This window comes from Deltaproteobacteria bacterium (genome assembly GCA_016709225.1).
Lineage (GTDB): Bacteria > Myxococcota_A > Polyangia > Nannocystales > Nannocystaceae > Xiheibacterium > Xiheibacterium phototrophicum.
Map to the genome: position 1 here is coordinate 342,305 of JADJEE010000012.1, position 115,343 is coordinate 457,647.

General features: G+C 70.8%; 97 protein-coding genes (2 of these 97 running past the window's edge). 45 read left to right on the plus strand and 52 right to left on the minus strand.

Annotated elements, in window-relative coordinates; translation table 11 throughout:
• From fdhF to ybaK, 4 genes are all read right to left on the minus strand, one after another.
• Positions 1 to 2,587: the 5' portion of a formate dehydrogenase subunit alpha gene (gene fdhF, locus IPH07_26390; protein MBK6920952.1), read on the minus strand. 260 nt of this gene lie to the left of the window's left edge; 2,587 of the gene's 2,847 nt are visible here — the first part of the coding sequence; the start codon lies at positions 2,585 to 2,587; its stop codon lies off the left edge, out of view.
• A 1-nt stretch (position 2,588) separates the two neighbouring features.
• On the minus strand, positions 2,589 to 4,139 hold the full coding sequence (locus IPH07_26395; GenBank protein ID MBK6920953.1) for a formate dehydrogenase: 1,551 nt from the start codon (positions 4,137 to 4,139) through the stop codon (positions 2,589 to 2,591).
• The gene (locus IPH07_26400; protein ID MBK6920954.1) at positions 4,136 to 4,609 is read right to left on the minus strand and encodes a formate dehydrogenase subunit gamma; all 474 of its coding nucleotides are present in this window, start codon (positions 4,607 to 4,609) and stop codon (positions 4,136 to 4,138) included. The genes IPH07_26395 and IPH07_26400 overlap by 4 nt, the downstream gene beginning before the upstream one ends.
• 136 nt (positions 4,610 to 4,745) lie before the next feature.
• Positions 4,746 to 5,228 (minus strand): Cys-tRNA(Pro) deacylase, encoded by a 483-nt coding sequence (gene ybaK, locus IPH07_26405; protein ID MBK6920955.1) that lies wholly within the window; start codon positions 5,226 to 5,228, stop codon positions 4,746 to 4,748.
• 168 nt (positions 5,229 to 5,396) lie between these two features.
• Between ybaK and IPH07_26410 the strand changes: the two genes are divergently transcribed.
• Genes IPH07_26410 through IPH07_26420 form a run of 3 tightly spaced genes read left to right on the plus strand, consistent with a single transcriptional unit; the run spans position 5,397 to position 8,660 of the window.
• Positions 5,397 to 7,616 (plus strand): PAS domain-containing protein, encoded by a 2,220-nt coding sequence (locus tag IPH07_26410; protein ID MBK6920956.1) that lies wholly within the window; start codon positions 5,397 to 5,399, stop codon positions 7,614 to 7,616.
• 50 nt (positions 7,617 to 7,666) lie between these two features.
• Positions 7,667 to 8,071: a hypothetical protein gene (locus IPH07_26415; protein ID MBK6920957.1), complete on the plus strand. Its 405-nt coding sequence runs from the start codon at positions 7,667 to 7,669 to the stop codon at positions 8,069 to 8,071.
• 16 nt (positions 8,072 to 8,087) lie between these two features.
• The gene (locus IPH07_26420) at positions 8,088 to 8,660 is read left to right on the plus strand and encodes a histidine phosphatase family protein (GenBank protein ID MBK6920958.1); all 573 of its coding nucleotides are present in this window, start codon (positions 8,088 to 8,090) and stop codon (positions 8,658 to 8,660) included.
• A 4-nt stretch (positions 8,661 to 8,664) separates the two neighbouring features.
• Here the strand turns inward: IPH07_26420 and IPH07_26425 are convergent, their stop codons facing one another.
• The 3 genes from IPH07_26425 to IPH07_26435 form a co-directional block, all read right to left on the minus strand.
• A complete protein-coding gene (locus IPH07_26425; GenBank protein MBK6920959.1) occupies positions 8,665 to 10,017 on the minus strand; it encodes a serine/threonine protein kinase in 1,353 nt (450 codons plus the stop codon).
• A 138-nt stretch (positions 10,018 to 10,155) separates the two neighbouring features.
• Positions 10,156 to 12,180, minus strand: coding sequence for an NAD-dependent DNA ligase LigA (gene ligA, locus IPH07_26430; protein MBK6920960.1), 2,025 nt, complete (start codon positions 12,178 to 12,180; stop codon positions 10,156 to 10,158).
• A gap of 105 nt (positions 12,181 to 12,285) precedes the next feature.
• The gene (locus tag IPH07_26435) at positions 12,286 to 12,651 is read right to left on the minus strand and encodes a hypothetical protein (protein MBK6920961.1); all 366 of its coding nucleotides are present in this window, start codon (positions 12,649 to 12,651) and stop codon (positions 12,286 to 12,288) included.
• Between the two features lie 526 nt (positions 12,652 to 13,177).
• Here IPH07_26435 and IPH07_26440 point away from each other — a divergent pair.
• From IPH07_26440 to IPH07_26470, 7 genes are all read left to right on the plus strand, one after another.
• Positions 13,178 to 15,214 (plus strand): protein kinase, encoded by a 2,037-nt coding sequence (locus tag IPH07_26440; protein MBK6920962.1) that lies wholly within the window; start codon positions 13,178 to 13,180, stop codon positions 15,212 to 15,214.
• Between the two features lie 2 nt (positions 15,215 to 15,216).
• Complete coding sequence (locus IPH07_26445) at positions 15,217 to 16,101, plus strand: tetratricopeptide repeat protein (protein MBK6920963.1); 885 nt, start codon at positions 15,217 to 15,219, stop codon at positions 16,099 to 16,101.
• Positions 16,102 to 16,219: 118 nt separating this feature from the next.
• Positions 16,220 to 18,028 (plus strand): ABC transporter substrate-binding protein, encoded by a 1,809-nt coding sequence (locus tag IPH07_26450; protein ID MBK6920964.1) that lies wholly within the window; start codon positions 16,220 to 16,222, stop codon positions 18,026 to 18,028.
• Positions 18,029 to 18,113: 85 nt separating this feature from the next.
• Positions 18,114 to 18,986, plus strand: coding sequence for a hypothetical protein (locus IPH07_26455; protein ID MBK6920965.1), 873 nt, complete (start codon positions 18,114 to 18,116; stop codon positions 18,984 to 18,986).
• A gap of 100 nt (positions 18,987 to 19,086) precedes the next feature.
• A complete protein-coding gene (locus IPH07_26460) occupies positions 19,087 to 20,499 on the plus strand; it encodes a penicillin-insensitive murein endopeptidase (protein MBK6920966.1) in 1,413 nt (470 codons plus the stop codon).
• Between the two features lie 58 nt (positions 20,500 to 20,557).
• A complete protein-coding gene (locus tag IPH07_26465; GenBank protein ID MBK6920967.1) occupies positions 20,558 to 21,778 on the plus strand; it encodes a hypothetical protein in 1,221 nt (406 codons plus the stop codon).
• A gap of 22 nt (positions 21,779 to 21,800) precedes the next feature.
• Positions 21,801 to 23,030 carry a DUF2252 family protein gene (locus IPH07_26470; GenBank protein MBK6920968.1) on the plus strand — a complete coding sequence of 410 codons (1,230 nt, stop codon included), beginning with the start codon at positions 21,801 to 21,803 and terminating at the stop codon, positions 23,028 to 23,030.
• On the opposite strand, the gene IPH07_26475 is transcribed toward IPH07_26470, so the two are convergent.
• Complete coding sequence (locus IPH07_26475; GenBank protein MBK6920969.1) at positions 22,973 to 23,977, minus strand: LysR family transcriptional regulator; 1,005 nt, start codon at positions 23,975 to 23,977, stop codon at positions 22,973 to 22,975. The two genes, IPH07_26470 and IPH07_26475, sit on opposite strands and share 58 nt — an antisense overlap.
• Positions 23,978 to 24,116: 139 nt before the next feature.
• Between IPH07_26475 and IPH07_26480 the strand changes: the two genes are divergently transcribed.
• The 5 genes from IPH07_26480 to IPH07_26500 all read left to right on the plus strand — a co-directional run bounded on the left by IPH07_26480 (position 24,117) and on the right by IPH07_26500 (position 29,479).
• On the plus strand, positions 24,117 to 24,524 hold the full coding sequence (locus IPH07_26480; protein ID MBK6920970.1) for a hypothetical protein: 408 nt from the start codon (positions 24,117 to 24,119) through the stop codon (positions 24,522 to 24,524).
• Positions 24,525 to 24,546: 22 nt separating this feature from the next.
• Positions 24,547 to 25,188, plus strand: coding sequence for an antibiotic biosynthesis monooxygenase (locus tag IPH07_26485; GenBank protein MBK6920971.1), 642 nt, complete (start codon positions 24,547 to 24,549; stop codon positions 25,186 to 25,188).
• Positions 25,189 to 25,335: 147 nt separating this feature from the next.
• Complete coding sequence (locus IPH07_26490; GenBank protein ID MBK6920972.1) at positions 25,336 to 26,508, plus strand: hypothetical protein; 1,173 nt, start codon at positions 25,336 to 25,338, stop codon at positions 26,506 to 26,508.
• Between the two features lie 249 nt (positions 26,509 to 26,757).
• Positions 26,758 to 27,849: a hypothetical protein gene (locus IPH07_26495; protein MBK6920973.1), complete on the plus strand. Its 1,092-nt coding sequence runs from the start codon at positions 26,758 to 26,760 to the stop codon at positions 27,847 to 27,849.
• Between the two features lie 10 nt (positions 27,850 to 27,859).
• Entirely contained in the window at positions 27,860 to 29,479 is a 1,620-nt protein-coding gene (locus IPH07_26500) for an ABC-F family ATP-binding cassette domain-containing protein (protein MBK6920974.1), read from the plus strand.
• Positions 29,480 to 29,515: 36 nt separating this feature from the next.
• Here IPH07_26500 and IPH07_26505 read toward each other — a convergent pair whose 3' ends face one another.
• The gene (locus IPH07_26505; protein ID MBK6920975.1) at positions 29,516 to 30,271 is read right to left on the minus strand and encodes a hypothetical protein; all 756 of its coding nucleotides are present in this window, start codon (positions 30,269 to 30,271) and stop codon (positions 29,516 to 29,518) included.
• A 247-nt stretch (positions 30,272 to 30,518) separates the two neighbouring features.
• Here IPH07_26505 and IPH07_26510 point away from each other — a divergent pair, with 247 nt between their 5' ends.
• The 3 genes from IPH07_26510 (at position 30,519) to IPH07_26520 (ending at position 38,425) form a co-directional block, all read left to right on the plus strand.
• Positions 30,519 to 34,613, plus strand: coding sequence for a thioredoxin domain-containing protein (locus IPH07_26510; protein ID MBK6920976.1), 4,095 nt, complete (start codon positions 30,519 to 30,521; stop codon positions 34,611 to 34,613).
• Between the two features lie 141 nt (positions 34,614 to 34,754).
• Entirely contained in the window at positions 34,755 to 36,668 is a 1,914-nt protein-coding gene (locus IPH07_26515; GenBank protein ID MBK6920977.1) for a hypothetical protein, read from the plus strand.
• Positions 36,669 to 36,688: 20 nt separating this feature from the next.
• Positions 36,689 to 38,425 carry a M20/M25/M40 family metallo-hydrolase gene (locus IPH07_26520; GenBank protein MBK6920978.1) on the plus strand — a complete coding sequence of 579 codons (1,737 nt, stop codon included), beginning with the start codon at positions 36,689 to 36,691 and terminating at the stop codon, positions 38,423 to 38,425.
• 9 nt (positions 38,426 to 38,434) lie between these two features.
• On the opposite strand, the gene IPH07_26525 is transcribed toward IPH07_26520, so the two are convergent.
• From IPH07_26525 to IPH07_26575, 11 genes are all read right to left on the minus strand, one after another.
• Positions 38,435 to 39,151: a YafY family transcriptional regulator gene (locus IPH07_26525; GenBank protein MBK6920979.1), complete on the minus strand. Its 717-nt coding sequence runs from the start codon at positions 39,149 to 39,151 to the stop codon at positions 38,435 to 38,437.
• Positions 39,152 to 39,209: 58 nt separating this feature from the next.
• Complete coding sequence (locus tag IPH07_26530; GenBank protein MBK6920980.1) at positions 39,210 to 39,872, minus strand: glutathione S-transferase; 663 nt, start codon at positions 39,870 to 39,872, stop codon at positions 39,210 to 39,212.
• 63 nt (positions 39,873 to 39,935) lie between these two features.
• Positions 39,936 to 40,739: a TatD family hydrolase gene (locus IPH07_26535; protein ID MBK6920981.1), complete on the minus strand. Its 804-nt coding sequence runs from the start codon at positions 40,737 to 40,739 to the stop codon at positions 39,936 to 39,938.
• 106 nt (positions 40,740 to 40,845) lie between these two features.
• Positions 40,846 to 41,790 carry a hypothetical protein gene (locus IPH07_26540; GenBank protein MBK6920982.1) on the minus strand — a complete coding sequence of 315 codons (945 nt, stop codon included), beginning with the start codon at positions 41,788 to 41,790 and terminating at the stop codon, positions 40,846 to 40,848.
• Between the two features lie 113 nt (positions 41,791 to 41,903).
• Positions 41,904 to 43,076 (minus strand): metallophosphoesterase, encoded by a 1,173-nt coding sequence (locus tag IPH07_26545; protein ID MBK6920983.1) that lies wholly within the window; start codon positions 43,074 to 43,076, stop codon positions 41,904 to 41,906.
• Between the two features lie 64 nt (positions 43,077 to 43,140).
• Complete coding sequence (locus tag IPH07_26550) at positions 43,141 to 44,172, minus strand: DUF4340 domain-containing protein (GenBank protein ID MBK6920984.1); 1,032 nt, start codon at positions 44,170 to 44,172, stop codon at positions 43,141 to 43,143.
• The gene (locus IPH07_26555; GenBank protein ID MBK6920985.1) at positions 44,169 to 46,079 is read right to left on the minus strand and encodes a Gldg family protein; all 1,911 of its coding nucleotides are present in this window, start codon (positions 46,077 to 46,079) and stop codon (positions 44,169 to 44,171) included. The genes IPH07_26550 and IPH07_26555 overlap by 4 nt, the downstream gene beginning before the upstream one ends.
• Entirely contained in the window at positions 46,076 to 46,792 is a 717-nt protein-coding gene (locus tag IPH07_26560) for an ABC transporter permease subunit (protein ID MBK6920986.1), read from the minus strand. The genes IPH07_26555 and IPH07_26560 overlap by 4 nt, the downstream gene beginning before the upstream one ends.
• 5 nt (positions 46,793 to 46,797) lie before the next feature.
• Positions 46,798 to 47,778 carry an ABC transporter ATP-binding protein gene (locus tag IPH07_26565; protein ID MBK6920987.1) on the minus strand — a complete coding sequence of 327 codons (981 nt, stop codon included), beginning with the start codon at positions 47,776 to 47,778 and terminating at the stop codon, positions 46,798 to 46,800.
• A 60-nt stretch (positions 47,779 to 47,838) separates the two neighbouring features.
• Complete coding sequence (locus IPH07_26570) at positions 47,839 to 48,660, minus strand: NAD(P)-dependent oxidoreductase (GenBank protein MBK6920988.1); 822 nt, start codon at positions 48,658 to 48,660, stop codon at positions 47,839 to 47,841.
• A gap of 105 nt (positions 48,661 to 48,765) precedes the next feature.
• Complete coding sequence (locus IPH07_26575; protein ID MBK6920989.1) at positions 48,766 to 49,080, minus strand: hypothetical protein; 315 nt, start codon at positions 49,078 to 49,080, stop codon at positions 48,766 to 48,768.
• Positions 49,081 to 49,143: 63 nt separating this feature from the next.
• Between IPH07_26575 and IPH07_26580 the strand changes: the two genes are divergently transcribed.
• Positions 49,144 to 50,703: an NCS2 family permease gene (locus IPH07_26580; GenBank protein ID MBK6920990.1), complete on the plus strand. Its 1,560-nt coding sequence runs from the start codon at positions 49,144 to 49,146 to the stop codon at positions 50,701 to 50,703.
• Positions 50,704 to 50,713: 10 nt separating this feature from the next.
• Here IPH07_26580 and IPH07_26585 read toward each other — a convergent pair whose 3' ends face one another.
• On the minus strand, positions 50,714 to 51,835 hold the full coding sequence (locus IPH07_26585; GenBank protein MBK6920991.1) for a choice-of-anchor L domain-containing protein: 1,122 nt from the start codon (positions 51,833 to 51,835) through the stop codon (positions 50,714 to 50,716).
• A 309-nt stretch (positions 51,836 to 52,144) separates the two neighbouring features.
• Between IPH07_26585 and IPH07_26590 the strand changes: the two genes are divergently transcribed.
• Positions 52,145 to 52,909 carry an OmpA family protein gene (locus tag IPH07_26590; protein MBK6920992.1) on the plus strand — a complete coding sequence of 255 codons (765 nt, stop codon included), beginning with the start codon at positions 52,145 to 52,147 and terminating at the stop codon, positions 52,907 to 52,909.
• A 94-nt stretch (positions 52,910 to 53,003) separates the two neighbouring features.
• Here IPH07_26590 and IPH07_26595 read toward each other — a convergent pair whose 3' ends face one another.
• From IPH07_26595 to IPH07_26605, 3 genes are all read right to left on the minus strand, one after another.
• Complete coding sequence (locus IPH07_26595; protein MBK6920993.1) at positions 53,004 to 53,918, minus strand: hypothetical protein; 915 nt, start codon at positions 53,916 to 53,918, stop codon at positions 53,004 to 53,006.
• A 95-nt stretch (positions 53,919 to 54,013) separates the two neighbouring features.
• On the minus strand, positions 54,014 to 54,865 hold the full coding sequence (locus IPH07_26600; GenBank protein ID MBK6920994.1) for an MBL fold metallo-hydrolase: 852 nt from the start codon (positions 54,863 to 54,865) through the stop codon (positions 54,014 to 54,016).
• Positions 54,862 to 56,262 carry a cytochrome P450 gene (locus IPH07_26605; GenBank protein MBK6920995.1) on the minus strand — a complete coding sequence of 467 codons (1,401 nt, stop codon included), beginning with the start codon at positions 56,260 to 56,262 and terminating at the stop codon, positions 54,862 to 54,864. Before IPH07_26605 ends, IPH07_26600 begins: the two co-directional genes overlap by 4 nt.
• Before the next feature lie 295 nt (positions 56,263 to 56,557).
• Here IPH07_26605 and IPH07_26610 point away from each other — a divergent pair, with 295 nt between their 5' ends.
• The 3 genes from IPH07_26610 (at position 56,558) to arcC (ending at position 59,710) form a co-directional block, all read left to right on the plus strand.
• Positions 56,558 to 57,316, plus strand: a complete 759-nt coding sequence (locus tag IPH07_26610) for an arginyltransferase (GenBank protein ID MBK6920996.1) — start codon at positions 56,558 to 56,560, stop codon at positions 57,314 to 57,316.
• 175 nt (positions 57,317 to 57,491) lie between these two features.
• Positions 57,492 to 58,727, plus strand: coding sequence for a hypothetical protein (locus IPH07_26615; protein MBK6920997.1), 1,236 nt, complete (start codon positions 57,492 to 57,494; stop codon positions 58,725 to 58,727).
• Positions 58,724 to 59,710 carry a carbamate kinase gene (arcC, locus tag IPH07_26620; protein MBK6920998.1) on the plus strand — a complete coding sequence of 329 codons (987 nt, stop codon included), beginning with the start codon at positions 58,724 to 58,726 and terminating at the stop codon, positions 59,708 to 59,710. Before IPH07_26615 ends, arcC begins: the two co-directional genes overlap by 4 nt.
• Before the next feature lie 16 nt (positions 59,711 to 59,726).
• Here the strand turns inward: arcC and IPH07_26625 are convergent, their stop codons facing one another.
• The 5 genes from IPH07_26625 to IPH07_26645 form a co-directional block, all read right to left on the minus strand.
• Entirely contained in the window at positions 59,727 to 61,103 is a 1,377-nt protein-coding gene (locus IPH07_26625) for a serine/threonine protein kinase (protein ID MBK6920999.1), read from the minus strand.
• A 150-nt stretch (positions 61,104 to 61,253) separates the two neighbouring features.
• Complete coding sequence (locus tag IPH07_26630; GenBank protein ID MBK6921000.1) at positions 61,254 to 63,008, minus strand: TRAP transporter large permease; 1,755 nt, start codon at positions 63,006 to 63,008, stop codon at positions 61,254 to 61,256.
• A gap of 218 nt (positions 63,009 to 63,226) precedes the next feature.
• A complete protein-coding gene (locus IPH07_26635) occupies positions 63,227 to 64,291 on the minus strand; it encodes a TRAP transporter small permease (protein ID MBK6921001.1) in 1,065 nt (354 codons plus the stop codon).
• Positions 64,292 to 64,364: 73 nt separating this feature from the next.
• Complete coding sequence (locus IPH07_26640) at positions 64,365 to 65,387, minus strand: TRAP transporter substrate-binding protein (protein ID MBK6921002.1); 1,023 nt, start codon at positions 65,385 to 65,387, stop codon at positions 64,365 to 64,367.
• Positions 65,388 to 65,738: 351 nt separating this feature from the next.
• Positions 65,739 to 66,611: a hypothetical protein gene (locus tag IPH07_26645; protein ID MBK6921003.1), complete on the minus strand. Its 873-nt coding sequence runs from the start codon at positions 66,609 to 66,611 to the stop codon at positions 65,739 to 65,741.
• 248 nt (positions 66,612 to 66,859) lie between these two features.
• Here IPH07_26645 and IPH07_26650 point away from each other — a divergent pair, with 248 nt between their 5' ends.
• From IPH07_26650 to IPH07_26665, 4 genes are all read left to right on the plus strand, one after another.
• On the plus strand, positions 66,860 to 68,179 hold the full coding sequence (locus IPH07_26650; GenBank protein ID MBK6921004.1) for a hypothetical protein: 1,320 nt from the start codon (positions 66,860 to 66,862) through the stop codon (positions 68,177 to 68,179).
• On the plus strand, positions 68,176 to 69,717 hold the full coding sequence (locus tag IPH07_26655; GenBank protein MBK6921005.1) for a hypothetical protein: 1,542 nt from the start codon (positions 68,176 to 68,178) through the stop codon (positions 69,715 to 69,717). The genes IPH07_26650 and IPH07_26655 overlap by 4 nt, the downstream gene beginning before the upstream one ends.
• Before the next feature lie 33 nt (positions 69,718 to 69,750).
• Complete coding sequence (locus tag IPH07_26660; protein ID MBK6921006.1) at positions 69,751 to 70,428, plus strand: succinylglutamate desuccinylase/aspartoacylase family protein; 678 nt, start codon at positions 69,751 to 69,753, stop codon at positions 70,426 to 70,428.
• 125 nt (positions 70,429 to 70,553) lie between these two features.
• The gene (locus tag IPH07_26665; GenBank protein MBK6921007.1) at positions 70,554 to 71,162 is read left to right on the plus strand and encodes a hypothetical protein; all 609 of its coding nucleotides are present in this window, start codon (positions 70,554 to 70,556) and stop codon (positions 71,160 to 71,162) included.
• A gap of 28 nt (positions 71,163 to 71,190) precedes the next feature.
• Here IPH07_26665 and IPH07_26670 read toward each other — a convergent pair whose 3' ends face one another.
• From IPH07_26670 to IPH07_26680, 3 genes are all read right to left on the minus strand, one after another.
• Positions 71,191 to 72,060 carry a hypothetical protein gene (locus tag IPH07_26670; GenBank protein MBK6921008.1) on the minus strand — a complete coding sequence of 290 codons (870 nt, stop codon included), beginning with the start codon at positions 72,058 to 72,060 and terminating at the stop codon, positions 71,191 to 71,193.
• Between the two features lie 55 nt (positions 72,061 to 72,115).
• Positions 72,116 to 73,621, minus strand: a complete 1,506-nt coding sequence (locus IPH07_26675; GenBank protein ID MBK6921009.1) for a protein kinase — start codon at positions 73,619 to 73,621, stop codon at positions 72,116 to 72,118.
• A 103-nt stretch (positions 73,622 to 73,724) separates the two neighbouring features.
• On the minus strand, positions 73,725 to 74,066 hold the full coding sequence (locus tag IPH07_26680; protein MBK6921010.1) for a hypothetical protein: 342 nt from the start codon (positions 74,064 to 74,066) through the stop codon (positions 73,725 to 73,727).
• Between the two features lie 261 nt (positions 74,067 to 74,327).
• Between IPH07_26680 and IPH07_26685 the strand changes: the two genes are divergently transcribed.
• Entirely contained in the window at positions 74,328 to 75,728 is a 1,401-nt protein-coding gene (locus tag IPH07_26685) for an HlyC/CorC family transporter (GenBank protein ID MBK6921011.1), read from the plus strand.
• Between the two features lie 30 nt (positions 75,729 to 75,758).
• Here the strand turns inward: IPH07_26685 and IPH07_26690 are convergent, their stop codons facing one another.
• Positions 75,759 to 76,283, minus strand: coding sequence for a YceI family protein (locus tag IPH07_26690; protein ID MBK6921012.1), 525 nt, complete (start codon positions 76,281 to 76,283; stop codon positions 75,759 to 75,761).
• A 116-nt stretch (positions 76,284 to 76,399) separates the two neighbouring features.
• Here IPH07_26690 and IPH07_26695 point away from each other — a divergent pair, with 116 nt between their 5' ends.
• The 4 genes from IPH07_26695 to argG all read left to right on the plus strand — a co-directional run bounded on the left by IPH07_26695 (position 76,400) and on the right by argG (position 79,281).
• Entirely contained in the window at positions 76,400 to 76,654 is a 255-nt protein-coding gene (locus tag IPH07_26695) for a DUF1244 domain-containing protein (protein MBK6921013.1), read from the plus strand.
• Between the two features lie 53 nt (positions 76,655 to 76,707).
• Complete coding sequence (locus tag IPH07_26700; GenBank protein MBK6921014.1) at positions 76,708 to 77,079, plus strand: YjbQ family protein; 372 nt, start codon at positions 76,708 to 76,710, stop codon at positions 77,077 to 77,079.
• Positions 77,080 to 77,081: 2 nt separating this feature from the next.
• Positions 77,082 to 77,903, plus strand: coding sequence for a tRNA 2-thiocytidine(32) synthetase TtcA (gene ttcA / locus IPH07_26705; protein MBK6921015.1), 822 nt, complete (start codon positions 77,082 to 77,084; stop codon positions 77,901 to 77,903).
• A 136-nt stretch (positions 77,904 to 78,039) separates the two neighbouring features.
• Positions 78,040 to 79,281: an argininosuccinate synthase gene (argG, locus tag IPH07_26710; protein MBK6921016.1), complete on the plus strand. Its 1,242-nt coding sequence runs from the start codon at positions 78,040 to 78,042 to the stop codon at positions 79,279 to 79,281.
• A 23-nt stretch (positions 79,282 to 79,304) separates the two neighbouring features.
• Here the strand turns inward: argG and IPH07_26715 are convergent, their stop codons facing one another.
• Both IPH07_26715 and IPH07_26720 read right to left on the minus strand, forming a co-directional pair.
• Complete coding sequence (locus IPH07_26715) at positions 79,305 to 79,949, minus strand: hypothetical protein (GenBank protein MBK6921017.1); 645 nt, start codon at positions 79,947 to 79,949, stop codon at positions 79,305 to 79,307.
• Between the two features lie 85 nt (positions 79,950 to 80,034).
• Positions 80,035 to 80,910: a metallophosphoesterase gene (locus IPH07_26720; protein ID MBK6921018.1), complete on the minus strand. Its 876-nt coding sequence runs from the start codon at positions 80,908 to 80,910 to the stop codon at positions 80,035 to 80,037.
• A gap of 283 nt (positions 80,911 to 81,193) precedes the next feature.
• Here IPH07_26720 and IPH07_26725 point away from each other — a divergent pair, with 283 nt between their 5' ends.
• Positions 81,194 to 82,315: a response regulator gene (locus IPH07_26725; GenBank protein ID MBK6921019.1), complete on the plus strand. Its 1,122-nt coding sequence runs from the start codon at positions 81,194 to 81,196 to the stop codon at positions 82,313 to 82,315.
• Positions 82,316 to 82,335: 20 nt separating this feature from the next.
• Here the strand turns inward: IPH07_26725 and IPH07_26730 are convergent, their stop codons facing one another.
• Positions 82,336 to 82,734, minus strand: coding sequence for a TraR/DksA family transcriptional regulator (locus tag IPH07_26730; protein ID MBK6921020.1), 399 nt, complete (start codon positions 82,732 to 82,734; stop codon positions 82,336 to 82,338).
• Positions 82,735 to 82,812: 78 nt separating this feature from the next.
• On the opposite strand from IPH07_26730, the gene IPH07_26735 reads away from it, so the two are divergent.
• Both IPH07_26735 and IPH07_26740 read left to right on the plus strand, forming a co-directional pair.
• Complete coding sequence (locus IPH07_26735; protein MBK6921021.1) at positions 82,813 to 83,649, plus strand: RNA polymerase subunit sigma; 837 nt, start codon at positions 82,813 to 82,815, stop codon at positions 83,647 to 83,649.
• A 49-nt stretch (positions 83,650 to 83,698) separates the two neighbouring features.
• On the plus strand, positions 83,699 to 85,285 hold the full coding sequence (locus IPH07_26740; protein ID MBK6921022.1) for a GMC family oxidoreductase: 1,587 nt from the start codon (positions 83,699 to 83,701) through the stop codon (positions 85,283 to 85,285).
• 71 nt (positions 85,286 to 85,356) lie between these two features.
• Here IPH07_26740 and IPH07_26745 read toward each other — a convergent pair whose 3' ends face one another.
• Positions 85,357 to 88,137 (minus strand): tetratricopeptide repeat protein, encoded by a 2,781-nt coding sequence (locus tag IPH07_26745; protein ID MBK6921023.1) that lies wholly within the window; start codon positions 88,135 to 88,137, stop codon positions 85,357 to 85,359.
• A 62-nt stretch (positions 88,138 to 88,199) separates the two neighbouring features.
• A complete protein-coding gene (locus IPH07_26750) occupies positions 88,200 to 89,423 on the minus strand; it encodes an MFS transporter (protein ID MBK6921024.1) in 1,224 nt (407 codons plus the stop codon).
• A 276-nt stretch (positions 89,424 to 89,699) separates the two neighbouring features.
• Between IPH07_26750 and IPH07_26755 the strand changes: the two genes are divergently transcribed.
• The 3 genes from IPH07_26755 (at position 89,700) to IPH07_26765 (ending at position 91,855) form a co-directional block, all read left to right on the plus strand.
• Entirely contained in the window at positions 89,700 to 89,978 is a 279-nt protein-coding gene (locus IPH07_26755) for a hypothetical protein (GenBank protein MBK6921025.1), read from the plus strand.
• Between the two features lie 190 nt (positions 89,979 to 90,168).
• Positions 90,169 to 91,044 carry a DUF692 domain-containing protein gene (locus IPH07_26760; protein MBK6921026.1) on the plus strand — a complete coding sequence of 292 codons (876 nt, stop codon included), beginning with the start codon at positions 90,169 to 90,171 and terminating at the stop codon, positions 91,042 to 91,044.
• The gene (locus tag IPH07_26765; GenBank protein ID MBK6921027.1) at positions 91,034 to 91,855 is read left to right on the plus strand and encodes a putative DNA-binding domain-containing protein; all 822 of its coding nucleotides are present in this window, start codon (positions 91,034 to 91,036) and stop codon (positions 91,853 to 91,855) included. Before IPH07_26760 ends, IPH07_26765 begins: the two co-directional genes overlap by 11 nt.
• 24 nt (positions 91,856 to 91,879) lie before the next feature.
• Here IPH07_26765 and pyc read toward each other — a convergent pair whose 3' ends face one another.
• Complete coding sequence (pyc, locus tag IPH07_26770) at positions 91,880 to 95,347, minus strand: pyruvate carboxylase (protein MBK6921028.1); 3,468 nt, start codon at positions 95,345 to 95,347, stop codon at positions 91,880 to 91,882.
• 259 nt (positions 95,348 to 95,606) lie between these two features.
• Here pyc and IPH07_26775 point away from each other — a divergent pair, with 259 nt between their 5' ends.
• On the plus strand, positions 95,607 to 96,599 hold the full coding sequence (locus IPH07_26775) for a hypothetical protein (protein ID MBK6921029.1): 993 nt from the start codon (positions 95,607 to 95,609) through the stop codon (positions 96,597 to 96,599).
• A 29-nt stretch (positions 96,600 to 96,628) separates the two neighbouring features.
• Here IPH07_26775 and IPH07_26780 read toward each other — a convergent pair whose 3' ends face one another.
• Positions 96,629 to 97,462: a hypothetical protein gene (locus IPH07_26780; protein ID MBK6921030.1), complete on the minus strand. Its 834-nt coding sequence runs from the start codon at positions 97,460 to 97,462 to the stop codon at positions 96,629 to 96,631.
• A gap of 38 nt (positions 97,463 to 97,500) precedes the next feature.
• On the opposite strand from IPH07_26780, the gene IPH07_26785 reads away from it, so the two are divergent.
• Complete coding sequence (locus IPH07_26785) at positions 97,501 to 98,139, plus strand: tRNA-(ms[2]io[6]A)-hydroxylase (protein ID MBK6921031.1); 639 nt, start codon at positions 97,501 to 97,503, stop codon at positions 98,137 to 98,139.
• Here the strand turns inward: IPH07_26785 and IPH07_26790 are convergent, their stop codons facing one another.
• The gene (locus IPH07_26790) at positions 98,140 to 98,913 is read right to left on the minus strand and encodes a glutathione S-transferase N-terminal domain-containing protein (protein MBK6921032.1); all 774 of its coding nucleotides are present in this window, start codon (positions 98,911 to 98,913) and stop codon (positions 98,140 to 98,142) included.
• A gap of 84 nt (positions 98,914 to 98,997) precedes the next feature.
• A complete protein-coding gene (locus IPH07_26795) occupies positions 98,998 to 99,600 on the minus strand; it encodes a hypothetical protein (protein ID MBK6921033.1) in 603 nt (200 codons plus the stop codon).
• A 109-nt stretch (positions 99,601 to 99,709) separates the two neighbouring features.
• Between IPH07_26795 and IPH07_26800 the strand changes: the two genes are divergently transcribed.
• Genes IPH07_26800 through pip (IPH07_26810) form a run of 3 tightly spaced genes read left to right on the plus strand, consistent with a single transcriptional unit; the run spans position 99,710 to position 102,252 of the window.
• Positions 99,710 to 100,255 carry a VOC family protein gene (locus tag IPH07_26800; protein MBK6921034.1) on the plus strand — a complete coding sequence of 182 codons (546 nt, stop codon included), beginning with the start codon at positions 99,710 to 99,712 and terminating at the stop codon, positions 100,253 to 100,255.
• A 37-nt stretch (positions 100,256 to 100,292) separates the two neighbouring features.
• Positions 100,293 to 101,258, plus strand: coding sequence for a prolyl aminopeptidase (gene pip / locus IPH07_26805; GenBank protein ID MBK6921035.1), 966 nt, complete (start codon positions 100,293 to 100,295; stop codon positions 101,256 to 101,258).
• A gap of 37 nt (positions 101,259 to 101,295) precedes the next feature.
• Positions 101,296 to 102,252 carry a prolyl aminopeptidase gene (gene pip / locus IPH07_26810; GenBank protein MBK6921036.1) on the plus strand — a complete coding sequence of 319 codons (957 nt, stop codon included), beginning with the start codon at positions 101,296 to 101,298 and terminating at the stop codon, positions 102,250 to 102,252.
• A gap of 13 nt (positions 102,253 to 102,265) precedes the next feature.
• Here the strand turns inward: pip (IPH07_26810) and IPH07_26815 are convergent, their stop codons facing one another.
• The 6 genes from IPH07_26815 to IPH07_26840 are packed head-to-tail and all read right to left on the minus strand — an operon-like array spanning position 102,266 to position 107,773.
• Positions 102,266 to 102,739, minus strand: a complete 474-nt coding sequence (locus IPH07_26815) for a hypothetical protein (protein MBK6921037.1) — start codon at positions 102,737 to 102,739, stop codon at positions 102,266 to 102,268.
• A 20-nt stretch (positions 102,740 to 102,759) separates the two neighbouring features.
• Complete coding sequence (locus IPH07_26820) at positions 102,760 to 103,242, minus strand: hypothetical protein (GenBank protein ID MBK6921038.1); 483 nt, start codon at positions 103,240 to 103,242, stop codon at positions 102,760 to 102,762.
• Positions 103,239 to 105,431, minus strand: a complete 2,193-nt coding sequence (locus IPH07_26825) for a S9 family peptidase (protein MBK6921039.1) — start codon at positions 105,429 to 105,431, stop codon at positions 103,239 to 103,241. The genes IPH07_26820 and IPH07_26825 overlap by 4 nt, the downstream gene beginning before the upstream one ends.
• On the minus strand, positions 105,428 to 106,417 hold the full coding sequence (gene hemB, locus IPH07_26830) for a porphobilinogen synthase (protein ID MBK6921040.1): 990 nt from the start codon (positions 106,415 to 106,417) through the stop codon (positions 105,428 to 105,430). The genes IPH07_26825 and hemB overlap by 4 nt, the downstream gene beginning before the upstream one ends.
• A gap of 10 nt (positions 106,418 to 106,427) precedes the next feature.
• Entirely contained in the window at positions 106,428 to 107,027 is a 600-nt protein-coding gene (locus IPH07_26835) for a DNA-3-methyladenine glycosylase (GenBank protein ID MBK6921041.1), read from the minus strand.
• Between the two features lie 20 nt (positions 107,028 to 107,047).
• Entirely contained in the window at positions 107,048 to 107,773 is a 726-nt protein-coding gene (locus IPH07_26840; protein MBK6921042.1) for an iron-containing redox enzyme family protein, read from the minus strand.
• Between the two features lie 92 nt (positions 107,774 to 107,865).
• Here IPH07_26840 and IPH07_26845 point away from each other — a divergent pair, with 92 nt between their 5' ends.
• A complete protein-coding gene (locus IPH07_26845) occupies positions 107,866 to 108,639 on the plus strand; it encodes a hypothetical protein (protein MBK6921043.1) in 774 nt (257 codons plus the stop codon).
• A gap of 9 nt (positions 108,640 to 108,648) precedes the next feature.
• On the opposite strand, the gene IPH07_26850 is transcribed toward IPH07_26845, so the two are convergent.
• From IPH07_26850 to icd, 3 genes are all read right to left on the minus strand, one after another.
• The gene (locus IPH07_26850) at positions 108,649 to 109,356 is read right to left on the minus strand and encodes a sterol desaturase family protein (GenBank protein MBK6921044.1); all 708 of its coding nucleotides are present in this window, start codon (positions 109,354 to 109,356) and stop codon (positions 108,649 to 108,651) included.
• A gap of 52 nt (positions 109,357 to 109,408) precedes the next feature.
• Entirely contained in the window at positions 109,409 to 112,330 is a 2,922-nt protein-coding gene (locus IPH07_26855; protein MBK6921045.1) for a serine/threonine protein kinase, read from the minus strand.
• A gap of 104 nt (positions 112,331 to 112,434) precedes the next feature.
• On the minus strand, positions 112,435 to 113,691 hold the full coding sequence (gene icd / locus IPH07_26860; protein MBK6921046.1) for an NADP-dependent isocitrate dehydrogenase: 1,257 nt from the start codon (positions 113,689 to 113,691) through the stop codon (positions 112,435 to 112,437).
• A 151-nt stretch (positions 113,692 to 113,842) separates the two neighbouring features.
• Between icd and IPH07_26865 the strand changes: the two genes are divergently transcribed.
• On the plus strand, positions 113,843 to 115,201 hold the full coding sequence (locus IPH07_26865; protein MBK6921047.1) for a hypothetical protein: 1,359 nt from the start codon (positions 113,843 to 113,845) through the stop codon (positions 115,199 to 115,201).
• 44 nt (positions 115,202 to 115,245) lie between these two features.
• On the opposite strand, the gene IPH07_26870 is transcribed toward IPH07_26865, so the two are convergent.
• Positions 115,246 to 115,343, minus strand: partial view of a DUF4215 domain-containing protein gene (locus IPH07_26870; GenBank protein MBK6921048.1) — the final stretch only. 1,252 nt of this gene lie beyond the right edge of the window; only the last 98 of its 1,350 coding nucleotides appear in the window; the start codon falls outside the window, past its right edge — the gene reads right to left on this strand; its stop codon occupies positions 115,246 to 115,248.

Consider the following 115,343-nt stretch of genomic DNA (forward strand, 5'->3'; position numbering starts at 1 on the left):
CCCGCGAGGTCACTGCAACCAGATCGCCGTCGACGATGCCACGCTGCTCGGCGTCGTGCGGATGCAGCTCGAGCACGTCTTCGTCGTGCCACACGACGTTGGCGGTGCGACGGGTCTGCGCGCCGACGTTGTACTGGCTGAGGATGCGCCCGGTGGTGAGGATGAGCGGGAACTCGCGGTTGGTGCGCTCGGTGGTCGGCACGTAGCGCGTGATCACGAAGCGACCCTTGCCGCGCACGAAGGCATCGACGTGCATGACCGGCGTGCCCTCGGGCGCCGCGTCGTTGCACGGCCACTGGATGCTGCCGAGGCGGTCGAGCTTGTCGTAGCTGACACCGTGGAAGGTCGGCGTGAGCGCGGCGATCTCGTCCATGATCTGGCTGGGGTGGGTGTAGTGCATCGGCACGCCCATCGCCTCGGCCAGGCGCACGGTGACCTCCCAGTCGGCCAGGCCCGCGCGCGGCGGCATCGCTCGACGCACGCGGTTGATGCGACGCTCGGCGTTGGTGAAGGTGCCGTCCTTCTCGAGGAAGGTCGCGCCCGGCAAGAAGACGTGGGCGTACTTGGCGGTCTCGTTGATGAAGAGGTCCTGCACGATCACGCACTCCATCGCTTCGAGCGCGGCGAGCACGTGGTGGGTGTCGGGGTCGGACTGCGCGATGTCCTCGCCCTGCACGTAGAGCCCCTTGAAGCTGCCGTCCTTTGCGGCATCGAACATGTTGGGGATGCGCAGGCCGGGCTCGCCGAGGATCTCGACACCCCATGCGGTGCCGAACAGCGCACGCACGGCCGGATCGGTGACATGGCGGTAGCCGGGCAGCTCGTGCGGGAACGAGCCCATGTCGCACGAGCCCTGCACGTTGTTCTGTCCGCGCAGCGGGTTCACGCCCACGCCGGGCCGACCGATCTGGCCCGCGACCATCGCGAGGTTGGCGATGCCGATGACGGTGGTCGAGCCCTGGCTGTGCTCGGTGACGCCGAGCCCGTAGTAGATGGCCGCGTTGCCGCCGGTGGCGTACAGCCGCGCGGCCGCCCGCACGGTCGCCGCGGGCACGCCGGTCGTCGACTCCAGCGCCTCGGGCGAGTTCTCCTCGGCGCCGATGAACGCCTTCCAGGCCTCGAATGCGGCCGGCTCGCAGCGCGCCGCGATGTAGTCGTCGGCGGCCAGGCCCTCGGTGACGATCACGTGGGCGAGCGCGTTGATCACCGCCACGTTGGTGCCGGGTCGCAGCTGCAGGTGGTGGCTGGCCTGCACGTGGGGCTGCTTGACCAGGTCGATCGCCCGCGGGTCGATGACGATCAGCTTGGCGCCCTCGCGCAGGCGCTTCTTGAGCCGCGAGGCGAACACCGGGTGGGCGTCGGTCGGGTTGGCGCCCATGACCACGATGACGTCGGCGTGCTCGACCGAGTCGAAGTCCTGGGTGCCGGCCGACTCGCCGAGCGTGGCCTTGAGGCCGTAGCCGGTCGGCGAGTGACAGACGCGCGCACAGGTATCGACGTTGTTGTTGTGGAACACCGCGCGCACCAGCTTCTGGACCAGGTAGGTCTCCTCGTTGGTGCAGCGCGACGAGGTGATCGCACCGATGGCACCTTCGCCGTGCTCGGCCTGGATGCGCCGCAGCTCGCGTGCGGTGTGGGCCAGCGCCTCCTCCCACGAGACCTCGCGCCAGGGGTCGGTGATCTTGGCGCGGATCATCGGCTTGGTGACGCGATCGGGGTGGGTCGCGTAGCCCCACGCGAAGCGACCCTTCACGCACGAGTGGCCGTGGTTGGCGCCGCCTTGCTTGTCGGGGACCATCCGCACGACGGTGCTGCCCTGCATCTCGGCGCGGAACGAGCAGCCCACGCCGCAGTAGGCACAAGTGGTGGCGACCACGTGGTCGGGCTGGCCGTGCTGCTCGAGCGACTTCTCCATCAGCGTGCTGGTCGGGCATGCCTGCACACACGCACCACACGACACGCACTCCGACGACAGGAAGTCCGCGCCGCCGGTCGCGATCACCGAGTCGAAGCCGCGGCCCTGCACGGTCAGCGCAAAGGTGCCCTGGACCTCCTCGCAGGCCCGCACGCAGCGCGAGCACACGATGCACTTGGTGGGGTCGAAGCTGAAGTACGGGTTGCTCTCGTCCTTCTTCGACGTCAGGTGGTTCTCGCCGGCGTAGCCGTAGCGGACCTCGCGGAGGCCGACCACGCCGGCCATCTCCTGCAGCTCGCAGTTGCCGTTGGCCGGGCACGTCAGGCAGTCGAGCGGGTGATCGGAGATGTAGAGCTCCATCACGCCACGACGCAGTCGCGCCAGCTCGGGCGATTGCGTGACGATCTTCATGCCCGGCTCGACCACCGTGGTGCACGACGCCGGATAGCCCCGACGACCCTCGATCTGCACCAAGCACAGCCGGCACGAGCCGAACGCCTCGAGCGAGTCGGTCGCGCACAGCTTCGGCACCTGCACGCCGGCGCGGGCGGCCGCGTGCATGACCGAGGTGCCGGCGGGCACGTTGACCTGTACGCCGTCGATCGTCAGCACCACCCGCTCGGTGGAGATGCGCACCGGCGTGCCGGCATCGGGTTCGTGGATCGAGTACATGTCACGGCCTCCGCGAGGGCCCGGGTGCGGCCTGCTCGAGGCCGAAATCGCCGGGGAAGTGTTGCAGTGCGCTTCGCACCGGGTACGGCGTCATGCCGCCCATGGCGCACAGCGAGGCGTGCTCCATGGTGTCGCAGAGATCGTGCAGCACCGCGAGCTGGCGCGCGGGCTGCTCGCGCGCCAGCAGGCGATCGAGCACCTCGACGCCGCGGGTGGCACCGATGCGGCACGGCGTGCACTTGCCACACGACTCGATCGCGCAGAACTCGAAGGCGTAGCGGGCCATCTGCGCCATGTCGACGGTGTCGTCGAACGCCACGATGCCGCCGTGCCCGACGATCGCCCCCTTGGCCGCGAACGCCTCGTAGTCGAGCGGCAGATCGAAGTCGCGCTCGGGGATGTATGCACCGAGCGGCCCGCCGACCTGCACCGCGCGCAGCGGTCGGCCGCTCGCCGAGCCGCCGCCGTAGTCGTAGAGCAGCTCGCGCAGCGTCACCCCGAAGGCGCGCTCGACCAGTCCGCCGCGCGCGAGGTTGCCGGCGAGCTGAAACGCCAGCGTGCCGCGCGAACGCCCCGCTCCGAAGTCGCGATAGAACGCGGCGCCCTTGGCCAGCACGGTGGTGACCGAGGCCAGCGTGACGACGTTGTTGAGCGCGGTCGGTCGCCCGAACAGCCCTTGCTTGGCGGGCACCGGTGGGCGATAGCGGACCTGGCCGCGCTTGCCCTCGAGGCTCTCGAGCAGCGCGGTCTCCTCGCCGCACACGTAGCTGCCGGCGCCCATGCGCAACTCGAGCTCGAAGCGACGACCGCTGCCGAGGATGTCGTCGCCGAGCCAGCCGGCATCGCGGGCCACGGCGATGGCACGGCGCAGCACGGCGGCCGCGTCGGGGTACTCCGAGCGCAGGTAGATGTAGCCCTGGGTCGCGCCCACCGCGAGCCCGGCGATCGTCATGCCCTCGACGAGCGTGAACGGATCGCCCTCCATCAGCATGCGATCCGAGAACGTGCCCGAATCGCCCTCGTCGGCGTTGCAGACGACGTACTTCTGCGACGACGGCGTGTCGAGCACGGTCTTCCACTTGATGCCGGTGGGGAACGCCGCGCCGCCACGCCCACGCAGGCCCGACTCGAGCACCGCGGCGACGATCTCGGCCGGCGCCATCGCCAGCGCGTTGCGCAGGCCGACCCCGCCGCCTTTGGCCTCGTAGTCGGCGACGCTGGTCGGATCGATGAGGCCGACGCGGGCGAAGGTCAGCCGCTCCTGACGCGCGTAGTACGGCAGCGACTCGACCACGCCGTGGCGCAGCGCGTGGGTGCCACCGCCGAGCATGCCGGCCGCGAGCAGCTGCGGCAGGTCGTCGACGGTGACCGGGCCGTAGGCGATGCGCCCCTGCGGCGTCACGACCTCGACCAGCGGCTCGAGCCACATCATGCCGCGCGAGCCGTTGCGAATCACGGTGACGCCCGGCCGGGCGGCGAGCGCGGCCGCGACCGCGTCGGCGCCGACCGAGCGCGCGGACGCATCCGCAGGCACGTAGACGGTGGTCGTCATCGCGAATCTCCGTCGAGTTCGTCGAGCAACGCGTCGAGGCGCGTGGGTGTGACGCGACCGTGCAGGCGGCCGTCGATCGTCAGCGCCGGGGCACACGCGCAGTTGCCGAGGCAGTAGACCGGCTCGAGTGTGGCCGCGCCGTCGGACCGCGTCTGGCCGAAGTCGATGCCGAGCCGCGCTCGCGTACGCTCGGCGAGCGCATCGGCGCCCATCGACTTGCAGGCCTCGGCGCGGCACAGCTTGACGACGTGGCGCCCCGGCGGATGCTCGCGGAAGTCGTGATAGAAGCTCATCACGCCGAGCACCTCGGCGCGCGACAGGTTGAGCGCGTCGGCGAGCGCGGGCACGCAGGCCCGCGGCACGTGGCCGAGCGCGGCGAGGATGTCGTGCAGCATCGGCAACAGCGCGCCGGGCCGGTCGCGGTGGGCCGCGATCGCGGCCTGCACGGCGCCGCTCATCGCCGGTGACATCGATTCACTCACCGCAGACACCTCGTCGCGCACGCATGCATGGCAGGGCATGCTACCGCCGCGGGCCGGCGCATGCATGTGCGTCGGCTCAAGGGGTGACCACGGGCGCGGCCGCGCGGGGGGCCGGACGTGCGTCTCAGGCCGCGACGTCCACCGACACTGCCCGCAGCACGCGCACGAGCACCTCGGGGTCCAGCTGCACGAGCATGCCGCGGCGCCCGCCGTTGATGTAGATGGTCGGCAACGCGAGGACCGAGCGCTCGACGTAGATCGGCAGCGGACGCCGCAGACCGAACGGCGAGGTGCCCCCGACCTGATACCCGCTGTGGCGATCGGCGAGCGCCGGGCTGCAGGGCTCGATCGACTTGACGCCGAGCTGCCGCGCGAGCCCCTTGGTGGAGACTTGGCGGTCGCCGTGCATCAGCACCACCAACGCACGGGCCTGCTCGTCGTGCATGACGAGGGTCTTGATCACCGCGTGCTCGTCGACCCCGAGGCACGCTGCACTGTGGGCCGTGCCGCCGTGCGGCTCCCAGTCGTAGGTGTGGGGCACGAAGGCGACCCCGTGCTCGCGCAGCACCCGGATCGCAGCGGTGACGGGGAGATTGGGCTTGGCCATCGCGACGGCGCTCTCGCGGGCGAGAGGGTAGCGCGGCCCCTGCCCCACGGTCGTCGTCGCCCCGCCTCGGCGCCCGAGCCAGCGCCCGTCGCCACCGGGGCAGACGTGGCTCGGGCGGCGGTGCGCGCGTACGGCCCCACGGAGTCGCTATCCTCGCAGTTCCTGTCGATGACGGCGTTCGCCCCCGACCTGCTCGAGGACCGCGAGGGCTTCGCCGCGCGGCTGCAGGCGTTGCTGGAGCGCGCCCGAGTCGAGCTGGATGCCGCGTGGATCGCCGTTGCCGAGAGCAGCAGCCCCGACGGCGCGCTCGCGCTGCGGTGGCGCGCCGGGGTCGGGCACGACGACATCGAGGTCGACCGCGATCGCATCGCGTGCTGGTCGGCGCCCGGTCGCACGTCGCCGCCGTGGGCGATCGCGCTGGCGGTCGAACCCGCGATCGATGCCCGACCCGACGCCGCGCTGGCGTTCCACTGCGAGCGCGCGCCGGAGCCGGAGCTGCTGTCGTCGCTGTGCGTCGCGCTGACGCGGGGCCTGTCGGCCAACCGCGAGGCGCAGCTGGCCCGACTCGCGCTCGCGGCGATGCGGGCCTCGGCCGATCCCATCGAGATCTCCGATCGTCACGCACGGCTGGCGTGGGTCAACGACGCGTGGCGGCGCATCTACGGCTACCGCGACGACGAAGCCGTCGGCCGTACCGTCGCCGAGCTGTTGCGTGACCCGGAAACACCGCGACACGACCCCGCCTTCTATCAGTTCTCGATGCAGGTGATCACCACGGGACACGACTGGCTGGGCATGCTCGTGAGCCGCGCCAAGGGCGGCCAACAAGTGTACGCGGAGACGGCCGTCGCACCCTTCGACGCCGGCGCGCAGGGCTTCCTGGGCAACATCGCGATCCGCCGCAACCTCGCGCACCGGATCGAGCGCGAGGAGGCGCTCGCCCGCGCGCACCAGGAGTTCCGCGCGGTGCTGGCCGCGTTGCCCGACGCGGTCGTGGTGCTGCGCTCGCGCAGGATCTACTTCGCCAACGCCGCGTTCCTCCGGGTCGTCGACCAGCCCGAGGCCGCGGTGATCGGTCGCCCGCCCGCGGCGTTCGTGCACCCCGACGATCACCACCTGCTGCTGCCCGACGCGGTGCCACCGACACGCATGCGGATGGTGCGTCGCGACGGCACCACGCGATTGCTCGACGTCAGCACCGCGGGCTCGGTGTCCTTCGAGGGTGCGCCGGCGATGATCGTCATCGGCCGCGACCTCACCGAGGTACGCGTGGCGGAGGAGCAGCTCTCTCGCGCCGAGCGGTTGTGGGCGCTGGGTTCACTCGCCGCTGGCGTCGCCCACGAGATCAACAATCCGCTCTCCTACGTGATCCTCAACCTCGAGCTGCTCGCCGACGAGCTGCGCGGCGGCCCGCTGCAGGAGCCGGTCACCGAGTCACTCGAGGGTGCGCATCGCATCCTCCGCATCGCCGACGAGCTGCGCGGATTCTCGCGGGGCGATCGCGGCGAGGGCGACGTGGTGGAGATCGAGCGAGCGGTCACCGCCGCGATCAACATCACGCAGAACCTCATCCGACACCGCGCCACGCTGATCCGCGAGCTCACGCCGGGCCTGCACGCTCGCATCCCCGAGGGGCCGCTGGTGCAGGCGTTGGTCAACCTGCTGACCAACGCCGCCCACGCGCTGCCCGAGCAACGACGCGACCATCGCATCACGGTGCGCTCGCGCGTCGGCGAGCACGACGACATCGAGCTCGAGGTGCAGGACACCGGCACCGGCATCACCCCCGAGCTGCTGTCGCGGATGTTCGATCCGTTCTTCACCACCAAGCCTGCTGGCAAGGGCTCGGGCCTCGGCCTGGCGATCACCCGGCGCATCGTCGAGCAGGTCGGCGGACGCATCGAGGTGTCGACCGAGGTCGGCGCGGGCACCTGCGTGCGCCTGCGACTGCCGGCCTCCGAGGAGGCCGAGCACGTCGCCAGCGGCACGCCGCCGCAGCCGCTCGGCCCGGGACAGCACCTGCGACTGCTGGTGATCGACGACGACGTCGGTGTGGCGCGAGCGCTGGGTCGCCTGCTGCGGCAGCACCAGGTCGACTTCGAGCACGACCCCGCACGGGCACGCGATCGGCTGCTGGCCGGCGAGCAATTCGACGCGGTCCTGTGCGATGTCATGATGCCGGGTCTCGACGGCCCCTCCCTCTACGAGGCGGTCGTCGCCGCCGAACCGGCGCTGGCGCGGCGCATCATCTTCATGACCGGCGGTGCCTTCACCGACGAGGCCGCGACGTTCCTGGCCCGGGTCGGGCCGGTGTTGATGAAGCCGTTCGTCCGCGCCGAGGTACACGCCCGCATCGAGGCGATCGTGCGCGCCGCCGCGGCGCCATGATTCGCCGATTTCTTGCGGCCGTGCGCGGTCGCGTGCTAGCGCGGTCGGTCATGCAGCTCGCGCTCTACGTGCACAATCTCGCCTCGCGAACCGACGCCCCAACGGCGGGCACCGGACGCGTCTGCGGCATGGCCGTGGGCGAGTCGCCCGACATCGTCGCGTGGGATCCCGAACGCACCGTGCGCTCGTTCGCCGAGTTCCGCTGCGCCGCCGACGTCGAGGACCCGGTCACGCTGGTGCAGCTGGCGGTCGGCAAGTGCTTCGCGGTGAGCGGCGCGAGCCCGCCGGGCCGCACCATCGAGTACAGCGGCCACGGCTGCGAGCTGCGCCTGGCGCTGGAGCCCGGCTTCGACGACGCCCACGCCGTGCTCGAGCCGCTGCTGCAGCTCGCGCGCGGGCTGGCGGTCCGCAACGGCCGCCTGGTGAGCACGCCGGCTGCGTCGCTGTCGGTCTGATGCGACCATCGCGTCGATGCCGACCTGGTCGTTCGTCCGTCACGGCGAGAGCATTGCCAACGCCCAGCAGTGGTTCGCCGGGCACAGCGACGCACCGCTGACCGAGCGCGGACGTGCCCAGGCCGAGGCGCTGCGCGAGGTGCTGCGGCCGCTCGCGCTCGACCGCGTGCTGTGTTCGGACCTCGCACGCGCCCGAGACACCTGCGCCATCGCGATGGCAGGGCGCTCGCTGCCGACCGAGCACAGCGACGCCCTGCGCGAGCGCAACTGCGGCACCTGGGAGCGACGCACGCTCGCCGATCTCGAACACACCGGCGACCTTGCGCTGCTGGCCGATTTCGAGGGGCAGCCGCCGGGCGGCGAGAGCCTGCGCGCGGTGACGCGGCGGGTGCTGACCTTCTTGGCCGCGCGCGAGGTGGACCACGGCCACACGCTGGTCGTCGCCCACGGCGCGATGATGCGGGGCGTGCTCGGCACCATCGACGGCCTCGGTCGCGACGGCATCGCGAGCTGGCGCCTGGCCAACTGCGAGGTCGTCACGCGCGAGCTGCCGCGCGGCCGGCTCGCCGCCATCCTCGCCACGCTGTGAGGCGTCAGCGCTTCTGTTTGGCGGGGAAGAGGTCCTCGAGCTCGAGGTTGTCGAGGCCGAACCAGTCGTCGCCACCACCTGCGTCGCCGCCGGGCTCGCCGAGCTCGCTGGTCAGACGACCGACGTTGGTCTCCTCGGCGAGCATGCGCGACAGCGCCTGCTCGATCGACGCGAAGTCCTCGACGGGCTCGCTGACGGTGGGGTTCGGCCCGGTCTGCCCGCGACGGGACATCGGCGGCGGCGTGACCTGCCGCGAGCTCGGCTCGCCGCCGTAGTGGGCGGTCGGCTGGGGCCGGCTGGGTCGCGCCGCACCCGGGCCGCCGGGCAGGTCGTACGACGACGCCGCCGGCACCTCACGGGTCGACGGGCGCTGGCCCGCCGATGGATCGGTCGGCCACGCGCGGGTCTCCTCGTCGAACATCTCTTCCATGAACGAGGCCAGCCGCACCGATGAGATCGGCAGCTTGTACTCGCGCGCGAACTCCTCGAGATCGACCTGCAGCGCCCGCGCGGTCGGGTAGCGATGCTCGGGGTCGAGCTGCAACGCGCGGTAGACGATGCGCTCGAGATCCTCGGGGTAGCCGCGCAGCAGCTGCGAGGGCGGCGGCACGATGCCGTTGACGATCTTGTGGATGATGCCGAGCTCGCTCTCGGCCTGGAACAGACGCCGACCCACCGTGAGCTCGTACAGCAGGATGCCGATCGAGAAGATGTCGCTGCGCCGATCGAGCGGCGCGCTGCGGCACTGCTCGGGCGACATGTACGGGATCTTGCCCTTGAGCGTCCCGACCGCCGTCGACGTGGTGGCGGTCGAGGCCTTGGCGATGCCGAAGTCGGCGACCTTCACCGAGCCGTCGTAGCTGATGAGGATGTTCGGCGGTGAGACGTCGCGGTGCACGATGCCCAGCCGACGGCCGTCGAGCGAGAGCTTCTCGTGCGCGTAGTGCATGCCCGCGCAGGTGCCGATGATGACGTTGAGCGCGTGCTCGAGCGGCAACCACCGGCGTGCGTTGGTGATCTGGCGCATGAGCTTGAGCAAGCTCTGGCCGTGCACGTACTCCATCGCGAAGAAGAAGTTCCCCGCGTGCTCGCCGATGTCGTAGACGTGCACGATGTTCGGATGATCGAGGGTCGCGGCCAGCCGCGCCTCGTCGAGGAACATGCGCATGAACTCGCGGTTCTCGGCGTAGGCCGGCAGCACCCGCTTGAGCACCACGAGCTTCTCGAAGCCGTGACCCGAGCGCGCGAACGCCAGGAAGATCTCGGCCATGCCGCCGACGGCGAGTCGGCGCAGCGGTCGATACTTGCCTGCGGGCGGATTGCGCCCATCGAACGCGTCGAAACCCGACTCGGGCACCTTCGCCAGTCTAGCAGCGGCGCGGGCGCAGCTGCAAAGGGGGCCGGGGGCGGCGGCGCGGCGCGAGGGTCCGCGGTCGGGGACGGGGCCTCGCGGGCCCGACTTTGGGGCCGTGGCGCCCGCGGAGTGCCGCGCGCGTCAGTCGGCGGCGTCCTCGAGCGCGGCCGGCCCGAGCTCCAGCAGCCGCTCGAACACCGCCTCGTCGATGCGGCGCACGCCCAGCGCCTCGGCCTTGGCCAGCTTGCTCCCGGGTGACTCACCCACCAGCACGGCGGTGGTCTTCTTGGACACGCTGCCGCTCAGCTTGCCGCCACGCGCGAGCACGGCGGCCTCCGCGGCCTCACGGGTGTGACGCGCGAGCGTGCCGGTGATGACCAGCGAGACCCCGGCCAGCAGATCGTTGCGTCCTCCCTCGGGCTCGGGGTCGTGGGCGACGACGCCGCCGTCGCGCAGGCGCGCGATCAGCTGCACGTTCTCGGGCTCGGCGGCCCAGGCCTTGATCGACGCCGCCATCACCGGGCCCACACCGTCGACCCCTGCGAGCTGGTCCTCGTCGGCGCCGAGCACCGCCGTGAGCTCGAGGTAGCGCCGCGCGAGCACCCGCGCGCCCGCAGTGCCGACATGGCGGATGCCGAGCGCGACCAACACCTGCGCCAGCGGACGCGTGCGCGCGCGATCGATCGCCGACAGCAGATTGGTCACCGAGGTGTCGCCAAAGCCCTCGAGCTGCAGCAGATCCTCCCGACGCAGGAAGAAGATGTCACCCGGCATGCGCACGAGCCCCTTCGAGAGCAGCTGATCGACCGTGCGATAGCCGAGCCCCTCGATGTCCATCGCGCCGCGGCTCGCGAAGTGGAACAGGTACTCGCGCACGCGACTGGGGCACTCGAAACCGCCGGTGCAGCGCGCGACCTTCTCGCTGCCCACGCGCTCGATCGGGTGGTGACACGCGGGGCAGTGGCTCGGCATCTGCCACACGAGCTCGCTGCCATCACGCCGGCTCGGCACCGGCCCGACCACCTCGGGAATGACGTCGCCGGCGCGGCGCACGATCACCATGTCGCCGATGCGGACATCCTTGCGCGCGACCTCGTCGGCGTTGTGCAGCGTCGCCATGCCCACGGTCGCGCCGCCGACGAACACCGGCTCGAGCACCGCGAACGGCGTGGCCGCACCGGTGCGCCCGATGTTGATCTCGATGTTGCGCAGCCTGGTGACCTGCTCCTCGGGCGGGAACTTGAACGCGATGGCCCAGCGCGGCGCCTTGGCGGTGAAGCCGAGCTCGCGCTGCTCCGCGAGGCGGTCGACCTTCACGACCACGCCGTCGGTCTGGTACGCGCGGTGTGCCCGCTGCTCCTGCGCCGCCGCCACATAGGCCAGCGCCCCGGCGAGATCGTCGACGCGTGCGCTCGCGGGGTTCTTGGCGAAGCCCAGCGCGGCGAGGTAGTCGAGCGTGTCCCAGTGCGAGTCGAGTCGCGGCCCACCCTCGAGCCGACCGAGCTGGTAGATCCAGATGTCGAGCTCGCGCGAGGCGGTCACCTGCGGATCTTTCTGGCGCACCGAGCCCGCGGCGGCATTGCGCGGGTTGGCGAACGCGCGCGCGTCGGCCTCGGCCTGGCGACGGTTGAGCGCGTCGAAGGCCGCCAGCGGCATGTAGACCTCGCCGCGCACCTCGAGCAGGGCGGGCACCTCACCGCGCAGGCGCTGGGGCACCGACGCGATCGCGCGGAGGTTCTGCGTGACGTCTTCGCCGGTGGTGCCGTCGCCCCGGGTGGCGCCGAGCACGAGCTCGCCGTGTTCGTAGGTCAGCGCGATCGCGAGGCCGTCGATCTTGAGCTCGCAGGTGTACGCGCGCGGTACGTGTCCGAGCTGCTTGGTGAGCCGCTCCTCCCACGTGCGCAGGTCGTCGTCGCCGAGCGCGTTGTCGAGCGAGAACATCCGCGACACGTGGACCACCGGTGCGAACGCACCCGAGGGCGCGGCGCCCACGGCCTGGGTCGGCGAGTCGTCAGCGGCCAGTGCCGGATGCTCGTGCTCGATCGCCGCCAGCTCGCGGACCAGCGCGTCATACTCGGCGTCGTCGATCTCGGGGGCGTCGTCGCGGTGGTAGCGATCGGCGTGGTAGCGGATCTGCTGGCGCAGCTGCTGCGCGCGCGCGACCACGTCGTCGGCGGGGGACTTGGACTTGGAGCTGCGCTTGGCCACCGGTGCGCGCGCGAGGCTAGCAGGGCTGCGTCAACGCGATCGCCGCCCGGCCCACCGCCGCGTTCAGGCCCGCCAGAGCGCGACGCCCTTGTATGCGACCGCGTCGTCGATGGCGCCCCGCACCCGCGACGCCAGCGCCTCGGCGGCGTCGCGATCGGTGCGCGAGAACTGCAGGCACACGCCCTCGTCCGAGGCCCCGGGCACACCACCGAGCGCGCCCTCGTCGAGCGCCCACAGCTGCATGCGCGCGCCCAACATGCCGCGACGGAAGGTGCACGATGCGAACTCCTCCACGTCGATCACGATCTTGCGGGTCGCGCTGCGCTGCACGTCGAGCTCGAGCACCACGGCCGCGCCGCCAAAGCCGACACGTCCCCGCACCTCGCCGCTGACCCCGAGCGGGTCTCGAATGGTGAACGCCACCGCCACGTTGGCCGGCATTCTTGGCGCCAGTTGCAGGGACTTGCAATCGTGCCCTCGGAGGTGGCGTGTCGCGCCCCCACGCCAGCCGACCCGCGCGGTGTCGGGGCCTGGCACAAACATCGTTCCAAGGCGTCCTTGGGCTTCTGCGGCGCGCTGCGGCACCGTCACGTCGACGCGCGCTGCCGTGGTCCGTCGTCCTTCCGGCCACGCACGCGGCCAGGGCAACGCAAAGAGGGATGCGTGAGATCCGGCGGCCGCGCCCGGCCACGCGGCGACGATGGGCGAACGACCTCCCGAGCCGCTCGCCACTGTGCTCGCTGCGCGCCGCTGGTGCCCGACAAATGCCGTTCCGACCGCGTGCTGGCGTCGACACCCCGCCCCGTCAAACTTGAAGCACTTTGCGTAATGGGATAACCATCTTGGAGGCTGCCGACTCGTCGTCTGCCGCCACGAGCGTTGGCCTGCAGCAGGCGCGGCCGGTGTCCATGTGCCGGCCCTCCGGCGTCGGCATCCCCCGAGGACGAGCACCGCGATGAAGACCTCCCCGAAAGCCTCCGAGTCCGTGTCGGATCCCCTCGTGGGTCAGACGGTCGGTGGCAAGTACGCGATCGTGCGGCTCATCGGTCGTGGCGGCGTCGGCCTGGTCTACCTCGCGCGCCACCTGCAGCGTGACGTCGTCGTCAAGGTACTCGCGCCCCATTGGGCCACCGACGCCGAGGCCTTGGCCCGCTTCGAGCGCGAGGCCAAGCGACTGAGCGGCCTCCACCACCCCAACATCGTCGAGATGCTGGACTTCGGCCGCGACACCGATCGCGGCTACCTGGTGATGGAGTACCTGCAGGGCGAGCTGCTGTCGGACTACGTCACGCGCAAACGACGACTGACGCTCGAGGAGTTCGTACCCATCGCCGCGCAGATCCTGAAGGGCATCGGACACGCCCACTCGCGCGAGGTGATGGTCCGCGACGTCAAGCCGGCCAACGTGATGTTGGTCGAACGCAAGGGTCGGGCGAACTTCGTCAAGATCCTCGACTTCGGCCTCGCGAAGCTGCTTCGCGGCGAGCAAGCGATCACCGAAGAACACGTGATGGGCACCGTCGGCTACCTCGCGCCCGAGGCCATCCGCGGCGAGAGCATCGATCTGCGGGTCGACGTCTACGCCATCGGCGTGCTGTTCTACTACATGCTCTCGGGGCGCCTGCCGTTCGAGGGCGACAGCAACGCCGCGGTCTTCTACAAGACCATCCACGAGCAACCGCGCAACCTCGTCGAGGTCGTGGGCGCCGGCGCGGGGCTGCCCGACGGGCTGGTCGAGCTGGTCCACCAGTGCCTCGAGAAGGACCCCGAGCAGCGCCCCGCCGATGCCGACCGCGTGGTCGAGCGACTGATCGACGTGGTGCCGGCGTCGCTGTTCCGCCTGCCGCGGTCCCAGACCGCGAGCCTCGCAACACCGACCGCCGTGCCGCCAGGCGTCGGCAACACCGGGCTCATCGAGCTGGTGGGCGCGCGGGCGAACACCGGCGAGCTGATGGCCGAGTCCGAGACGATGACGCCGATCCCGGGCACGCTGCGCCCGATCCACTCGCCGCTGCCGACCGGCGCCACCGCGCCGGCCGCCAACGACACCACCCGTGCGACCTCGCCAGGCCTCGAGCCGCTGCCGGTGCCCTCGCGCACGATCGGCCTGGTCGCGCTGTCGGTGGCAGCCGGCGTCGTGCTCACCGTGCTGGTGGTCGCCGCGGTGATGCTGATGATGCGGCGCGACGACGACGGTGGCGCGCTCAAGCCGGCCGCGATCACACCCGCGGCGACGGGCGAGGCGGGCCGTGACGCGATCGCGAGCGCGCTCGACGACATCGACGCCAAGGTCGGCCGCAACCAGCTCGACGCGGCCGGCACCGCGCTCGAGCGCGTCCGAGAGCTGGCGCTCGACGACGACGCCAAGGCGCGCGTCGCCGCGAGCGAGCGTCGCATCGTGCTGGCGCGCCTGGCCGCCACCGCCGCGCGGTTCGAGTCCGAGGGCGACACCGCGGCCGCGCTCGAGACCTACCGCGAGATCCTCGACGCCGATCCCGACCACGCCGCCGCCCGGTCGGCGATCGCACGCTTGTTCGCCGCGGGCACGCCGAGCGTCGCGGGTGATCCCCCGGCGACCGCCGCGTTCGCCATCGTCTCGCGGCCCATCGCCAACCTCGCGATCGACGGACACGCGGCCGGCACCACGCCGTACGACGGCAAGCTCGCCGTCGGCCGGCACAGCGTCCGCATCACCGCCCGCGGCTACGCGCCATGGGAGGGCAGCATCGAGGTCGTCGCCGGCGACAACCTGCCGCTCTCGGTGCAGCTGCGGGGCAAGGGCCCCGGACACGCGGCCGATCCGACGCCCGTCGTCGGCGAGCCCACCGCGAAGCCCGAGCCCACCGTGAAGCCCGAGCCCACCGCGAAGCCCGAGCCCACCCCCGAGGCCGAGCTGCAACCCAGCGGCGACGTCAAGAAGGATCCCTTCCTTCCCACCAAGAAGGGCGGCCAGGGCGACGACGTGTTCCTGCCGGTCAAGAAAGTCCCGTGAGCATGATCTCCGCACGCACCGCGTCGCCCTCCTCCACCCTCGCGCGAGCGCTCCGCCACCCCCGCGCGCTGGTGCACGCCACCGTCGTCGCCAGCCTGCTGCTCGCGCCCGTGCCCGCGTTGGCCCACACCGCCGAGCCCGACGCGGCCACCGACGACGGTGACCCCGACGCGTTGAGCAGCGCCGCGGTCGAGGCCTTCCGCGGCCGCCAATACGACGAGGCGATTGCACTGTTCGAGCGCGCCTACGCCCTCGATGCGCAGCCGAACTACCTGTTCAACATCGGCCGCGTGTACGAGGAGAAGGGCGACCTCGCCAACGCGGTGAAGTACTACCAGCGCTTCGTGCAGCAGCCCGGCGTCGACCTCGAGGCCCGCGAGGCCGCGGTCGCGCGACTCAAGGTGCTCAAGCCCGCGCTCGAGGAGATCGAGCGCGACCAGCGGCCGGCGACGGAGCCTGGACCTGCGACCGACGATCCGACCCCGCCGACGACCCCGGCCGATGCACCGGGCAAGTCCCGCAAGCAGAAGCTCCGGCTCGCGGGCTACTCGCTGCTGGGCACCGGCGGTGGCGTGCTCGTCATCGGCGCGGTGTTCGGCGGCCTGGCGATCGGCAAGTCCAACGACGCCAAGGATGCCGCCTTCGTCGACGAGAAGCTCACCGCACGACACGAGGCCAAGGGCCGCGCGGCGGTGGCCGACGGGCTCATCATCAGTGGTGCGGTGGTGGCCGGCGTGGGCCTGATCTTGGTGCTGAGCACCCTGGGCAAGCCCCGCAGCCGCAGCGAGAAGGCCGAACGCAGCGCGATGCGACCGCGACCGTGGGCCCGCGCGGCACCCAGCGTCGGCAGCCGACACGTCGGCGTCGCACTCGCCGGACGCTTCTGACGACGGCGCGCAGATGTCGGCCGCGCGGGCTCGATCGCCGCCCACCTTTGTCGTTCGCCAAGCGGCGTAGTACGGTGTCCTCCTAGCTCTTTTCTTCGCGACTGCAGAGAGGCTCGACATGACCCGCACCGACTTGGCCGACTCCGTACGCAAGACCGCCATCGGCGGCCTGCTGGGCCTTCCGCTGGGGATCGCGGCGTGCAGCCTGGCGCTCGATCTCGACGAGAAGATCCCGTGCACCGCCGACGCCGACTGTCCGTACACCATCGGCGCGGGCCAGTGCCAAGACGGCTTCTGCGTGCCACCGTCGTCGGCTTCGGCGACCGACGCCACGACCACCGCGACCGACTCGGTCACCACCACCGAGACCACACTGACCACGACGGTCGCCGACTCGAGCAGCGGCCAGGACGCCAGCAGCGACAGCGGCAACACCACCGGTACGCCCGCGTGCAGCAAGAACTCCGAGTGCGAGATGGATCAGCGCTGCGGCGCCGCCGGCACCTGCGTCGAGCTCCTCTCGCCCGAGTGCCAGACCGTGCGCTGGCCCGGTAGCGCACCCGAGGACCGCGACAACGTCGTGTTCGTCGGCTCGGTGATGCCCACCGGCGAGCCCTTCACCAACCTCGTGCAGCCGCTGGAGAACGCGATCCAGCTCGCGATCGACGACTTCAACGACACCACCACGTTGCAGGGCGATCGGCAGATCGCGTGGGTCGGGTGCGACGACGCCGCGGGCACGACCGCCTCGCTGGCGGCGGCCTCCCACCTCGTCACGACCGTCGAGGTCCCCGCGATCGTCGGCCCGGTGTTCTCCGAGGCGGTACTCGACGTCGCCAGCGACGTCACCGTCGACGCCGGTACCTTCCTCATCTCGCCGACCGCGTCGGCCATGTCGATCGCCAACCTCGACGACAGCGGCCTGGTGTGGCGCACGATTCCAGGCGACGTCTACCAATCCAACGCACTCGTCGATCGCCTCGCGGACCTCGACGCCGTCACACCGGTCTCGAACCTGCTCGTGCTGGCCAAGGACGACGCCTACGGCAACGGCATCCTCGCGGCCATCCTCGACGACCTGAACGTCGCACTGCCGAGCGCAGCGATCTACACCGACACCTATCCCGACCCGACCTCGTTCGGCAGCCAGCAAGAGCTGCTGCAGGCCTACGGCATGGTGTTGGCGGGCGCCGCCGCCTCGCCGGCCGCGAGTCCCTACTACACGCACGTGGTGTTCATCGGCACCAGCGAGATCCAGGCGCTGCTCTACTCGTACCTCGGCGTGGTCTGGGACGGCATGGGCGGCGATCCGATGCCGCTGTTCACCGTCACCCACGGAGCAGTGCCGGAGATGGAGCGCTTCATCAACGAGATCGGGCCCGACTCCGGCACCGGCGCCCTGGTGCCGCTCAAGCCGCTGATCGAGGCGCATCTGCAGGGCACCTCGCCGGTGGTGCTCAACCCCGAGAACTTCGAGGCGTTCTCGGTACGCTATCGCATCGCATTCAACTTCGAGGACCCGCTGACCTCGGCGGCGTTGAGCTACGACGCAACGCTCGCGACGCTGTTCGCGATGTGCACGATCGACGCCGACACCGACGTCACGGGCCAGGCCATCTCGCTGGCGATGCCCGCGCTGGTCGCCGACGACGGCGACTTCATCTCGTTCTCGGGTACCGACCTCGGCTTCATCCAGGACGCGCGCAACGTGCTGGCCACGGGTGGTACCGTCGACCTGCAGGGCGTCAGCGGCGAGCTGCAGTGGGACCTCACCACCGGGGACGTGCGCGCCGACGTGTGGGGCTGGGACGTGCTCGACGCCAGCATGCCGCCGGACGGCAGCATGCCGAACTCGGCGCCGACGCGGATCTACCTGCTCGACCCCGAGCCCTCGACCGAGGGCACCTGGATGCCGATTCCGGGCTGACCGGATCCCGCTCCGGAAGCGCGCGCGTGTGCCCGGATCACGCCCCGGCGAGGGCCGTCGACCCCTGCGGTGGTAGGCTGTTGGCATGACGCGCCTTGCATTGAACCTACGTCGCTGGAACTCTACCCCGACTGCGCTCGCGCTCGCCGGCGCGCTGGTGCTCGCCGGCGCGTGCGGCAAGGACGACCCCAAGGGTGGCGGCGGCGACGGCTCGAGCAGCGGCAGCTCGAGCGGCGATCCCACCACCGGCACCACATCGTCGACCACCGCGATGGCCGACAGCAGCAGCGGCGGGGTCGACGGCAGCAGCTCCAGCGACGGCGGCCCGGTGGTGCTCTCGATCAGCGGCATCGCGCGGGACTTCTTCGCCATGGCGCCGCTGGTCGGCGCCGAGCTGTCGCTGCTCGACGAGCCGGGCTTCGAGACCGTCACCGACGACGCCGGCAACTACGTGATCGAAGGTCTCGCACCCGACTCGTTCCACCGCATCGCTATCGCGGGCAACGACAGCTACTGGGGCGCGGTGGTCCCCGCCCGTCTCGGCTCGGAGTCGCTCGACGACTACGATCTCTCGCAGGTCTCCAACGACGTCATCGACATCCAGATCGGTGCGTTGCAGATGCAAGACCCGATGGTGATGGTCGACGAGACCGCCGCGGTGTTCCTCATCGCGTTGCGTCAGAACACCGCGACCGGTGCGGTCGTGACGATCGATCCGCCGCCGCCGGCTGGCACCTACTACGCACCGGACGCGAGCGGCCAGCCGATCCTGAACCAGAACACGATCGAGTGGGGCCTGTATCCCGTCGCGATCGTGTTCAACCTGCCGCCCGCACCCGAGGGCACGTACACCATCAGCGTCACGCACCCCGAGCGCGAGTGCACGGTCGAAGACCCCGAGCCACCGACGTTCGAACGCAGCATCAACCTGGTCTACGTCGACTGCCCGGCGCCGTGAAAGCTGTGCGACGCGTCGGCTCGCCCGATGCGCGGGCTCGACAACAAAGCGCTTGCGCTGGGGCGCGGGGTCGGCAGTAGACTCTCGCCTCCAGGCTTCCGTGAGCGACCTTCGCAAGCGGCCCGTGGTCCACATGGGCGCCGTCGGTGACGACGACCTCGTCGACTGGCCGGGATCCGACACGGATGCCGACACCGGTGGCGCGCCCGTGCGCGAGGCGTCCCCGCCGGAGGACGACGCGCCGGCCGGCCGCCCCGACGACGACGAACGCGACGCAAGCGACGACGACGACGACCACGCCCGCGACGACGAACGCGACGACGACGACGAACGCGACGCAAGCGACGACGACGACGACCGCGACCACGACGACGACCACGCCCGCGACGACGACGAACGCGAGGCCCCGGCCGCCTCGCCCCCGCGCAGCCGCGGGCGGGTCCCCGCCGGCGCGTGGCTGCTGGCCGGCGCCGGCATGCTGTGGGCGACCGTGATGATCCTGCGCTGCCGCCCCGACGCCGAGGTGCCGAGCGCGAACATCCCCGGCAGCATCGCGCCGCGCACCGCCGACGCACCGCTGGCGCCACAGGACGCGGAGCCTGCGGACGCACCGCCCGCGGACGCGCCGCCGGTGCCGGAGCTGGTGGGGCCGGGGCCCGATGCCGACGCGGCCGAGCCGACGCCGCCGGGCATGCCCGACACCGACCGACTGCCGCGCCACGATCCCGCGTGGGCCAGCGGGCTCGAGCTGCCGTCGCAGATCCGCTACACGGTGCGCCGCGGCGGCACGCTGGAGAACGTCGCCAACCTCTTCAAGATCTTCCACCACGAGATCCTCGCGCTCAACCCCGGCATCCCCCTCGATCGCGAGCTGGCGCCCAACACCCGCGTGGTGGTGTGGAAGCGCGACGATGCGGTGACCAGCGAGTCGGTCGGGTTCCCGTCGGCGGGCTCGCTCGAGGGCGGCGTGCCGATGCTCGAGGGCAAGGGCCGCCGCATCCTCGCGATCCCGTGGAAGACCTGGGGTACCGCCACGACCGTCGCGATGCTCGACGTGCTGCTCGACCGCTGGGAAGCGCGCGGCAACGTCCAGCCGATCCTCGTGGGGAACATGGCCAACCGCACCGGCGGACGGCTCGAGCCCCACAGCACCCACCAGTCCGGTCGCGACGTCGACCTCGGCTATCCGCAGGTGCTGGCGTCGGGTGCCGAGCTCAACTGGCAGGAGATGAACGGCAAGAACCTCGACGCGGCCGAGACCTGGGCGCTGCTGTTCCTGCTGGCCGACTCCGGCGCGGTCGAGGAGATCTACATCGATCGCGAGCTGCAGAAGCTGCTGCACGACTACGCGCTCTCGAAGGAGCTGCTGTCGAAGGCCGCGCTGGCGAAGTGGATGGAGTACCCGCGTCCGACCGGGACCGCGGCATTCATCCAGCACGTGCCCGGCCACACCGACCACCTGCACGTGCGGTTCTCGTGCGCGCAGGGCCAGAGCCGCTGCAAGTCGCGCTGACGCGCGGGGGCGGGCCGTCGGATCGCGACACGCCCCGTGCTACACCGGCGGCGTCCCCATGAGCGGCGACTTCCTGCTCCCCGCAGCCGACGAGCGCGACGCGATCCTCGAGAGCCTCGCCGGGCTCGTGCGCGCGCGCGGCTACGAGCACCTGGTGTTGTCCCCGCTCGTCGAGCCCGACGAGCGCCACTTCCCCGATCGTTGGGGCGGCGGCGAAGCCAGCGTCGCACGGGTGTTGCGTCGACTCTTGGTGTACGCCGACCTCGAAGGCGTGCAGCCGCGCATCGTCGTCGAGCCCGATCTCGGCCTCGGACCCATGTCACCGGCCGGCGTGGGCTCGCCCGCATGGCTCGCGGGCGTCGTCGACGGCGTGCCACAGGTGCGCGTGCGCGAGTCGAGCCTGCGCGATCCCTTCGTGCTGGTGCCGGCGATGGCACGGGTCGCGTCGGCCATCTTCCGCAAGCAGCACCGGCTCGCGACCGGCGATCCCGAGCGGGAGGAGCGTCAGGTCGATCTCACGAGCGTGTTCCTGGGCTTCGGCCTCGTGACGGTGCCGGCCGCCGTGCGTCGCTCGACCTCGCGCGCGGGTGGACGCGTGCAAGCGACGACCACCCGCATCGGTGTGCTCGACCCCCGCAGCCTCGCGTTCGCGCTGGCGGTCGTGCTCGAGCTACGCGGCACCGAGGGCGCACGCATGCGCGGCATCGACGAGCGGCTCGGCGCCGACGGAGCAGCGTTCGTGGCCGCCGCGCGCACGTGGTTCCGCGCGCAGCCGCAGGCGCTGGCCGACCGTCTCGCGGTGCCGCCGCGGGCGCAATGGCCCGATCCGCCCGCGCTGTCGCTGCTCACGGCGCCCCTGCCCGACGACCCCGCGACCTCGATGGAGCAGCGGCTCGACGAAGACAAGGGCGTGCAGGGCATGAACGCCGGCAAGCCGGTCTTCCGGGTCGAGCGCAGCAAGGCCATGCGGCTGGCGCGGATGCTCGGGCTGCCGGTGTTGCTGCTGGGCATGCTCGCCGGGCGCATGAACGTCGGCGTCGAGTTCGAGATGTGGAAGGCGATGCTCATCGCCGGCGGCCTCGCGCTCACGGGCCTGCTGATCGGTCGCCTGTTGCCCGACGCACGCTGCTCGGAGCCCAAGTGCGGGCAGACCCTCACCAAGGACCAGCTGACCTGCCCGCTGTGTGGTGGCCGGATTGCCGGCGTGATCCACCACCCGCGCGAGCGGCTCGCCGCCGAAGAAGCGCTGGCGCGCGCCGAAGGCGAGCCGCCGGCGTGAACGTTGCGGCTATGCTGGGCGGATGATTGCCGTCGGCCCGTTCGACGCCGCAGCGCTCGCCCACGCCCAGCTGACGCGCGACGCGATCGCGACCCGACGATTCCCCTCGCTGTTCGAGCACAAGCGGCGCCGCATGATCGGCTCGGCGCACGGCCTGCTGCGGGGCAGCACCGCGCTCTTCTACGACCTCGTCGACGGCGTCCTGCCGCCGCTGCCGGGCCGCGCCACGGTGGGTTGGATGGTCGGCGACATGCACGTGGAGAACCTCGGCATCTACCGCAGCGAGGACGGCCACACCGTCTTCGACATCGACGACTTCGACGAGGCCACGCACGGTCCGCTCGCCCTCGACCTGCTGCGGGCGACCACCAGCATGCTGCTCGCCGCCGACGACCTGGGCGGCGAGCCCGTGACGCAGATCCGCTGCGCGAGCGCGCTGCTGGCCAGCTACCGCGAACGCATCGCGCGTGACGACGACCGACCCGACCCACTGGCGCCGCGCTTCGACGACGCGGTGCAGCGCGTGGCCGCACGCCGCCAGCGCACACTGCTGCGCGAACGGGTCGAGCGCGTCGACGGACACTGGCGATACATCCGGCACCCCCGCCGCTACCTCGAGCTGCCGCCGGACCTCCGCGAGGCCGCGCCGCGACTGCTGGAGCGCTACTTCGACGCGCTCGGCGACCGCGCCCCCGAACACCCCGCGCGCACCCACCTCGAGGACGTCGCACAGCGCGTGGCCGGCACCGGCAACCTCGGCTACCTGCGGCTGGCGTTCGTGCTGCGACGTCATGATCGCGTGCGCCTGGTCGAGCTCAAGGAATGCCACGCCAGCGCGGTGCATCGCGTGCGGGCGCTGCCCGCCACGTCCGAACCCGACGCACTGCGAGTGGTCGCCGCGGCAAGCCTGCTGCCGCACCGACCGGCGCGGCGCCTCGCGGCGGTGATCGACGCCGACGGCGGGCGTTCGTTCGTCGGCCGCCGGCTCACGCCGCAGCAAAACAAGTTCGACGCCGACACGCTGCAGCGCGGGCATCTGCCCGTGTTCGCGAAACTGCTGGGTGCCCGCATCGCCGCCGCCCACCTGCGTGCGGCGCCGCAGCGAGACGCCGTGCTGGGCTGGCACGTCGACGACGATGCGATGCTCGACGCCAGCATCGCGATGGCGTCGGTGCACCGCGCGGTGCATCTCGCCTACGCGCGCTTCGCCCCCGGCTTCGATGCCGAGCGAGCCCGCGCGGGCGGCTCTTGACGCCCCCGCCGCCCGCGGCGGTGGGCGATCGCGTCGCGGGTGCACGTCGCCGCCAGCTCCCGCAGGTACGCGTGGCCGGGATCGTCGCCAACGCGCTCGTGCCAGGTCATCACGGTGCGAACCGTCGGCAGCGGCAGCGGCGGGTCGAACAGCCGCAGCGGCAGCAACTCGGCGGCGTGGACCAGCAGGGAACGCGGTGCGGTCAGCAGGAGATCCGAGCGCGCGACGATGAACGGTGCGCCGACGAAGTGTGGCACCCGCATGGCCACCTCGCGTCGCAGCGAGCGCGCGGCGAGGGCCTCGTCGACCGGCGAGATGCCGTCTCCTCCGGTCGGTGTGATCACCAGGTGCCGCAGCTCGACGTAGGTCTCGAGGTCGAGCCGGCGACGCAGCCGCGGATGATCGACGCGCACACACGAGGCGAAGTCGTCCTCGCCCACGCGGCGCTGCACCAGCCCCGGTTGGGGAGACAGCGACGGGCCGATGACGAGGTCGACCTCGCCGCGCTCGAGCGCAGCGACCATCCCCGGCCACGGCTCGCGCATCACCGTGCAGATGCGTGGGGCCTCGCGGGTGGTCACCTGCAGCACCCGCGGCAGGATCTCGAACTCGGCGAAGTCGGTCGTCACGACCACGAACGTCCGCTCGCTGGTGGCGGGGTCGAAGTGCTCGCGCCGGGACAACGCGCCACGCAGATCCTCGAGCGCGCAGCGCAGCCCGTGTCCGAGCTGCTGCGCGCGCGCGGTCGCGACCAGCCCGCCGCGCCCGGGCACCAACAAGGGATCCTCGAGCAGCTCGCGCAGCCGCTTGAGGCGGTGGCTCATCGCCGACTGCGTGAGGCCGAGCTGCGCCGCGGCACGGGTGACATTGCGCTCCCGCAGCAACACGTCGAGCGCGTGCACGAGGTTGAGATCGATCGCACCCAGATCGAGACCACCGTCCGGCATCGACGACGACGGTAGCAGAGCCACGCCGCCAGGCATCGATGCAGTTCATGACCCTCATCGATGCCATGCGTTGGACGCATGATGGGCCGCCGGCCATGCTGCGGCCATGCGATCCTGCACTGCCCCGAACCGACCTGCCGTGCCGCCTCGTCGCGTGGCCCTGCTCGCACTGTCGTCGCTCCTGACCGCGTGCTCGACGGGCGCCGATGGCACGCCGCCGCCGCCCGACGCCACGCGGGTGAACACCGCGAGTCCGCTCGCGGCCGCGACCCCGATCGTCGCGGTGTTCGAGGGCGAGGTCGAGCGTGTGCTCCCGGCCGGCGGCTACACCTACCTGGAGATCGAAGGCGACGCAGGTGCCCGTTGGGTGGCGGTGATGGGCCCGGGCCTGCCGGCCGGCAGCCGTGCGCGCGTCGACGCCTACGCGATCCAACACGACTTCCACTCGCGGCGACTCGATCGCGACTTCGCCGAGCTGGTGTTCGGCACGGTGGTCTCGAGTCCCCGCGAGGCCTCGCCCCCCGTCACCACGCGACCCTCCACCTGAACCGAAGCCAAGGAACGACACCATGACCCACCCCTGCAACCATTCCCTCCGCTTTCGCGCATCGCTGTGCGTGCTCCTCTTCGCGGGCGCGTGCGCCACCGACGACGACCGAGGCGGCGCCGCCGACTCCACCGGCAGCGCCACCGACGGCGGCAGCAGCAGCGGCAGTGGCGGCACCACCGGCGGCTACGGCAGCGCGGGCACCACCGGCGCCGACCTCGAAGCGCTCTACGCGTGCCAGGACCCGGGCCTCTTCGAGGCGCGTGCCCTGGCGGGGCCCGGCCTGGATCCCGACGCGGGCCTGGTCGAGCCGCAAGCGGAGTACATCGTGAGCACCACGCAGATCCTCCCGATCTCCGACCAGCAACAACGCTTCCTCGACCTGGTCGCCGACGTCGGTACCCAGCTCGACGGCCAGCCCGGCTTCGTCGCCTACGGCCTCGCCATCGAACCAACCTGCGGGTTCGCGCGCACGATCTCGATCTGGCGCGACGAGGCCTCGATGCTCGCCTTCGTGGGCAGCGGTGCCCATGCCACGGCGATGGCGGCCACCGCCGAGGTCGGCGTGACCGGTCGCGTGACGTCGTTCACGGTCACGGCAGCGCAGCTGCCGATCTCCTGGGACACCGCCATCGAGCGCATCGCTGGGGTCCCGCCATTCTAGATGGCCGCCGAGCTCCGATCCTTCGCGGCCGTCGGCCCCCATCGTCGAGCGCGGGTCGCTACAGGCGCCCGTGCCCCGACGGATCGCACAGACCCGCGTCCGGCCGGCATCTCGCGGCCGGCCGGGGGGACGCGCTATGCTCCGCGGATGCGCCTCTCCCTACTCTGTGTTGGCTCGGTCCTCGTCACGTTGGTCGGCTGCAACGACGACGTCGGCAGCGTCACGACGTTCGACCCGTCGACCTCGTCGACCGGCGACACGATGACGACGACGACGGCATCGACCACGATGTCGACGTCGACGACGAGCGACGACTCGACCTCGTCGACGAGCGTCGATCCGACCACCGACACCACCGCCGACACGTCCGCGGCCAACACCACCAACTCCGGTGCGCTGTGCGGCGACGGCGTCATCAGTGGCGCGGAAGAGTGCGACTGCGGCGGCATCTCGTGCACCGCGGAGGAGCTCGGCAACAACACCTGCATGGACATCGACGACCCGTCGATTCCCGGCACCATCACCGGCGGCACCCTGGGCTGCAATCCGGCGAGCTGCCGCTTCGACACCAGCCAGTGCACCTACTGTGGTGACCGCATCGTCAACGGCAACGAGACCTGCGAGCCCGATGTCGACATCACGGAGACCTGCATGGATCTCGGCGCTGGCGCGGCCGGACCGGTGACCTGCGACAGCGCCTGTCAGGTCGACACCTCCAAGTGCACCGACTGCGCAGTGAGCTTCGACTTCGAGCTCGCGACCTGCCCGGCGGGCTTCAGCGCGACCTCGCTCAACGGCGCGGCCGCGCCGAGCACCTGGGCCTGCGGCGATCCGACCGTGTACGCCCAGGGCCCCGGCGTCGCGTCGCCCGGCACCTTCGGCACCAACCTCTCGGGCCCCTACAACGCCAACGAGATCAGCGCGCTGGTCTCCCCGGAGATCGACTTCTCGAACTGCATGGACGACGGCATCGTGATGTCGCTGCGCCACTGGCACAACTTCGAGGGCGGAGCCAGCAACGCGGACGGCGGCATCGTGCAGGCCAGCGAGGACGGCGTGAACTGGGTGACCATCGAGCCGGTCGACGGCGACCTCTACGACGACGTCGTGGTCACCGCCACCTACGACCCGGTCAACGGTGCGCTCGGCTTCTCCGGCAGCCAGGACGACAACCAGTGGAGCCTGTCGAACTTCGATCTGACGGAGTACGCCGGCAGCGCCACGCTGCAGCTGCGCTTCGTGTTCGGCAGCAACGCCACCACGCAGCAGGGCGGCTGGTACATCGACTACATCAACCTGCTGGGTAGCGGCAGCAACTGAGGCGCCGCCACGGCGCTCGACGTAGTGGCCCGCGCGCGCGCGCGGGGTCGGATGGGCGACGGCGACGCCACCTCGCGAGGTGCTCGCCGTCGTCGCCGTTCGAGGGTGGGCATTTGCGAGCTGGTCGATGATGGCCCCTCGCAGACTCACGCCGCCGAAATGTCCGCGAGGTTGCTCGTCGCGCTCGAATGCCGCTACCTTCTTCGAACGAGGGCGAACGGGCGAACGAACCGTTTGCGAGATCGACCCATGCGCATGCCCCTTACGAACTCACTCAGCCTGCTGTGTCTCGTCACGATCGCGGCCGCCTGCACGAGCAACCCGATTGCCCAGGAGACCGCCACCGACGGCTCGAGCAGCGGCAGCGGCGGGGGCACGACGGCGACGACCACCGCCAGCACCACGCTCGGCGGCGAGGACTCGAGCTCGTCGGGGGTCGATTCGTTGTCGTCGACCAGCGCGACCGCGAGTGCGACCACGGCGGACGGCAGCGGCTCGACCGCGGCGGAGACGGGCGACCCCGAGTGCGGACCCTCGGCAGTGTGCGGTCAGCCAGCGCCTGCGGGATGGTTCGGGCCTGCGATCTACTCGCGCGTCGTCGAGGGCGACGCACCGGCCTGCCCCGCGGAGTATCCGTCGGGCGGACCGACCGTGCTCGAGGGCTACCACGATCCGGGGCCGGCACTGTGCGACTGCGAGTGCAACCTCAACATGATGCAGACCTGCAGCGCGTACGTGTACGGGCACAACAACTCGTCGTGCAACACGTACAACTACTCGCAGGTCACCGAGGCCTGCTCGGCGGTCAGCATCACCGCGTACGCGCAGTTCTACGCGTACCTGCAGAACAACCCCAGCTGCATGCAGAACAAGATGGAGGAGTTCCCTGCGCCGCAGTGGGACGCCAGCATCAAGTCGTGCAAGCTCGGCGACAACCCGACCTCGTGTGGCGAGGGCGGCATCTGCACGCCGGTGCCGGGTGCGGACTTCGAGGCCCCGGTCTGCATCTACAAGCAGGGCGACGAGGCCTGTCCGGCCGGGCCGTACAGCAACAAGGTGACCTTCTTCACCGGGGTCGAAGACTCGCGCGACTGCAGCAGCTGCACCTGCGGGACCGTCGCGGCCAACTGCGACAACGCGGTGGCGGACGTCTACACCGGCACCGAGTGCGCGGGGAATCCGACGTCGTCGTTGGCCGCCAACGGCGGCTGCGTGCCGGCTGTCGGTGGCTCGATCGCGATGGCGATCGACGAGGACAGCACGTGCCCCATCACCGCCACGCCCGAGCCCACCGGCTCGATTGCGGCCGTCGGCGAGTTCACGTTCTGCTGCACCGGTTGACGCGTCCGCGGTGATCCGCCTCGACAACGTCGCGAAGCGCTACGGCTCGCAGATCCTCTACGTCGACGCCTGCATGGGCGTCGCGCGGGGGCAGAAGCTCGGCTTGGTCGGCCCCAATGGCGCCGGCAAGTCGACCATCTTCCGGCTGATCACGCGCGAGGACACCCCCGACGAGGGCACGGTCGCGGTCGATCGCGGCGTGACCATCGGCTACTTCGATCAGAACGTGGGCGAGATGCGCGGGCGCAGCGTACTGGCCGAGACCATGGCCGGCGCCGGCGAGGTGTCGAGTCTCGGCGACGAGCTGCACGCGCTCGAGCACGCGATGGCCGCCCCTGATCGGGCCGACGAGCTCGACCGCCTGGTCGCGCGCTTCGGCGAGGTGCAGCCCCGCTTCGACGAGCTCGGCGGCTACCAGCTCGAGGCCCGCGCGCGCGAGATCCTGGCCGGGCTCGGCTTCGCCGAGGAGGTCGTGGAGCGCGACGTCGGCACGCTCTCCGGTGGCTGGAAGATGCGGGTCGCGTTGGCGCGCATCCTGCTGATGGAACCCGACGCACTGCTGCTCGACGAGCCCACCAACCATCTCGACATCGAGTCGATCCTGTGGCTCGAGCGATTCCTGCGCGGCTTCGCCGGCGCAATCCTCATGACCTCGCACGATCGCGAGCTACTCAACCGGTTGGTCGACGGCATCGTCGAGATCGACGGCGGCGAGCTCACGACCTACAGCGGCAACTTCGACTTCTACGAGCGCCAGCGCGAGCTGGCCGCGACCCAGCAGGAGGCCCAGTACGCACGGCAGCAGGCCATGCTCGCGAAGGAGGAAGCGTTCATCGCTCGCTTCGCCGCACGGGCCAGTCACGCCGCGCAGGTGCAATCGCGGGTGAAGAAGCTGGAGAAGATCGAACGCGTGGTGCCGCCGCGGCGTCGCAAGGTCGTCGACTTCGAGTTCCGCGCACCTCCGCGGTCGGGCGACGACGTGCTCCGCCTCGAGCGCGTCGGCAAGCGCTATGGCAGCCGAGTGCTCTACGACGGCTTCGACCTGACCATCCGTCGCGGCGAGCGCTGGTGCGTGATGGGCATCAACGGCGCTGGCAAGTCGACGTTGCTCAAGCTCGCCGCCCTGGAGCTCGAGCCCGACGACGGACGCGTGGTCGGGGGCGCGAGCGTCAAGCTGGGCTACTTCGCCCAGCACGCGATGGAGCTGCTCGATCCGACGCTGACGGTGCTGGCGCAGCTCGAGCGCGATCACCCGCGCACCGGCCAGGGCTCCCTGCGCGCGCTGCTCGGCGCGTTCGGGTTCTCGGGTGATGACGTCGACAAACCCTGCCGCGTGCTCTCGGGTGGCGAGAAGGTGCGGGTGGTGCTCGCGAGCATGCTGTACGACCCGCCCAACTTCCTCGTGCTCGACGAGCCCACCAACCACCTCGATCTCGACACCAAGCAGATGCTGACCCGCGCGCTGTCCGGCTTCGAGGGCACGATGCTGTTCGTGTCCCACGACCGACGATTCCTCGCGGAGCTGTCGAACCGCGTGCTCGAGCTCGGCGCCGACGGGCCGGTGTGCTACGGCGGCGGGTACCTCGAGTATGTCGCGGCGTCGAAGCACGAAGCGCCCGGCATGCGCTGAGCTCGGGCGGGCGCGGCCCAACGGCCGGCAGCGCTTCTACTCGGCGGCTGCGCCGAGGAACAAGTGGGTCACCTTGCCGTCGACGAACGTATAGATCGCGCCGCCGTAGATCGAGCCCGCGACGAAGGTCTCCGGCGTGGTGGTCTCGGCCTCGAAGTTCGAGCCATAGATCGCCTCGACCTCGGCGCGGGTGCTGCCGATCGCGAGGCCCCAGCCGAGCGGTAGCTTGCAGGTCGGGCCGGCACTCAGGCTACGGACCGTCTGCGCGCCGTTCTTCGTCGTGGCGCTGAGCCCGACCTCGATGCCCGCGGCGGGGTAACGCCACGTCTGCACGAACTCGCCGGTCGCCCCCTCTTCCTGGATCTTCGTGGTCTTGGACGGCTTGCCCAGCTTGGCCTCGACCTCGGCGGGGGTCATGCCCACGTGCAGCTCGCCCACCGACTCGAACGAGAGATCGATGTTGCCGTCGACGAACACTGGACCGCTCGGCGCCTTCGCGTCGGCCGCCTTCGCGTCGGGCGACTTCGCGTCGGCCGCCTTCGCGTCGGGCGACTTCGCGTCGGCCGCCTTCGCGTCGGCCGTCTTCGCGTCGGCCGTCTTCGCGTCGGCCGTCTTCGCGTCGGCCGTCTTCGCGTCGGCCGTCTTCGCGTCGGCCGTCTTCGCGTCGGCCGTCTTCGCGTCGGCCGTCTTCGCGTCGGCGGGGGTGACGGCCTTCGTATCGCCCTGCTCGTCGTCGCAGGCGACGACCCCGACCGCCAGCGACAGCGCCGCGAGCCATGCACGGTGTTGCATGGCGTAATGTCGCGTGCGGTCGCGAACGCGTCAACGACCCCGGAGCTCGCGGCGCCCGACGAGGCACGCCGACGCCCACACGCCCGCGCCCACGCACATGGAATAGACCGCGACGCTGGTTCGATCGTTGTCGCGTGACCGTGATGCCGGCCAGCGTGGGCACGACGAGACGCCATGGAGCCGGCCTCGCGCCTTGCGCGGCCTCGCACGCGCTGGGATACTCGAAGGCCCCGTGGATGATCCCGTGGTGAACTCCGCCCCCGCCACGATCATCCTCGCCATCGAGCGCCCCGGACAGTCGGTGCAGACCGTCACGGTGACGGGATCGCGCGCGCTCGTCGGCCGCGAGTCCGGCGACATCGTGCTGGCCGACGCCGAGTCGTCGGCCATGCATGCGGAGATCGACGCGAGCGGCGCGGCGCTCATCGTGCGCGACCTCGGCAGCAGCAACGGCACGTGGCGCGGTCGAGCCAACGCCGCCGGCGAGATGCAGTGGGAGCGGCTGCCGCAGTTCGCCCTGCTGCCGGGCACGTGCTTCCGCTGCGGCACGACCATCGTGCGCCTGATCGAGCAACCGGGCGGCGAGCTGCCCGCGGCCGGCCGTACGGTGGTCTCCGGCTCGCGCAGCGGCACCCGACTCTCGACCGACCACGGCGTGCCCGTGCGGACGCCTGCGCCCGCCGTCGCCCCCATCGCGACGAGCGCGATCACGGCGGTGCGTGCGACCCCGACCCCGAGCGCGTCACCGACCATGCCCGGGCAAGCAGCGGCTGCGCCCGCGCCTGCGCCCGCGTCTGTGCCCGCGCCCGCGTCTGCGCCCGCGTCCGCGGTGGTCCCCTCGAGCGCGACGCTGCCGTTGTTCGGCGCGGCCCCGGCGACGACGCACGACGGCGTCGTGCCCACCGCGGACGCCTCGGCGCCGGCGCCCGAGGGTGCGAGCAGCACGATGCGCGCGCCAGTGCCCGCCGCCGAAGCGCCCGTGGCCGCCGCACCGATGGCCACCGCCGACGTGCCGATGCACGCCGCGATCGCCCCTGCACCGGCGCCGTCGGTGACCGTCGATCCAGCCCGGCGACCGCCGGTGAAGAACGCGCTCATCCGCCCCGGTGACAAGCCGGTGACGGGGCCGACCCCCATCGTCGCGCCCCGCGGTCCGCGTCGCTGGCCCAAGCGACTCGGCTTCGTCGCGGCCGCGCTCGCGGTCGTCGCCGCGCTGTCGACCCTCGCGTGGTGGGCGGTCCGGCACTTCGGCGCACGTCCGCCGGCCATCGCCCGCACCGTCGCCGAGCAGTTCCCGGCCGACGCGCTCGGCTTCGTGGTCTTCGCCGCGCCCGAGACCCAGATCGGCCTGCTCGGCGACGCGCTACCGGAGTCGGTGCGCGCCGGCGCAACGCAGCAATGGGGCTTCGATCCCTTCGTCGCGACGGCGTGGCAAGAGGCCGGCATCGACCCCGCCGCACCGATCGCGATCGCGTGGCTCGATCCGACCAAGCCGGCGATCGCGATCTCCGTCGGCCTGGGCGATCGCGACAAGCTGCGGGCGGCCCTGCCCGGGCTCGCGGCCAAGCTCGCGGCCGGCAGCACCGGCGCGACGAGCACGGCCACTGCGCCCGAGGTCGCGGTGAGCGATCGCAGCTTCGGCGACACCGCCGGCTTCTGGCTCGAGGCCCCGCGCCCCACCGCAGTGGTGGTGCGCGACGCAAGGGCGGTCGCCGTCGTCGGCCTCGACGGTGCCGACGCCGCCAGCGTGGCTGCGCACGCCGAGCGCATCGCCGCACTCGAGCACGACACCAGCCTCGCAGCACGGGAGGGCTTCACCGCGCTCGGCTCCGAGGTCGGCGATCCAATCGTCTTCGCGTACGTCGATGGCGTGTCGATGCGCTCGGCGATCCCGGCGAACGCCGCGAGCCTGGTGGCGCTGCGCATGGGCTTCGCCGAGATCGACGCGCTGTCCTTCGCGCTGCTGCGCGACGACGCCCGCGTGCGCATCTCGTCGCAGGTGCTCGCCCGCGAGGGCTCGCAGGCACTGCGCTACCTCGACGGCGAGCGCAGCGGCGCCGCACTGGCGCGCGTGCCGGGCCCCGCGCTGGCCGGGCTCGACGGCGCGTTCGCGGCCAAACCGATCGCCGACGCGCTCATCGCCTTCGCCAACCTCACCGGCAGCTGGACGGAGATCGAGAGCGCAGTGCGGGGGCAAGCGGGGCTCGAGCTGCGCGGGGACATCATCGACAACATCGCGGGCGAGGCTGGTGTGGTCCTGCTGGCCCTGCCCTCGAAGCCCGACGCCAGTGATGCCGCGGTGCTGGGATACCTGCGGGTCGTCGACGAGGCCAAGGCCAAGGCGTCGCTCGACGCGGCCCTACCGGCGCTGCAGTCGAAGGTCTTCGACGTGCCCGCCTCGACCGAGACCATTGCCGAGACGGCGGTGCACACCTTCACCGTCGGCGGCGAGGGTCACGAGCTGCGGATCTCGCTGTTCGTCGCGGGCGAGCACCTGTGGCTGGCGACGGGCACCGCGGACGTGCGGGCGCTGCTCGAGCGCACCGGCAAGAGCGTCCACGACACCGCGCGGAACTCGGTGCTCGCGCGCGCCACCGACAAGGGCGGCGTGATGCGGGGCTTCGTCGACGTGCCGACGATCGCGGAAAAGCTGGAGCCCTTGCTCGACGAGGTCGAGCGCGCGAACAAGCTCGAGGCGGAGCCGCTGTGGAAGCTGCTCGACGCCGTCACCTACGGCGTCGACGTCCACGAGCGCCGCCTGCACACCGAGCTGGTCGTGCACACCACCGAATCCGACGGCCTCGCCGCGCTGCTCCGTGCGGCCGCCAAGCTCTCGGGCGATCGCGCCGCCGCAGCGATCGGGCGGGCGCAGCGCGTCGCCGACTGCGAGAAGCTGGTCACGCACCTGATGGAACTGCAGGCCAGTGACACCTCGCGCACGGTGGCCGAGTTCGCGCTGCGATTCGAGGTGTCCGATCGCTGCGCCACGATCGCGAAGCCCGAGCAGATCGCCTGCGCGTTGGCGGCCACCAGCTTCGCCGAGGTCGACGCCTGTGGCGGTGCCGAGGCGGGGCTGTTGCCGCCCGAGCCCGAGCCGCAGGCGGTGCCGTACATCGACGACATCTGGCCCAACACCCGCGCCAGCACCAGCGAGAGCGGGCGCCCACGCGCGGAGGTCAACTATGGCGTCGACGTGGGGGTCGATCCGCAGATTCGCGGCCGCGCCGACGCGCTCGTCACCATCATCGAGTTCGGCGATTTCCAGTGCCCCTACTGCCGCGAGGTCACCGCGACACTCGACGAGGTGCTGAGCCGCCACGGCAACAACGTGCGGCTGGTGTTCCGCCACAACCCGCTGCCGATCCACCCCGAGGCCAAGAACGCCGCGCGAGCCGCCCTCGCGGCGGCGCGCCAGGGCAAGTTCTGGGCGATGCACGACAAGCTGTTCGAGTCGCAGTTCGAGCTCGCGCCCGACAAGTACCGCCAGTACGCGACCACGCTCGGCCTCGACGTCGACCGCTTCGTCGCCGACATGGACGACCCTGCCATTGCGCGTCAGGTCGAGGACGACACCGCGGTCGCACGACGCTTCGGCCTCACCGGCACACCATCGTTCTTCGTCAACGGTCGCTTCCTCTCCGGCAACCAGTCCCTCGCGGTGTTCGACAGCCTGGTCAACGAAGAGCTGTCGCGCGCGCGCACGTTCGTCGAGCGGCGCGGCAACAGTCGCAAGCGGCTCTACGAGGACATGATCGCCCGCTTCGCCAGCGAGGTCACGAAGTCGGCCGCGGTGGCACTGCCGCCCGATACCGGTGAGCGCTTCTCGATCGCGACCGAGGGGCTGCCCCGCCGCGGGGCCAGCGGCTTCGCGCGCGTCAACCTCACCGAGTGTGGCGATTTCGACTGTCCGTACTGCCAACGTGCGACCAAGACGCTCGATCGCATCGTCGCCGACTACCCCACGCAGGTGACCGTGACGTTCCTGCACAATCCCCTGGGCTACCACGCCAACGCCGAGCCCGCGGCGCGCGCTGCGATTGCCGCCGACAAGCAGGGCAAGTTCTGGGAGATGCACGACAAGCTCTATGCGCACCCCGATGCACACGCGCAGTCCGACTTCGTCGGCTACGCGAAGGAGCTCAAGCTCGACGTCGCCCAGTTCGAGCGGGACTTCGCCGCGCCCGAGACCGCCAAGCTCGTCGTCGATCAGCAGAAGATCTGCGCCGACGCAGGCGGCACCAGCACGCCCACGTTCTTCCTGAACGGCCGGCGCATCGAGGGTGCGCAATCCTTCGAGACCTTCAAGGCGCTCATCGACGCCGAGCTGCTGGGCGGCATCTGAGGCGACGCCCTGGGGCCCACAAGCACGGCAGAAGCGTGTAGCCTTCGGCCGTCCGCTGGGAGGGCACGACATCGTGGCCTGCCGTGCAACACCGGCAGGCTGCCCCGGCGGATGCAACCTACCGAGGAAGATGGCATCCCCATGACGACGAATCACGGCCGCGTTTCCCCCGCGCTGCGAGCTCGAACCACCGCGCTGCTGGCCTGCGCACTGGGCCTGGCTTGCAACAACGACTCCACCACCAGCCAGAACGACAGCAGCAGCTCGACCGGCGAAGGCTCGTCGGACTCGTCGGCGAGCAATCCGACGACCACGGCCGGCTCCGACACCACCACCGGCACGACCGACGCGACGATGACCACCGCGCAGGATTCGACCGGCGGCAGCTGTTTGATCGCGCCGCAGCTCATGGCCGACCCGAGCTTCGAGTCCGGCGCCGACGCGTCGGCATGGGGCGAGGCCTCGAGCCTGTTCGGAACCCCGCTCTGCGACGCCTCGTGCAACGGTCCCACCGCGAGCGATGGCTCGTGGTTCATGTGGCTCGGCGGTTCGGGCAATGGCACCGACGTCGGCGGCGTCTCGCAGGTCGTGACGATCAACGAGTTCGACAGCGCGACGCTGCGCTTCGACTTCTTCTACGGCGCCGCGAACCCGGGCGATGTGTTCCAGCTACAGATCGACGGCAACGTGGTCTGGGAGGTGACGCCCGAGGAGGCCGCCGACTACGCCGACTGGACGCCAGTCGAGATCGACGTCACGGCGTACGCCGACGGTGCCGATCACGACTTCGATTTCACCGGCAGCGCGGTCGCGGGTAGCAACATCTACCTCGACAACGTGACGCTCGAGAGCTGTGGCGACGGCGCCGCCGTGACCGAGGGTGACACCGTCGATCCCGCCATGACCGGGGGCGGCACCACCGACACCGATCCCACCGGCGATCCGCTCATGTGCGAGGACATCGGCAGCACCGTGCCGTTCACGCAGATGGGCAACAACGGCGGCGCCGGTGACCACGGCACCGGCAGCTGCACGGCGGACTTCGGCCAGAACCCCGGCGAGGACGTCGGCTACACCTGGACCGCGCCCGCGGCCGGCACCTACCGCTTCGACACGCTCGGCAGCACGATCGACGACACCGTGCTGTACGTGCTCGAGGACTGCATGGGTGGCGCCGAGATCGCCTGCAACGACGACGTCTCCGGCGATGAACTCCGCTCGGCGGTCACGATGTCGCTCGCGGCCGACCAGACCATCACCATCGTGGTGGACGGCTGGTCCGACATGGTGGTCGGCGAATTCGTGCTGAACATCGCGCAGGTCGCCTGCGAGGCGCCCACCGATCTCGGCAACAACGAGCCGCTGTCCTACGACGACGACAACATGGGCGCCGGCGACGACATCTCGTCGAGCTGCGGTGGCATCGGGGGCGAGGACTCGATCTACACCTGGCAGGCCCAAGACGACGGCATCTACGCCATCTACGCGGTCAGCCTCGACATGAGCCCGGTGGTCTCCGCGTTCGCGAGCGGCGAGTGCGGCAACCCCAGCAACGAGCTCGGCTGCGCGACCGGTGACAACTTCGCGGTGTTCAACACCGTGCTCGCGGCCGATCAGGAGATCGTGGTCGTGGTCGACGGCGCCAGCGCGGCGGAGGTCGGCAACTACGAGCTGAACATCGAGCAGACCGGCGTGCTGTCGGGTGACTGCTGCGCCGCCGACGACTCCCCGGGCTGCGTCGACGTCGCGACCACGCAGTGCGTATGCGGCTTCGACGTGCCGGCCGACGTGCAGGCGCCCTACCCCGACCCGTCGGACTGCTGCAGCGGCGAGTGGACCGCAGAGTGCGCGGGCCTGGCCGGCTCGCAGTGCGGTGCCGGCTGCACGGCCGTCGACGCTGGCACCTGTTGCATGGGCGACAGCGGGATGCCGCTGTGCAGCGTCGGCGAGGTGCAGGACTGCGTGTGCGCGTTCGACTCGTACTGCTGCGACACCGACTGGGATGAGTCGTGCGTGGCCAAGGCGGTGTTGTTCTGCAACGCGGACTGCGGCTAGCCCTGTGCTGGCTGCTCGCGGTGCTGTCGTGGCCCCACGTGGCCACGGCGGCGCCGCAGCCCGAGCGCGCGCGTGAACACGCGCGCATGCTGGTGGAAGACATCGGTCCGCGCGTCGCAGGCTCGCCAGCGATCGAGCAGGCCCAAGAGCGCGTGCGGGCGATCTTCGGCGCGCTTGGACTCGCGGTCGAGCACGTCGCGGTCGGGCACCTCGAGACGGCACCGGTGCGCGTTGCCGGCGAGGTGGTCGTGCCGGCGCACGTGATGGACCTGCCCGGCGATCACACGTTGGTGGTGCGGCTGCCCGCCCACGATGGCGCGACCGAGCCCGCCATCCTCTTCATGGCCCACCTCGACACCGTCGACGGCTCGCCGGGCGCGGTCGACGATGCCGCGGCCGTCGGCGTACTGCTCGAGCTGACGCGAGCGCTGCTCGAGACCCCATCGCGGCCACACCCTGTGATGATCGCGATCACGGCGGCCGAGGAGCCGGGGCTGGGCGGCGCCCGAGCCCTTGCGGCCTCGCTGCGGCCCGACGAGGTCGCCTTCGCGGTGTCGCTCGATCTCATCGGTCGCCCGGGTCCACTCGCGCAGAACGGCCTGTCGCGACTGCTCGGCCGCGGGCTGCTGCAGCGGCTCGCAGCCGCGGCGAAGACCGCCAGCGTCGCGATCGAGGCGCCGCTGACCCATCAGGTCGTCAGTCGCCTGCTTCCGCAGCTGGAGCGCAGCGACCACGGCGCCTTCACAGAGCGCGGCATCCCGGCGATGCACCTGTTCCATCGCGGTCCTGGCCACATCGACCTCGCGTACCACAGCGCGGACGACGTGCTCGCGCGCGTCGACGCCGACGCCCAGCGCGACGCGCTCGCCTTCGTCCACGCACTCGCCCTCGATCCCGCACCGCTGCGGCCCGACGACGATGCACCCGCGACCTTCGTGCCGCTCGCGGGCGCCACGCTCGTGCGCGACCTGTGGCTGCGCCTGCTCGAGTTGGCCGCGCTGGTCGTCGTCGTGTTCGCCCTGCATCGCGCCCGGCGGCGTGATGGACCACGTGAGGGTCGCTCGCTCGGTGCGCTGGCCTGGATCGCCGCGGTGCTCGTGACGTGGGTGGCGGCGGTGGCCATCGAACTGCTCGCCGCTCGACTCGCCGGGCATCCGCAGCCGTGGATCCACACGCCCGGCCGCGCGAGCGTGCCGTGGCTGTTCGCGGTCGCGGCCGCGCTGCTGGCAGTCGCCCCCGGCTGGTACCGCGATGGCCGCACGCGCGCGGTGCTGCCGCTCGCCATCGTCGCAGCGGCGATCCCCGGCGCAGCGTTGCTGTGGTTCGGCATCGTCGAGCTGGCGTGGGTGCCGCTGTCGATGGCGCTGGCCTTGGCCGCGATGGCGTTCACCTCGCGCGCGCAGCGGTGTGCGATCTTCCTCGCGCTCGCGATGCTGCCGGCGTGGGCCATCGTCGATCCGCTGCGCCTGCGCGAAGCCAGCTACCACGGCTTCCTCGGCCGCACCGTACCGTTGTCGCTCATCTTGGCGGTGGTGTTCCTGCCGATCGCGCTCGCATGGCTGCACGTCATCGTGCTGTGGCGGCCGCCGCGAGTCGTCCACCGCGCGGCCGCGATCGTGGCTGCACTCGCGATCCTCGGGGTGCTCGGCGGGGCCGCCGTCACCCGCCCGGCCTGCGCGGGCGATGACTTCGCCGCCCGCGGGCTGGCGTGCGAGCGCGGGGCCGCAGTCGCGGCCGGCGTGCGCACGACGCCGTGATCGGTGGCGCTACGCGTCGCCCTGTGGCGGCGTCGAGGCGGCGCGACGCCGCTTCCACTCCGCGTCGAGCTCGCGGGCGAGCGCGCGTCGCGGACGTCCGTAGGGTTCGTCGGTGAGCTCGAAGCGCCCGATGCGATCGACGCGGAACAGGCGGAAGTCCTGCCGCAGGCAGCACCACGCCGCCACGATCTCCTTGCCCTCGTAGTACGCGAGCTGCAGCGGCCAGATCGTGCGCTCGCTGCCACGGCCGTCGGCGTCCTGGTAGGACATCGCCACGGCGACCTCTGTGCGCATGGCCTCGCGCGCGCGCTGCAGCACCGGCGCGCGCTCGCCGGCGCTGCCGAGGTTGACGGGCCACAGACCGGTGTCGTCGATGCGCGCTCGCAGGTCGTCGGGCGACGCAGTCGCGATCTTCGCGAGCGCATCGCGGGCCGCCTGCCCCAGCTCGTCGTCGGGCAGCGTCTGTACCCAACGGGCGCCGAGTACCAGAGCCTCGAGTTCAATCGCGGTGAACATGAGTGGTGGCAGGAAGAAGCCCGCGCGCAGCACGTAGCCGAGCCCGGCCTCGCCCTCGATCGGCGCACCGAGCCCGATCAGGGTCTGGATGTCGCGGTAGATGGTGCGAACGGAGACCTCCTGCTCGTCGGCGAGGGTCTCCGCGGTCACCGGCGCGCGACGGCGTCGCAGCGCGTGCAGCAGCGCGAAGAGTCGTTCGGTCTTGTCCATGCGGTGCTGGTCCGCCGCGATGGTTGCAGAGCCACGCGCGGCGGACAACGACGCCGCGTCAGCCGGGTTGCGGCAGGTTCTTGGCGACCTCGGGGTGCTGCTGCAGCAGCTCGACGTCGAGCTGCTGCGCCCGCTGGTAGGCGGGCCGCGACGTCGTGCGCGCGAGGTAGGCCTCGAAGGCTGGCTTGCGCGGCACCACCTGCATCACGTTCATCGTGAACGCCAGCCCGCTGGCGAGCTGGGTGTCGGCCGCCGTGAACACCGGCCCCGCTGCGTAGGGATGACGCGTGAGCTTGGCGTCGAGGTACGCGATCACGTCGTCGAATCCACCGAACGCATAGTCCGACGGCCGGTAGGTCAGGCCGTGCGCGCGCGCGGACACGGCCGGATCGAAGACGGCGTCGCAGTACACCAGCGTCGTGAGATACGCGGCGCGGCCCTGCGCGTCGATTGCGGGCGCGAGGCCGGCGTCGGCGAAGCGGTCACCGAGGTAGATCGCGATCGCGGCGCGCTCGGTGACGACGACGTCACCGTGCTGAATCGCCGGTACCTTCTTGTGGGGCTGGATCGCGCGATAGCCCTCGTCGACCCCCTGCGGCGCGCGCACGTCGACGATGTTCACGGCGTACGGGACGGCGAGCTCCTCGAGCAGCCACCGAATGCCCGCCGAGCGGGACCAGGGAACGTGGTGGAAGACGAGGTCGGGCTGGGTCGTGGTCATGCCCGAGATGTAGCGGGTCGCCGTGACAGAACCTGTCAGGAGACTGCAGCGCCGCGCCGCTCGTCACAGCCCGAAGAACGCGCGCGCGACCGCAGTGGTCTCGGCCGCGAGCTGCGCGAAGGGCTTGCCCGCGGCGCTCGCGACCGCGTGGGCGACGTGCACGAGCAGCGCCGGCTCGTTGCGGCGGTGCCGGGGCATCGGCTTCAGGTCGCGCGGGAGCAGGTAGGGCGCGTCGGTCTCGACCATGAGCCGCGCGGCGGGGATGCGCGGCACCAGCTCGCGCAGGTGGTGTCCGCGGCGTTCGTCACAGATCCAGCCGGTGATGCCGATGTGCGCGTCGAGCTCGAGGTAGGCGTCGAGCTCGTCGCCGGTGCCGGTGAAGCAGTGCACGACCACGTGCGGCAGCGAGCTGCGGTGCTCACGGAGCATCGCGACGAAGTCGCCGTGGGCCGCGCGCTCGTGGAGGAACACCGGCCGCTGCAGCTCGATGGCGAGCTCGAGCTGCCGGGCAAACGCGCGCCGCTGTTCGTCGCGCGGCGAGTAGTCGCGATCGTAGTCGAGGCCGCACTCGCCGACCGCCACGCAGCGCGGGTCGGCCAGGCACGCGCGCAGCACCGCGAGCGTGTCGTCGCCGAAGCCGGCCGACACGTGGGGGTGCACGCCGGCGGTCGACCACAGGCGCCCGGGCTTGGCCTGCGCCAGCGTCAATGCCTCGCGCGAGGCCTCGGCCGAGGCGCCGGTCACGACGATCTGTGCGACGCCGGCGGCGGCGGCCCGCTGCAGCACCAGCTCGAGGTCGGTCGCGAACGAGCGGTTGGTGAGGTTCGCACCGATGTCGACCAGCGGTGCGTGTTCGGGGAGCGCCATGGCGCGCGGATGCTAGCAGCTCGCACCGATCGGGGGGCGGTGTGGCGTCGAGGGCATGGTCGAGCACGCCGCGGCCGGAGCGTGATCGAATCGCCGCTCGCCTGCGTCAGCCCTCGGCCTCGACGACCACCGTGTCGCCGAGCCCATCGCGGCGCAGCGCGAGACGATCGCCGCGGGCGACCACGCGCTCGACGATCTCGAACTCGTGTGCCGGGTCGAGACCTCGCGCCTGCAGCCACTGGAAGGACCGCTGCGAGCCAGTGCGCACCAGCTCCGCGTGCGTTCCGACCACCGGCGCAGGCTCGACTGGTGCGCCATCGACGGTCAACCCGAAGGTATCCTGCTCGAGCAGGGCCAGACTCTCGCCGCGCTCGCCGGGCAGCCGGACCTCGACGCGCCACGCGATGACCTCGCGTCCACTGATCGGCGCCGGGCGCAGCTCACCGTCCGCGGTCCCCTCGCGTACGAGCTGGGTGGGCTCGAACGCGGCCCGCGGCGCGGGTGCGCGCCACCGCATCGCGCGGGGCGGCGGTGATCGCAGGGCCCGCCAAAGCGTCCGCCCACGCACCGCACCGAAGGCGGTCGCACCCCCTGCGGCGATCAACGTCCACACCGGCTCGAGGCCGAGCACGCCCAGCGCCAGCACGGCGTTGGTGACGATGGAGCCCACGACGCCGAGCGCCGCCCTCGGCTTCCCCGCACGCCTGGCAATCTCGTGGTCCTCGAAGTCGCGGACGACGATGCCGTTGGCGATGACACCGAAGTCGGCCCAGACCTCGCCGCAGCAGCGCGGGCACGTGAACGTCGGCTGCGTGCCCTCGCCCATCGCCGACCGCAGTGGATCACGATCGGTGGGGAACGCCAGCCAGCCGCAGGCGAGACACAGCGTCGCGCAGGGAAACGCGTGCCGAGCCGAGGCCGCGCCGGGGACCCGCAGCATCGCTCGACGCAACTCGCGGTACAGCGCCGCGCGCTTGGTCCACGCCTCATCGCGCTGGCGCTGCAGCCCCTGTTGGTACTCGCCGGGCAGGGCATCGTGCTCGCGGAACACTGGCGCCGAGGATGACCGAGGCAGTCGCGGGTTTCATCCCCGTTGCGGTCGACATTCGTTCGATCGTCGGCGCGATGACACGGAACGCGCGTCCGGGTCGGTCGACCCCTCACTCAGGCCGGCACGAGCTCGAGCAGCGTGATCTCCGACGGCGCCCCCGCACGCATCGGCGGTCCCCAGTAGCCGGTGCCGCGGCTGACGTAGATCCACATGTCCTCGTGCCGCTCGAGGCCCGCGACGTACGGCTGCGCGAGGTACACGAGCAGGTTCATCGGGAAGTACTGCCCGCCGTGGGTGTGCCCGGAGATCTGCAGGTCGTAGCCGGCCTTCGCGGCGGCGTAGACCGAGCGCGGTTGGTGGGCCAGCAGCACCCGCACGTCGCAGCTCGGCGCGCCCGCGCAGGCCTTTGCGGGATCCGAGGCGTGGCTGGCGACCATGCTGCCGGCCGAGATGTCGGTGACGCCGGCGAGTAGCAGCTTCGCGCCGCCGCGCTCGATCACGACGTGGCGGTTGTCGAGCACGGTGAGCCCGAGACGCGCAACCTCGTCGCACCACGCGGGGCCGTCCCAGTAGTACTCGTGGTTGCCGGTCACGAAGAACACACCCTCGCGGGCTCGCAGGTCGCCGAGCGGGGCGACGTCGTCGCGCAGCTGGCCGACGAAGCCGTCGATGAGATCGCCAGTGACCGCGACGAGGTCGGCATCCTGCGCGTTGCAGACCTCCACGCAGCGCTCGAGGTACTCGCGCTTGATGGTCGGACCGACGTGGATGTCGGTCATCTGCACGATGCGCAGGCCGTGCAGCGCCGGCGGCAGGCCAACGATCGGCACCTGCACGTGCAGCACCTCGGGGGTCGCCTGCACCTGCACGAAGCCGAAGCCGGCGACGCCGCTGGCGGTCCCGACCACGCCGAGGTTGGCGAGCTGGCCGAAGAAGCCGCGCCGCGCGGGATCGGTCGGCGCGTCGGAGGGCACCGCCGCGCTGCGCCCCCGCGCGAGCACGAAGCGTCGCCACAGCGCCGCGACCCCACGACCGGCGTCGACCATCAGCTGTAGCACCAACGCGATCGACGACAGCCCGAACAGGAAGAAGCCGACCAGCTGCAGCGCGCGCGTGCTCGGCAGCCCCATGCGCGCGCCGGTCAGCGTGTACAGCGGCAGCACCGCGCACGCGATGATGACCCAACGCAGCACGCGGCGGACGGCCGGCGAGAACGCGCCGCTGCGGACCAGCCGCCGGTCGAGGTAGACGTGCAGGCCCAGCCACAACAGCGGCATGACCGTCATGAAGATGATCATCCGCGTCATCGCCGTCCTCCGCGTCGACCACCGCGCGCGCGGCGGTCGGAGCTCAGCTCGACCCTGCGTCGAGCACGTTGGCCAGGTCGGCCGCCACCTCGGCCGCCAGCGCCTTCTGTAGCTTCACGAGCCCACGGGTGTGCTCGCTCTTGGCGTACCACAGCTCCTCGCCGTTCTCGTCGTAGCCGCGCGAGACCGTCACGTGGATCTGCTTGCGGTCGGTCGTGCGCACTGCGAAGCCGAACACGTCCTCGAGCTGACCGACCGCGTCCGTGCTCTGCACGTACGACGACGCGCGCATGCGCAGCGCCTTGTCGATCCACGCCGCCGCGGTCTCGTTCTTGCTCGTGCTGCCAGCGGTGCTCCAAAAGACCTGCTCGGGATCGTCGGGGTTGTGCTGCTCGAACTCGGCGGTCGCCTCGCCGCCGCTGACGGCGAGCGCCGCGATGGCCTTGGTCTCGACTCCGACCAGCTCGCGATCGGGCAGGCTCTGCTTGCCGCTCTGCAGCGGGCGGATCACCTTGGCGTCGACGACGTAGACCTTGCCGGAGCTGGTGTCTCGCACGTAGACGTTGGCACCGCCGTACACGTTACCGCCGATCTCATAGCTCGCCGGCTCACGACCGGCGCGCGTGATCTCGAGCGTGGCCTCGGGCTCGCCCAACCCGAGTTCCTTCAGCTTGTCGTCGGTGACGCCGGTGAGCTCGCGCTTGGCCTTGAACGGCATCAGCCCCTCGAGCGCGGCCGTGCCGCTCTTGCCGGCTTTGAACTCCGACACGGTGCCGTCGTCCTTGGGCGGCGCGTGGGGGTTCTCGGGCTCGGCCTCGGGCTCGACCACTGCGGTGTCGGTGCCGAGTGGCTCGGCGCGGACCCAGCCGTAGCGACCGAGCTCGTCGGTGCGCATCTCGATGACGAGGTCGAGCTTGTCGGAGTGGTAGTGCACCCGCTCGAGCTCGTCGGCGGCGCCGCTCAGCACCACCACGTTCTCGCCGAGGTCGACCTCGGCGGGCGACGTCCAGACCCGCCACGCGCCGAACAACGACGCCGACAGCAACAAGCCGTAGACGAGGATCGATCGCTTCATCGTGCACCTCCCCGACGGCGCAGACGCATGCGCACGCCGCCGATCGCGAGTACCAAGAGCGGTACCCCCAGCACCGTCAGGTAGAACCAGGTGGTCTGGCCCTCCTTGGTGTGCTCGATCTTCACGTCCTCTTCGCTCTCGGTGGTACCCGAGAGCGCCTCGGCGCCGATGAGCCAGTTGCAGGCGTCGTCGATGAGCCGCTGGTTGCCGAGGAAGCCGACGCCGAGGTCAGAGAAGATCGAGCTGCTCGACATCACCACCGCGCGCCAGGGCGCGCCCTCGCTGCCGCCTTCGATGGCGGCGACCAGGTTGCGCGCGTTCTTGGCCTCGCCGGCATCGGCGTCGTACTCGGCGTTGCGGTCGAGGTCCGACCACACCACCGCGAGCGTGCGCACCGTGAACACGACCTTGCTGGCGTGCTCGTCGACCTCGTCGAGGGGTGCGGCCATGCGGGCGAACAGCACGTTGTTGTTGGCGCGCTGGCTCAGCGTGGTCGTCGACGGATGCTGGGAGAAGCCGTCGGTGACGAGGTTGAAGCGGTCGAGCTTGTTGTGCGTGATGGGCACGATGCCCTGCTCCGAGGCCAACACGCCGTCGCCGACCGACACGCCGAGGTACGCCAACAGGTCGTACAACGGGTCGCCGGCGCCGACGATCGGCTCGCGCAGCGCGACCGGATCGAGCGCCACCAGCAGCGAGCCGCCGGCGTCGACGTAGGCTCGCAGCGCGTCGACCTCGGTCTGGTGCAGCTGCTTGAGCGGCCCCATCGCGATCACCAGGTCGGCGTCGTCGGGCACCTTCTCGGCCAGGCCCTGCGAGATGCCGAGCTGCTTGACGTTGAAGCCGAGCTGCTTCAGCCGACCCTTGAACGCCGAGATCTCGCGGTCGACGGGCGCCTGCGCACCGCCGTCCCACCCGAGCTCGCCATGGCCGGTGGTGAAATAGACCACGCGCTCGCCATGACCGAGCTCGCGGAGGATGGTCTGGACCTCGGCGTCGAGCTTCTTGAGCGTGCGCTTGGCCTTCTCCAGGTCGGTGGCGACCTTGAGCGTGCGCGTGACCGGCTTGGGCTTGCCGTCGTCCTCGGCCTCGGCCGCCGGCGTCTCACCCTGCGCCGGCGTCGGCTCGACCTCGTCGAGATCGAGCTCGCCCTGCGTGAACGCGATGGTCCCGTTGTCGCGCACGCTGAGGGCCTTGGCCAGCCGCGGCTCGGCGGCCTGGTCGATGACCTCGACGGTGACGTTGGGCCCCTCGAGCGCGCCGAAGTACGCGGCCAGCTCGCGCGCCACGTCGGACGACGGCGGCATGAACACCCGCACGTGCACCGGCTGCTCGAGCGACGACACGATCGCCATCGTCGCGGTGCCCGGCAGCGGGGTCTTGAAGTACGCCAGGTCCCAGCGCTCGTTCTTCTTGCTGGCGATGTAGTTGACGGGGAACACCAAGGCGAGGCCCAGTGCCGCGACGACCCCGTGGCCGACCATGTCGCGGATGCGTCGCGCCGGCATCATCACCGGCGAGCTGACGATGGCGTAGTCGACCACCATCATCGGCACGGTGCCCAGCAGCCAGACGATCGGCCACAGCGAGCGCCACACCCCGAGCCAGCGCTCCTCGGAGTCCTGACTGAGCGTCAGGCTGCGCACCACCCCCTCGGTGGTCGCCGCGTACATCACCAGCGAGGCCACGCCGGTGACCAGGCAGATCATCGCGACGCGGTGGCCGAAGCGCAGGCCCTCGTCCTTGGCGCCGCGCAGCCCCTGCAGGCGCAGCACCGCCGCCACCACGATCGCGCCCAGGCCCGCGAGGCTCGCGGTCCACTGCACGGCGTCATTGCCGTCGAACAGGCGCTGGCCGGCGAACAACGCCGCCATGCCCACCAGGTACAGCAAGCTCGAGAGGCTCATCGCCACCTCCGCGCCGCGATGAAGCGGCTCGCCATCATGAGGAAGACGAACACGATCGAAACGTAGAAGACCACGTCCTCGGTGTTGATCTGGCCGCGCATGAAGCTCTTGTAGTGGCGGTCGAACAGGCTCATGTACGAGAACAGGTCGACCAGCGGCGGATCGGTGACCTTGGCCAGCAGCCACATCATCAGGAGTGCGACGGTGATGACGACCGAGGCGAAGCCGGCGACCAGCTGCGACCGCGACACCGCGCTCGCGAAGGTTCCGATCGCCGCGACCGCACCACCAACCAGCAACAGGCCCAGGTAGCCGGCGGCGATGTGGCCGTAGCTGACCTTGCCGTTCACGAACACCAGCGCCGGCATGTACAGCGTCGCCAGCACCATGGCAGCGATGACCAGCATCGCCGACAGATACTTGCCGCCGACCAGCTGCCAGTCCGCCAGCGGCGCGGAGTCGAGCAGCACGATGGTGCCGGTCTGACGCTCCTCGGCGAACGAGCGCATCGTCAGCAAGATCGACGCGATCACCGTGGTCCCGAACGAGAAATAGAAGAACTCCTCGATGACCTTGGAGCTGAACTTGGCCTCGTTGCCCAACGCGAACGCGTTGAACAGCAGGCCGTCGATCACCAGCACCGCGGCGATCACCGCGTAGCCCCACATCGAGTTGAGATAGCCCGCGAGATCGCGGCGGGCCACGAGCAACATGCCCCTCATGCCTCGAGCTCCTTCCGTAGTGGTTGTTGCTTGCTCTCGAGCGCGGCCGGTGCCCCGGCGGCGCGCGTGAGTTCGAGGAAGATCTGTTCGAGCTCACCCATCGCGTCCTGCACCGAGCGCACCCCGAGCCCGGCCTCGACCAACTCGCGCACGAAGCCCTCGCGATCGTCGGCCTTGAGCGTCACGCTCATCGTCACCAGCTCGCCGTCGACGTCGAGCTGGTAGCCGTCGACGAGCTCCGACTTACCGAGCAGCTCCTCGCAGCTGGCGAGCTTGCCGCGCACGATCACCGTGAGCCGCGTGCCGCTGCCGAGCGCACCCGAGAGCTGCGCCTCGGTGCCCTCGGCGACGATGCGCCCCTTGTGGATCACCAGGATGCGATCGACGGTCTGGGCGATCTCCGAGAGGATGTGCGAGCTGATCAGCACGGTCGCGAACTTCTTCAGCGAGCGCACGACCTTGCGCATCTCGACGATCTGCCGCGGATCGAGCCCGCTGATCGGCTCGTCGAGGATCACCACTTGTGGGCGGTGGATGATGGCTTGAGCGATGCCGACGCGCTTGCGGTAGCCGTGCGAGAGCTCGGCGATGACCTTGTCGGCGGCCTCGGTCAGCTGACAGGTCTCCATCACCCGCGGCAGCTCGGCCTCGACCTCGCTGCGGCTGCAGCCCTTGACCTGGCCGACCCACCGCAAGAACTCGGCGACCCGCATCTCGCGGTACAGCGGCGGATCCTCGGGCAGGAAGCCGATGCGGCGCCGCATCGCGTCGACCGCCTCGGTGGCGTCGACGCCGTCGACCAAGACCTTGCCGGCGCTCGGCATCTGCAGCCCCGCGAGCACCCGCAGCATGGTCGACTTCCCGGCGCCGTTGAGGCCGAGGAAGCCGACGATCTCGCGGTCGCCGATCTTGAACGAGGCCTCGCGGACCGCCGCGAAGCGCCCGTAGTAACGCGTGAGGTTCTGAACTTCGATCATGGTTCATCCCTGGAGACGTGCGCGGGCGCAGCGTCGCAGCGCCGCGGCCCAGCAGCCGCGCTAATCGAGGAAGAAGTCGACCATCGGCTCGACCTCGGGGTCGACCGCGTACTTGCGGAAGTCGGCCACGCCGGCCTGGCGCAGCACGTCCTCGTCGACGAAGAAGTTGCCGGTGCACTCGCGCGCGGGCTTGACGAGGATCTCCCACGCGGCGTCGGCCATGATCTCGGGGGTGCGGCTGTGTCGGACCATCGGGTCGCCGCCGAGCATCTGCACCGCGGCGGTGGCGATCGCGGTGCGGGGCCACAGCGCGTTGAAGGCGATGCCGTCGTTGCGGAACTCCTCGGCCATGCCCAGCACGCACATGCTCATGCCGTACTTCGCCATCGTGTACGCGACGTGGCCGCCGAACCACTTCGGCTTCATCGACAGCGGCGGCGACAGGTTCAACACGTGGGGGTTGGCGGCCTTGCGCAGGTGCGGCACGCACTTCTGCGAGCACAGGTAGGTGCCACGCGCGTTGATCTGGTGCATCAGGTCGTAGCGCTTCATCGGCGTCGACAGCGTGCCGGTGAGGCTGATGGCACTGGCGTTGTTGACGAGGATGTCGATGCCGCCGAAGTGCTCGACCGCCTTGGTCACGGCCTCGTCGACGGCCTCCTCCGAGCGGATGTCGCACACCACGGCCAGCGCCTTGCCACCGGCGGCCTCGATCTCCTGCGCGGCGGTGTAGATGGTGCCGGGCAGCTTGGGATGGGGCTCGGTGGTCTTGGCGGCGATGACCACGTTGGCGCCGTCGCGGGCGGCTCGCAGGCCGATCGCGAGTCCGATGCCGCGGCTCGCTCCGGAGATGAAGAGGGTCTTGTTCGCGAGGCTGGTCACGGAGGCGGACGATAACCCAATCGCTGCGCGGGCATGAAGGGGTCCGGGGGGCCTGTGGACGGGCCCGCGGCGCCACGCCCCCGACGCCACGCCCCCGACGCCGGCTCAGAGGCAGCAGACTGCGCCCTCGATCGCGACCGGCCCACCGGGGTCGGCGACGATCGAGCCGACCGGCGCGTTGCCGCTGTCGGGGCACTTGTAGTCCGGGCGATGCACCGCACCGTCACCGATGTCGCCGACGACCTTGCCGCCCTGGCCTTCGCAGGCGGCGGCGGTGAGGCCGGGACGCTCGTTGGTCGTGCCGTCGTCGCCGGTGTCGCCGGTCGGCGCGGGCTCGGGCGTGGTGGTGGGCTGCTCGGCGGGCTGCTTCGAGCAAGCGAGGGTGGTGGCGAGGAGGAGCAGCAGGCAGGACACGCGCATGGCCGTCGTCTAGCACGGCCGGCACCGCCGGTGCCAGGTGGCGTGATACACCAGCGACGCCCCATGCGCTGGTTCGTCCGCGGCGACATCGATGGCTTCTTCGGGCTCGCGCTCGACAACCTCGTGCAGCTGCTGTTGGTCGATGCGCTGTGCCGCCACGTGCTGGGCTTCCCCGACACACTGCTGTACGGCCGCGTGCTGCCGGGCGTCGCGATCTCCCTCTTGGTGGGCAACGTCTACTACGCGATCCAGGCCCGCAGGCTCGCGGCCGCGACCGGCCGCACGGACGTATGCGCCCTGCCCTATGGCATCAACACGGTCTCGCTGTTCGGGCACGTGTTCCTGGTGATGCTGCCGGCCAAGCTCGCCGCAGCAGCCGCCGGCCACCCCAATCCCGTCGAGGTCGCGTGGCACGCGGGACTCGCGGCGACGATCGGCTCCGGCGCCATCGAGCTGGTCGGCTCGCTCGTCGCCGACACGCTGCGTCGATGGACCCCGCGCGCGGCCCTGCTCGCGACGCTGTCGGGCATCGCGCTGGGCTTCATCTCGCTGGGGTTCCTGTTCCGCACCTTCGCGCATCCGGTCGTGGGCCTGTCGACCTTCGCGATCGTCATGCTCACGTACTTCGGCCGCGTCCGCTTCCGCGGCAATCTGCCAGGCGGGCTGGTGGCGGTCGCGATCGGCGTGACGTTGGCGTGGACCACCGGCCTCGCGCCGGTCGGCGAGGCGCCGTTGAACGCCGGCGTACACCTGCCGGTGCCGGTCTTGGGTGCGCTCGCCGATGCGTTGGGTGGCGGCTACGTGCTCACGTACCTGTCGGTGATCGTGCCGATGGGGCTCTTCAACCTCATCGGATCGCTGCAGAACATCGAGTCTGCCGAGGCCGCCGGCGACAGCTTCCGCACCGCGCCGTCGCTGGCGGTCAATGGCCTCGGTTCGATCGCCGCGGGCCTGTTCGGCTCGGTGTTCCCGACCACGATCTACATCGGCCACCCCGGCTGGAAGGCCATGGGCGCGCGCGCGGGCTACTCGGTGCTGAACGGCGTGTTCATCACCGTGGTGTGCTTGACCGGCACGCTCTCGAGCATCGCGTGGGCGGTGCCGGTCGACGCCGGCATGGCCATCGTGCTGTGGATCGGCCTGGTGATCACCGCGCAGGCCTTCGAGGCCACGCCACGTCACCACGCACCCGCGGTGGTGCTGGGCCTGTTGCCGGGGGTCGGAGCCTGGGGCGCGTTGATGGCGAAGAACGGCCTGCGCGCCGCCGGCATGGGCACCCCCGAGGCACCGTTCTCGCCGGCGCTCATCGACGCGTTCGCGCGCAGCGACACGTGGATCCACGGCGCCTTCGCGCTCGAGCAGGGCTTCATCTTCACCTCGATGATCCTCGCCGCGAGCACCGTCGCGGTGATCGAGCGACGCTTCGAGATCGCGGCCGCGTGGTGCGGCGTCGGTGCGGTGCTCGCCGTCACCGGGCTCGTGCACGGCTACGCGTTCACGCTCGGCGACACCGTGATCTCGCTGGCCCCGGCGTGGCCGTGGGCGGCGGGCTACGGCGCCATGGCGCTGGTGTTCGCCGCGGCGCGGTGGCTGACGGTGCCCGACGACGGCGCCGGGCACTGACGCGCGGGCGTCAACCCGGGATCGTGACCGGCGGCCCGCCGACGCAGCCGAACTGGAAGTTGTCGAGCAACACCACCGTGTCGAGCACCGGGTCGGAGAGGTCGAACACCGCGAACACCAGCTCGATGGTCTCGCCCGGTGTGACGCCGGCGGTGGTCGTCAGCCACTTCGTGCCGGCGTGGCCCTCCATCGCGGTGCCCGCGAGCTCGGGCGCGGCGCACGGGGCCGGGCAGTCATACGGGTTGGGCGCGTCCTTGTAGTCGAGGAAGCCCGCGTTCAGCGAGATCGGGTGCCCCATCTCGTCGAACGAGATGTTGCCGGTCCACATCTCGGACTCGAGCCAGCCGATGTACATGTCGTTGAAGCCCGACTGGTAGTAGTTCGGGTACTCGGTCGAGAACATCGCGAGGTCGTAGCTGAACCCCGGGTTGCCCGCCGGCACGCCGACCGAGAAGCGCAGCTCCGCGTAGTCGTAGGCGCCGCTGCCCTGATTCCACTGATCCTCGACGGTGTTCGAGCAGTCGCCGGTGCCGACGAGGGTGAAATCGTCGGCGCACGTGTCCGTGGTCGAGACCTTCGTCGTCACCATCGGTGCCGGTAGGTTGGCACCGTTGTCGACGAAGCCGGCGACGTCGGTCGAGGCGAACAACCCAGCCATCGTGATGTCCTGCGCGCGGCCGCTCGACATCACGAGGAACTTGTCGCCCTCGCGCGGGGGGTACGGTGCGGGCACGAAGGTGCCGAGGTCGCCCTCGTGCACGTAGAACGACTGGGGATCGCCGTTGACCATCCCGTCGATCTGCAGGCCCCCCGGGCAGTTGAGCCCGATCGCGTGCCAGATGTCGTCGTCCATGTGATCGCACGGCACGTTGTTCGCCACACACTCGGCGAACGGCGTGTCGGGCACGAGGCCGAGGTCGAACTTCGCGGGGCCGGGGTCGAAGGGGCCGGTGCTGGTGCTGCCGCCCTCGTCCGCGCCCGCGGTGCCGGCGTCGTCGCCACCACCGCTGCCCGGCGCACCGCTGCTCGAGCTACCGGTCGCCGCGGTGTCGCCGTCGTCGGACGCTACGGTATCGATCCCGACGGTCGCTTGGCTGAGGTCGCCCTTGCCATCCCCGCACGCAGCGAGCACGGCGATGATCGTGACCGCCGTCGAAGAACCAACTCGTGCTCGCGTTCGCTTCGTGGTCATGCGCATCGACGCGGCCGCCCGACTGGCACCGCTGCCCCCCGCGTCCATGGTCCCCGCGCACTGCATCCATCGCAATGCTTGCGGAGCGTCGACGGCGATTCGGCCAGTCCGCGCCGACGCGTGTTTGGCTTGGTAGCATTTGTCCTGCAGAGCCATCGCAAGAAGTGGTCCAGCTCGCGTATTTTTCGGCCGCCTCGCGCGCTTTCCGACTTGGCGACGCGCACGCCATGGCGCACAACGACGCTCAAGATGCTCCGCAACGTCTCCGCCCTCTTCACCGTGCTGGCGCTCGCGACCGCCTGCCACCCCACGCGCAAGGAGCTGCAGGCCGAGCTCGATCAGGTCAAGCAACGCCTGACCGGCGTCGAGCAGGAGAACCAGACCCTGCAAGGCAAGATCACCCAGCTCGAGCAAGATCTGAAGAGCCGTGACGAGCGCATCGCGGCGCTCGAGAAGGAACGCGACGGCATGAATGCCGAGCTCGCCGGGCTCCGCGACGAGCAGGCCCGCCGCAAGGCCGAGCTCGACACCTTCCGCCAGCTCTTCGCGCGCCTGAAGAAGCTCATCGATGCCGGCACGATCAAGGTCTCGTTCCGCAAGGGTCGCATGATCGTCGAGATGGCCTCGGCCGTGCTGTTCGACTCCGGCAAGACCGAGCTCAAGCCCGGCGGCGCGACGGCGCTCGACGAGTTGGTGGTGGCGTTCCAGTCGGTCGCCGATCGCGACCTGCTGATCGCCGGCCACACCGACACCGATCCGATCAAGACCCGACGATTCAAGTCGAACTGGGAGCTGAGCACCGCACGCGCAGTGGTCGTGGTCGACTACATGATCTCGAAGGGCTTCCCGGCCGAGCACCTCGGCGCCGCGGGCTTCGGCCAGATGGATCCGGTCGCGCCCAACACCGACGAGCAGGGCAAGGCGCAGAACCGCCGCATCGAGATCGTGCTCATGCCCAACCTCGGCGAGCTCAAGGGCATCGAGGACATGATCTCCGGCAAGCCGGCGAAGTAGTCCGGCACGCAGCGGCTCGGCCGTCGGCGGGCGACGGCCCGAGCCAGGCGCAGCGGGCGGCCGCGAGCAGGGCCGCCGCTGCTCGTGCATCGATTCAGCCGACCGGCGTGGCGACGTCGCACGCCGCGGCGATGCGCTGCAGCGCGGCGTCGAACGTAGCCGCGTAGTCGTCGTCGCAGACGTCGCCGCTGCTGCCGTACTCGAACATCTCGGTGAACTCGAGCAGCCGCGTCGCGACCTCGGCCCCCGCGAGATCGGGCGGCCCGGGTGGACACGCGTTGGGCCGCGGCACACCGACGAGGGACAGCACCACCACACGCTGGGCGTCGTCGTGTTTCACCGCGACGATGCTGTCGTACCAGCTCGAAGGATCACCACGGGAGTCCGCGGCGTCGTCCTCGTCGGTGATGATCGTCAGCACCAGCAGCGCATCGCGCCGCAGGAACTCGCGGTTGCAGGCACCGACGCCCTCGCCCGTCAGCGCCGCGATGGTCGCGTCCATCGGCCGCTCGATGCCGCTGCCCTCCACGCCGACCCTGCCGGTGCAGGCGAACGTCCGCGCGAGATCGTCGACCGGGGTCATGAACGCATGGTGCTCGGCGAACGGTCCGCACTGCGCGTCGCTCGAGCCGTCACCTCCGGTTCGGGTCGTGAGCGCGCCGAGTCGCTGACAGCCGCCTTCGTTGAAGAGATTCTCGTCGGTCGTGATGACCCCGACGTGGTAGTCGGCGTCGCCGAGCAGCTGCTCGATGCCCGCGATGAAGCCGGGGAAGCTGGCGACCAGCTGGTCCTGCTCGTCGCCCATGCTGCCGGAGTTGTCGATCACGAACAGCAGGTCGACCGCGTTGCAGGGTTGCACGGCGGCGACGTCGGGCTTGGGCGCGAGCGCACCGCCGGTGGAGCTCTCGGTCGAGTGCTCCACCGGGTCGTAGTCGATGGGCGGCGGCAGCCGCTCGGGTGCGGCACATCCGAAGACTCCGAGCAGCATCGACCACGTCGCGCGCGTCATGTGACCGCGCGATCACTTCAATCGCCGTTCCACCGCCGTTCGCCGCCGGCGCAGACCCGGCCCGCGCGCGGCCGCGGGTCCCCGTGCGTCCGCGATCAGTCCACGTCGCGCAGGCGCCACACGTTCTCGCCGTCGCGCTCGACCAGCCGCTCGGCCACGAGCTTGCGCAGGTGGGCCTCGAGCGAGCGCTCGGCCAGCGGCCACAGCCACTGCGGCGTGTCGGCATAGGCCGCCGCGAGCACCGCAGCCAACGGCCGCGGCTCACCGGTGATCGCCGACAACACCGCGGCCTCGCGCGCCCGTCGATGTGCGACGTACGCCGCGATCGCCTCGCCGGGGGCCCGCAACACCGGCCCGTGCGCGGGCACCAACGCGACCGCCCCCAGCGCGTCGATGCGTCGCAGCGAGTCGAGGTAGGCCGCCATGTCGCCGCCGTCGTAGGGGTCGATGAGGATCGTCCCCTCGCCCGCCAACATGTCGCCGACGTACGCCACGCGGCTGCGGGTCTCGAGCAGGACCAGGTGCCCAGGCGCGTGTCCCGGGGTGAACACCGCCCGCAGCTCGACGCCGTCGCCCAGCGTCAGCGTATCGCCGTCGTCGAGCGGGCGATCGATCGCGAACGGCAGCCGCGCAGCGGTCTCGGGATGGGCGAGGATCGGCACCGCGCCACCGAGGCGCTCACGCAGCGGCGCGGCGAAGCCGACGTGATCGCCGTGGTGGTGCGTCAGTACGATGGCGTGCGGCCTCACACCGGCCGCCGCGAGGCGCTCGACCTCACCGACCAGGCGCTCCTGCTCGTCGGCGTGCGGCGTGGCCGGCTCGATGATCACCAGCCGCGTGCCCCACACCAACAGCGTGTTGGTGCAGGTCGCCGGCGGTAGCGTGGGCGTGCGCAGCGGCAGCCGCAGCACGCCAGCGGCCACCGTCTCGGCGTCGGTCGGGTTCACGCGGCCTGGATGATCGTCCGGGTCTTGCGACGGCGATAGCGCGCGCGGCACGGCATCCGCGGGCCCACCAGCAATCGGTTGTAGTCGGGCTCGTAGCGGGGCTCCAGCAGCTCGAAGTCGAAGTTGCGCAGCAGGTGACTCCAGATCGCCCGCAGCTGCAGCTGGGCGAACACGATGCCCATGCAGCGGTGACGGCCACCGCCGAACGAGATCCAGCCCATCGGGTTCTTCTTGTCCTCGTCGCGCTCGGGCCCGAAGCGATCGGGGTCGAAGCGGTTCGGATCCTTGAAGACCTCGGGGATGCGATGGGCCATCGCCGGCGAGGTCATGATCATCGCGTTCTCGGGCACCCAGTAGCCGCCGTGCTCGAAGCCCTTGAGCACCCGGCGCATCATCATGATGATCGGCGGGTACAGCCGCAGCGCCTCCTTCACGGCGCACTCGAGGTCGTGCATGCCGCGGAGGTCGTCGAGCGTCAGGTCATCGCGATCGCCGAGGATGCGGTCCTGCTCCGCGCGCAGGCGGCCGATCCACTGCGGGTTCTGGTTGAGCAAGATGCCCGTCCACGCGAACGTCACGCCGCTGGTGTGGTGGCCGGCGAACATGATCGCCAGCAGCAGGCCGGTCATCTCGTCCTCGGTGAGGCGCTGGCCGTTCTTGTAGGAGGCGTCCATCAGCGTCTGCAGGAAGTCCTCTTCGCTCAGGCCCTTGGCCCGACGCTCGCGCACGATCGTGCTGACCAGCTCCCCCAGCCGCGCGCGGGCGCGGTCGCGCTTGCGGAACGCGGGCACCGGCAGGTGCGGGGCGAAGAAGGCCAGCAGGTTCAGGCCCGCCTCCATCTCGTAGTAGAGCTTGGCGAACTCGTCGGACAGCGAGGCACGGAAGGTCGGGCCCAGCAGCGATCGGCTCGAGGTGTAGATCGTCAGCTCGTTGCCGACCTTGTAGAGGTCGACCTCGCCCTCGTCGCCCCACTTGCCGAAGTACTCCTCGGCCTCGGCCACGAAGCCGGCGGCGTAGGTGCGCAGACGGGTCTCACGCAGCGCGTCATGGAAGAACGCCAGCTGCTCCTTCATGATCTCGGGCTCGGCGTCGTAGGCGATGCCCTTGCCGAAGATCGGCGTCATCAGCTTGTAGACCTCGCGCATGCTGACGTCGTCGTCGCTGAGCCGGAAGAACTTCTGGTGCGCCTTGGGCCCGCTCATCACGACCGACACCGGCGAGCCCGGCAGCTTGAGCGAGAACATGTCGCCGAAGCGATCGCGGCCGCGCTGGAACAGCTCGACCGGGCGGCGGCGCAAGTCCAGGGCGTGACCGAGCAGCGGCAGCCCACCCGAGAGCATCGGCGGGAGACGATGGTTGCGGCTGGTCGAAGACTCGGTGGCGGCGGACGTATCCATGGTTTCCTCGTCGCGCCCGGCTTGGGACGCTTTGGCGGCAGACGCTACCGCCAAAGCACCCGGCGAGGGAATCAGTCGACCCCGCGCAACTGTGGCGGCTCGCACGCTCGCGCGTGCGTCAACGCGCCGACCCGCGCGCGGTGCTGCAGCCGGTTGGCCCGCGTGCCAAAGTCGGCGTGCCCGACCGCACCGCCCGCTCGGGCTCCGCGATCGCCCCGCGATCCGGAAGCACCCCGACAATCGTGACCGGGCGACTGGGAGACCCGCAGCAGCGCTGCTATCTTAGTCGGCTAGGATGTCGGCACCGACGACCGGGCGCTTGATCGTGGCGACGCCGCCCGAGCTCGTCATCCACGATGCGCCCTCGCCGTGTCCGTACCTCGATGAGCGCGTGGCCCGCCTGCCGCTGCGCCTGCCGGTGCGCGCGTTGTCGCGACAGGAGTTCGAGAACCGACTCGAGGTCGGCGATCGCCGGCAGGGTCTGCTGCTCTACCGAACAGCGTGTCCCAGCTGCAACGCCTGCGAGCCGATCCGCATCGACGTCGACGCCTTCGCGCCGGGGCGTTCCCAGCGACGCGTGTTCCGTCGGGGGGAGCGCGAGCTGACATGCGAAGTCGGTCGCCTCGAGCCCACGCTCGAGAAGGTCAACCTCTACAACCGCCACAAGTTCGGTCGCGGGCTGTCCTCGGGTGAGCACCCGATCGATCTCGATGGCTACCGCGCCTTCCTCGGCGAGTCCTGCTGCGACACCTTCGAGCTGCGCTACCGCCTGGGCAAGCGGCTGGTCGGCGTCGCAATCGTCGATCGCGGCGAGCGCTCGCTGTCGGCGGTCTACTGCTACTTCGATCCGACCCTGCCCGAGCTCGGCATCGGGACCTACTCGATCCTCAAGCAGGTCGCGCTGTGTCGCGGTTGGGGGCTCAAGTGGCTGTACCTCGGCCTCTACATCGGCGAGTGCGCCTCGATGGCGTACAAGTCGCGCTTCCTTCCCCATGAGCGCCTGCTCGGGGATCGATGGGTGACCATCGAGCGCGAGCCCGACCCCGCGCGGTAAAACGGCGCCCCTGCGCCTCGCTGCGGCCGAATGCACCGGCCTCTCGCCCCCGCGGGGGCCATTGCGCCCGATGTGCCCGTTCGTGCAGCATCCCCGCATGTCGATCGCTGTCGACTCGGAAATCGGGCTCCTGCGCAGGGTCCTCGTGCATCGCCCCGGCGACGAAATCGTGCGGATGACCCAGCACGACCTGTCGGGGATGCTGTTCGACGACATCCTCGCGCCGGTCGAGACCCAGCGCGAGCACGACGTCATGGCCGACATCCTGCGCGGCGCAGGGGCCGAGGTGCTGGAGTTCGAGAACGTCCTGCGCAGCGCGCTGGCGAGTGCGCCGGCCTCGGCGATCCTCGAGCTGGCCGAGGGCGCGTGCGAGCGCGCGGGTGCGGTCGGCATCGCCGAGGAGCTCGCGGGCTGGCCGGTGCCGCGACTCGCCCTGGCCCTCGTTGCAGGCGCGTACTGGGACGAGTTCCACAGCCGCAACCGCAGCCTCGCGCGGGTGCGAGACGAGCTCGAGGGCGGGCGACCGATGGCGCTGCGCCCGGTGCCGAACCTCATGTTCATGCGCGACCCCGCGATCGCGCTCTACGACCGCGTGTTGGTCGCGCGCATGGCCACCGGCGCGCGCTCGCGCGAGCCGTCGCTGGTGTCGTTCGCCCTGCGGTGGGCGCCCTCGACTGCAGCGCCGATCGAGTTCAGCCACGATGACGTCGCCCGCGACGCCGCGTTCCGCTCGCTCGAGGGCGGGGACGTGCTGGTGCTGTCGCGGCGGGCGCTGATGATCGGCTGCTCCGAGCGCACCACGCCCCAGACCATCGAGCGCCTGGCCGAGGAGGCGCTGTTCCCGGGCCAGCCCGAGCTCGAGTCGATCTACGTCGTCGACATGCCGCACATGCGATCGATCATGCACCTCGACACCATCCTCACCCAGATCGACAAGCGACTGTTCCTCGGCCACGCACCGCTCATCGCGGGCGGCGGCAAGCGGGCGCCGCTGCGCGTCATCCGGCTCACGCGCGACCAGCCGCCGAGCGTGATCGCGGCCGCGACGGTGCTCGACGTACTACGCGAGGAATTCGGCCGCGACGTCGAGCTGGTGCCCTGCGGTGGCCACGACCCACTGTTCCAGGAGCGTGAGCAATGGACCGACGGCGCCAACGCAGTCGCGCTGTCGCCGGGCCACATCCTCCTCTACGCGCGCAACACCGCCACCATCGAGATCCTCGGCGAGCACGGCTTCGACGAGGTCCGGCTCGGCGTGGTCGTCCCCCCCGAGCAACGCGCGGCGCTGGTTCGCGAGGGCATGAACCGGCCCCGCACCGTCTTCACCTTCACCGGCGGCGAGCTTTCGCGGGCCCGCGGCGGTGGCCGCTGCCTGACCATGCCGCTGCAGCGCGAGGCGGTGCACGCATGAGCGCGCATCGACGTCACGAGTGGGGCACCCAGCCGCCGCCGCCGGTCGCGGTGGTCGCGATGGGTGGCCACGCGTTCATCCAGTCCGGCGAGAAGGGCACCTACGAGGACCACGAGCGCAACGCCCGGCAGATCTGCAAGGAGCTGATCGTGCTGGTCGAGCGCGGCTATCGGCTCGTGATCACCCACGGCAACGGGCCGCAGGTCGGCGAGCTCTTGCTCCGCCAGGAACTCACGCGCAACGAGCTGTCGCGGTGGCCGCTCGACGTGCTGGTGGCGCAGACCGAGGGCAGCCTCGGCTACCTCATGCAACGCGCGATGCTCAACGAGCTCAACGCACGGGGCATCCACCGCTGGGTCGTCACGCTGGTGACGCAGGTCGTCGTCGACGGCGCCGACCCGGCCTTCTCGAACCCCGCCAAGCCGGTCGGCCCCTTCCTCACCGCCGAGCAGGCGCGCAAGGCCAAGGACGACTACGGCTGGACCATTGCGGAGGAGGCCAACCGCGGCTGGCGACGCGTGGTGCCGAGCCCCAAGCCGCAACGGATCGTGCAAGCGGACATGGTCCGCGAGATCGTCGCCTCGGGGAACATCGCGGTCGCCGGTGGTGGTGGTGGTGTGCCCGTCACGCTCGATGCCGCAGGTGCCTACGAGGGTGTCGAAGCCGTGATCGACAAGGACCTCACCTCGAGCGTGCTCGCGACCGACATCGGTGCGGACCTGTTGGTCATCCTGACCGCGGTCGATGCCGTCTACCTCGACTGGGGCACGCCGCAGTCGCGCCGCCTGGGCGCGGTGACCATGGCCGAGTGCGAGCGCCACGTGGCCGATCACACCTTCCCGCCGGGCTCGATGGGGCCCAAGGTCGAGGCCATCCACGGCTTCCTCGAGCGCGGTGGTCAGCGCGGTCTCATCACGAGTCCGCGATCGCTGCGCGAGGCCCTCGATGGCCGCGCCGGCACCCACTTCATCGGCCGCATCTAGTACCTCGACACAGCGATTAGCCGCGCGGCGTCGCTGTGACCACGGGCGCTGCCGACTCGCCGGCGGCCGCCGCATGGCGTTGCCGCGCCGCGTTGGCGTGTCGATGCCAACGCAGTGCTGCTTCGGCATCGCGGTCGACCTCGTAGGTGCGCGCGATGGCTTCGGCTGCGCGGCTGGCATCGAGCGCCCGATCCTCGCCGAGCGCCGCAAAGTAGTAGTCGCCGAGCACCCCGCGCGCCTCGTCGACGTCGCCGATCCCCAGCGCGAGCGCGGCGATCGTCAGCTCGGTCGCGCGACGCGGCGGCCGGACCGGGTCGTGCGCGGCCTGCTCGGCCGCCGCGTCCTGCGGTGGCGTGGCGCCGGCCGACGATTGCCACGCCGTGGTGACACCGAGCGCCGCGAGCCCAGCGACCGCGAGGCCGAGCGACCAACGCGGCGCCCAGCGACGCGGCGCTCCACGTAGCTCGCTCGCCAGTGCGCGCATCGAGGAGTGGCGTTCCTGCGTCCGCGGCGACAATCCACGCAGAATCGCCGCGCGCACGTATCCCGGCACGTCGAAGCCGCGCATCGGCGGCATCATCTGGAGCTTGCGCTTGGCCCGGGCCAGCTGGAACGTGTCGGGCCCGATGAAGGGACGCACGCCGAACAGCGCCTCGTAGAGCGTCGCGCAGAAGGCATACTGATCGCTGCGTGGCTCGACGAGCTCGCCGGCGTGTTGCTCCGGTGCCATGTACGCCGGCGTGCCGACCGACATCCCCGTCTGCGTCAACGACCCGGCCGGATCATCGCCGTCGGCATCGAGCACGTCGACGTCCTCGAAGGTCGACGCCGACGACTCGGGCGCGCAGAGCGTTGCGAGCCCGAAGTCGGTCACACGCACGCGACCGTCGTCGCCGATGAGAATGTTCTGGGGCTTGACGTCGCGGTGCACGACGCCGGCGTCGTGGGCGGCCGCGAGCCCCTCGGCTGCGGCACACATCACCGCGACGATCGCCGACCAGCTGCGCGTCTTGGTCAACCACGCCGCCAGCGTGGAGCCGCGCACGAACTCCATGGCGATGAGCAGCTGCGTGCCCACGCTCTCGATGCCGTAGATCGGCACCACGTTGGGGTGCGCGAGCTGGGCCATCGCACGGGCCTCGAGCTGGAAGCGCGCCCGCGCGACCACCGAGTTGCGCGGCGGTCGATCGCGGCCGGGTCGCTCCAACCGCAGCAGCTTCAGCGCCACATCGCGATCGAGTCGCCGATCGTGGGCGCGGAACACCACCCCCATCGAGCCGGTCGCGACCTGTTCGACGATTCGATAGCGGCGCAGCGCCCCGCTCCACGCCGGCTGTGGTCCCGTCGGCGGCGACGGGCACGGCGTCAGGGAGCGGTCGAGCGCGGGCGACAACGGCGGTCCAGGGGTGGGTACGTCGCCCACCCGCAGATGGATCGACGCCACCGGCGCGCCGCTATTGCTGGAGAGATCGGACTTTCTTCGCCACCGCATCGACACGCGGCGACGGCCGATCGGTCGAGCGCCCCCTTGCCGGCGTGCAGCTCACTTCGCAGCGCCGATGGCCGGCCCTGCGTCGAGCATCTCCTGCAACGCGTCGCACTCCCACTTCGCACGCAGGTTGGTCTCGACCACCTGATCGAGGTCTTCGAACGCCGCTGGGCTCCCGGCCGCCGCGACCGCGTCGCGCGCCAGCCCCAGCACCGCCTCCGCGTCGACACCCTCGCCGGGCAGCGCGTCGAGCCACGCCTGCAGCGGTGCGGCGGGCCTGGGCTTGCGCTCCGCCACCGACTCGGCGGCATCGCACAGCGCGAGCAGCTGGCCGTTGATCTGCTCGAGGTTGCCGCTCAGCTCGCGCATCGACTTCACGCGCTTGGTCTCTTCGCCGCCGACCGGCGCCAGCTGCAGCGGTACCTCGGGGCCCTCGGCCAGCAGCTCGCCGTCCTCGCCGCCGTCGCGTCGGACCCCGGTCGGGAACGGCTCGTAGAACGCCTTGCCACGCAGCAGCACGTTCACGGGGCCGAGCGCGATGCTCGGCACGTACGTCACCATCATCAGCCCGACCAGCATCACGCCGATGAACGGCACCACCGCCTTGATGATGTCGCCGATCGGGCGGCCGAACACGCTCGAGGACACGAAGAGGTTGAGGCCGATGGGCGGCGTCAGGTAGCCGATCTCGAGGTTGACGATGAAGATGATGCCGAGGTGGATCGGGTCGACGCCGAGCTCGAGACCGATCGGCGTCAGCAACGGCGCGATGATCATGATGGCGGAGATCGAGTCCATCAGCGCGCCGACGACCAGCAGCAGCAGGTTCACCACCAGCAGGAACTGCACCGTGTCGAGCTTCATCGACAGGATCAAAGCCACGGCCTGATCGGGGATCTTCTCCTCGACCAGGAAGTCGTTGAGCCCGAACGCCAGCGCCATGATGATGATGAGCGACCCCATCATCACCGCCGACTCGGCGAGTAGCTTGGGCAGCTGGCCCACGTTCAGCTGCCGGTGGATGAAGAGCTCCACCACCAGCGCATAGATCACGCTGACCGCGGCGGCCTCGGTCGGGGTGAACAGGCCCGTGTAGATGCCACCGAGGATCTGGACCGGCAGCAGGATCGCCCACAACCCGTCACGGACGGCGACCCAGATCCCGCGCAGCGAGAAGGGCTCGCGCAGCCGGTTGCCGCTGCGCACCGCGTGCACGACGCTGTACGCCCCCAGCATGCCGCCGATGAGGAACCCCGGCAGCACGCCGGCGAGGAACAGCTCGCCGACGTCCATCGTGACCGAGCCGCTCGCCACGATCGCGAACACGATCATCGGAATCGACGGCGGGATGACGATGCCCAGCGAGCCCGCGGTCGTCACCAACCCGAGGCTGAACCGCTCGGCGTAGCCAGCCTTGCGCAGCGCGGGGTACATCACCGAGCCGATCGCGATGACCGTCACCGGACTGCTGCCGCTGATGGCCGCAAAGAAGATGCACCCGCCGACGGTCGCGACCGCGAGTCCACCGGGCATCCAGCCCACCAACGCGCGGGCGATCGCGACCAGGCGATTGGCGATGTCGCCGGCGCTCATGATCGCACCGGACACCACGAAGAACGGGATCGCCAGCAGCACGTTCTTCGTGGTCAGGCCCGCCATCTTCGCGGGGAAGGTATCGAACCCGCAGACCGTCTCGGGGTCGAGCGTGCTGCAGGCCCCCCAGTCATCGTAGCCCTCGCCGTACAGCAGGAAGCACAGCGTGGCGAGCACGCCGATGATCACGAACAACGGCGACCCGAGCGCGATCATCAGCGCCAGCGCGGCGATCAAGAGCAGCAGGCCGGAGCTCCCCGCCCCACCTTCGCTGCCCTCGAAATCGAAGCTGTCGGGACCGCTGGCCTCCGGGGCCGCGACCCCGGCAAGCGCATCGCTCGGCGTGCCCGAGAACGCCAGCACGACCACGACCGCCAGCGCCACCACGGTCAGCAGCCACGCGCGCGTCAGCGGCGAGATCCTCCGCAAGCCACTCATCGCGGCTCCTCCCCGCCTGCGGCGCCCTCGTCACCCTCGTCACCTTCGTCACCTTCGTCGGCCGCGGCGTCGTGGCGATCGGTCACGACCTCGCTCTGCGCCACCACCACCTCGCCGGCACGGACCGCAGGCGCGGAGGTGACCCTGGGCGCGGGCTCTGGCACGTCGTCGGGGATCGCTCGCACGGCCTCGGTGGGGATGTCGGCCTCGACGCGCGCCGGCGAGCTCGCCAGCGACGCAGCGACGGCCGCCTTGGTCGCATCGTCGACGAGGCCATCGAGCGCGTCGGTCTCCTTCAAGCGGCCCTGCATCGCGGCGACGGCCTGCGCAGCGAAGCGCGCCGCCATCACGGCGAACGACAGCGGCAAGGCGATGAAGGCGATGTACTTGGGCAGCGACATGCCCTGCACGATGCCGCCGAGGTGCTCGGTGGACTCGTACTCGTCGTAGTTGAAGGCGATGTAGCGCAGCGAGAGGAACATCAGCCCGAAGCAAAACGCCGTCGTCAGCCCTGCCGAGGCCGCCGCCACCCACTTTCGCATCGACGGCGGGATGTGGCGCTGCACCGCCTCGACCCGCAGGTGCTTGTTGTCGTGGGCGGCCATCGACGCGCCGAGGAACCCGACCCACAGCGTCAACACCAGCGCGAAGTTCTGCGACCAGATCAGGCCATTGGGCAGCACTCGCAGCAGCAGCTGGATCAGCCCATAGACCACGACCGTGCCGCCGACGCCGAGCGCCGCGGCGACCGGGTGCGACAGCGGACGGGGCCGCGTGCCGGTGCGGATGCCCGACCACGCGAGCCCCGCAAACAACGCGAACGCCACCCACGGCATCATCGCGGCCGCCGATTCGTGCGCAGCACTGCCGGGCTCGATGGTGCGGCCGAACCACCCCGCGAGCTTCACGTACACGTCGAGCGCCTTGCTGCCGCCGGCCGCAAAGGTGCGGTAGACGACATCGAGGAACACCACCAGCGCCATCCCCAGCAGCGCGGTCACCACGAAGGCGCGCTCGCAGCGGTAGATGACCCGATCGAGGCGCTGCAGAGAGTCCGACACGCGCCGCCGATGCTATCAGGTTCGCGCCCATCGCGAACAGGCCAGGCGATGGGCGCCGTTCACCGGTCGCGCGTCACAGCGCCGCGGTGATCTTCTGGTACAGCGCCTTGCCGGCCTCGCTGGTGCGGCCGAGGAACTGCGCGTGGGTGACCGCGGCGGCGCCCTTGAAACCGGCCTTCATGGTGTCGTCGAGCTCGGTGACGGTGATGTTCTCGTTGCGGAAGTTGTCGAGCAGCGCGCCCGCAATCGCCCGCACGCCCCGGCGCCCCTGCTTCGAGAGGCCCTGCGGGTCGGTCATCATGATCGTCTGGAGGTCGGCCGGCAGCGTGTCCCAGAACTTCTGCGAGATCACCACGACACCGGCCTGGTAGATGTGCTCGGTCACCGTGAAGTGGCTGATCGCCTGGTGCCACGACGCAGCGAACGAGAACAGCGGGGTGTTGTCGTAGCCGTCGACCACGCCGGTCTGGAGCGACTGCACCACCTCGGTCACCGGAATCGGGGTCGGCTTGGTGCCGAACGCCTTCCACATGTCGAGGTGCACCTGCGACTCCTGCGATCGCATCGAGCGGCCCTTGAGGTCGGCGATCGACTTGATCGGGAAGGTCGAACCGATCGAACGCAGCCCGTTCTCCGACCAGAACCACCGCACGAAGCCGGCCTTGAGCAGCAGCGCGTCGAGCTCGGGGCCGACGATCTCGTCGATGATCTTGTCGGCCTTCTTCGGGGTCGGGAACAGGTACGGCAGCTCGAGCACCTCGAGCTCCGGCACGCGGTTGGTCAGCGCCGCGACGCTGCCACCCCAGACATGCACCGTGCCGCGCTTGCACGCCTCGGCAGTCGCCACCTCGTCACCGAGCCCGCCGCCGAGGTACGGCTTCAGCTTCAGGCGCTTGCCGGAAGCCTCGAACAGCTTGCCCTTCAGGTCCTTCATCTGGTTCGCCCACGGCGTGTCCGCCGGTGCCACCGTGGCGAGCTTCATCGTGATGACGTCATCCGCCGCGGCGCTGCGACCGATGAAGAAGGTGCTCGCAGCCCCGGCGGCGGCGGTCTTGATGAAGCGGCGGCGGGATGCGTTCGTGCGGGTCTTGGGCATGGTCAGGGGCTCCTCGTATCGCGCGGGGTTGAAGCGGCTTCCGAGCCGGCCCCCAGGAGGGTGGCGGGCGGCGGGCGTTCGTGACGGTGGCGACGCCGCGGATCTTCGCTTCGCGGTGGATTGTCCGCCGGTGGGACCCTGGCGGTACAGCCCCAATGCCGGGGTCGCGCGCATTTGTCCCAGCGCCCGCGTGCACCGCCGTGCACGATCTCGGGCGGGACCTGAACCAGGGCGCGCGACGCCGCGCGAGCGCACGTGAGCCTGCTCGCGACGACGCCCCCTCGCGTCCCCCTTCGGCCAACGCTCAGCCCGGGCCAGCTCGGCTCGAGCCCAGCCCGCGGCGAAGCTCGCTCAGAAGAGATCGTCCTTCTCGTCGAGCAGCTCGCGTGCCTTCTGCTTCTCGACGATGGTCTCCGCGCGAACATCGGGGATGACGTCGTCGGGGGTCGCAACCACCTCGTTGAGCAGCTTCACGAAGGTGTCCTCGTCCTGCTCCTTCACCGCGAGCTCCTGCGCCCACAGCACCTTGGTGCCGACGTAGGTCGGCGACAGCTCGAGCGACTTCTTGAAGTGCACGCGCGACTGATCGAGGTCGCCACCCGCGAACGCCGGCGCGACCGCATAGAAGGCACCGAAGTAGCGGTGCGGCCCGCCGTAGTAGAAGGTCGGGTCGAGCTCGAGGGCGCGGTCCATCGTCGCCTTCACGTTGTCCTTCTGGCCCAGCAACACGGCGAAGCCCTTGCGCTTGGCCCACTTGCCCAGCGCGCTGGCGTACCAGTACATCGCGGGCACGCCGGGCTTGCCGATCAGCTTCACCGCCTCGGGGAACTTGCCACCCGCGCGCATCTTGGCCTCGAACTCCGGCGAGGCGGCGATCATGGCCCGCTCGCCCCACTTCACCCCGAGGTCCATCGTGCGCAGGTACTCCTTCTCGTTGCCGCGCAGGTAGCCGTCGGCGAGGAAGTAGTTGGCGCGGGTGAGCTTGACGAGCGCATCGAGGTGCTTGGCATCGGCGGCGACGACCTTCTCCCATGCCGCGATCGCAGCCTTGATCTCCGCGGGGTCGGTGCGCTTGGCCCAGTGCCCGTCACCCTCGGCCATCATCGCAGCGGCGTCGCCGGCTCCCGCCTTGTCGCCACCCTTGTCGCCCTCCCAGGCGGCATGACGTCCGGCACAGCCAGCGAAGGCGATCAGGCACGCGAAAAGAAGCGACTTGCTCTGCATGGGTACCCCGTGGGCGTACGCCGGCAACCGAGACGATCGGCCGCACGCCTTCAATCGGCAGGGAGATACACCGGTCACCGCGCGCGCGTCAAACGACGAGCGCCGCACCCGAGCTCGCACGCCCCCTGGCGCGAATCGATGGGGCGGGCGCGAGGGCGCTGGCCGACCCGCTTCGGGCGCCGCGAACCGAGCGTTTGCGACGCCGGACCGCCCCGGCCGGCGCAGGGTTTGGGTATCGTCCCCGGGCCGTGGCCACGCCCGCGAACATCCGTGGCCGCGTCGAGGACTGGCTCGCCCGTGCCAGCACACCGGCGTTCTCGGGTTACGCGATGGTGGCGGCCTTCACCGCCTACTTCGCCATGTACGCCGTGCGCAAGCCATTCGCAGCGGCAGGCTTCGAGGGCACGCAGGTGCTCGGTATCGACCTCAAGATCGCGCTCGTGCTGGGCCAGGTCATCGGCTACGCGCTCTCGAAGTTCCTCGGCATCAAGTTCGTGTCCGAGATCCCGCCGTCGCGGCGTCCACTCGCCCTGGTGGCGCTGATCGGCGCTGCGGAGCTGGCGTTGCTCGCCTTCGCGGTGCTGCCACCGGGTGGGCAGGTCGTCGCGATGTTCTGCAACGGGCTGCCCCTGGGCGCGGTCTGGGGCCTGGTGTTCGGCTTCCTCGAGGGCCGACGCACCACCGAGCTGCTGGGCGCGGGGCTGTCGACGTCCTATATCGTCGCCAGCGGGGCCGTGAAATCGGTCGGCCGCTGGCTGCTCGCCAGCGGCGTCGACGAGGCGTGGATGCCGGTGCTCACCGGCGCGTTGTTCGTGCCGCCGTTCGCGATCGCGGTGTGGATGCTCGCGCGCCTGCCCCACCCCACCGCCGACGACGAGTCGGAGCGCACGCGTCGGGCCCCGATGTTCGCGGCCGAACGCGCGGCATTCCTGCGGCGCTTCGGCTTCGGCATCCTCGTGCTCACCGCGGCGCACGTGCTGCTGACGTCGTACCGCGACTTCCGTGACAACTTCGCCGCAGAGCTGTGGCAGGCGCTCGGCTACGGCGACGCGCCCGCGATGTTCACGTACTCGGAGATCCCGGTGGCGCTCGCGGTCGTGCTCGGCCTGGGCACGATCTATCGCATCCGCGACAACCAACGCGCGTTCTTCGGCGTGCACGTGTTGATGATCGGCGGCGCGCTCGCGGTCGCGGGTTCGACACTGGCGTTCCAGCTCGGGTTCTACTCGGGCCCCGCGTGGATGATCACGGTCGGCATCGGCCTCTACCTCGGCTACGTGCCGTTCGGCACCGTGTTGTTCGATCGCCTCATCGCGGCCACGGGTGCGGTCGGGACCGCGGTGTTCATGATCTACGTGACCGACGCGTTCGGCTACCTGGGCTCGATCGGCGTGCTGTTGTTCAAGAACTTCGCCCACGCCGACCTCTCGTGGTTGGACTTCTTCGTGCGATTCTCCTACGTGGCGGGCCTGGCCGGCGCGGCTGCCTTCGCCACCAGCGCGTGGTACTTTGCCGCCCGCGGGCGCACGCGTCCGCTGCCCGCCCCGTCCGACAGCGAGCCACGATGAACGACGCCCCTTCGACGACCCACCTCATCGATCGCATCGGCGTGCGACCGTGGTGGCGCGGCCGCGACCTCGGACCCCGCGCGCACCTGCTCTTCGGCCTGCTGCTGCCGATGTACGTGCTCGGCATGAACATGTGGAACGTCCACCGGTTCACCGTCGACGACGCGTACATCTCGTTTCGCTACGCGGCCAACCTCGTGGCCGGTCACGGGCTGGTCTACAACCCGGGTGAGGCCATCGAGGGCTACACCAACTTCGCGTGGACGCTGTTGTGCGCCGGCGGCCTCTCGATGGGGGTCGATCCGCACGTCACCAGCAAGGTGCTGGGCGCGTTGTGTGCGATGGGGTCGATGGCGGTCGTCTATCGCCTGTCCGCGCGGCTGCAACCGCTCGGATTCATGCCGTGCGTGGCGACCTGGCTGTTCGCGACCTCGTCGTGCTCGGCGACATGGGCGATCTTCGGGCTCGAGACCGGCATGTTCGAGTTCCTGGTCGCGCTCGGCATCCTGTGGATGTTCGAGGAGCACGACGACGCCAAGCGGTTCCCGCGATCGGGCCTGGTGTTCGCGCTCGCCGGGCTCACGCGGCCCGAGGCCCCGATGTACCTCGGTCTCGCGATGCTCCTGCTCGGTCGCAAGATGTTCGCGCGGCAGAACATCGTGCGCGGGTTGCTCTTCGCGGTGCCGATCGCGATCCATCTGCTGTGGCGGCACGCGTACTACGGCGCGTGGATGCCCGCGACGCTCGCGGCCAAGACCGGCGACCTCAAGGCGCAGTGGCGCAACGGTCGCGGCTACGTGCTGGCCTGGCTCGACCACGCCGGCCCGCTGCTGTTCGTGACCTTCTACGGCTTCGGGCTCGGTGTCGCGCGACGCAGCCGCGAGCTGCTCACGCTGATGGTGCTGTTCGTCGCGGTCGCGATCTACGTGATCCTCGTCGGCGGCGACTGGATGTCCTACTACCGCTTCATGGCGCCGGCCGAGCCGTTCGCGTTCGTGCTGATCTGCGTGGCGCTGCGCTCGGTCACGCAGACGCGTGAGCCCGCGGCGGTGATCGCCGTCGTGCTGGCGCTGGCGTGGGGCATGGTCCATCGCGCCTACGACTTCGAGGGCGCGCGCAAGAAGTTCATCAAGGAAGAGAAGCGCTTCTGGGACAACACCGCCGGCCAGGTCGCGGAGTGGCTGGTCGCCAACGGCAAGCCCGGCCGCGTCGCGCTCGGCGACATCGGCTACGTCGGCTACCGCACCAACTATCCGATCCTCGATCTGCTGGGCCTGGTCGATCCGGTGATCGGGCAGCTCCCGGGCGGCTACACCAAGAAGCACGGCCCCGGCTACACCGAGCACTTCTACGAGGTGATGCCCGAGTGGGCGGTGCTCATCCACAGCGGGCAGGACTGCAAGCATGCGTCGCTCGCGGCCGTGCGGAAGATCGTCGAAGACCCGCGCTTCCGCCGGAGCTACGTGTTGATGGAGAACTTCCAGGTCAACGCGGAGGGCAGCTGGTGCGTGTTCCGGCGCCGCGACTTCCAGCTGTGATGCGCTCGCGGTAGCGTGGCGGTAGCTCGCGTCATGCCGCTCGCCGCCGGAATCCACTGGTTCTCACCCACGCTGCCGCTCCACGTCTTCGATGCGCCCGAGCCCGGGCCCACCGCGCTCATCCAAGCCGGCATCCACGGCGACGAGATCGCCGGCGTACATGCACTCGCCGAGCTGCTCGAGGACGCCGTGCGGCCCACCCACGGGCGCCTGATCGTCGTGCCGGTGATGAACCCGCCGGCCTATCGCGCGCGCGAGCGCATGGCGCCCGGCGGGCTCGACCTCAACCGCTGCTTCCCGGGCGACGCCGACGCGCCCGAGCGCGAGCGTCGACTCGCCCGTCGCTTCATGGATCTCGTGCTCGACGAGGCGCCCGCGCTGGTGGTGACGCTGCACGAGAGCCACAAGCGCTACGACCCCGACGTCAGGCCCTCGTTCGGGCAGACCATCGTCTACGGCGTCGACGCCCGCCCACCCATCGTCGATCGCACGGTCGCCGCGCTCAACGACGAACTCGAGCACGAGAGCGAGCGCTGGGCCCCGCTGTTCTATCCCGTCGCGACCTCGTCGACCGAGGTCATCGTGGCCGCCACGGGATGCGTGGGCCTGTGCATCGAGACCTGGATGGGCTTTCTCGAGCGTCGGCGCATCGACATGCAGCGGCGCGTGGTCGAGCTGCTGTTGCGCGACATCGGCGTGTGTCGGGCCTGACCTGGGTGTGCCGCCTCACGCGCGGTGCTGCCGAGCGCGCGAGCGCACCCACGCGAACGACCCCGTGCAACCACTGCGCGGCGTTGGTTTGACCGCTCGGGCGCCACAGCGGTACATCGAAGGCCATGGATGCCGCCGAGGTGCTGACGCCCGCCGCCGATGAACCCACCGCTGCGCCCGCCGCTGCGCCGGCGGCCGAACAGCGGCTGCGGGCCGCAGCCGACGAGATCTTCGAGCGCACCAGCCCTTACGAGGGTATCGGATTGCGCAACCACTGCCGTCGGCTGCATCGCTTCGCCAGCGCGCTGCTGCGCCAGCGCGGGCTGCAGCTCGACGACGGCGTCGCGTACCTCGTCGCGATGGTGCACGACCTCGGCATCGTCAGCGAGCAGGACGAGGGCGTGAACTACCTCCACCGCAGCCGCGCGCTGTTCCACCGCGAGGCCGAGCGTCTGCCGCTGCCGCCGCTCGACATGAAGGTCATCGACGAGTGCCTGGTCTACAACCACCGCGTGCTCTCGGTGCCGAACCTCAGCGCCGAGGCGGAGTGCTTCCGCAACGCGGTGATGATCGAGCACAGCCGCGGGCTGGTCCGGTTCGGGCTGCCGCGCGACTACGTGCGCGAGACCTTCGACGCGCTGCCGCGCGGCAACTTCGATCGCGTGCTGATGGACTTCACGTGGCGCACGATCAAGCGCGAGCCGCTGACCATCGTGCGCGGGATCTTCTTCTAGCGGTCATCAGCGCCACTTCGGCGCCACTTCACCGGCAGATCGGCGGCTGCACGCCGCTCGGATCCACCTCGCACGCCGGCCCCCTGCCACCCGGGTCGTCGCGCGTGCAGCACGGGCGTTCGACGTCGTCGGGATCACAGACGGCGCCGCTGATCAGGCAGCACGGCGGCTCGCCTTGCCGCGGCTCGGCCTCGCAGGACGCGGTGCAGACCAGGTTGAGCCGCATGCCCTCGGCGCACTGCCCCGTGCTCAGACTATTGAGCTCGAACTGCTCGCCGTCGCATGCCTCGTGCATTGCGTAGATCTCGGGGTCGGTCTCGACCAGCTTCTCGTCGCCCTCCCGGGTGCCGTTGCCACAGAAGCTGCACTCGCTGGTGTCCCACAGGCAGTTGCGACAACTCGCATTGCCGGAGCCGAACTGCAGGCCTTGGTGCGGCGAGTGGACCTCGGTCCGACAGTCGTGTCGCAACACGGCGTCACCGTCGTCGCACTCTTCGCCCGGCCCCACTGAGCCGTCACCGCAGTACGGCGGGCACGCGTCGACGCGGAGTCGACAGGCCAGGCAAGGCACGAGCTGCAGCGTGTCACCGGGGCAGAGCACGTCGCTGTCCCCGTCGCAGGTCTCGCCGAGCGAGACATCGATCCTGCCGTCTCCACAACGCGGTGGCACGCCCTGCGTGCACGTCTCGACGTCCGCGATGATCTCGCAGCTGTCGCCGCACTTCGCGATGCCAGTGGGTAGCCCGATCAGCGCGCACGCCCCTGCGACACTCTCGAGGTCATCGGGCTCGCACTCCTCCCCCGCGGCGCGGTCGATGTAGCCGTCGCCGCAGGCGATGCGGTGCTCGAGCTCGACCAGACATCCGGCGGCGATGGCCCCCACTGCCGTCACGAGCATCCAACCGAGCGCTGCCCTACCACGGCGCACCACCCACTGACGCTAGCACCAACGTTCACGTGTTGCGCGGGCGCAGGTGCGGGACCTGGGTCCGAGCATCGCGGGGCAGTGCCGCCGCGGTGCCGCCAGGTAGCTTGCTGGCGCCCGTGCCGGCGGTGGTCGTGCGCGGCGGCTTGGTGGCGCGGAGCTTTCGAATCGGCGTGGGCGCCGGGTCGACCACCGGGGCTGGCACCGCGGGTGGGCGCACGCGGGGCTTCGACGTGCGCGGCGCAGCGGCGGGGCTCGTCGGCGTGACCACCGTCGCGGCCGAGCTCCGCGGCGGATCGCTCGGTACCGCCACCTCATGGGCCACAGGCGGCGAGACCGTCGCATCGGCCGGTGCCGCGATCGCACTCGACGTCGACGGGAGCACCGGCGCGACCGCGGCGTGGGCCGGCGGCGCAGGAGCCTCCGACGAGCCGCGCTCGGCCGGCGCGACCGCGGGCTCCGGGGCGAGCGACTCGACCTGCGCGGCCGCGGTCGTGGTCGGGTGATCGCTGGCGCCTTCGGGCGCGCGCATCATGAGGCCCGCGACCAACGCGGCCGCCAACGCGACCGCGCCGGCGAACCACCGCTGGTGGCGCTGGTTGGCGCGCAGCATCGAGGGCGGCGCGAGCTCGAGATCCAGCTCCGGCACGTCGAAGCGCGTGACCGGTAGCAACGTCGGCGACGACGTGGTTGCCGCGACCGCGGCGCGCAGCTCCGCGGCCGCCATCGAAGCCGTGGCCGGACGATCCTCCGGACGCTTCGCCAACAGCCGCCGCACCAAGGCATCGATCGGCGCGGGCACCCACGCGGGCAGGCCCGGCACCGCCGCTTCGAGGTGCTTGTGGAGCAGCTCGGGCAGCGAGGCGGCCACGAACGGCGTGTGACCGGCGAGCATCTCGAACATCACCGCACCGACGGCATAGAGGTCGGCGCGGGCGTCGATCTCGTCGCCCATCGCCTGCTCGGGCGCCATGTACCACGGCGTGCCGAACAGCGCGCCGATGCGCGTGAGACGGGGTGCATCGGACGACGAGCGCGCCCGCTTCACCAAGCCGAGGTCGAGCAGCTTCACGCGCTCGCCCGCGGGCGTGCTCACCAGCAACACGTTCTCGGGCTTCACGTCGCGGTGCACGAAGCCATGGCCGTGGATGTGCTCGAGCGCCGCCAGCAGCTGCTGCACGATGTCGAGGGTTCGACGCAGCGCGAGGCTGCCGTCGATGGCCGCGCGCAACGACTGCCCCTCGAGCAGCGGCATCACCAGGAACTTCGCGCCCCGCTCGCTGGTGCCGCAACCCAGCACGCGCACGCAGCCGGGATGATCGAGCACCGCACCGGCGTGGGCTTCGCGGTCGAAGCGCGCGACCAACTTCGCGTCGCCGGCGAGCTGCGGGTGGAGGATCTTGACCGCCACCTCGCCGTCGTCCGCGAGATCCCGTGCCCGCCACACCACGCCCATCGCACCCTCGCCGAGCACCGCGACCAGGCGGTAGCGCCGCACGAGGAGGTCACCCGTGCCATGCGTGTCGATCGGCATGGAAGGGTCGACGGTCGCGCGACCGCGCGCATTCGTGAGGCGGGGGAAAACCGAGCGGCGGATCACGCCCGTGCCATGTGCGCGCGCGTCACCGTGACCCGAGCTACTGAGCGATCACGCCTCGGGTGTGCTTGTGGCCACCATCGACGCTGCACATCCAGCCATCGCCCTTGCGCGGTGGGAACGCCGGGCAGGTCCCGACCATCGCGGCGCGCTCCGGCAACACCCCGCCCGACTCGGGGCCGTCGGAGCACGCACACCAGCCCGCGAGGCAGTGGTAGGGCTCGGTGCAAGCCTGCCCCGCATCCACCGACGCCATCACGCAGGAGCCAGGCAACCGCGGGTCGAGCTCCGAGTCGAACCACTCGCCGCCGCGGTTCTTGCAGAGTGCGGCAGCATTGCAGCCGAGGATGGCGCTCACCAGACCGAGCAGGACGCGCGACACGCCACCACTGTATCAACCGCCCGTCGAGCCCAGCGCCACTGTCGATCGCCGACCCGCAGCAGCTCGTCACGCCGCCGTCCGGGCCGCTGGGCCGTCCGCAGCCCGCCGCAGTAGCCGCGATTTGACGCGGGTTTCGCCCCCGTCGACCGGTCGACGTTGCCGGGCGTCGCAGGGCTTGGTACTCACGATCCGGCATTAATGGCCGCCGGCCGTGATACGGACGCTTCGAAGACGTCCGATGCCGGAGCGTCGCGCAGCGGCATGCGAGCGAGCACCGGGCGCGGTCGCATCCACGACCAGGGCAAGCGCGGGCTCATCCTCACGCTGGTGCTGCTGGCGATCTTTGCACCGCTGGCGAGCCTGAGCCCGTGGTCGCTGTCGGCCTGCCTCATCCTGGGCTGCGGCGTGTACGTGGCCTTCGAGTTCGCACTCGTGAAGGTGCCGGTGCACAAGCTCGAGCGCGATGTCGATCTCGGGGTCGCCGGCGCGCAGGTCGTGCTGCGGATGAAGCGGGAGATGAACGCGCTGCTCGCCGCATCGCAGTTCGGCATCACGCTCACCAGCCTCGGCCTCACGCTGGCGCTCGAGCCCGCGATCCACCACGCGCTCGAGGACTACCAGCGCGTCGCCGCGTTCTCGGCCGCGCTCGCCATGGGCATCGGCGCGATCCTCCACGTGACATTCGGCGAGCTGATCCCCAAGGGCATCGCGCTGGTGGTGCCGGTGAAGGTGCTCTACGCCACGGCGCCGTTCATGCGGCTGTTCCGCATCCTCGCGGTGCCGTTCATCAAGACGTGCAACGCGATCGCCAACGTGATCGTGCAGGGCCTGACCGGACGCAACCCCGACAATGCCGCGCACCACGAGGAGAACGTCGACATCGGGCAGGCGCTCTTCTACGCCTACTCCGCCGGCGAGCTGAAGCCGCAGCAGCTCCGGCTGATGCGCAACGTGCTGGCCTTCACCGATCGCACCGTGCGGGAGGCCATGACGCCGGCGCGCGAGGTCATCTACCTCGACCTGCGGCGCAGCTGGCAGGAGAACATGGCGATCGCCGACGAGCAGGGCTTCAGTCGCCTGCCGGTGGTCGATGGCGACCCGCACAACGTGGTCGGCTACGCCCGCCGTGCCGACCTCATGCAGGCCGAGCTCCGTGGCCAGCGGGACCTCGAGGCGCTGCTACGCCCGATCGAGCGCAGGCCCGAGACCGCCGCCCTGGGCCGCCTCAACCTGTTCCGCGGCTCGCCGATGATCGCAGTGTTCGACGAGCACGACAGCTTCACCGGCCTGCTCACGGCCGAGGACATCGTCGAGCAGATCGTCGGTGAGATCTACGACGAGACCGACGACGCGCCGGCCAAGCCGGAGCTCGAGACGCTCGCGGACGGCTCGCTGCGGGTCGCCGGCTCGATGCTGCTAGCCCCCGCCGGCGAGGCGCTCGACCTGCACTCGATCGAAGAGCACCAGGACGTCGACACCGTCGGCGGCCTCGTGCTGAAGCTGCTCGGACGTCAGCCCCGCGTCGGCGACGTGGTCGAGATCGACGGCTACCGCGTGCGCGTCGAGGAGGCCCGCGGCTTCCGCATCACGATGCTGCACTTCTCCCGGCCCGACGAGCCGCCGCCAGAGCTCGGCAGCGACGAGCGCGTCGCCGAGGCCTGAGGCGTCCGCCGCATCGCGACCGCCCCGGCCTCAGGCTGCCGGCACCGACAGCGACACCTGCAGCGTCGGCTTGACCTTGAGCGTGCCCATCATCGCCGAGTAGGGCGTGATGCCCCAGTCGGGCTGGTGAAGATCGAGCTGAGCCGTCCACACCTCGCCGACGCGACGGGCCGCAAAGGCGATCGAACGGCTGCGGCCGTGCAACTCCAGCGTGCCTTCGATGGCCACGCCACCGTCGTGCTCACGCACCGCCGTCGAGGTAAAGCGAATCTTCGGGTACTTCGACGCGTGCAGCACATCGTCGACGATCGCCTTCTCGATCTTCTTGAAGTGATCCGGACCCAGCTCGTCGCGGGCCTCTTGGCCCTTCTTCATGACGGTCACGACGCGCAGCGAGTCGGCCGCGATCTCGGCCGTGACCGTCTTCGCAGCCTCGTCGATCTGGACGTCGGCGCGCGTGACCTCGAGCTTCAGGTCGTGCGCGAGCGCAGAGAGCATGCCCTCCTTGAAGGTGTACAGAAAGATGTGGGCCCGGGTCGCGTCGTACGTCGTCATGGTGGTGCGCGGCCACGGTGGTGCCGTGGCTTCGTGGGTCCATCCTAGCGCCCAGGCGTTACGCCCCACCAGCGCGGGGCATCCCCATGCAGTAACATCCGCGCCGGAGACCTCCGATGTCCGAGCTCGACCCCGACCAGCGCGTGCAGCTCGAAGCCGCCGCGTTCCGAAGCCTCATCACGCACCTGCAGGGGCGCACCGACGTGCAGAACATCGACCTCATGAACCTCGCGGGCTTCTGTCGCAACTGCCTCAGCAAGTGGTACGCCACCGCGGCGCAGGAGCGTGGCATCGAGCTCGAACTCGACGCCGCCAAGCAGGTCGTCTACGGCATGCCCTACGCCGAGTGGAAGGCGAAGCACCAGAAGTGAGCAGCGGACGGCACGCACGCGTCTCGCTGGAGATCGCGACGCCGGGTCGGGGCATGCAGGACCTCACCGATCGCGTGAACGCGGCGGTCGCGGGCAGCGGCGTGCGCGAGGGGTTGTGCTGCGTGTTCGTGCACCACACCAGTGCGTCGTTGATCTTGTGCGAGAACGCGGATCCGCAGGTCCGTGGTGATCTCGAGGCGTTCGCCGCACGCCTGGTCCCCGACGGCGATCCCTTGTTCCGCCACGTCGACGAAGGCGACGACGACATGCCCGCCCACGTGCGCACGGTGTTGACCCACGCCTCGCTCACGATCCCGGTGGTCGACGGCCGCTGCGATCTGGGCACCTGGCAGGGCGTGTACCTGTGGGAGCACCGCACCGCCGCGCATCGGCGCCGCATCACCATCTCCGTGATGGGAGCCTGACGATGGCACTCGACGAAGGCGAGATGCTGGTGCGCGAGCTCTCGCGGACCATGACCCGCACAATCTCGACGTGGTCACTCGTCGAGCCCGGCGATCGCATCATGGTGGCGCTCTCGGGCGGGAAGGACAGCTACACGCTGTTCGACCTGCTGTGGCGTGCACACGCCCGTGCGCCGTTCGACTTCGAGCTGGTCGGCGTCCACCTCGATCAGGGGCAACCGGGCTACGACGGCGCGCCGTTGGTCGGCTGGTTGGAGCGCTTCGGCAAGCCGTTCGAGATCGTGCACCGCGACACCTACTCGAAGGTCATCGAGGTCGTGCCCGCCGGCAAGACCTACTGCGCCGCGTGTTCCCGCATGCGTCGCGGGATCCTCTACGACGTGGCCGAGCGCCTCGGCTGCAACAAGATTGCGCTCGGCCACCACCGCGACGACGCGCTCGAGACCACCCTGCTGAACCTCTTCTACGCAGGTCGTCTGCAGGCGATGCCGGCGATCTACACCACCGACGACGGCCGCTTCCGGGTCATCCGCCCGCTCATCGAGTGCGCCGAGCGGGACATCGCAGACCATGCGGTGCGCGTCGGCTACCCCATCCTGCCGTGCAACCTGTGCGGATCGCAGGACGGCCTGCGTCGCGACCGCATGACCGCACTGCTCGACGAGCTCGAACGCGACAACCCCCACGTGCGGTCCGTGATGCTGAACGCGCTGCGCAACGTGCAGCCGAGCCACCTGCTCGACCCCGCCGTGCGTCGGGTCGAGGTGCCCGCGAAGGCACCGCGGGGTCTGCCCCTGCACCGCGCCGCCGACGACGACGCCTAGCCGGTCGGCGCCAGGCCAGCCCATGCGGGCGATGCATACTCATGCATCCTCGATGCTCTCATGCGCAAATCTTGGCTGCCCAAGGCCGTTTCGCTTGCTTTGACCTGCATGCATGCGGCATATCCATGCGACGTCCATGGGCATCCGCGACTTCGAAGGCCAGACCCTCGGCTTGTGCGTCTCCGGCGGGCTCGACAGCCGCACCGTCACGCGTCGCCTGCTCGATGCGGGTTGCCAGGTGGTGTGTTTCACCGCCGATCTCGGCCAGCCCGACGAGCAGGACATCACCGACGTCCAGCGGCGCATGGAAGCGGTCGGCGCAGAGTCGGTCATCGTCGACCTCAAGCCGCAGATGGCCGAGGCCTGCTTCGCCACCATCAAGGCGCTGGCGCAGTACGACGGTGGCTACTGGAACACCACCGGCATTGCGCGGGCAGTGACGGTGCACGGCCTGCTGGGCCCCATGCAGGCGCGCGGCTGCGGCGTGCTGGTCCACGGCGCCACCGGTCGCGGCAACGACCAGATCCGCTTCGAGCGCTACACCAACGTGCTCGCGCCCCAGATGAAGGTCTACGCGCCGTGGCGCGACCCCGCCATGCTCGCGCAGTTCCCCGGGCGGACGCAGATGGTCGCGTATCTGCAGCAGCTCGGCCTCGAGGCCAACCTGGTGCGCAAGCGCTACTCGACCGACGCCAACCTCGCAGGCCTCAGCCACGAGGCCGAGGACCTCGAGGACATCGAGACCTCGTGCCTGATCGTGGAGCCGATCATGTGCGTCTGGCCGCAGCGGGCCCCCGACCACGTCGAGACGGTGACGTTGAGCTTCGAGCGCGGCCGTTGCGTCGCCATCGACGGCGGCTTCGCAACGGCGCTCGAGATCATGCAGCAGGCGAACGCAATCGGCGGTCGCAACGGGGTCGGGCTCGCCAACGCGCTGGAGAACCGCATCATCGGCACCAAGAGCCGTGGCGTGTACGAGGCGCCCGGCATGGAGCTGCTGGCATGCGGCCTACGGGCGATCTACCAGGCGGTGCTCGACCGTCGTGCGACCGCGCTGTTCGGACAGATGTCGCGGCTGGTCGCGGATGCGACCTACGACGGGCGGCTGTTCGATCCCTCGGCACGAGCCGCGCTCGCGTGCATCGACGTGCTCGCCGAGCCCGCCACCGGTGTGGTCGAGCTCGGGCTCTACAAGGGCAACGTGTTCGTCCAGCGGGTTCGCGAGGTCGCGGCATCGCTGTACAACCCCGCCGATGCGTCGATGGAGGCCAGCGACGGGCTCGATCCACGCAGCAGCCAGGGCTTCGTGGAGATCCAGCGCGCCGAGGCGGTCGCGCTGGCGCGCGCCGGGCAGATCCGGCCGCCCGAGCGCTTCTGACGGAACGCCAAGGTCCGGGCGCACTACCGGCCGACGGCCGCCGTGGCGCGCACCGGCGACGCGCACGCGAAGCTGCCGAAGCCGGTGCCGACCACCGAGCAACGACCGTCGCCGCCGCAGCTCGAGCCCTCGGGATAGGGCGCGCCGGCGTCGGTCATCAGCGCGACGCAGTCGTCATCGTTCGAGCACTCGCCCGAGCACGCGGTGCCGAAGCAGAGGTTGTCGTACTGGTTGAAGTCCCAGCAGACCCCGCTGATGCACTCGCCGTCGCCGCTGCACTCGTCGCCGATCTCGAGCGTGCCGCTGCCACCGCTGCTCGACTCGCCGCCGCTCGAGCTCCCGCCCGAGCTGCTGCCCGACGAGCCGACGCCCGACGAGCCGCCGGCGGTGGTGTCGCTGCCCGACGAGGCATCACCACCGGTCGACGCGTCGGTGGTCGCCGTGCCGGTCGTGTCGCCGGCGCTCGCGGTCGCGGTCGCGGGGCCGGTGGAGTCCCCGGCGGTGGTACCGAACGTGGTCGACTGCGTGGTCCCGGTGATGTCCGAGGTCATGCCGGAGCTGCCACCGGTGCTGCCGCCGGAGGTCTCGTCGGCGGGGACGCCATCGTCGCTGCATGCCAGTGGCAGCAGCGACGCGCACAGACCGAACACACGCAGGGTCGAAGTCATCCCGGCATGATGCACGAGCGACACGCCGGCGGGCAACCGCGACACGCCGGCGCGCCGCGGTGGCGAAGGCGCGTCAGATGCTCCGTCAGGGGCTACGCAGGGTGCTGACGCTCGCGCCGCGGATCGCGAGCACCTCGGTGGGTCCGCCGTAGTGGGCGGCGAGCCCAACATCGATTCGCCACACGCGCTCGTTGCAGCCCGCGTTGATGCCCTGCTTCTGCACCGTGTGACCCACCACCAAGCGCGCCACGCCGAGGCCCTGTAGCGCACGGCCGAGTCGCTCGCAGGTACCAGGCGCCTCGGCCAGCGAGAACTCGCGGGTCCACAGCGGGGCCTCGGGATCCATGATCGCCGCGACCGTCGCAGACGGGTCGGCGAGCTCGCCTCGCAACAACGCGCGCACGTCCTGGTCGAGTCGACCGAGCGCAGGCACGTGCTCGGGCAGGATGCCGCCGTGCACGAACGCCGTGTCGCCGACGATTGCGACGATGTGGCGTTGCGCCAGCCGTCGCGCCCACGGACCGCCGGGGGCGAACGCGGCCGCTCGTCCGCGGAGCTCCGGTGCGGCGTCGGCCCGCGCCACAGCGCCAGCGACTTCGCCGTCGAAGTCGTGGGCGCCGCCCTCGGTGACATAGCGGAAGTCACCGAGCGCGTTCATGATCTCGTGGTTCCCATTGAGGACGATCATCGCGCCGCCAGCCCGCGCAGCTTCGTCTTCGAGCCTCGCGAGCAGCTCGAGGATCTCGCGCTCGTGGTCACCGCGATCGAGCTGGTCGCCGGTTTGGACCACCACGGTGGTGCCACCGCTCCAGTGATCGGCGGCATCGAGCACGCCGGCCAACCGGAGCGCCCTTCGTGTGGCGTCGACATCGCCGTGGAGATCGCCGATGGCCACGATGCGATCGGCCGCCGCTCGTCGCACCTCGGCGAGCGCGTCGCTGGACGAATCGCGCGCGCCCACGCCTGCAGCCTCGCCCGCCGCCGCGGGTGTGCCCGAGCGCTCACCAGGTCCCGAGCCTTGCGCGGGGCTCGCGGAGTTCGCCCCCGCGCGCACGGCCGCGCCGCTCGCCGCATCGCCCTGTGGCCCCGCCGATGATCGGCTGCACGCAGCCGTACACAGCCACACCAGCACCGTCGCTCGAATTCCGCGCCACACACGCACGTCCATCATCCTACCTGCACTTCGCGCGCAGCGGATCACGCTTCGATCTGGCGGCCCATACCGATATCCTCGTGGACTGCGAATGTCCGCCGTTGCGATTCCACCTGGCGCGATCGGGCGCGTACTCCTCGTCGACGACGAGGTCGCGATCCGCCGGGTCATGGACCGGCTCCTGACGGCCGAGGGGTTCGCGGTCCTGCACGCCGACAGCGGCGAGCAGGCGCTCGAGCTGGTGTGGCAGACCCAGGTCGACACCATCGTGCTCGACATGCGGATGCCAGGGATGTCCGGCCTCGAGGTCTGCCGCCGACTACGTGCGGACGCTCGCACGGAACACACGCCGGTGGTGTTCGTGACCGGCATGTCCGACCGGGAGTTCCGCCGCGAGGCGCTGCAGGCCGGCGCGACCGACTTCCTCGGCAAGCCATTCGACGAGGTCGAGCTGCTGGCACGCCTGCGCAACGCCGTCCGCATCAAGCTCTACTACGACGGGCTCGCGCGCGAGCGCACCGACCTGCGCGGCGCGGTCGAGCGGCAGCTGGTGGAGCTCGACGCCGCGAGCTCGCGGCTCGAGCGACTCCAGCAGGAGCTCGCAGTCGCACGACACGAGACCATCGAGCGTCTCGCCCGCGCCGCCGAGTACCGCGACGACGAGACCGCGGCGCACCTGCATCGCATGAGTCACTACTGCCATCTGCTCGGTCGCAAGGCCGGCCTCGAGGACTACACCTGCGAGATGCTGCGGATCGCGAGTCCGATGCACGACGTCGGCAAGATCGGCATCCCCGATCACATCCTCCTCAAGCCCGGCCGCTTGAGCGCCGACGAGTACCAGATCATGAAGCAGCATGCGGAGATCGGCTTCCGCATCATCTCGGGCTCGAACTCCGAGCTGGTCACCTTCGCGGCAACCATCGCGCACACCCACCACGAGCAGTGGGCGGGCACCGGCTATCCCCAGGGGCTGCGCGGCGAGGAGATCCCCATCGAGGGTCGCATCGCCGCGGTCGCCGACGTCTTCGATGCGTTGACCAGCGCCCGTCCCTACAAGAAGGCGTGGCCGATCTCCGAGGCCGTCGCCCACCTCGAGGCGGGTGCCGGCGCGCACTTCGATCCCGAACTGACGCGGCTGTTCGTGGGTGCGATGGACGAAGTGCTCGCGATCCGCGAGCGCTTCTCCGACGAACCCACCCGCGCGTCCTAGTGTGTTGGGTCCGCGGTGTCTCAGTACGGCTGCTGGCCGTCGTCGTCGTCGTCGCCACCCGACGACGTCCGATCGCGAGCTTGTTCGCGCTCGAGATCCTCGAGCGCCTCCACGGTGTAGCGCGTGGTCGGCTCGCTGCGCAGGCGTGCGAATGGGATCGGCTCGCCGGTCTCCTCGCAGATGCCATAGTCGCCCTCGCGCATGCGCATGAGTGCGGCGTCGATCTCCGCCAACCGGCAGCGCTCGTGATGACCCTGCCGCAGCTCCCGTTCGATGCGGGCGTCCTCGGCCGCACGGTCCTGCACGTCACCGGTGTCGTTGGCGTGCTCGGGGCGGCCGACGCGTTCGCGGATGAGGTCGCGCTCCTGCTCGAGCTGCTCGCGGAGCAGCGCGAGCTGGCTGGCGTCGAGGTGTTCCACGGTGAGGGCACGCTACCACGGGCGCGACGCAGCGGCCGCGATTGCCGACACGGCGGAGTCGCGGGCAGCATCGCCGGCATGCTCGATGCGGAGGTTCACGCACTCGTCACCGAGGCGGCACGGGAGCCGGGGCCAGTGCTCGTGCTGACCGGCGCCGGGGTCTCCGCCGAGAGCGGCATCCCGACCTTCCGCGGCGCGGAGGGCTACTGGACCGTCGGCTCGCGCAACTACCACCCGCAAGAGCTCGCGACCGCAGCGGCGTTCGCCGCGATGCCCCGCGACGTCTGGCGCTGGTACCTGCACCGGCTCGCGATCTGCCGCCGCGCAGAACCCAACGCCGCCCACGTCGCCCTCGCGACGCTCGAGCGCCGCGTCGGCGACCGCTTCGTGCTGGTGACGCAGAACGTCGATGGCCTGCACCTGCGAGCGGGCAACTCGCCGGCCAGGACACTGCAGATCCACGGCAACATCGAGTTCATGCGCTGCGCACGGGGCTGCAGCACCGCGCTGACGCCGATCCCCGACGACGTGGTGCCGGCATCGATCGACGCGCCGCTGTCCGACGACGCATGGGCGCAGCTGAGCTGTCGCCGCTGCGGCGCACCGGCGCGGCCCCACGTACTGTGGTTCGACGAGTTCTACGACGAGGCGCTCATGCGGGCGCAGAGCGCGATCGGACACGCCCGCGACGCATCGCTGCTCGTCGTCGTCGGCACCGCTGGCGCCACCAACCTGCCGCTGCAGATCGCCAACGTCGTCGCGCGCCTGGGCCGCCCGATCGTCGACGTCAACGTCGACATCGACCCCTTCGCCGACCTCGCGCGCCGTAGCGGCGGTGCACACCTCCGCCTGCGTGCCAGCGAGGCCGTGCCACTGCTCGCGGATGCGGTGGCGACGGCGTTCGAGCAGGTCTAGAGCGTCCGCCCGCCCGGGCGCTCTGGTACTGTCGTTGGGACTGACCGCCATGACGCAACACGCGTACGACTTCGTGGTGATCGGCTCGGGCTTCGGTGGCAGCACCGCGGCACTGCGCCTGGTCGAGAAGGGCTACCGCGTACTCGTGATCGAGAAGGGTCGCGAGCTCGGGGCGCAGGACTTCCCGAAGACCAACTGGGACCTCAAGCGGTACATGTGGCTGCCGCTGCTCGGCTTCCGCGGCCTCTTCAAGATGACGTTCTTCCGCCACGTCACCGTGCTGTCGGGCGTGGGCGTCGGGGGTGGCTCGCTGGTCTATGCGTGCACACACCCGGTGCCGAAGGACTCGTTCTTCACGGCCACCACGTGGGCACACCTGGCCGACTGGAGGACCGAGCTCGAGCCCCACTACCGCGAGGCCAAGCGCATGCTCGGCGTCAACGAGACACCGTTTCGCACGCGCACCGACGACGTGCTTCGCGAGATCGCCAGTGACCGCGGGACCCCCGAGGCGTTCGAACCCACCCAGGTCGCGATCTACTTCGGCCGCCCGGGTCAGAGCGTGCCCGACCCTTACTTCGGCGGTCGCGGTCCCTCGCGCACCGGCTGCATCCGCTGCGGTGGCTGCATGCTCGGGTGCCGCCACGACGCCAAGAACACCCTCGACAAGAACTACCTGCACCTCGCGCGACAGGCCGGCGCCGAGCTGCACGCCGACACCGAGGTCACCTCCGTGCAGCCGCAGGATGGCGGTGGCTACCGCGTGATCGCGAGGCGCGGCGCCAGTCGGTGGTCGCGCGAGACCGTCGAGTACTCCGCCGCAAGGGTGATCTTCGCCGGCGGCGTGCTCGGCACGGTCGACCTGTTGCTGCGACTGCGACGCGACCCCGCGGCGCTGCCGAAGCTGTCATCGCGCGTCGGGCACGGCATCCGCACCAACTCGGAGTCGCTGATCGGCGTCATCTCGCGCCGCACCGACGTCGATCTGTCGAAGGGCATCGCAATTGGATCGATCCTCCAGACCGACGAGCAATCGCACCTCGAGCCGGTGCGTTTCGCCGCCGGCTCGGGCTTGTTCCGCCTGCTGATCGCCCCCCACGCTCCCGGAGAGAACGTGCTGCTGCGAGTGGTGCGGCTGTTCGGCATCGTGCTACGCAACCCGCTCGCGGTGCTGCGCGCGATGACGGTGCGCGACCTCTCCAAGCAGACGACGATCCTCCTGTACATGCGCAGCGCCGACGGCACGCTCCGGTTCCGCCACAACTGGCTCGGTCGCATGGCCAGCAGCCGCGACACCGGCAGGGCGCCCACCGCCTCGATGCCCGAGGCCAGCGAGCTGGCCGCACGTGTGGGCGACAAGCTCGACGGTCTGCCGGTCTCGCTGGCCACGGAGACGCTCTTCAACATCCCGACCACGGCACACATCCTGGGCGGTTGCTGCATGGGCAACTCGAGCGAGGACGGCGTCATCGACCACGAGCACCGCGTGTTCGGCTACGACGGACTCTACGTGATGGACGGCGCGGCGGTGTCGGCGAATCCAGGCGTGAACCCCTCGCTGACGATCGTCGCGATGACCGAGCGTGCGGTCGCCAAGATCCCGGCGAAGTCGCTGCCGCGAGCCGCGAGCGGCTAGCACCGAAGGCGCGACGGCGAGGTGGCTTTGATGCCATCGCGCGCGATGCTCTTGCGACCGTCGATCGCCGCTCACGGCGCGGCGTCGCCGAGCAGCAGCTGCAGACGCTCGGCGCGGCGCAGGCCATCGAGCCCGCGCACCCCGGCGCCCGCGAAGGCGTCGCGGGCCTGTTTCGCCCGCGCGCGCGCGGTGTCGCGTTGGCCTTCGTCGTGGCCGCGCGCAGCGAGCTGCGCGAGGCCGAGGTAGGTCTCGGCGAGCTGCACGGGATCACCACCGTGGGAGTGGATCTCGAGCGCGCGCCGCAGGTGCGACTCGGCCTCTGCATCGTCGACCAGCGCCAGCTCGCTGAGCCCGAGACCGGTGAGAGCGACGCCGGTGTAGGGATGCGTCGCGCCCAGCGAGTGCTCGAGCTGCGCGACCGACGTGCGGTACAACCCCATGGCCTCGACCGCACGCCCCTGGGCCAGACGCGCCTCGGCGAGGTTGGCCAGCAACACCGGCGCGACCGGGTGATCGGGCGCGGTCGCCTGCACGATCGCTCGGCCACGCTCGTAGTACTGCGCCGCCTCGTCGTGACGCTGCATGCCCGAGAGCACCACACCGACGTTGTTCAGCTGCATGGCGAGGCCGATCCCGCCGCTCACGCCGTTGCGCTCGAGGATGTCGAGCGCGCGTCGGTGATCGGCGAGCGCCGCTTCGAAGTTGCCGAGCGCCTGCTGGGCGTTGCCGCGGTCCTCGTAGGCGGTGGCCAACGCGGGATGCAGCGGGCCCAGCTGCGCGAGCTGGAGGGTGAGCGCGCGTTCGTAGTAGTCGAGTGCGCGCTCGAAGTGGCCGGACTCGTAGTGGACACCGCCGAGGTCGACCAGGAGGCTCGGGAGGTTCGCCTGGTCGGTCGAGGCCAACGTCGAAGCCTCCTCGAGCGTCGCGAGGGCGGCGACGTGGTCGCCCGAGTCCGTCAACAAGATGCCGCGGTTGACCAGCAACCGCAGGCGCTCCCGCGGGTCGGCACCGATTCGGCGCCACACCGCTTCGGCGGCGGCGATGTGCCAACGGCCGGCACGGGCATCGCGCTGGAGATGACCCACGACATACGCGAGATCGATCTCGATGCCGAGGCGGAGGCGATCGAGCGCGAAGCGCTCGGCGAGGCCGAGCGCCTGTGAAAGCAGCAATTCGGCGCGCTCGGGATCGCCAGCGCTGCCCTCGACGTTCGCAGCCCAGTACGCCACGCGGGCCAGCGTCGGCCCGTGCCCGAGCGCGCGCGCGTCGGACAACGCCACCGCCATCTCCGCCCGCGCCTCGGGCACGCGGCCCGCCTCGGCGAGCACGTGGGCCCCCACCGCCACCCGCCGGGCGCGCTCGGCCCGCTCGCGTTCGAAGGGATCGTCGGGCAACGAGGCGCCCTCGCGCAGTGACTCGACGTCGCCACACTGGTCGGGCTCGGGCATCGACGCGGCCGCGTGCACGGCGTGCTCGACCACCGCGGCGTCGGCCGACTCGAACAGCGTGACCACGCGATCGAGGTGGTCGCGGGTATCGGCGAGGCACGCCTGCCGCAGCTGGTAGACCTCGGCGCTCTGCTCCCCCCGCTCGAACATCGCCGCACACGCGTCGAGGGCCTGCTCGCGCCACCGCTCGGCGTGGTGATCGAGCACGCGCGCAGTGGTGGTCCAGGTCTCGTTCGCAAACGCCGCGCCGGTCCCCGCGAACGAGCGCCGTGCCGCCTCGATCCGATCGGCCGACCATACCTCGTCGATGGCCTTGGACTCGCCCTCGCAGCGGTCGCCGGGCGCGTCGACGCGCGACGGCAGCTGCTGCAGCACCACCGCCACCGCGACCGCACCGCCGGCCGCGAGCACGCCGAGGTGACGACCCGACCGGCTCGGCGCCATCGCGGCCAGCAGCTCGTCCATGCTCGCGAATCGATCGCGTGGATCGGTCGAGAGACCTCGCAGCAGCGCTCGGCGGACCCGACGACCCACGCGGGCATCGGGCGGAATCGGCCGGATGCGCCCCATGACGACGTTGCGGTGGAGGCTGCGCTCGGCGTCGGCCTCGAACGGTCGCAGCCCGAACAACGCCTCCCATGCGGTCACGCAGAAGCTGAACTGGTCGGCGCGGGCGTCGGCTCGGCGGCCCGTCAACACCTCGGGCGCGATGTACCCGGGGGTCCCGAGCACCGCACCGTCTTCGGTGAGCCGCTCGCCCAGGCGCGTGGTCGACCGCACCACTGCGCCGTCGTCGAGGCTGCGCTCGGAGGTCGCGTTGGGCTCACGCGCGAGGCCGAAGTCGACCACGCGCACCGCCAGATCCTCGCGCACGATCACGTTGGCGGGCTTGAAGTCGAGGTGGACCAGTCCGGCGGCGTGGGCCGCCGCGAGCCCGCGGCCGGCGCGGACGAGCACGCGCAGCAGCTCGCGCTCGCGGTGGCCACCGCGCGCGAGCCAGTCCTTCAGCGTGACGCCATCGACGAGCTCCATCGCGAGATAGACCTGACCGCCGACCAGCCCGACGTCGTAGACGTGCACGACGTTGGCGTGGGACAGCCGCGCGAGCGCCTGCGCCTCACGCAGCAGTCGCTGGGCGCCGGGCCCGAAGCGATCACCATCGCGCTCGTGCATGAGCTTGAGCGCGACCTGACGGTCGAGCTCGGGGTCGTAGGCGATCCACACCACGCTCATGCCACCGGCGCCCAGCGGTCGCAGCAGCACGTAGCGACCGAAGCGCTCGCCGGCGTGGTGAGCCGCGAACACGGCGTCGCCGTCCATCACCGACGCGCCGGTGTCGACCCGGCGGGTATCGGCGGACTCGACCTCGGCGTCGCGGGTCTCGAGCTCGTGCGGCGAGGACACTGCGGGACCTCCACCAACAGTGCACGCGTTCGTCCGCCACGCAAAGGCGGCGGATGTCGCACCTACGGCGCGCGCTGCTGCGCCGCGGCATCGGCCTTCGCGGCGCCGTGCAACAGCACCGCCCCGCCGATTGCGATCGGCAGGCCGCACAGCGCGATCGCCCACGACAGCGCGGCCGCATCGCTCACCACACCGATGAGATACGGCGAGCCGGCGTCACCGAACGCGTGGATGCAGAAGGTGTTCACTGCAAATGCGCTGGCGCGGATCGCCGGCGGCACGTTGGCGACGATCGCCGCGTTGAGGGGCCCGGTGTTGAGAAACAGCGCGAACTCGGCAAAGAACGCCAGCGCCAGCGCGGCCTCGAACCCACCGGCGTGGGGCATCGCAAACACCAGCGGGGCCCCGAGCAGCAGCCCCCAGCCGCTGACGCGCAGGTAGCCGCCAGGCCCGCGTGCATGCGCGCGATCCCCCAACGCGCCGCCGACCAGCGTGCCGAGTAGGCCAGCGACCACCGTGACCCCACCGAACGCCGTGTTCGCGGCACCGAGCCCGAGCGCGTACTCGCGCTGCAAGAACGTCGGCATCCAGAACGCGATGCCACCCATCGCGAACGTCATCATCGTCATCCCGATCGTGACGCTGCGCCAGATCGGCGAAGACGCCATCGCACGCCACGCGGCGCGCAGCGGCAACGGCTGCACCTGCGCGACGCCGTCCTGATTGCCGCGCACCGGCTCGGGCATGAACCATGCGACGACCGCGAGCAACAAGCCGGGCGAGCCCGCGACCACGAACGCCGCGCGCCAGCCCCAGGTCTCCCCCACCCAGCCACCGAGCAGGTAGCCAATCGCGCTGCCCAACGGAATCGCGAGGTAGAACCACGCGAGCTTGCGGCCGCGTCGATCGGGCGGGAACAGATCCGCGATGATGGTCGGCGCGACGGTGGCGTAGCCGGCCTCGCCGATGCCGACCAGGCCACGCATCAGCAGCAGCGTGTCGATGTCGGATGCCTGACCACTGCCAATGGTGGCGAGGCTCCAACACGCGACGGCAACCGCAACGATGCGGCGCCGCTGCACGCGATCGCCGAGCCACCCCGAGATCGGCGCGACCACGGTGTAGACCACCATGAACACCGAGCCGACCAGGCCGGTGACGTCGTCGCCGACCGCGAACTCGTGTCCGATCGCGTTCGCGACCGCGCCCACGACGTAGCGATCGATGTAGTTGACGAAGTTGATCGCCGTCAGGACGACGAGCACGACCGTGGCCGTGGTGCGCACCGTCGGCACACGCGTCGTTGCAGAGCTCGAGTCCAGCGGGGTCCCGTTCGCGATCCCCATGGTCGCACGTAACCCGCTCCGCACGGGCGCTGCGCTGCGGTCGGGACCGTTGACGTGCGCAGCTGTTCAGTATATGAAAATCGCGGCCCGCACGCGAAGCTCCGGTCGATCCGGGGTGGCGGGCGCCACGTAACAACAGTCGCGATCAACCGATTGCCACGTTCGACCAACCCCGGACTCAGGCCGGAACCAGGCGGAATCAGGAGAACTACGACGATGCTGAACATCAAGGAAATCGCCACCACGCTCGCCATCCTCGGCTCGGGCGCCCTCGTGCTGGGCGGCTGCAACAAGGACAAGCAGGCCACCGAGCAGCCGGGCGGCGCCGGCGGTGAGACCAAGGCCGAGGGCTCGTGCGGCGAGAAGAAGGCCGAGGGCTCGTGCGGCGAGGGCAAGACCGAGGGCTCGTGCGGCGAGGGCAAGACCGAAGGCTCGTGCGGCGAGGGCAAGGGCGAGGCGAAGGCCGAGGGCTCGTGCGGCGAGAAGTCCGAGTGAACCACTAACCACCTCGGGAGGGCGCAAGTCGCCCGCGCGGCGTGAGCACGCCCGCGTCACCGAGGACGGCGGACCCACCTCGGGTGCGTCGTGACGACCCGCAGCGGATCCCGTCCGCTGCGGGTTCGTCGTTTCTGCAACCCTTGCCGTTGTCCGGGTCCCGACCCGGCCTGCAGACTCCGGAGCGCACATGATCGTCCCACCCACCGGCGTCGGACTCGGCCTTCGAGCCGCGTTCATCGAGCGCATCGAACGCGGCGAGGCCGACGGGCGCGTGGCCTTCCTCGAGGTCGCGCCCGAGAACTACATGCACCGCGGTGGCAAGGCACCGCGACGACTCGCCGCGATCGCCGAGCGCATCCCGGTGATCTCGCACGGCCTCATGATGTCGCTGGGCAGCACCGACCCCTTCGACGACGCGTACTTCACCGACCTGCGCGACTTCCTCGCGCGCATCGATGCACCGTGGCACTCCGATCACCTGTGCTGGAGCGGCGTCGACGGTGCGTTGCTGCACGACCTGCTGCCGGTGCCGTTCACGACCGCGTCGGCGACTCGAATCGCGAGCCGCGTCCGCGAGGCCCAGGATCGCCTCGGCCGCACGATGGCCGTCGAGAACGTCAGCTGGTACCTGCAGCTGGGCGCGCCACAGAAGGACGAGCCCGAGTTCGTGACCGAGGTGCTCGAACGCGCCGACTGCCAGCTGATGCTCGACGTCAACAACGTGTTCGTGAACTCGGCCAACCACGGTTTCGATCCCTACGACTGGCTGCGCAAGGTGCCGCTCGATCGAGTGATCCAGCTGCACATCGCGGGGCACGATCGCTGGGAGGACGACCTCATCGTCGACACCCACGGCAACACCGTGCGCCCCGAGGTCTACGACCTGCTGGCGTGGGTCATCGAGCGCACGGGGCCCAAGCCGGTCGTGCTCGAGCGGGACTCCGACATCCCGCCGCTGCCGACGCTGCTCGACGAGGTCGCGCGCATCGACGAGGTCTACCAGGCCGCGGTCGGCCGCTGGCGCGCCACTTCACCGCAGGAGGTCGCGCGCCATGGCAGCTGAGCTCCCGCCGGGCGATCCGGCCATGCAAGCGCTCTCGGCCGCGATCCGGCTGCTCGACGCGCCCGCGGCGGTGCGCGCCGACGCGCCCGCGTTCCTGCGCGGCTTCGGGCTCGACGAGAACGACATCGCGGCGTTGCTGCACAAGGGCACCGAGCGCTTCCTCATCTACCGCACGCTGGTCCACAACCGGCTGCGCGCCGCGACCCGCGAGTTCATCCCACGCGCGGTCGCGCGACGGGGGACCGACGCGTTCGTCCGCGACTTCGCGCGCTTCATGCAGGAGCGCGCGTCGACCAGCCCGTACCTGCGCGATGTGCCTGGTGAGTTCGTCGCGTGGGTGCTGCCGCAGTGGGCCGCCGACCCCGAGCTGCCGCCCTACCTCTGCGACCTCGCGCAGCACGAGTTGTTGGAGGGCGAGGTCCGCAACGACCCGCACGGCGGCGAGCGCCCCACCGGCAAGCCGGTGGCGCTCGAGGAGCCGCTGCTGTTCGACGGCACCGCGAGGCTGATGCACTACGCGTGGGCGGTCCACAAGCTGCCCTATGCCACCGATGACCGCAGCGAACCCGAGGCGCGACCGACCACGCTGCTGGTCTTCCGCGACATCGACGCGAAGGTGCGCTACCTCGAGCTGACGCCGTGGGCGGCGTGCGTGCTCGACCAGCTGTTGGTGAACCAGCTCGGCGTGCGCGAGGGCCTGCAGCGCGCCGCGGCCGGGCTCGGCGAGCCACTCGACGACGACAAGCTCGCCAAGACCGCGACCCTGCTGGCGGAGCTGTCCGACTTCGGGGTCCTGATGGGCGCGCGCTGACGCGGCCCCGGCCGCCTGCCGACCTCAGGCGCTGGCCTGGGCCGTCGCCACGCGGATCTGACACAGCAGCTCACCGGCCGCCATCGCGTCGCCGACCGCGACCGCGATGCGCTCGACGACGCCCGCCACCGGCGACGCGACCACCGTCTCCATCTTCATGGCGCTCAGCACCACCAACGGTGTGCCGACCTCGACCGCAGCGCCGGGCTTGGTGCGGACCTCGACCACCGCCCCGGGCATCGGCGCGCCGATCGAGCCCGGATCGCCGGCTTGCGCTCGCTCGCGCACGACCACGGTCTTGCCGGCCTTCTCGTCGGCCACGCGGATCGAGCGGGCACGACCGTTGAGCTCGAAGTAGACCTCGCGGGTGCCGTCCTCGCGGAGCTCGCCGATCGTCATGAGCTTCACGATCAGCGCCTTGCCGCGCTCGATCTCGATGGTGAACTCCTCGCCAGGCTCGAGCGGCCCGAGGAACTGCCGCGTGGGCAGTACCGACACGTCGCTGTGGACGTCGCGGAAGGCCATGAACTCGTCGAAGACCTTGGGATACATCGCCGACGACAACAGATCGACCTCACGGACGTGGGGGCCGTGCCGGTCGCGGAGCTCGCGGCGCAGCGCCTCGAAGTCGAGCGGCGGCATCGATGCGCCGGGCCGACCTTCGATCGGCGGGCGACCGTGGAGGATCTGCGTGCGCAGCGGCTCGGGGAAGCCGCCGTGCGGCACCCCGAGCGCGCCCTGCAGGAACTCGACCACGGAGCTCGGCACGCTCAACGTCTCGGCGCGACCGCGCACGTCGTCCTCGGCGAGGTCGTTCTGGACCATGAACTGCGCGAGATCGCCGACCACCTTCGACGACGGCGTGACCTTGATGATGTCGCCGAGCAGGTGGTTGGCCGCCGCGTACGCGCGCTTGATCGCCGGCCAGCGATCGGCCAAGCCCAGCTGCCGCGCCTGGAACTGTAGGTTGGTGTACTGACCGCCCGGCATCTCGTGGAAGTAGACGTCGGCGCTACCGCTCTTGAGCCCGCTCTCGAACGGCGCGTACAGCTGCCGCGCCTGCTCCCAGTAGTTGGCGAGGCCCTGCACGGCCTCGAGCTCGAGCTCGCAGGCCCGCGGTGAGCCCTGCAGTGCGGCGATGATGGCTCCCATCGCGGGCTGCGAGGTGAGGCCCGCCATCGGCTCGAGCGCGACATCGACGACGTCGGCCCCGGCATCGGCGGCCGCGAGCATCGACGCCACGCCGCTGGCCGCAGTGTCGTGGGTGTGCACGTGAACCGGCACGTCGGGATAGGCCTTGCGCAGCGCCGCGACCAGCATCGACGCCGCACGGGGCCTGAGCAGCCCGGCCATGTCCTTGATCGCGAGCACGTGGGTGCCGCGCTCGATCAGCTGACCCGCGAGATCGACGTAGTACTGCAGGCTGTACTTGGTGCGCCGGGGGTCGGAGACGTCGCCCGTGTAGCACAGCGCGGCCTCGACCACGCCACCGGCGGCCCCGACCGCATCGATGCCGAGCGCGAGGTTGTCGACGTAGTTGAGGCAGTCGAACACCCGGAACACGTCCACGCCGCGCTCGCGGGCGACCTTCACGAAGCGATGCACGACGTTGTCGGGGTAGTTGGTGTAGCCGACTGCGTTCGCACCGCGCAGCAGCATCTGGAACGGGATGTTGGGCACCAGCTCGCGCAGCCGCTCGAGCCGCTCCCACGGGCACTCGCGAAGGAATCGCAGCGCGACGTCGAAGGTCGCCCCGCCCCACATCTCGAGGCTGTAGCAGGTCGACAGCGCCCGCGCGGTGGCAGGCGCGATCGCCAGCAAGTCGATGGTGCGCACGCGCGTGGCCAGCAACGACTGGTGGGCGTCGCGCCAGGTGGTGTCCATCAACAACAGCCGCTCGTGCGCGCGCACGGCCTTGGCGAAGGCCGCGGGCCCCTGCGCGAGCAGGAGCTGTCGCCAACCATCGGGCGGGGGCTCGTTGGGAACCACCGGCGCGAGCGGCTCGAGCTTGGCCGGCGGGGCGCTCGAGAGCACCGGCGTCGACGCACCATTGACCGCGAGGTTGCCGAGGTAACGCAGCAGCCGCTGCGCGCGGTTGAGCCGCCGTGGGAAGCGAAACAGCCGCGGCGTCTCAGCGAGGGAACAGGTGTCGACGTTGCCCGCGAGGAAGCGCGGGTGCGTGAGCACGTTCTGCAGGAACGGGATGTTGGTCTGCACGCCGCGCACGCGGAACTCGGCCAGCGCGCGATGGAGCTTCTGCGCCGCCGACGGAAAGTCGAGCGCGCGGCCGATGACCTTCGCGAGCATCGAGTCGTAGTGCGGCGAGATCTCGGCGCCGGTGTAGCCCGAGCCGGCGTCGATGCGGATGCCGAAGCCCTCGCCGGGCCGGAACACCTCGATGCGACCGCTGTCGGGCTGGAAGTTGCGCAGCGGATCCTCGGTGGTGAGCCGGCACTGGATCGCGAAGCCGCGCAGCTCGATGCGCTCCTGCACCAGCCCGAGCTCGGGCAACGAGGCCCCGCCGGCGACGAGGATCTGCGATTGCACGAGATCGATGCCGGTGACCTCCTCGGTCACGGTGTGCTCGACCTGGATGCGCGGGTTGGCCTCGATGAAGTAGTGGCGCCCCTGCGGATCGACCAGGAACTCGAAGGTGCCGGCGTTGCGGTACGACACGCGACTGGCCAGCCGCACCGCGTCGGCGAGCACGCGCGCGCGCAGCTCGGGCTCGAAGTTCACCGCCGGCGCGATCTCGACGATCTTCTGGTGGCGCCGCTGCACCGAGCAATCGCGCTCGAACAGGTGGATGACGTTGCCGTGATGGTCGCCGAGGATCTGCACCTCGATGTGGCGCGGGTGCTCGACGTAGCGCTCGACGAACACCGAACCATCACCGAACGCGGCGGTGGCCTCGGAGGTCGCGCGCGCGAACGCGTCGTCGAGCTCGGCGTCGCTGCGCACCACTCGCATGCCGCGGCCGCCACCGCCCTTGGCGGCCTTGAGGATGATGGGCAGGCCGTGCTCGGCCACGAACGCCCGCACCTGCCCGACGTCGGCGGTGGGCTCGGGCGTCCCGGGCACCACCGGCACCCCGGCCGCGGTCGCGAGCTTGCGCCCCGCCGTCTTGTCGCCGAGCGCGTCGAGCACCTCGGCGGTCGGACCGACGAACACGATGCCGGCGCGCTCGCACGCCCGCGCGAAGTCGGCCCGCTCCGACAGGAAGCCGTAGCCGGGATGGATCGCATCGACCCCGTTGGCCTGCGCGATGGCGACGATGCCGTCGATGTCGAGGTACGCGGCGACCGGCGCACGTCCGCGACCGACGATGTACGACTCGTCGGCCTTGTAGCGGTGCAGGTGCAGACGATCTTCGTGGCTGAAGACCGCGACGGTGCGAATGCCCAGCTCGGTCGCGGCGCGGAACACTCGAATCGCGATCTCACCGCGGTTCGCACACATCAGCTTGCGGATCGAGCGTCGCGCTACGGCCATGACGCCCACAAGCCTTGCCCACCCGGGGCCGATTGATCAACTGCCGCGAACGCGCGGACGGCCGCTCGCCCGCGGGCGCTGGTGCTGGTGTTGCAGCTCCGTCACACGTGCGCGCGCGAGCACGCCCCCCAGGGCGAGCGCATCGGGCTCGCGGGCACGCGGCCGTCACGGCCCGGAACAGAGAACTCGGGGCACCTCGGTTGACAGTCGCAGGGCCCGGGCGCTTCGATGGACGCGCCTCCCGAGGAGCTCTCACGCAATGTTCAGAGTCATCCATCACACCTGGAACTTCCGCGGCACCAAGGGTGGCCCGGCGATCCTGCGGCGACCGGTCGAGGGCTTGGCCCTGCAGCGCGACGAAGCCGCGTTCACCGTGCTGCGCGGGTTCGATCTCGGCTACGACGGCGGCGATCACCACCTCCGGCAGCTCGCCCTGCACTCCCAGGTCTCGGCCCCCGACGCTGCCGGCCGCGCCGAGCTGCGCATCGAGGCCGGTCTGCGTGACGCCAGCGGCAACTGGGATGACGCCTACTCCGGCAACCTCGAGGTCGACATCGTGGTCGCGCCGTCGTCGGCCGTGGTGCTGCGCAGCTCGATCGCCGTCGACGCGCCCGCCGGCACCAAGGGCCCGAAGTATGTGCCTGACCAGGAGAGCAACGCCTGGGACATGGAGAACGGCGCGACCGCGGTGTTCCTCTCGGGCTTCGAGGTCGGCTACACCAGCGGCGATCACCACGTGCAGCGCCTGCACGTCGCCGCCCACCACCAGATGCGCACGCGCGGCAACCAGCACCTGCGCCTCGCCTACGCCATGCTCGGGCTGCGCGACGCGTCGGGCAACTGGGACGACGGCTACGGCGGCGTGGTCGAGTCGACCCTGGTGCACATGATCGCGCCCGCGACCGTGGTGCAGGTCGGCCCGAACCGCAGCTACGTGATCGACAGCAAGGAAGATCCGCAGGGCACGCCGCCGACCGCCGTCGGCAGCGGGCCGCAGCGTCCGAGCGCGAGCGTGGGGCTGCCCGCCGCCCGCGCCGGCGAGCCCGTCGTCGGCCTGCGCGCCTTCGCGGCCGGCTTCGGCAACGGCGATCATCACTTCGGCCAGCTGTACTGCCGATTGACCAGCGCGACCGTCGACGGCGAAGGACGCCTGACGACACAGTGGGAGCAAGGCCTGCGCGATCGCAGCGGCAACTGGGACGATCCGTACTGGTTCGCCGCCGCGGCCGAGGTGCTCGTCCCGCAGGGTTGATCGCGACTGCGACCGCCGCCGCGAAGACCTCAGGTCGGCGACGAGTGTTCAACCCGGGCGGCGAGCCCCACGGCGGCGCGCTCGAACACCTCGAGCGCGCCATCGCGGTTGCGTGCACCCGCGGGCGCGCGGAAGCTGCCCGCACGCCAGTGCACCCGACGCGCGAGCGTTCGTTCGCGAAGGCAGAGGTCGAGCACGTTGTCGTCGACGGTGTCGCTGCCGTTGACCGCGACGTCGCCGAAGCCCGCGGGGTGCACCCGCTGGCCATCGGCGAGCTCGACCTCGACCGCCTCGAGATCGCCGTCGTCGACGTCGAGCAGCGTGTCGGTCCAGTAGCTGCGCAGCGACTGCTGTGCCTCGGGACAGTCGTGGCCGCCGGGCATGACCAGCAGTGGTCGTGGGCCCTCGGTGATGACGTCGACGTGCCCCGACGAACCCAACAGCGGGCCGCCCTGCTCGTCCCACAGCCGCTCGATCACGACCACGTCGGTGGGTGGGCGCTCGAACGGATCGCCGAACTCGCCCCACAGGGTGACGGTGCGGTTCTCGTCGCTCTCGCTCGCGGGCGCGAGCACGGCCTGCTGCGCGCGCACCCGCGAGCCGTCGGACATCACGACCATGAACGCGCGCCCGACCAGGCTCGCCGCGTCGAGCTCGCGATCGAACACCACCACGACGGCATCGGCCGGCGATGACGCGCCGACGTCGTCGTGGGCGAAGCGGGCGGCGACGATGCGCGATGGCGGCAGCGCGTCCTGGCTCGGGGTCGGTGCGACGTAGTCGATGCGCGGCTGCTCGCGATAGCAAGCCACCACCAGCGGCATCAGCCACGGCAGAGCCCACGTCGACGACCTTCGGTGCACGTCCGCAGCATACGACAAGGCCCGGCGATCGAGCAGCTCTGGTAAGCTGCGCCGCCGCCATGCTGCACCTGCGACGTCGCACCGAGCCTGCATGGGGCGACGCCGCCATCGCGCAGCTCGACGAGATCCTGCTGGACCACGCGCACTGCGAGAAGAAGGCCGCCGCCACTGCGATCGGCCTGGTGTTCCGCTACCCGGAGCACGCCGCACTCGCGGTGCCGCTGGCGCGACTCGCCCGCGAGGAGCTCGAGCACTTCGAGCGGGTCGTGGAGCTCGTCGAGGCCCGCGGTGGCCGCTTCGGTCGCGCGGCGCCGGCCCCCTACGCGCCGCAGCTGCTCGCCGCGGTACGGACCCGCGAGCCCGAGCGCGCGCTCGACACCCTGCTGTGCTGTGCGCTGATCGAGGCCCGCAGCTGCGATCGCATGCAGGTGCTGCACGCCGCGCTCGAGCGTGCACGCACGCGCGGCGACGCGCGGATCGACATGGCCGTGGTCGATCTCTACGGCGACCTACTGGCGTGCGAGGCCCGACACCATGGCGCCTACGTGGAGCTGGCACGCACGATCGTCGACGACCGTGCGATGGTCGACGCCCGCCTGCTCGAGCTGGCCGATCACGAGGCCGAGGTCATCGCCGCGGCGCCGGTGCTGCCACGGCTGCACGCCGCGATGGCCTGATCACCGCGGGGGCGAGCGGTCGGGACGCTCGCGGAAGCGGGCGTAGAGCGCGTCGCGCCACTGCAACAGATCGTCGAAGCGCCGCGAGAGTTCGTCGTCCACGAAGGTCTCGCGGGTCGCGGGCGTCATCCGCAGGTGGGTCGTGGGCGGCCGCACGAACGCGAGGACCTGCGCCCTCGCGATGTCGGCGTAGCCGAAGCGAGGCAAGAGGTGCGCGACGCCGTCGGTGCGGTGGCCAGCGGCCAGATCGGCGCGCAGCTGCTCGAGCTCGCGCTCGAGCGTGTGACGCGGTGAGCCCTCGACCTGCGCGGCGTACTTCGCCAGCGTGCGACGGATGCCGGCCGTGGCGAGCCGTTGCGCGAGGCCCGGGACCCGTCGCGCGAGGATCGGCGGGGTCATGTCGCGCAGGCCCTGGGGATGCTCGAGCAGGCGCGTCAGCGAGAGCGTGCGGCCGGCCGCGAGCCCGCGCTCCGACGCGAGGTTCGCGGCCGTGACCGTCGCGAGGGTCTCGTCGTCGATGCAGCGGTGATCACCGCCGTCCTGCGCGGCGGCCCAGCGCGCGATGTCGAAGGAATCCGCCAGCACGCCACCGTCGTGCTGCAGCACCGGTACGCTCACGACACCGGTGGGTCGGCGCAGCCGCCAGCGCAGTGCGAGCTCGTCGACGATCGGCTGGTAGCGCATGCGCCGGTACGCGACCCCACTCCACTCGAGCGCCCACTTCGCCTTCTCGGACCACGGCGAGTACGGCAAGCTCCACAGCTTCGGTGTCATCGCGATCGGGCGTAGCACGCCGTGCGCCTGCAAGGCTCGGACCCCGCGACTGCAGACATGCACGCGGGCCGACCCCGGCGGTTTCTAGGCGCGCAGCAGCAGCACCGCGTAGCTGCCCAGGTTCGCCGGCTCGTAGCGCAGGCCGACCGCCGCGCCGGGCTCGAGCCGCGCCCAGTGATCGGCCGGACAGGTCTCGACGAACCGATGCACGCGCGTGCGCGAGGGATCGCGCTGGCGGTACGCGAACTCGTCGGCCGGCTGCTGCAGCGGTAGATCGGCCTCGACGAGCACCTCCATGATGTCGTGGGCGAACAACCGCCGCCGACGCTCGACGACGCGGGCCTCGACGAGTGCGCCGCGGGCGAGCGCGCGCCGGCGGCGACGCAGCGCGAACGCCAGCATGGCCGCGTTGCGCACCCCCACCACCGTCACGAACAGCGGCGGGATGCTCATCAGCACCACCACCAGCACGCCGGCGCGGTTGTCGAACCAACCGTTGGCCTCGATCGGATAGGCGAACGCAGCCACCAGCAGCAGGCCCAGCGCGCCGAGCAGCGCCCAGAACCGCACCGAAAGCGCGTCGTGCGAGAGCTCGTCGGTGGCGCGCTGGATGCCTCGCATCGTCGCCAGCATGGCCGCCACACCGCCGACGACGAGCACGAAGATGACGACCGGCCATCCCATCATCCAAGAGTGTGCCCCACGGCATCGAGCCTCGCCAGTCGGCGCGGGTGCGATCTTCGGGCGCGCATGGTTGCCGGCTCGGGGGCTTCGCGGGCACGCTAGCCGCGGCACGATGAGCACCCACGAACCCCCGCGCAGCGGCGACGCCACCGAAACCTCGAACCCGGCCGCACCGACCGCCACCTCCGCGAGCGCGGGGACGTCGGCGCCCGCACGGCCCTTTCGCGTGCTGGGACTGCAGCAGGTCGCGATCGGCTCGACCGACAAGCAGGCGCTGCGCTCGCTGTGGATCGACCTGCTCGGTGTGCCGGCCCACGGTCACTTCCGCAGCGAGCGCGAGAACGTCGACGAGGACATCCTCTCGCTCGGCGGTGTCGAGCTCGATCTGATGACACCGATCGACGCGAGCGCAGCGCCCAAGGTGCACGAGCCCGCGCTCAACCACATCGGGCTGTGGGTCGACGATCTCCGGGCCGCGGTCGCGTGGCTCGGCGAGCGCGGCGTGCGCTTCACCCCGGGGGGCATCCGCCGCGGCGCGGCCGGGCACGAGGTCTGCTTCATCCATCCCAAGGGCAACCCAGACGCGCCGCAGGGCGGCTGCGGCGTGCTCATCGAGCTGGTCCAGGCGCCTGCAGAGATGGCGGGCGCGGCGGTTTGATCGAGGCGGAGGGCTTTGCCAAGCTCGCAGGCGCCGCATGTCTGCCCGTCGCAGCTTCTATCCCGAGATCGAGCCTTTCGACGCCGGCATGCTGTCGGTCTCGGACGGCCACACCATCTACTACGAGCAGTCGGGCAATCCGACCGGCAAGCCGGTCGTGTTCGTGCACGGTGGCCCCGGCGGTGGCACCGACCCGAAGCAGCGTCGCTTCTTCGACCCGCGGGTGTATCGCATCGTGTTGTTCGATCAGCGCGGGTGCGGCAAGAGTCGCCCGCACGCCTCGCTCGAGGCCAACACCACCTGGCACCTGGTCGCCGACATGGAGGCGCTGCGCGGGCACCTCGGCATCGCCCGCTGGCAGGTCTTCGGCGGTTCGTGGGGCAGCACGCTCGCGCTGGCCTACGCACAGAAGCATCCCGAGCGCACCAGTGAGCTGGTGCTGCGCGGCATCTTCATGCTCCGTCGCAAGGAGCTCGAGTGGTTCTACCAAGAGGGCGCCAGCGCGATCTTCCCCGACGCGTGGGAGAAGTACCTCGCGGCGATCCCCAGTGACGAGCGCGGCGATCTGATCGCGGCCTACCACAAGCGCCTCACCGCCGCCGACCCCGGCGTGCGGCTGGCGGCCGCGCGCGCGTGGAGCGTGTGGGAGGCCAGCACCAGCTTCCTCTACCCGAGCGAGGACTTCATCACCCACGCCGGCGAAGACGCGTTCGCGACCGCGTTCGCACGCATCGAGTGCCACTACTTCGTGAACGGCGGCTTCTTCGAGGTCGAAGACCAGCTGCTGCGCGACGTCGAGCGCATCCGCTCGATCCCGTCGGTCATCGTGCAGGGGCGCTACGACGTCGTGTGCCCGATGATGTCCGCGTGGGACCTGCACCGTGCGTGGCCCGAGGCGCGCTTCGACATCGTGCCTGACGCCGGCCACTCGGCGTACGAGCCCGGTATCGTCCACGCGCTGGTCGAGGCCACCGATCGCTTCCGCGATCGCATCGGCGATTGACGGCCGCAGCCGCCGCGGGCGAAGCTCTCGCGCGCTCGTGGACGATCCGACGTTGTACCCGCACATCGAACCCTACGCCTCGGGGCTGCTGCGCGTCAGCGACGTGCACGCGCTCTACTGGGAGCAGTGCGGCAACCCCAACGGCAAGCCGGTGGTCTTCTTGCACGGCGGGCCCGGCGGTGGCATCGAGCCCCGACACCGACGCTTCTTCGATCCTCGGCACTACCGCATCATCCTGTTCGACCAGCGCGGCTGCGGCCGCAGCGTCCCGCACGCGAGCCTGGTCGACAACACCACCTGGGATCTGGTCGACGACATCGAGCGCCTGCGCGAGTTCGTCGGCGTGCCGCGCTGGCAGGTCTTCGGCGGCTCGTGGGGCAGCACGCTCGCGCTCGCCTATGCCGAGCGCCATCCCGAGCGCGTGACCGAGCTGGTGCTACGCGGCATCTTCACCTTCGCGGACGACGAGATGGCGTGGTTCTACGGCCACGGCACGCGCTGGCTGTATCCCGACGCGTGGGCCGCGTTCGAGGGCGCGATCGATGCCGCCGAGCGCGACGACCTGATCGCCGCTTACCACCGGCGGCTGTTGTCCGACGATCGCATCACGCGCGAGCAAGCCGCGCGGGCATGGAGCACGTGGGAGTGCAGCGTCGCGATGCTGCGGCAGGACCCCACGCTCATTGCCCACTGCGAAGACACCACGTTCACGATGGCGTTCGCGCGCATCGAGTGCCACTACTTCGTCAACCGCGGCTTCCTGAGCCACGGCCACCAGCTGCTCGACGGCGTCGACGCCCTGCGCCACATCCCGGGCGTGATCGTGCACGGCCGCTACGACGTCATCTGTCCGCTCCGCAACGCCTGGCGGCTGCATCGCGCGTGGCCCGAGGCCGAGCTGGTGCTGGTCGAGGGCGCGGGCCACTCGGCGAACGAGGCCGGCATCGCCGCAGCGCTGCGTCGCGCCACCGATGGCTTCGCGCAGCGCCGCTGAAGCGGCGGCGGGCTCACTTCGTGCCTGCCGGCTCCGCGAGCGCCTCGTCGACGGCCTCGATCCAAGCCTCGCGGTGCGGCAGCAGCTCGGGGTCGTGTTCGCCGAAGAAGTCGACCGCGGCCGCGGTGCCATGGACGACCTTGATGGGCGACCGACTCAGACGCAGCAACGACACCGCGGTGATGAAGCTGAGCTGCAGCGCCCCGGCGAACGAGCTGCGTGCGGGCCACACCGCGAACACGAGGCGATCGCCGCACTCCTTCCACAGCGCGAGCATCATCGCGCGGACCTCCGGGTCCATCCGCGGTCGCGGCGCTCGCAGCACCGCGAACACGTAGACCTTGCCTTCGAGGCGCGACAGATGCTGCCGGAGGGCGTCGCGGAACACCGCGAACGACGCGACGCTGGGCGCCTCGCGCGTGACGACCAGCAGCAGCCGCCCGAAGGTGGCAAGCAGTGCCTCGTCGTCGTCTCGAATCGTGCGCACGAGCCCTTGGTCCCCGTTCTTCAGCCGCCGATCGACACTTCGCGCAGGAAGCTGCGGCACTCACCGTCACAGGCCTCGACGTCCTGCTCCTGCCATGCGGGTGTCAATGTGTTGTCCAGCACCAGCGAGGACTCTGCGTTGCGCACGGTCAGCTCGAAGCTGTCGGGCGCGACGTGCCAGCGGACGATGATCCGCGTGCGGCCATCGGCGGGCTCGCCCCCGCTGTCGGAGCCGCCGGCGACGCCGTCGTCGATGTAGGCCTCGGCGTCGCCGCTGCACTCGATCGCGTCACCCGGCGCGGTCGCGACCTCGACGGCACAGGCAGCGCTGGCATCGGGTGAGCTGAGGCGGATGTCGTAGCTCGGGCTCGCGAAGGCGCCATCGGCCCCCATCGCGAGGAACTGCAGCTCGACGAACTCGCGGCAGGCGTCGTCGCATGGCTTGCAGCCGACGACGGGGGACAGCGCGATGCAGGACGCGAGGAGGAGACGTTGCAAGTTCATGGTGAGGTCGATCCCAGGCGGTCGAGCACGAAGGCCTCGATGAGCGCGCGCTCCTCGAGCGCAGCGTAGCGGCCGCTGGCGCCACTGTGGCCGGCGTCCATCTCGGTGTGGAGCAGCAGTTGCGAGCCCGCGGGCTGCTGGGCCTGCGCGCGCAGCTTCGCCACCCACTTGGCCGGCTCCCAGTAGCCCACGCGCGGGTCGTTCCAGCCCGCAAGCACCAGCATGTCCGGGTAGCGCTGCGCGCGGACGTTGTCGTAGGGGGAGTAGGCCATCATCCATGCGAACTGCTCGGCCAGCTCGGGGTTGCCCCACTCGTCCCACTCACCGGCGGTCAGCGGCAACGAGGCGTCGCGCATGGTGTTGATGACGTCGACGAACGGCACGTCGGCGATGGCGACCCGGAAGAGCTCCGGATGACGGGTCACCACCGCGCCGATCAACAGGCCGCCGGCACTGCCGCCCTCGATCGCGATGCGACCGCGCGCGGCGTCGCCGTGTTCGACGAGGAACTCGGCCGCGGTCACGAAGTCGTCGAAGGTGTTGTGCTTGGCCGCGAGCTTGCCGGCCTCGTACCACGCGCGGCCCAGCTCGCCGCCGCCGCGCACATGGGCGATGGCCACGGCGACGCCGCGGTCGAGCAGCGGCAGCGCGGTGTCGTCGAACGAGGCTTCGTACGGCGAGCCGTAGGCGCCGTAGCCCTGCAGGTACAGCGGCGCGGGCCGAGGCGCATCGCGCCGGCGCACCAGCGTGATGGGCACCCGCACACCGTCGGGCGTGGGCGCCTCGAGCCGCGTGAGCTCGTAGCGAGAGGGCTCGAACTGCGGCACGGCATCGCGCTTGCGCAGCTCGAGCTTGCGGGTCGCGAGATCGTAGTCGAACACGGTGTCCGGCGTGACCGGCGAGCTGTAGCGCAGCCGGATCGAGTGGCTACGGTAGTCGTGCGCCCCGCCGACGCTGGCGTCATGGGCGACGTCGGGCCACGCGATGGTGTGGTGCTCGCCCTTGCGGTCGAAGATCCACACCTGCGGCAGCCCAGCTTCGCGACCACTGACGACGACGTGGTCGGCGAGCACCTCGAGCCCACCGAAGCTCGCGCCGGGGTCGGGCTGCGCCACCGGCCGCCAGTGGGCGCGGCCCGGCTTGCGCAGGCTCGCGCGCTTCAACGCAAACTCGGGTGCGCCGTCGTTGGTCAGCACGTACAGCGCGTCCCCCTGTGGCGCGACCTGGTACTCGATGCCCTTGCGGCGGGGCTCGACCACGCGCCACGGCGCGCTCGGACGCCCGGCCGGCACGAATCGGACCTCGCTGGTGATCTGGCTGGAGGAAGCCACGAACAACCAAGCATCGTCCAGGGAGCGCCAGATCGAGAGCGAGAACTGTGCGTCCGCTTCCTCGAACACGAGGGTCGCGCGCTCGGGCTGTGCCGGGTCGACCCGCCAGATCTGATGGTCGCGGTGGGCCTCGTCGAGCCGGGTGTAGAAGAGCGTGTGGCCATCATTGGCCCACTCCAGCTCACCGCCGATGTCACCGGTCGCAGGCTCGCCCTCGCGCGCGGTCTCGGCCCCGAACTGGGCCTGCAACGCGCCCGTAGCGATGTCGGCGACGAAGACCCGGTAGCGCTCGTCGCCCCGCAGATCCTCCGTCCACGCGATGCGGCGGTGGTCGGGCGAGATCGCGACCGCGCCGACGCTGTAGTGCTCGTGGCCCGCGGCGCGCGCGTTGGCATCGAGGACCACCTGCTCGTGCGCGGGATCGAGGTCGCCCTTGGGGCGGCGCAACGAGACGTCGTACTCCTGGCCGTCGGAGATGCGCTCGAAGTACTCCCAGTCGCCCCACGGAACCGGCACGGAGGTGTCGTCCGCGATGATCCGCGCGCGCAGCTCACCCAGCACGGTCTCGCGCAGGGCCTTGGTCGGCGCCAGCACGGCCTCGGCGTAGCGATTCTCGGCCTCGACGTAGGCCCGCACCCGGGGGTCGTCGCGGTCGCGCAGCCACGCGTACGGATCGACCAGCGTGGTGCCGTGCAGCGTGGTCGTCACCGGCTCGCGCGGGGCGACCGGAGCGGTCGGCGTCGCGCCGCCATCGTCGGCAACGACAGGGGGCGGTGCGGCCGACCCCGGCGGCGTGCGGCAGGCGACCACGCCCAACGCACACACCCACGTCGCGGCGACCGAGCCCCGCCAGTTCACGCGCCGGCCAGCCACTGGGCGACCTGTCGCGCGTAGTACGTCAGCACGATGTCGGCGCCGGCGCGGCGGATCGCAGTGAGGCTCTCGATCGCGACCCTCCGCTCGTCGAGCCATCCGCGCTCCGACCCGGCCTTGAGCATCGCGTACTCGCCACTGACCTGATACGCGGCGACCGGCAGCGCGGTCGCGTCGCGGACCCGTGCGATCACGTCGAGGTAGGCGCCAGCGGGCTTGACCATCACCATGTCGGCGCCCTCGTCCTCGTCGAGCACGACCTCGCGCATCGCCTCGCGGACGTTGCCCGGGTCCATCTGGTAGGTCTTCTTGTCGCCGTGCTTGGGCGCGCTGTCGAGCGCATCGCGGAACGGGCCGTAGAACGCCGAGGCGTACTTGGCGGTGTACGCGAGGATCGAGACCTCGGTGAAGCCCTCGGCATCGAGCGCATCGCGGATCGCACCCACGCGACCGTCCATCATGTCCGACGGCGCGATCACGTCGCTGCCGGCCTTGGCCTGCGCCAACGCCTGGCGGCACAGCACCTCGATGGTCTCGTCGTTGAGGATGCGACCGTCGGCGGCGACGATGCCGTCGTGGCCGTCCGAGGAGTACGGATCGAGCGCGACGTCGGTCACCAGCATCACGTCGGGCCAGCGGGCCTTGAGGCTGGCGACCAGCGTGGGAATGAGACCGTCGGGGTTGTGGGCCTCGCTGCCGCGCGGGTCCTTGAGGCGCTCCTCGACCGCGGGGAACAGCGCGATCATCCGTACGCCGACATCGCGCGCGCGCTCGACCTCCGCCATCAGCGAGCGCGCGCACAGGCGAGCGCAGCCCGGCATCGATGCGATCGGCACGTCGCCTTCGCCGGCGTGGACGAACAGCGGATAGACGAAGTGCTGCGGGCCCACCGTGGTCTCGCGGCAGGCGACGCGGATGGTCTCCGACTTGCGATTGCGACGCGGCCGTTGCCGCTGCTCGAAGTGCACCATGGCGCTTTCCTTAGCACGGCGACCGCCGCAGTGCGGCGCGGTGGCTCACCATCGTCGAATCCGCGGCCGCGAAGCGCCAGCGCCGGGCGCGGTCGCGCGCGGTCGCGAAGTCGATGCCGATGCGACGGCCCTCCAACACGCCCGACGGCGGCGCGCCGGCCTCGATCACGAGGCCGCCGGGCCGATGCAGCGGATGCTCGGTCCACGTGGTGTCGAGCTCGAGCGCGGCGCCGACCTTGCCCGGCCCCGCCAGTAGCGCGGGCCCCTTCATCCCGCCGCGGCGACGCTGCACGATCGCGAGCCCCTCGACCGGCTCGCACGCACGCACCAGCACGGCCGCGGCCTCGTGCGGTCCGCCCGCGACGACGTTGAGCATGTGGTGCATGCCGTAGCAGAGGTAGACGTACGCGCGGCCGGGCGGGCCGAACAGCGCAGCCGTGCGGGCGGTGCGACCGGCCCGGGCATGGCACGCGGTGTCGCCGGGCCACGCGTAGGCCTCGACCTCGGTGATGCGCAGCGCAACCGGCCCGCGGCGGATGACCTGACCGAGCAGGGCTCGCGCGAGCTCGACCACGTCGCGATCGTAGAACGACAGCGGTAGCAGCGGCATGCGGTGGGCTCCGCGGGCGCTCACGCCGGCTGCGACAGGCCCACGGCCTGTGCGACCTCGTCGCGGTACGAGTGCCACGCCGGCAGCACCCGCTGCATCGCGGCGACCACCGCGGTCCGCCGCGCGGCGTCGGTGAAGTCGAGCACGATGCGCCATGCGGCGCGGCGGTGATCGCCCTCGACCATGCGGTGGGCGCGAACCAGCTCGAGGTGCTGCAACGGCAGGCCGTAGTGCTTCACCAGCGGGTGCTCCGACAGCGGCGGCTCGGGCCGCTTGGCGGCGCCGTCTTCGATCTCGCCGCGCTCGTACTCGGTGCCCTCGAGGAAGATCGTCGTGACCGCGGCGGCGATGTCCCAGCCCGCCGCGAGCGTGCAGCGATCGAGCTCGTCACGATAGGCCTGCGCGGCGGGCTGCAGCACCACCGCCTCGAAGCGCGCGACATCCATGCCCAGGCCCCGCGGGTACTCGAGGAACATCTCGGCATGCGGGCGCCCGCGCGAGAGCTTGCCGGTCTCCTCCTCGAAGAGGTTCTCCGCCAGCTCGGCGCGGGCCTGGGCAATCGGGCACTGCACGTAGGCCCGCCCCAGCAGCACCGCGAAGTCGCGGATGTAGACGGCGTACTCCTGCTCGAGGTGCAGGTGCAGCCGCGCGCGCTCGACCTGTCCGGTGGTGAACAGCGGCCAGGCCCAGTGGCGCTTGCGCTCCATCACCGACAACAGCGCCTCTCGAAAAGCCTCGCGATCCATCGCGCGCTCGATCATACACGTCCGGGGGCCGCCCTGGCCGCTCGGATCGCGGCCCTTGCCGCGGCCGCGCCCACGCAGGCAGACTGGCGCGCGTGATCGTGCTGTCCGACGAGCGCGAGCAGGCGTGGGCCGAGCGCTTCCTGCTGTCGATCTCGCCGCTGTGGATCCTCGCGGTCGCGTGGGTGGTGCTCACGGGCGTGCTACGGACCTGGGACGACGCGCACTACCTCGCGTTCGGCTGCGCGACCGCGGCCCCGGCCGCGATCGGCCCGCTGCTGGTCCGTGGCCGGCCCGATCGCGACCGCCCGGCGTGGCAGTCGTGGTGGTTCAAGTTGAACCTGTGGGTCGCGATCGTGGTCGCGTTCGGCACCTACTTCGGCACCCACTACTTCTTCGACTTCATGGGCATGCGCTACGCCTTCGGTGCGCGCTGGACCTTCGAGGCGGTCGGGCTCGGTCACAGCGGGCAGCGCGTGCCGGTGTTCATGTACCCGCTGACCCACGCGTACTTCATGACGTACTTCGTGGTGCTGCTGGTCGCCGAGCGCACGCTCGTCACGCGGCTGCGGCTGGGGCGGTTGGGTCGCGCGCTGGTGGTGCTGGGGCTGGCCTACGCGATTGCGTTTGCCGAGACCTTCTTCATGGCCACCGAGCTGCTGCGCGATCTGTTCGAGTACGGCCAGCGCCAGCGCATGCTCGCGGTGGGCTCGTTCGGGTACGCCGTGTACTTCGTGATCGGCCTGCCGATGGCGCGGCGGATCCGGCGCGACACGCCGGTGTCGCAGATCGTGATCGAGTCGCTCGCGACCTGCATGGCAATCTTGGTCGCGCTCGAGCTATGGGCGCAGCTCATCGGCCCGCTGTGAGGGGCGGCGTCAGCGGTGGGTCTGCTTGGCCTGCCACTCGCGCCACTGACGATCGGTGCCCATCAACCGATCCCAGATGCCGAAGAACGAGCCGAGGCAGCCCTTGGCGGCGTACAGGTGGTGGAACGCGTGGCGACTGGCCACGCGCGTGAACGCGTAGCCACTGTGGGCCTCGACGGTCTCGTAGACCCGCACGAGCACCCACAGGCCGAAGGTGAAGAGGTGCGCGCCGAACAGCACCGGCGGCAACATGAACGAGACGAGGTTGGCGGCGACCTCGACCGGGTGCGCGTACTCGGAGGCGTGGCCGCGCACGTGACGGAAGGTGTGGTGCTGCACGTGGATCGCACGGAACCACGCCGGGCGGTGCAGCAGCCGGTGACTCCAATAGAAGAGCGTGTCCTGCAGCACGATGAACGCCAGCAGCTGCCACGCGATCTCGAGCAGCCCCGGTAGCGGCGTGCCGTGGTGGCCGCCCATCGCCGCCCACGCGGGGTAGATCGCGAACGCCGTCACCGGCAGCAGCAGCACGTGTCCGCGCAGCACCTCGAGCACGGCCTTGCGCGAGAGCTCATCGGGCGGCGCCTTGCCCTCGGCGACCTGGAAGCGGCGGGCGAAGCCGCGGCGGAACATCAGCCCGAACGCCGCCCAGGTCGCGAAGAACGCCAGCTCGTGGGCGCCCCACACCACCAACGTGAACCACCAGCGCTCGGACATCGTGACCGCGATCCTGGCGCGGGCCTGGTGCGCGCGCAAGTCGAGGGCGACGTCACGCGTGGCCGTCGATCCAGCGCCGCACCTCGAGCAGCAGCGGATCGTCGGGCGGCAGCTCGGCCGACGCCGCACGGGCGTGCACGAGCGCCGCGCTCGGGCTCGATGCCCACTGCATGCGCGCGAGCGCAAAGCTGGCGCGGCCCCGGGCGTGGTGATCGAGCGGGCGCATCACCGCCAGTGCCGCCTCGAGCACCGGCTGCTGCCCGCCCTGGCCCCGCTCGTAGCGGACCTCGGCCAGCAGCGCGATCGCAGCGGCATGATCGGGGTGCGTGGGCCCGGGGTCGTCGCGAAGCACCGCCTCGGCCTGCTCGAGACGTGTCGCGGCCTGGTCGAGATCGGCCCGCGAGAGCCACAGCTCACCCTCGTGCATGCGCACCACCGCAGCGAGCGGGTGCCGCGAGCCGAGCGCCGCATCGACGCCCTCGCGCGCGCGGGCAAACTCGGCGGTCGCGACGGCCCAGTCGCGCTGGCGCAGGGCGACGAGGCCCTTGATGTCGGCGACCCCGAAGACATGCGGATGCCCGGGCCCGACCACCGCCACCAGCTCGGGCTCGGCCGCAGCGGCCGCGGTCGCGGCCTCGGCGATGCGATCGTCGAGCAGCAGCGCCTGGGCGAGGTTGGCGTGGACGATCGCGATGCGTCGTCGGTTCGACTCGGGATCGCGGCCGAGGATCGCCAGCGCGCGTTCGAGCGCCGGCCTCGCGCTGCGTCCGTCGTGGCGCTCGAGGTGGACGTTGCCGATGTTCATCACGTAGTCGGCCAGGTACGGGTGCTCGGCGCCGAGCGTGCGCTCGCCGAGTGTGAGCGCGCGCTCGAACTGCTGCAACGCGTCGTCCCACTTGCCCTGCTGCAGCAGCACGACGCCGAGGTTGTTCACGAAGGTCCGCAGGCGCGGGTCGTCCTCGCCGTACGCGATGATCACCAGTCGCTGGGCGCGGCGGTACTGCTCGATGGCACCGTCGTAGTCGCCGCGGGCGCTGGCGATCGAGCCCAGGCATGCGGCCAGGGTCGCCGTCATGCCGCCGTCGACATCCGCGCGCGCGACCGCGGCCTCGGCCCCGGTCGCGAGCGAGGTCGCCTCGTCGAGCCGTGCCTGCCGCACGCCGACGTTCTGCACCAACGCATTCCACGCCCGCGCCGCGATGAGGTCGTGCCGGCCCACGGTCGCGGCGTGGATGGCCGCGCGGTAGGCCGCCTCGGCGCGCTTGGGGTCGTCGTCGATGGCGTCGCCGAGCGCCAGCTGGGCCTCGGCGACGAGCGGCTGGTAGCCGAGCTCCTCCGCCTGCGCGGCCAGCTCGGCGGCGCGCGTGCGCGCGGCATCGTAGCGCCCGGACTCGACCTGCGCCCCGACCTGCGCGAGCGCCCGGCGCAGCTCGTCGACGCGCGCGCGCGTGCGCGGATCGTCGGGCAGCTGCAGCTCGTCGCGCAGGCGCTCCTCGTCGCTGCACACCGCGACGGGCGTGAGGTTCGCGACCGTCAGCACCGCGCGCTCCACCACGCGGGTGTCGGCGGCTGCGAGCACGTCGATCACTGCGTTCATGCCGTCGAGCCGTCGCTCGAGACACGACATGCGCAGGTCGAACAGCGCCTGCGACTGCGTAGCCTCGATGTGGGTCGCCGTGCAGCTCGATCGCCACATCGCGATCCAGTCCTCGTGGTAGCGATCGAGGGTGTCCTGCACGGTCCGCAAGCTCGCGTCGGCGAAGCTGTGGCCGACCGCGCCGAAGGCGGTGACGACCGCCTGTCGACGCGCGTCGCTCCACGCGACGGTGGCGGCCGCCGGTGGTTCGCCACAATCGACGGCACCGGCGCGGCCCCTCGGCAACGCCGCGATGCCCAGCACCGCCACCGCGAGCACGCCACCGCCGGCCAGCCACAGCGCCCGGCGCGGCACCTCGAGCGCGGTCAGCAGCTCGGCCATCGAGGGGTAGCGCGCGGCGGGATCGGGCAGCAGCGCGCGCTTGAGCGCCGCCCGCACGCGGCCGGGCACCGCGTTCTCGCCTGGAAAGCGCACCTCGCCGGCGCGCTTGGCCGCGAGCATCTCCTCGTAGCCGTCGGGGAACGGCCTGACTTGGTAGAGCGCCTCGAACAGCGTCACCGCGAAGCTGAACTGATCGCTGCGCGCGTCGGCCCGGTGCCCCGCATGTTGCTCGGGCGCCATGTACGGCGGCGTGCCCATCACCGAGCCACCGTCGGTGACGTGCATCGACAGTGCGGCGTCCCGCGCCCGCACCTTGGTCTCGCTGATCGCGGTCGAGCGCTCGATCACCCCCGAGCGCTCGAGCCCCGCGCGCTCGATGATCGCCGAGCGCTCGATCACCCCCGAGCGATCGATGACACCCGCGCCGTCGACACCCTCGACCGGATCGGCCGGCCCGCCGAACACCGCGATGCCGAAGTCCACCACCCGCGCGACCCCGTCACGATCGATGATCACGTTGGCGGGCTTGAAGTCGCGGTGGACGATGCGCGCGCGGTGGGCCGCGGCCAACGCTCGACCGGCGCCGGCCAGGACCCCGACGATCTCCCGCCACGGTCGCCGCGCCTCGGCCAACCACCGCGTGAGCGTGCGACCGCGGATGTACTCCATCACCACGAACACCTGGCCGGCCTGCTCGCCGACCTCGTAGACGTGCACGAGGTTGGGGTGCGAGACCTGGGCCAGCGCCTGCGCCTCGCGCAGCAGTCGCGCCGAGGAGTGCGACGGCTCGTCGGGGCGATCGGGTCGCAGCAGCTTGATCGCGACGCGGCGGTGCAGCTTGGGATCGTAGGCGAGGTAGACCCGCCCCATGCCGCCCTCGCCGAGGGTCTCGATGATGCTGTAGTGACCGATGCGCGGGCCCGAGGCCGTGTCGGTCGATCGCCGTCGCGGCTCGCCGCCGTCGGGCGGACGCTCGTCGGTATCCCCCGTGGTCACCTTACGACGGACGAGGATGCACGAAAACCGGCACGCACGCGCCCCCGGATGGGGCGCCCGCGGCCGGGCTTCGCGTGACGTCCAAGCCGTGACGTCGACGACGTTCACCCCATGTGGGCGATGACGTCGGAGCCGAACTCGCTGCACTTGCGCAGCGTGGCGCCCTCCATCAGGCGATGGAAGTCGTAGGTGACCTGCTTGGCTCCGATCGCGCCGTCCATGCCCTTGATCACGAGATCAGCGGCCTCGGTCCAGCCCATGTAGCGCAGCATCATCTCGCCCGAGAGGATCACCGAGCCGGGGTTGACCTTGTCCTGGCCGGCGTACTTCGGCGCGGTGCCGTGGGTCGCCTCGAAGATGGCCGCGCCGGTCACGTAGTTGATGTTGCCGCCCGGCGCGATGCCGATGCCGCCGACCTGGGCCGCGAGCGCATCGGAGATGTAGTCGCCGTTCAGGTTCATGGTCGCGATCACCGAGTACTCGTTGGGTCGCGTGAGGATCTGCTGCAGGAACGCGTCGGCGATGAAGTCCTTGACGACGACCTCGTGACCGTCCTTGCGGATGATCTGCCACGGGCCACCGTCGAGATCCGACGCGCCGTACTCGGTCTTGGCCAGCTCGTAGCCCCAGTCGCGGAAGCCACCCTCGGTGTACTTCATGATGTTGCCCTTGTGCACGAGCGTGAGGCTGGGCAGCTTGTTCTCGAAGGTGTACTGCAGCGCCGCGCGGACCAGGCGGGCGGTGCCCTCCTGCGAGACCGGCTTGATGCCGATGCCGCTGGTCTCGGGGAAGCGGATCTTCGCGTAGCGCGAGCCGAAGTGCTCCTTCATCAGCGCGAGGAAGGTCTTGCAGTCGTCGGTGCCGGCCTGGAACTCGATGCCGGCGTAGATGTCCTCGGTGTTCTCGCGGAAGATGACCATGTCGACCGCCTCGGGCTTCTTCACCGGGCTGGGCACGCCGGCGAAGTGGCGGACCGGTCGCAGGCACACGTAGAGGTCGAGCGACTGACGCAGCGCGACGTTCAGCGAGCGGATGCCACCACCGACCGGCGTCGTCAGCGGGCCCTTGATGCCCACGAGGTACTTGCGGAAGGCGTCCATGGTCGCGTTCGGCAGCCACTCACCGGTCTTGGTGTGGGCCTTCTCGCCGGCCAGCACCTCGAGCCACTCGATCTTGCGCTTGCCGCCGTAGGCCTTCGCGACCGCGGCATCGAACACGCGCACCGACGCGGCCCAGATGTCGGGACCGATGCCATCGCCCTCGACGAACGGAATGATCGGATCATCGGGCACCGAGAGCCCGGCGGAGGTCATCGAAATCGCATTGCCCATGTCGCTTCTCCGTGACCGGCCAGGGCGCATGCCGCCTCCTCGCGAAGCGGGCGGTCCTTGGGCCAGCGGCCGGGGTATACCAAAGCGCTCGCGCCGGGCGCCAGCCTGGCCGCCGGTGCGCCAGGCGCACGTCCCCGCGACTTTGGCCCAAGGGCGCTGCAGCGGCGCTACGATGGCAGCCATGCGATGGCGATGGGCGGAGCTGACGGCGGCATGCGTGATGGTCGGTGGCTGCGGCGGCGGCGGCTCGCGGGCCGACGGTGACGGCACCGACACCGGATTGCCCTCGACGACGGCGAGCACGACGGCCACCACCTCGGCCACCACCGCCGACGATGCCAGCGCGACCGGCAGCACCGCCGCGACCGACACCACGGGCGTCGCCGACAGCACCGGCGAGGCACCGAAGTTCGACGTCGGCGGCAACGCTGGCGACATGGCGGTGAGCTGCGGCGACGGCAAAGGTGGCGGCACCGACTTCTCGTACATCTGGGTCGCCGACAGCGGACAGAACGCGGTCTCCAAGATCAACACGCAGACCCTCGTCGAGGAGGGCCGCTACCTGGTGCACCCCGGCAACGGCAACCCCTCCCGCACGTCGGTCAGCCTCTCGGGCGACGTCGCGATCGCCAACCGCAATGGCGGCGTGACCAAGGTCTACGCCAACCTCGACGACTGCGTCGACGACAACGGCATGCCCGGCATCCAGACCTCGAGCGGCGGCGGCGACGTGCTGGCGTGGGACCTCGAGGAGTGCGTCGCGTGGCACGTGCCGATGGCGTACTCCACCCAGCGTCCGATCGCGTGGTCACCCGGCGTGTTCGACGAGCCGAGCTGCTCGTACCACGACGAGAAGGTGTGGACCACGGGCGCGCAGGCCGGCATCTCCGGCTCGGTCGTCACCACCGTCATCGACGGCGACACCGGCGTGATCGAAGAGGAGATCGCGATGCCGGAGATCCAGATCGGATCGTTCGGCCCCTACGGCGCGGCGTTCGATCCCAACGGCGACTACTGGTTCGTCGACTCCGGCAACGACGGCCCGGTGCAGGAGCTGGTGCGCGTCGACCACGTGACCTTCACCTACGACGTCTGGATGACGCCATCGATCTCGCCCTACGGCTTCGCGGTCGACACGCTCGGTCGGCCGTGGATCGCCGGCTACGCCGGCGGCGTCTCGCGCTTCGATCCGGTCACCGAGAGCTTCGACACCAACACCGAAATCACCGGCCTGGGCATCCAGGAGGACGCCGACGGCATCATGTGGATGGCCCACTATCCATGGGACTGGGAGGGCGTCTACGGCATCGACCGCGACACCATGATGGTGGTCGACATGATCCCGCTGCCGTCGCAGCTGGCCAAGGGCGTGAGCATCGACTTCTTCGGCTATGTGTGGGTCGTCGACCAGGGCACCTCGGCGTTCCGCATCGACAAGGACTCCCACGCCTTCGACACGTTCACCGGGCTCACGAGCCCGTACACCTACAGCGACATGACCGGCTGGGGCCTCAAGAACGTCACCAACCCCGAGGGCTGACGTGTCGGCGGCCGCCCGCCGCCGCCGACATCGCGGGTGCTCCTTCAGGTGTCGTTGCCGACGCAGACGTTGCTCGAGCACATGCCCGAGCAGCACTGTTCGTTGGCGCTGCAGGCCTGGTCGGCGACCCGACAACACAGCC

What these genes read in the sequence shown, in the direction of transcription:
- IPH07_26490 (MBK6920972.1), top strand. Translation starts at nt 25,336, where the DNA reads ATGCGCCTCTCCCTACTCTGTGTTGGCTCGGTCCTCGTCACGTTGGTC.
- IPH07_26415 (MBK6920957.1), top strand. Translation starts at nt 7,667, where the DNA reads ATGCAGCTCGCGCTCTACGTGCACAATCTCGCCTCGCGAACCGACGCC.
- IPH07_26640 (MBK6921002.1), bottom strand. Translation starts at nt 65,387, where the DNA reads ATGCCCAAGACCCGCACGAACGCATCCCGCCGCCGCTTCATCAAGACC.
- IPH07_26725 (MBK6921019.1), top strand. Translation starts at nt 81,194, where the DNA reads ATGTCCGCCGTTGCGATTCCACCTGGCGCGATCGGGCGCGTACTCCTC.
- IPH07_26630 (MBK6921000.1), bottom strand. Translation starts at nt 63,008, where the DNA reads ATGATCGCGCTCGGGTCGCCGTTGTTCGTGATCATCGGCGTGCTCGCC.
- IPH07_26395 (MBK6920953.1), bottom strand. Translation starts at nt 4,139, where the DNA reads ATGACGACCACCGTCTACGTGCCTGCGGATGCGTCCGCGCGCTCGGTC.
- IPH07_26470 (MBK6920968.1), top strand. Translation starts at nt 21,801, where the DNA reads ATGATTGCCGTCGGCCCGTTCGACGCCGCAGCGCTCGCCCACGCCCAG.
- IPH07_26565 (MBK6920987.1), bottom strand. Translation starts at nt 47,778, where the DNA reads ATGATCGAAGTTCAGAACCTCACGCGTTACTACGGGCGCTTCGCGGCG.
- IPH07_26735 (MBK6921021.1), top strand. Translation starts at nt 82,813, where the DNA reads ATGCTCGATGCGGAGGTTCACGCACTCGTCACCGAGGCGGCACGGGAG.
- IPH07_26670 (MBK6921008.1), bottom strand. Translation starts at nt 72,060, where the DNA reads ATGCTCGTGACGGCAGTGGGGGCCATCGCCGCCGGATGTCTGGTCGAG.
- ttcA (MBK6921015.1), top strand. Translation starts at nt 77,082, where the DNA reads ATGGCACTCGACGAAGGCGAGATGCTGGTGCGCGAGCTCTCGCGGACC.
- IPH07_26800 (MBK6921034.1), top strand. Translation starts at nt 99,710, where the DNA reads ATGAGCACCCACGAACCCCCGCGCAGCGGCGACGCCACCGAAACCTCG.
- IPH07_26495 (MBK6920973.1), top strand. Translation starts at nt 26,758, where the DNA reads ATGCGCATGCCCCTTACGAACTCACTCAGCCTGCTGTGTCTCGTCACG.
- IPH07_26850 (MBK6921044.1), bottom strand. Translation starts at nt 109,356, where the DNA reads ATGTCCGAGCGCTGGTGGTTCACGTTGGTGGTGTGGGGCGCCCACGAG.
- ybaK (MBK6920955.1), bottom strand. Translation starts at nt 5,228, where the DNA reads ATGGCCAAGCCCAATCTCCCCGTCACCGCTGCGATCCGGGTGCTGCGC.
- pip (MBK6921035.1), top strand. Translation starts at nt 100,293, where the DNA reads ATGTCTGCCCGTCGCAGCTTCTATCCCGAGATCGAGCCTTTCGACGCC.
- IPH07_26660 (MBK6921006.1), top strand. Translation starts at nt 69,751, where the DNA reads ATGCCGCTCGCCGCCGGAATCCACTGGTTCTCACCCACGCTGCCGCTC.
- IPH07_26535 (MBK6920981.1), bottom strand. Translation starts at nt 40,739, where the DNA reads ATGGCGCTCCCCGAACACGCACCGCTGGTCGACATCGGTGCGAACCTC.
- IPH07_26700 (MBK6921014.1), top strand. Translation starts at nt 76,708, where the DNA reads ATGCAGGACCTCACCGATCGCGTGAACGCGGCGGTCGCGGGCAGCGGC.
- IPH07_26865 (MBK6921047.1), top strand. Translation starts at nt 113,843, where the DNA reads ATGCGATGGCGATGGGCGGAGCTGACGGCGGCATGCGTGATGGTCGGT.
- IPH07_26505 (MBK6920975.1), bottom strand. Translation starts at nt 30,271, where the DNA reads ATGCAACACCGTGCATGGCTCGCGGCGCTGTCGCTGGCGGTCGGGGTC.
- IPH07_26605 (MBK6920995.1), bottom strand. Translation starts at nt 56,262, where the DNA reads ATGGATACGTCCGCCGCCACCGAGTCTTCGACCAGCCGCAACCATCGT.
- hemB (MBK6921040.1), bottom strand. Translation starts at nt 106,417, where the DNA reads ATGGTGCACTTCGAGCAGCGGCAACGGCCGCGTCGCAATCGCAAGTCG.
- IPH07_26580 (MBK6920990.1), top strand. Translation starts at nt 49,144, where the DNA reads ATGCGCTGGTTCGTCCGCGGCGACATCGATGGCTTCTTCGGGCTCGCG.
- IPH07_26695 (MBK6921013.1), top strand. Translation starts at nt 76,400, where the DNA reads ATGTCCGAGCTCGACCCCGACCAGCGCGTGCAGCTCGAAGCCGCCGCG.
- IPH07_26820 (MBK6921038.1), bottom strand. Translation starts at nt 103,242, where the DNA reads ATGAACTTGCAACGTCTCCTCCTCGCGTCCTGCATCGCGCTGTCCCCC.
- IPH07_26575 (MBK6920989.1), bottom strand. Translation starts at nt 49,080, where the DNA reads ATGCGCGTGTCCTGCCTGCTGCTCCTCCTCGCCACCACCCTCGCTTGC.
- IPH07_26685 (MBK6921011.1), top strand. Translation starts at nt 74,328, where the DNA reads ATGCGAGCGAGCACCGGGCGCGGTCGCATCCACGACCAGGGCAAGCGC.
- IPH07_26610 (MBK6920996.1), top strand. Translation starts at nt 56,558, where the DNA reads ATGTCGGCACCGACGACCGGGCGCTTGATCGTGGCGACGCCGCCCGAG.
- icd (MBK6921046.1), bottom strand. Translation starts at nt 113,691, where the DNA reads ATGCGCCCTGGCCGGTCACGGAGAAGCGACATGGGCAATGCGATTTCG.
- IPH07_26840 (MBK6921042.1), bottom strand. Translation starts at nt 107,773, where the DNA reads ATGGATCGCGAGGCTTTTCGAGAGGCGCTGTTGTCGGTGATGGAGCGC.
- IPH07_26715 (MBK6921017.1), bottom strand. Translation starts at nt 79,949, where the DNA reads ATGACTTCGACCCTGCGTGTGTTCGGTCTGTGCGCGTCGCTGCTGCCA.
- IPH07_26665 (MBK6921007.1), top strand. Translation starts at nt 70,554, where the DNA reads ATGGATGCCGCCGAGGTGCTGACGCCCGCCGCCGATGAACCCACCGCT.
- IPH07_26560 (MBK6920986.1), bottom strand. Translation starts at nt 46,792, where the DNA reads ATGTTGCTCGTGGCCCGCCGCGATCTCGCGGGCTATCTCAACTCGATG.
- IPH07_26465 (MBK6920967.1), top strand. Translation starts at nt 20,558, where the DNA reads ATGAGCGGCGACTTCCTGCTCCCCGCAGCCGACGAGCGCGACGCGATC.
- IPH07_26530 (MBK6920980.1), bottom strand. Translation starts at nt 39,872, where the DNA reads ATGACCACGACCCAGCCCGACCTCGTCTTCCACCACGTTCCCTGGTCC.
- IPH07_26455 (MBK6920965.1), top strand. Translation starts at nt 18,114, where the DNA reads ATGACGCGCCTTGCATTGAACCTACGTCGCTGGAACTCTACCCCGACT.
- IPH07_26445 (MBK6920963.1), top strand. Translation starts at nt 15,217, where the DNA reads ATGATCTCCGCACGCACCGCGTCGCCCTCCTCCACCCTCGCGCGAGCG.
- IPH07_26545 (MBK6920983.1), bottom strand. Translation starts at nt 43,076, where the DNA reads ATGACGGTCATGCCGCTGTTGTGGCTGGGCCTGCACGTCTACCTCGAC.
- IPH07_26675 (MBK6921009.1), bottom strand. Translation starts at nt 73,621, where the DNA reads ATGCCGATCGACACGCATGGCACGGGTGACCTCCTCGTGCGGCGCTAC.
- IPH07_26645 (MBK6921003.1), bottom strand. Translation starts at nt 66,611, where the DNA reads ATGCAGAGCAAGTCGCTTCTTTTCGCGTGCCTGATCGCCTTCGCTGGC.
- IPH07_26475 (MBK6920969.1), bottom strand. Translation starts at nt 23,977, where the DNA reads ATGCCGGACGGTGGTCTCGATCTGGGTGCGATCGATCTCAACCTCGTG.
- IPH07_26440 (MBK6920962.1), top strand. Translation starts at nt 13,178, where the DNA reads ATGAAGACCTCCCCGAAAGCCTCCGAGTCCGTGTCGGATCCCCTCGTG.
- IPH07_26795 (MBK6921033.1), bottom strand. Translation starts at nt 99,600, where the DNA reads ATGATGGGATGGCCGGTCGTCATCTTCGTGCTCGTCGTCGGCGGTGTG.
- IPH07_26550 (MBK6920984.1), bottom strand. Translation starts at nt 44,172, where the DNA reads ATGAAGCGATCGATCCTCGTCTACGGCTTGTTGCTGTCGGCGTCGTTG.
- IPH07_26755 (MBK6921025.1), top strand. Translation starts at nt 89,700, where the DNA reads ATGCTGAACATCAAGGAAATCGCCACCACGCTCGCCATCCTCGGCTCG.
- IPH07_26690 (MBK6921012.1), bottom strand. Translation starts at nt 76,283, where the DNA reads ATGACGACGTACGACGCGACCCGGGCCCACATCTTTCTGTACACCTTC.
- IPH07_26760 (MBK6921026.1), top strand. Translation starts at nt 90,169, where the DNA reads ATGATCGTCCCACCCACCGGCGTCGGACTCGGCCTTCGAGCCGCGTTC.
- IPH07_26615 (MBK6920997.1), top strand. Translation starts at nt 57,492, where the DNA reads ATGACCCAGCACGACCTGTCGGGGATGCTGTTCGACGACATCCTCGCG.
- IPH07_26790 (MBK6921032.1), bottom strand. Translation starts at nt 98,913, where the DNA reads ATGACACCGAAGCTGTGGAGCTTGCCGTACTCGCCGTGGTCCGAGAAG.
- IPH07_26555 (MBK6920985.1), bottom strand. Translation starts at nt 46,079, where the DNA reads ATGAGCCTCTCGAGCTTGCTGTACCTGGTGGGCATGGCGGCGTTGTTC.
- IPH07_26765 (MBK6921027.1), top strand. Translation starts at nt 91,034, where the DNA reads ATGGCAGCTGAGCTCCCGCCGGGCGATCCGGCCATGCAAGCGCTCTCG.
- IPH07_26775 (MBK6921029.1), top strand. Translation starts at nt 95,607, where the DNA reads ATGTTCAGAGTCATCCATCACACCTGGAACTTCCGCGGCACCAAGGGT.
- IPH07_26400 (MBK6920954.1), bottom strand. Translation starts at nt 4,609, where the DNA reads ATGTCACCGGCGATGAGCGGCGCCGTGCAGGCCGCGATCGCGGCCCAC.
- IPH07_26410 (MBK6920956.1), top strand. Translation starts at nt 5,397, where the DNA reads ATGACGGCGTTCGCCCCCGACCTGCTCGAGGACCGCGAGGGCTTCGCC.
- pyc (MBK6921028.1), bottom strand. Translation starts at nt 95,347, where the DNA reads ATGGCCGTAGCGCGACGCTCGATCCGCAAGCTGATGTGTGCGAACCGC.
- IPH07_26515 (MBK6920977.1), top strand. Translation starts at nt 34,755, where the DNA reads ATGACGACGAATCACGGCCGCGTTTCCCCCGCGCTGCGAGCTCGAACC.
- IPH07_26450 (MBK6920964.1), top strand. Translation starts at nt 16,220, where the DNA reads ATGACCCGCACCGACTTGGCCGACTCCGTACGCAAGACCGCCATCGGC.
- IPH07_26835 (MBK6921041.1), bottom strand. Translation starts at nt 107,027, where the DNA reads ATGCCGCTGCTACCGCTGTCGTTCTACGATCGCGACGTGGTCGAGCTC.
- IPH07_26420 (MBK6920958.1), top strand. Translation starts at nt 8,088, where the DNA reads ATGCCGACCTGGTCGTTCGTCCGTCACGGCGAGAGCATTGCCAACGCC.
- IPH07_26525 (MBK6920979.1), bottom strand. Translation starts at nt 39,151, where the DNA reads ATGGACAAGACCGAACGACTCTTCGCGCTGCTGCACGCGCTGCGACGC.
- IPH07_26485 (MBK6920971.1), top strand. Translation starts at nt 24,547, where the DNA reads ATGACCCACCCCTGCAACCATTCCCTCCGCTTTCGCGCATCGCTGTGC.
- IPH07_26590 (MBK6920992.1), top strand. Translation starts at nt 52,145, where the DNA reads ATGCTCCGCAACGTCTCCGCCCTCTTCACCGTGCTGGCGCTCGCGACC.
- arcC (MBK6920998.1), top strand. Translation starts at nt 58,724, where the DNA reads ATGAGCGCGCATCGACGTCACGAGTGGGGCACCCAGCCGCCGCCGCCG.
- argG (MBK6921016.1), top strand. Translation starts at nt 78,040, where the DNA reads ATGGGCATCCGCGACTTCGAAGGCCAGACCCTCGGCTTGTGCGTCTCC.
- IPH07_26655 (MBK6921005.1), top strand. Translation starts at nt 68,176, where the DNA reads ATGAACGACGCCCCTTCGACGACCCACCTCATCGATCGCATCGGCGTG.
- IPH07_26595 (MBK6920993.1), bottom strand. Translation starts at nt 53,918, where the DNA reads ATGACGCGCGCGACGTGGTCGATGCTGCTCGGAGTCTTCGGATGTGCC.
- IPH07_26740 (MBK6921022.1), top strand. Translation starts at nt 83,699, where the DNA reads ATGACGCAACACGCGTACGACTTCGTGGTGATCGGCTCGGGCTTCGGT.